Origin of the sequence: Aquisalinus luteolus (assembly GCF_009712425.2) — a bacterium.
GTDB lineage: Bacteria > Pseudomonadota > Alphaproteobacteria > Caulobacterales > Parvularculaceae > Aquisalinus > Aquisalinus luteolus.
In genome coordinates this window covers 731,926-846,340 of sequence record NZ_VCJR02000002.1, presented here as the reverse complement: position 1 = coordinate 846,340, position 114,415 = coordinate 731,926, and the positions used below count along the sequence as shown (strand labels likewise).

The window sequence follows — 114,415 nt, the reverse complement described above, 5'->3', positions numbered from 1 at the left end:
CAGGTTACCGCCGAACGCACCGACGAGGCACAGGACGATCAGCGCCACGAGGGCCGATCCTGCAGCCATGCCATTGAGTCCGTCCATGAAGTTGAACACGTTGACGAAAGCGGCAACCCACAGGACCGCGACGACATAGCCGACAACGCCAAGATCGGTATCGCCGAGAACCGGCAGCGGCATCGTCTCGATCGGTCCGACAAACATCACCAGAACAATGGACAGGATGATCTGCCCAAGGAATTTCAGGCCAGGCGAGATGGCCGCGATGTCGTCGATCAACCCGAGAACCGCGATTGCACCGGTCAGCATGACAAGCACACCATAGTCGCTGCCGATACCGATGCGGCTGAGCCAGAGCCCCAGGAGGGCCGCTACGACGAAGGTTATATGAATAGCTACCCCGCCGGCCCGCGAAACAGTACCGCGGTGGCTGGTGCGCTCATCCTCGTGGTTCGGCAGGAAAGACAGGGAAATGAAACTGCGGCACAGCGCCGTGCACAGAAAAAATCCGGACAGGCCGAGGCCAATCAGAACGAGATAGAGGATTGAGGCGGAACTGAACATAAGGCCTTGTATACTCTTTAAGTCTTCAAGCGACTTTTCCGGTCGCTGTCGGGCCGGCTGCCGCAGATTCTGCCCACCATCCCCGACCGCGCGCGGCACTGGCAGCCTTCCTGGCCGCCTGTTGACTGGAGAACAGGCCGAAACAGGTTGCGCCACTGCCAGACATGCGCGAGAAACTGCAGCCCGGCTGGCGCTCGAGGAAAGATAGTACGTCCCTGATCGCCGGGCAAAGGCTGATTGCCGGGCCGGCCAGATCATTGCGTGTCAGTGCAAGGGTTGAGCCAAGGTCCTGCAGGCTGGCGCATGATGAGCCGAAAGCCACCCTGTCAGCGGGGCCTGCGGGCGGGTCGGCGTCGTAAAGGCGGAAGATAGCGGCGGTCGATACGGCCTGCCCCGGATTGACCAGCAGCATCCAGAATGGCGCCATGACAGGCCCGGCCCGCACTTGCTCGCCAGCGCCGGTCGCAATGGCGCTGCAAAGCGCACCTGCCCGGCCAGCCAGCAAGTGAGGGGCAAGGCACAATGGGCCATCCGCCCCGAGCAGGAATGACAGCGCCATCAGCCGCTGGTCGCCGGTCTTAAGGCCCCAGAGATCGCGCAGCAATACCATCGCCGCAGCGGCATCCGCCGTGCCACCGCCGATACCGGAAGCAGGTGGCAGGTTTTTCGTCAGGCGCAGGCGCGCGCCTTTTCCCTTTCCATCAGGTCCCTTGCCAACAGTGCCCTGGCCGCCCGGCTCGCCTTGCAGAAGCCGCGCGGCGCGCAAGACGAGATTGCTGGCAGGGGCAAGACCTGCCAGCGCCCCGGCAAAGTGGCCGTCTATGGTCAGGCTCAGATAATCTGAAGGCTCAGCCACCAGCCGGTCACCCAACATAGGGAAAACGGCGAGCGAGAAGATGTCATGCAGGCCGTCAGGGCGAGTCGCCCCGACATGCAGGCAGAGATTGACTTTGGCGCGCGCCAGCAGCTCGGCCATGGTGGCGGCGCTCCTTCAAGGGGTTTGCGATGGATCGCTCGCGATGTCAGCTGTCCTGTCGGCAGAGCTATCCGCCGTGATGATCTCGCCTTCTGCCAGCTTGCGCTCGATCACCACGCGCAGGTCATCATCGGGATCATAGCTCAGGGCGCGGCGCCACTCGTAACGCGCTTCGTTCCGGCGGCTGACCTGCCAGTAGGCATCACCGAGATGATCGGTGATCACCGGGTCAGCCGGCTCAAGCTCTACGGCACGTTCCAGATAGTCGATAGCTTCCTGGTATTCGCCGAGCTGGTAGTGCGCCCAGCCGAGACTGTCAGTGATGGCGCCGGAATTCGGCTCCTGCCGCAGCGCTTCCTCGATCATGGCGAATGCCTCTTCGAGGTTCTCGCCACGCTCGACCCAGCTATAGCCCAGATAGTTGAGTACATAGGGCTCGTCGTCCGACAGCTCCCTGGCCATGACGAGATCGGCCTCTGCCTGTACCCACTGGTCCATATCGGCATGCAGGACGCCGCGGGAGAAATAATAGCGCCACAGATCGCCACCACGCTCGTCCTCGGGGCGCTGCTCTATCCGGTCGATGGCGCTGGTCAGGGTCTGCTCGGCAGCTTGATATTGTCCGTCATCGGACAGAAGGTTGGCAAGGCGCAGGGCAGTCGATACGGCATAGGCATCGCGCGCAACATATTCCTGCAAAAGGGACAAGGCCTTGTCGGTCTTCTCCATCTGCACGAGGGCGCTGGCCCTGTCTGTCACCGCATATTCGTAGAAGGAATCGTTGAACGAGACCTCACCGAACAGCCGCGCTGCATCCTCATACATCTCGTAGGAATTGTAGATACCGCCGACGAGATAGTTCACCGCGTCGAAATCCTCATTGAGATGGGCCGACAGCTGCGCAAAGGCGAGTGGCGTATTCAGCAGCAGCGTCAGGTTGGTAAAGCCGGCGCGATAAGCCGCAGCCTGTTCGCTCAGCGCCTGGCGGTAGGTTGCCCAGGCAAAATGATACAGCGCCAGCCCGGCCCCGTCCGCGCCCGAGCGCACGAAAGGACGCACACGGAATCTCTTCGCCTCACGGATCATCAGATCCGTTTCGCCAGCCAGCGGCTCACCCAGACGGATCAGGCCGAGACGACCGGTACGCACCAGCACGCCGTCTTCCTCGACCATGCCGCGATAAAGCGCGCGCGCCTCATCCTTGCTGCCTGTACGTTCCAGGAAATAAGCCTGTGCGATACGGGTCTGTTCGGCCGGATAGGCTTTCGCAGCGGCGGCATAGGCCGTGCGCGCCTCGTTGCGGCGACCGGCGGCTTCCAGCATCAGCGCCTTGTGCAGCGGGGTGAAACCCGTGAAAGCCTGGGCCTGCGTATTGTCCAGCATGGCAAGACCCGCATCAGCCCCCTCGGTTTCGAACAGGGCCCAGGCGCGCATCAGGTAGCTGATCGACTGGACATAGGAAGAATCCGCTTCAGCCTCCAGCGTCACCAGTGCCTCGGCATAATCGCCACTGGCCATCTGGTCGGCCGCGACTGTCAGGACCGGCAGGGACAGGTTCTGCTGTGCCCTGGCCGCCTCGAGAGCCTGCCTTATCGCCTCGCCGCCATCCTCTGCGCTCGCCTCGGGCGTGCGAAACTCCGGCTGGTTCAGCTGCCGCGCCAGAGTGGCCGAGGCACCGACATCGCCGGCGGCAAGCTCGTAGAAAAAGGCATGGCGCAGCAGGAGAGCATCCTGCGGCGCGGCCTCTGACGCGCGGGCATAGGCATCGGCTGCGATATCGAGCTGTTGCTGGTTCGCCGCGAAGCGGGCTTTCAGATAATCACCGACAACCGTTTCTTCCTGAAGGTCGCGCACGATGTAACCAGACGAGCCGCCCGGCGAAGCGCAAGCCCCCAGGGCCACAAGCGACACCGTAGCTGTGAGGAGAAGGATCGGTTTACGCGGGAAAATCAATAGCTTCTTCCTTACCTTGCTACCGGCCAGACCATGATCAGGATGGGCCGATAACATAACAACAGAGGCACCGGCCACGCGCAAGACGCACACAGCCGGATGCGGCACAATGCCAATGATCATCGCTAAAGGCCAGCCGTGAAGAAATCATGGCAGAAAAATAATCATTGCCGGGCAACGAGGCCAACCCGAAACGAATAACAGCCAGCAAGGGTTGGCTGTTACACGCCGTTACATATTCGGATAGTTCGGCCCGCCGCCGCCCTCTGGCACCGTCCATTTGATGTTCTGCTGCGGGTCCTTGATATCGCAGGTCTTGCAGTGGACGCAGTTCTGGGCGTTGATCTGGAATTTCGTCTCACCGCCCTCCTCGACATATTCATAGACCCCTGCCGGGCAATAACGCTGGGACGGCCCCGCATAGGTCGGCAGGTTGACGTCGACCGGCACCGACGGATCGAGCAGCTTCAGGTGGGCCGGCTGGTCTTCCTCGTGATTGGTGAAGGAAAAGGAGACATTGGTCAGCCGATCAAAGGTCAGCGTGCCGTCGGGCTTGGGGTACGCAATCGGCTTGTGCTTGCTGGCAGGCTCGGTTGCGGCAGCGTCGGTCTTGTCGTGGCGCATCGTACCGAAGGGCGACCAGCCGCCTGTGAGCTGGTTCAGCCACAGATCGGCGCCGGACAGCGCGATACCGCCGAGCAGCGTGCCGTATTTCGTCCAGAGCGGCTTGGCGTTGCGCACCTTCTTCAACTCGTCATGGACCCAGCTGGAATAGAATTTCTCCGTATACGCCTCCAGCTCGTCACCGGCGCGCCCGCCCTGCAGCGCATCCCACGCGGCTTCGGCGGCCATCATACCGGTCTTCATGGCGTTGTGGTTACCCTTGATGCGCGGCACGTTGACGAAACCGGCGGAACAGCCGATCAGCGCGCCGCCCGGAAAGGTCAGTTTCGGGATCGACTGGAACCCGCCTTCGGTAATCGCGCGCGAGCCATAGGCGACGCGCTCGCCGCCTTCCAGCATCTTGGCGATATCCGGATGGGTCTTGAAGCGCTGGAACTCCTGATACGGAGAAAGATAGGGGTTCTTGTAGTTCAGGTGGACGACGAAGCCGATGGAGACGTAATTGTCGCCGAAATGATAGCACCACGACCCGCCACCCGTGTCGTTATCAAGCGGCCAGCCGAATGTGTGTTGCACGTAGCCCGGCTTGAAATTCTCGTCCGGAACCTTCCACAGCTCTTTCAGGCCAATGCCGTATTTTTGCGGATCGCTCTCAGAGTCGAGGCCGAACTCGGCGATGATTTCCTTGGACAGCGAACCGCGCACGCCCTCGCCCAGAAGCACATATTTGCCGTGCAGTTCCATGCCCGGCTCATAGGAGCCTTTCTTCTCGCCATCCTTGCCGATGCCGACCTCGCCGACGACGACGCCGGAAACCGAGCCATCCTCGCGCTTGAGATATTTTGACGCCGCCATCATCGGATAGATCTCGACGCCCATCCCCTCGGCCTTCTCGGCCAGCCACCGGCAGACATTGCCCATGGAGGCGATGTAGCAGCCATGGTTCTTGACCATGGACGGCATGGCAAATACCGGCAGCGGCAGCGAGCCGGCCGGGCCCATCACGAGGAAGCTCTCCTCGGTCACTTCCGTTTCCAGCGGGCAGCCCTGTTCCTTCCAGTCGGGGATCAACTCGTTCAGTGCCTTGGGGTCGACCACAGCACCGGACAGGATATGCGCCCCGACCTCGGAGCCTTTTTCGACGACGACGACGCTCGTCTCGGTACCCTTTTCCTCATCCAGTTGCTTGATGCGGATCGCCGCGCAAAGGCCGGCTGGCCCGGCGCCGACGATGACGACGTCAAATTCCATGCTTTCGCGTTCGATAGTCTCTTCAGCCATGATCTAACTGCCTGCTTTTGAATGCGTTTTGGTTCCCTAAGACGTAGGGCAATTGACCCCGAAAGGCCAACAAGTTGTGCAGTGTCGGGAGTGGTGTTCTACGATAAAATTAGTTGACAGCTCTCCGGGCCAGGATAAGCTTCTCTGCATGAAACATTTTCACGCGTCCCGCCCCGCCCCTGTCGCAGTTATTGTCGCCACGCTTATGCTTGGCAGTGCCGCATCCGCCTTTGCCCAGCAGGACGAGCAGGAATTTCCCCAGCTGATGGAAACGCCAGTGGCCGTGCAGGACGTCAGACCGGACATGATCCAGTCGGACCGGGTCAGGGCTGCCTTTCAGGGCGTCCGCATCATGGAAACGCTCGATTTCAGCACCGATGAAGTCGAGCTGGAAAACATCAACGCCGTCGTCCGCGTCATGCCGCAGGATCGGCAGGATGTCTCCATCGACTTCCACAAGGGGCCCAAGCCGGAGTTCGAAGTAATAGGCGGCAAGCTGGTCGTCGATGGCGGTATTGAGGACAGCAATGGCTGGGGCTGGAACAATGACTGGTGCAGCAGGCGCGACCGCAAGAACGAGCGCACCGTCATGACCATCCGTGTACCCCGGCAACTGGACATCGCTTTCGATGGCGCCGTCGATGCGGCGGTCGGCCCGTCCGATGGCGGTGACGTCGCCATGTTCGGGTGCGGGCACGCGGATGTCGCCCCGGTCAATGGCGACCTGAACGCGAAAGCCGGTAACTCCACGTCCCTGCGCATCGTCTCGATCGCTGGCAATGCCAGCCTGCACTCCATGAACTCAAGCGACCTGAAGGTTGACGGCCCTATCGGTGGCGATCTTTCCGCCAAGGTTATGAACTCCTCCGACATGGAGCTGACAAGCGTTGCCGGAAACGCGACCATCGAGGATTTCAACTCGGCCGATCTGGAACTGACGACCATTGGCGGCGACCTGACCGTGAAGGTCTACAACTCCGCCGACCTTGAAATCGACGCCGTCGCCGGTTCCGTCATTGCCCGGATCATGAATTCAGGCGACCTTGACCTCGACCGGATCGGCCGCGACCTCGACATCGAGATCAGCAATGGCGCCGGCGCGGAGGTCGACACTGTCGGCGGCTCGCTGGAAGCGACGCTGAACAATGGCAGCGACCTTGAGATCGATGCGCTGACCGCCGCCGCCAGCGTCGACGTGACCCTCAACCAGGGCAGCACCATAGAGATCGCCAATGGCGCCATCGGGTCGCTGGACCTCACCATGTACCAGGATTCCACCTTCGATTTCGGTGGCCGGGTCGAGACAGCCGACATCCACATGTATAGCGACCGAGACAGCTACATCGCCGAGGTAATCGATGTGCGTTTGCGCAAGGATGACCGCGCCGGTGGCGAGGTACGCTTCGGCAAGATCACCAATCTTAACCAGTAGTCTGCCGCCGCGTACCGGCCTGAACCGACCTAACCGGAAAGTCATTGACATTGGCCGCGCAAGCGCCCATGTGCAGGCCATCGTCAGCGCGGAACCCCCGCGCATGAGGTGAGCCAGCGTGAAGCGCTGCCGGTGAGACAGCCGGTATCCGGGCCGCCCCTTCGGACGATACCTCCCCTACGCACCCTTATTCACGCGGGTCGTTCAACACGAACCGCCGACCCTTTTTTGGGGCCCGTTTTGGCCATCAGCCCGAACGCAGGCTGCACCAGATTCCAGATACGAGCGCTGCGCGTTCCCGCGCGCGCCAAGATGAAAGATTATTCGATGACTGACTTTAATTCCCTGAACCTCGCCGAGCCGATCCTGAAGGCGCTCGCCGCCGAGGGCTACACCAAGCCGACCCCGATCCAGTCGCAGGCGATCCCGCCGGCGCTGGAAGGCCGCGACATTCTCGGCATCGCCCAGACAGGTACCGGCAAGACCGCCGCCTTCGCCCTGCCGATCCTCAACCACCTCGCCGCCAACCCGGCACAGCTGAAAGCCAAATCCACCCGCGTGCTGATCCTCGCGCCGACGCGCGAACTGGCAAGCCAGATCGCCGTCTCCTTCCGCACCTATGGCCAGCACATGAAAGTCAGTGTGGCGACGGTTTTCGGTGGCATTCCCATAAACCGCCAGATTCGTGAAATGCAGCGCGGCGTCGACGTGCTGGTCGCCACACCCGGCCGCCTGATTGACCTTGTCCAGCAAAAGGCGCTGACGCTGTCGAATGTCGAGGTGCTGGTCCTCGACGAGGCGGACCAGATGCTCGACATGGGCTTCATCCATTCCCTGCGCAAGATCGTCCCGATGGTGCCCAAACAGCGCCACACGCTGTTCTTCTCCGCGACCATGCCGAAGGCAATCGCAGAGCTTGCCGCACAATTCATCAAGAACCCGGTAAAGGTCTCCGTCGCCCCGGCGGCAACGACAGCCGAACGCGTCGACCAGGTCGCCGTGCATGTGAACCAGAACGAGAAACAGGCGCTACTGACCCTGACCCTGCAGGATGAAAGCATCGACCGCGCCCTCGTCTTTACCCGGACGAAGCATGGTGCCGACCGCGTGGTCAAGCATCTCGCCCGGGCCGGTATCACTGCTGCTGCCATCCATGGCAACAAGTCCCAGCCGCAGCGCGAGCGCACCCTCGGCGCGTTCCGCGATGGCAGCCTGAAGATCCTCGTTGCGACCGATATTGCCGCGCGTGGTATCGACATAGATGGCGTATCTCACGTGATCAATTTCGAGATTCCCAACGTACCCGAACAATATGTCCACCGCATCGGCCGCACGGCCCGCGCCGGACGCGACGGCATCGCCCTGTCTTTCGTCGCCTCTGACGAGCGCCCCTATATGCGTGACATCGAAAAGGTAACGAAACAGAAGGTGCCGCTCGCCGAGCTGCCGGAAGGCTTCAACCGCTCGGTTGCCGAGATCAACGCCCTGCCGCCGGTTGCCAAGGAAGAGCAGAAGCAACAGCAACAGCCCCGCTCCGGCCGCGGCAAGAACAACCGTTCGCGCAACCGCAAGCGCGCAGGCTCTGGTGCTGGTGGTGGCAATGCCGGTGGTAATGACAACGCCCAGCGCGGCGAGGGCCGCAGCCAGCAACCGCGCAAGGCAAATTTGTCCCGCAGCAATAGCCGCCGCGATGACCGCCGCAACGAAACCGTCGGTGCAGGTGCCAACGACACGGACAATCACTACCAGAAACCGCGCCCGCGCAACTCGCAGAAACGCCGCGCCAAGTCAGGCCAGCGCCGCCGCGAAGACGCGTGAGGGTTGGGCCTGCATCAACCAGCGGGGCAAACCAAACTGCCGTGATAATCGTCCGGCTCTACGGCTTGCTTCGCCACAAGAGCTTCCAGTAAGGGCCTGTACCGGACGACATCGGGCCCGCCGCTCCCCTGCTCAAGGTAATTGCGCTGATCCGGGCCCATAATGGCGACAACGGTTTTGAGGAGGGCTTCGCGCTCCTTTTCGGTGGTATATCTGGCTGCCAGCTGATAGACTAGGTCGTCCTGATAGGGAGTATTCGCAACGCCGAGATATTTTGCGGCGAGTTCGAGGCCAATTTCCCGATTGCAGACGAGATCGTTCAATTGGCTGTTATTCTCGTGCGTATACGCAAGCAGAATAGATCGAACCGGCAAGGCGAATTCATGACTGTAGGCGGGCTCATCGCTATTGATCAGTCTGGTTAGCTCCGCCTCGGCCCACTGCAAGACTTCTTCATCACGGGCGAGGGCAAGCTTCAGTGTAACAGTCGGACGATCCCTGAAGTTATCTGGCCGCAACGACGCTGCGACTTCCTCCGTCAGTTTGCCCAGAAACCAGTCATGGGTATCAAATATCTGCACATAGGCAAGTTCCAGTTCTGGCCAGACCTGACGGACATAATCGTCAGTCATCCACAGGCGCTGCCCGTCCTCACTCTCTTGGTAAAGCCCCTTCACCGAGCCGAAGAAATCCCGAATCCTGTAAGCATCCTCAAGGGTCACGATACGAAATGCATTGGTCTGGAAGAGGTCGACAGCCTTCCTGATCTGGCCGTCTTCAATGAAATACCGTATCGCCTGTATCAACGCGCCTGTCTCGGGTAGTGGTGATGCAACGGCCGCCTCGAAATATGATCCGACACCCTCATGGGCGCCGACAATGAAGGCCAGCAGAATCCGGTCACGCACTAACGCCAGCCTCTCCTCATCATGATCAAAATCTGGCGGCCAGATATCCGGGAAGGGTGCTTCAGCCGCGCCCAGGGAAAACTCATAGAGCTGGCGCAGATAGGCAGTCGGCTTTAACGGTGTAATCGAGGCAAGATGGATACGGATATCATTGGCGAGTTCGAGATCTCGCGCGGATGCACCCTCGGCCCGCAACGCCAGATTTCTTTCATGGAGCACCGAGAGGGCATCCACCGGTTCATAGGTCGCCTGAACGGAGAGATAGTATTCGATAGCCTCGATCCAGAGCGACTCCTCACCGGAATAATCTTCCGCATCCCTCGAGAACGCATATTCAGCGCTATAAGAACCATCGTCATTTCGATCCATCAGGAACACATACTGATCGCCGATCCGGAAGGTGTAGCGGCTGCACATTCCCGCCATGGCCTCGGAATTGACCCGAGTGATGATGCCAGGATCGCTCGGCACTGGCTCGCCCGGGCGTCCCCTGCGGACCATGTCACCTTCCTCGACATCTCCCTTCAAGACCTTGTCGACTGAAAAGACGACCGTCTTGCTGAAATCGTCTCCCCATGTTGTTTCCAAGTCCTCGGTTTCGGTGGCAGTGACGATAACGATGACATCGGAGAGGGCGACAAGCTCATAATTGCTGGGACGGAAGAAATCCGGACCGGGAGAACATGACCATGCATTCGAAATGCCGGCCGCCATCAGCGCGAACCCAGCGCCCACCGTAATCCATCCAGCCCGTATGGTTTCCATGAAAATTCACGCCTCCCTTTGTGAACCATCCTGCCTCAGCAAGGAACATATGCCAATCTTCGAAAACCTTGCCCCATCTCGGGCCCGCGCCTAGTGTAGGCCCATGTCCGACACCTCCCCCGAAACCCCGCCCATGGATGCCGTCGCCCTGCGTGCGCTGCTGACCTGGTATGCGGAAATGGGGATCGACGACATCACCGGCGAGGTGCCGTCAGACTTTTCGGAATGGACCGGCCCGGCGAAAAAGATGCCTCAGGTTCCCCAGCCCGCGCAGCAAGCGCCCCGCGCAGCTAGTCCCCAACCGAAGCCCGCACCTGCTCCAATCATCCCCGGCGATGCGCCTGTCCCCGCCGACGAAGCAATCGCCGCGGCGAAGGCTGCCGCCGCCGCCGCAACCGACATCGAGAGCCTGCGCGAAGCGATCATGGCCTTCGATGGCTGCCCGCTGAAACCGGGCGCGCGCAACACGGTGATCGATGATGGCATCGCAGGCGCGCCACTGATGCTGCTGGGCGAGGCACCGGGCCGCGACGAGGACCGGATCGGCAAGCCTTTCGTCGGCCGCGCCGGGCAATTGCTGGACCGCATGCTCGCGGCCATCGGCCATTCCCGGCAGGAAGGCGAGCTTGCCCCCGCCTATATCTCCAACGCCATTTTCTGGCGTCCGCCCGGCAACCGCGCGCCGACTAAAGCCGAGATTGCCATCTGCTTTCCTTTCGTCGAGCGGCTGATCGAACTGAATGCGCCGAAGGTGATCATTACCCTCGGCAATACACCGACACAGACCCTGTTCGAGGATGCCCCCGGCATCACCCGCTCGCGCGGCACATGGCGGGACCATGCAACGGCGGGCGGTGCAGTCATCCCCGTCCTGCCAACCTTCCACCCGGCCTTCCTGTTGCGCCAGCCGGCCCAGAAGCGTCTCGCCTGGGCAGACCTGATCGAGATCCGCAAGCGGCTTCAGTCCTGAACACCCGGCGTGCCCGGACACCCGGCGATCCGGTTAACCATCCCTTAACCCTGCATTACAAATGTGGCGGGTTGCCGCCCGCCTGTTTCCATCGGGCCCGGGCGCTGGTAGTTTGAAAGACCAGACCTGTCAGAAAGGGTATATCACGATGCTGCAGCGGGTGCTTCCGGCGCTTTGGATAAGTGTGATTTTCGTCGCAGGCTCGGCGCTGGCCGTAAATGCCGCAGCACAGGTGGCAACACCCTTGAGCGAGGCCGATGCTGCCCGCTATCGCGCGATCTTCCAGGAACAGGAAGAAGGCGACATGAAAACCGCCGACGCGATCATCGCCAAGCTGGAAGACCCGATCCTGATGGGTCACGTCCTGCACCAGCGCTACATGCACCCGACGGCGTGGCGCTCCAGCTATGAAGAGCTGTCGTCATGGCTCGACAAGTATGCCGACCATCCGAATGCGGACGTTGTCTACGCCCTTGCCTCCAAGCGCCGCCCGCGCGGGGCGATCGCGCCGGACAATTACCAGACCCGCCGCTGGCGCACCAAGGAAGAGGACTGGCTGCCGCCAGCCCTCAAGGAAGACTACAAGAACAACCGCAACCCGGCCGAGGTCGCCCGCATCGAGGGCTATATCCGCTATCTCAATGCCGATGACCGCCCGACGCAGGCGCTGAATTATATCAGGACGCCTCGCTGGCGGGCCGAGTTCACAGATGCGCAATATGACCGCGTCCTGTCGTGGATCGCTGCATCCTATTACTACAACGAAAACCTTGCCGAGGCCTCGCGCCTGGCAAGGGAAGTTTCCGCCCGCAATGGCGACACTGCGGTGCTCGCCTACTGGGTCGCGGGACTGACCTCATGGCGCAAGGGCGAGTATCAGGCCGCTGCCGACTATTTCACCCGCATGGCTGACGTGAAATACCAGGAAGCGTCATTCCGCGCCGCCGCCGGTTTCTGGGCCGCCCGCGCCAACCTCGCCACCGGTCGCCATGACAAGGTCATCCCCTATCTGCATATCGCCGCCCAATTTCCCTTCACTTTCTACGGCCAGCTCGCCCTCGGCCAGCTGGGCCAGGAAAGCGGCGTCGACTGGTCGGCCCCGCGCCTGACCGAAGCCCAGTGGAACGAGATCAGCGCAAAATCCGTCCGTGTGCGCCGTGCTGCGGCCCTTGCCCAGGTCGGCATGGAGACGCTGGCCCACACGGAAATGCGCTGGGCCCATGGCGAACTGGAAGATGCCGATGACGCGGCCCTGATGGCCGTCGCCTTCGACACGAAACTCTGGGCCGCCCAGATCGACATGGCGATTGCGTCTGCCGCGCATCTGCCCGATGCAACGCCGTTCACCGCCGCCGGGCTATATCCCGTGCCGGACTACGCCCCCAATGACGGATTCAAGATCGACCGGGCGATCCTGTTCGGCATGATCCGCCAGGAGAGCAAGTTCAAGACCGAGGCCCTGTCCCGCGTTGGTGCCGCCGGCCTGATGCAGCTGATGCCGCGCACAGCAAGCTACGTCGCCAATGACAGCTCGCTGATGCAGAACGGCAAGGCCAGCGACAAGCTGTACGAGCCGGGCTACAACATGCAGCTCGGCCAGTCCTATATCGACCAGCTGTTGACCCGCTATACCGATGGCGACCTGCTGGAAATGGCCATCGCCTATAACTGGGGGCCGGGGAATCTGTCACGCTGGAAAGCCGCCAATCCGATGACGGACGAATTGCTGATGATCGAGAGCATACCCAATCCGGAAGCGCGCGATTTCGTCGAATATGTCCTGACAAACATGTGGGTCTATCGCGCCCGCCTCGGCCAGCCGGCCCCCAGCCGCGACTCCCTCGCCGCCGGCGGCAAGGCGATCTATGTGCCGGTCGACACGAAAAACGCCCGCACGTCGCAGCTTGGCTCACCAATGGGCGGCGCTGGCGACCTCGTCTCGATCAACTGACCAGCCCGAACCGATCGCGCAGGATGAAGCGGCCGGTCAGCACGACCGCAACGAAAGCAAGCCCCGCTGCAAGGCCATACCAGACGCCCATCCCTTCCAGCGGCGTATGGAAACCGAGCCAGAACGACAGCGGCATGCCGACCAGCCAGTAACCGACCAGAGCGATCACCATGGGCACGGTCGTATCGCTGAGGCCCCGCAGCGCAGCGCCCGCCACGACCTGCGCCCCATCGACCAGCTGGAACAGCGCCGCGATGCCCAGATAGCCAGCGGCAAGCGCGATCGGCACCGCGTTTTCAGGCGCTGCCGGGTTGAGGAACAAGTGGATCAACGGCTCCGGCATCTGCCAGAAGATCAGTGCCGTCACGCTCATCACCGACATCGCGACTATGTAGGACGCCCAGCCGGCAATGCCGATCCCGGCGCGGCGCCCCTCGCCAAAGGCGAGCCCCACGCGGATCGTCGTCGCCTGGCTGAGGCCGAACGGGATCATGAAGGCAAGCGCCGCCAGTTGCAGGGCGATGGCGTGGGCGGCGAGTTCGTCCGTACCGATACGCCCCATCATCATGGCCGCTGCAGCGAACAGGCCGACCTCGGCCATGGACTGAAGCCCGATGGGCAGGCCGAGGGTGAATATCTGGCGGAAACGCTGCCAGTCCGGTCGCCAGAAGCGGGCAAAGATATGATAGCGCCGGAACCGCCGGCGCAGCTGCACATAGGCAAGCAGCATCAGCAGCATCACCGTGTTGACCGTGACGGTGGAAATCGCGGCACCGAGCAACTCCAGCCGCGGCGCACCGAAATTGCCGAACATCAGCGTGTAATTACCGAGGGCGTTCACGGCAATGCCGGCGATCGTGATGATCAGCACGATGCGCGTCTCTCCGTGCACGGAAACAAGCGTGCGCAGGACAGCGAAGAACAGCATGGGGACGATTGAGAAGACGGCCGTGTGCACGTAGGTTTCCGCCATCGCCAGTGTCTGCTCCGTCTGGCCGGTCAGTCCGAGCAGCGGGCGTACCTGCCAAAGCACGGGGATGATGACGGCACTCATCACCAGCGCCGCCCAGAAGCCCTGACGCGCCGTGCGGCGGACATTGCGGAACTGCCGTGCGCCCAGCGCCTGTGCCATCATCGGCGACAGCGCGAACAACAGGCCGAAGCCGAACACAAACAAAGGATGCAGGTAGGCGACGGCGAGCGTGCCGGTTGCCAGAAACTCCGGTCCGAGCCAGCCCATCATGAGGGTGTCGGTCGTAAAGATCGCCATCTGCGCCAGCTGCGCGATGATCAGCGGCCATGCCAGACGCAGTGTCGCGCCCAGTTCGACCAGCCAGTCGCTGCCCGGGGCCAGCCTGAACAGGGGCAGCCGGCGGCTCTCGCTCGCACCAGCGTCGTCAGATCTGCTGTCCTGTTCTTTCCCCTGATAATCCATGATGTCAGCCTGTTCTTGCGTATCGCTGGCATCACCTCTCGTCCGGCCAGCCGGCCTGAATACAGGAGCGCCGCCAAAAGGCAACCGGAAAAACCTGACTGAACGAATTATTCCGCTTGCGGCGCACTGCGTGCCGGAAGACAATGACAGGCAGGAAACGAGGAGGTATTTCAATGATCAAGAGAATTCTGACGGGCTTTCTGGCAGCCTGCATGCTCCCGGCTGCGACTGTCTCGGCACAGCAGACGCCCGCCAATCTGGATGAGGCGATTGTCGAATTCACCAGGGTCTGCATGGCAGACCAGACGCAGTATTTCGACAGCTATGCGCAGGCCGAGACAAGCTGCGCCTGTTCGCTCGGCATGTCGGGTGGCTATTTCAACGAGGCCGACTTCATCAGCTACCTGGTGCTGTTGCAGGAACTGCTCAAGCACGGCGACCTCAGTACGGACGAACAATTCGACAGCTTCGTGAATGCCCTTCTCGCGCGTGGTTTTGACGAAGAAAAGATTATCGACTTCATGGCCGCCGCCGAGGAACTTGGCGAGATCGAAGTCACCTATTGCGGCGCCTATTGGGAATAGCCCCACAACTTGACCGATGCCCGATATCCCTGGACACTCGACCTCGATTTGAGTGATTGAGAGTGTTCCATGACAAAGACTGCATGCAGCCTTGCTGCAATCGTGGCCCTGGCGGGTGGAATCACTATGCCCGCCATGGCTGCCGATTGCGAAAACCTTGCCGGCGAATGGACCAATGCCGAAGATGGCGCACCGACGCTGGTCATTACAGAGGTGGAGGAAATCTCCGGCCACCTGCGCGGGCAATTCACGTCCCCCTCCGGCACGGCGGGCGAAGCCTTCGCCCTTACCGGCTGGGTTGTGACAAGTAAGGATGATAGGGCCGAGGATGTTGTCCCAGCCCTGACCTTCTCAGTCCGCTTCACGCCCTATGGCAGTGTCTCGGCCTGGTCAGGCACGTGCCGGGCGCTCGATGGAGTACCGACGATCGAGACGATCTGGCACCTGACCCGGTCCCATGCAGACTATGACTGGTCGCACCAGTTGACGGGCACGGATGTTTTCGTGCCCGTCGCTATGGAATAGTAGACAAGCCTGTTATTCTGGCAGATTTTCGGACAGGTATCGCAAGACATTTTCGCCCATCACCTTGCGGATATCGTCCGTGCTCATGCCAAGATAGAGAAGCCGGTCCGTGATCGCCGCCAGTTCGGACGTGTCGAGTTCGGTCGTGACCGTGCCGTCGAAATCAGACCCCAGCGCGACATGGTCGACACCGAATTTTTCAGCGGCGTAGAAGATGACATTGGCGATGCCGAGCGGCGAGGCATCACAGGTGACATCTTCCCAGTAACCGATGCCGATCAGCCCACCGCCCTCGGCGATCCGCGCCATCAGCTCGTCGGGAATGTTGCGCTTCGTCTCGCAATACGACTTTATACCGGTATGGGAGACGACCAGCGGCGCATCCGTCATCGCCAGCACATCCTCCACCACCGCAGGCGATGAATGGGCAACATCGATGACCATGCCCAGCTCAAGGGCGCGGGCAACAGCGGCCTGGCCGAACTCAGTCAGCCCATCATTGGAAATGCCATGCAGCGAACCGCCTAGCTCGTTATCGAAGAAATGCTGCAGGCCCATCATGCGGAAGCCCTCGTCGAACAGCCGGTCGACATTGGCCAGCTCTCCCTCCAGCGGATGCGCCCCCTCCATGGCGAGCAGCCCACCCATTACGGCCTTGTTGTCCTGCCTTGCCGCTAGCATTGCCGCAAGGTCAGATCGTGTGCGGATGATCAGAAAATTTTCATCTTCGCGCTCGACCTCCTGCAGCCGGTGCGCCTGATAGGCGGCACGCTCATAGATCGACCCCCAGGTCCGCATCGGCCAGTGCTGGCCGATCGCGAGGATGGTGATGTCATCCGAGCTTGCCTCATTGGTCTCGTAATTCAGCCCGCTCGGGCTTTTCGTAACGGTCGAGAAAACCTGCAGCGCCACCTCGCCCTCGCGCAGGCGCGGCAGGTCGGTCTGGCCATAGTCATGTCGCTGGGCCGGGTCGCGCATCCACAACAGCGTATCGGCATGCAGGTCGGCGACGTTGAGCGTCTCATGCAGCGCCGCCGCTTCGGGAGCAATGTCATAGGGTTCGTGCGCCACGACCGGGTTCATGTCCCGGTCGGCATTGGTCGCAACGACAGGCAGCACGAACCAGTAGACGACCAGCGCTATAAGGATCAGAACGACGGCAAGCCCGCCAAGAAGTTTGAGCAGGAGTTTCATATGAATGATATCATACTTCTAAAAAAAGCATACATGATAGTTTTCAGCATGGAGATCATCCCTTATAGATATCAGATATAACCTTTGCCGATTTATCGATTTCAGGAAATAGGGTTTCCGTATTAATACCTAAACTATTAAGCTCTTTCAGAATTTTCTTCTTACTTTGCCTCTTTATGTATATTTCAGTTATTTCAAAATCATCCATAGGAAAGAAAGGTTTTTCAGGGTTTTCCCAGTATAGGCCAAACGCCAAGAAAGCTCCATTTTGCGCGATAAGTCTTTTATGCAATTTTCGCGGACTTACAGCTACAATGTTCACTAAGTCAATTGGGTTTATGCGAGCCCGGAATCCCGGTTTCTCCATCCTTACATAGTGCACTAACCTTTCAACATCCTCAACCGCATTGAAGTTCTCAACTAATGCCTGAATATACTTTCCCCTGTCCTCAGGATAAACACTTTTTACAAGATCTCTACAATCTTCAAAATGTTTTTTTAAGTATTCTTTTTGATTAAATGTGAGCATACTTAAATTTGCAATGCAGGATAGCGTATCGCTATCAAAAAACTTTATGCGCTCCGCACCAGGTGCGAAAACAATAACCTCTCCATCTTTATCTTTCTCTTCTGAGGGTCCTTGACAGGCAAAATATAGAGCTATCAATGGATTTTTTGTTACGTCGAGTAGGCGTGTTGGCAATCCATAGTGTTGCGCCCTGACCAGTTTTTCAAAGGTTGTTCTGTCTTGCTCGAATTCGAATGGATGATCAGTAAGCAACTGCTTTATCATCGAGTCTTCGTTGTACTCATGTGCCTCTAGACGAGAAACAGATGGCACGGCATCAAAAGACTTCCATTCATGCCCACGATAATATAGCTGACCCTTCTTGTTTGATTGCAAAACTTGGTTAATTCTCCGCAGAAACGTCTCGACTGATGTGGCTGGCCTATATTCGCTAGGCATATTTGCTTTCTCCCTTTTCCAGATTATGGGAGAAGACTGACGAGATTTCTAATTTATTCTCGTTTGTATTTGATAGTACCTACAGTTCCGATCTGCTATAAAAAAAGCGGCACCGGGAGACCCGATGCCGCTTCTTCTCTCTCTCATTCGGTCAGGCGTTATTCGCCGTCTGTCGCATCTTCAGCTGCGTCGCCGACAGCTTCTGCATCTTCACCCATACCTTCGATGGTGTTGCAGGCGGTCGCGCCGAACACCAGGAACAAGGCGGCTAGCAGGGACAGTTTGTTTGAAAAAATAGACATAGCCCGTTCTCCTTCTAATGGACCCGTAATGAACAGGCCTGCCAGGACAAAGTTCCCTATCGCGTCAAAACAATTCTGTAGCGTGCCTTGCCCTCTTCCAGATGGGCCATCGCCTCGTTGACCTTGTCCATGGGATAGGTCTCCGTCTGCGGCGCGATGCCGTGGCGGGCGCAGAATTCCAGCATGGTCGCGATGCGGGCAGGCGAACCGATATCCGACCCACCGACCAGTTTCGAGCCGGCGATCAGGGAGAATGCAGGCACGGCCATCGGCTCGGACACCATCGCGCCGACCGTCACGAAGCGGCCACGCGGGGCGAGCGCGCCGAGATAATCGCCATAGGGTAACGGCACGTTCACCGTCGACAGGATGAAATCGAACTTCCCGGCGAGCTTCTGCAGCGTGTCTTTATCGCGCGTATTGGCAACCTTGTGGGCGCCGAGGCGCTTGGCTTCCTCTTCCTTGTCGGGGCTGGTGGTAAAGGCCCAGACTTCGCAACCCCACGCATTGAGGAATTTCAGCGCCATGTGGCCGAGCCCGCCAATCCCGACAACACCGACCCGGTCAGTCGGCTTCACGCCATAGTCGACGATGGGCGAGAAAACGGTGACGCCGCCGCAGAACAGCGGGCCTGCCTCTTCCGGCGTGATGCCATCCGGCAGCGGAATGGTCCAGGCGGCCTGCGCGCGAACCTTGTCGGCGAAGCCCCCATGGCGTCCGACGATTGTACCGACCGATTCCGGGCAGTGATGCTGCTCGCCCGACAGGCACTGGTGGCAGTGCAGGCAGGAATGGGCCATCCAGCCGACACCGACGGTCTGGCCTTCCTTCAGCCCTTTTACCGCGCTGCCGATCTTGGCGACCTTGCCGATCACCTCATGGCCCGGCACGAACGGATATTTCGCCATGCCCCATTCATTGTTCAGCATCGACAGGTCGGAATGACAGATGCCGCAGCTGGTGACATCGACCTCCACCTCGTCGGCATCGAGCTCGCCCGCGTCATAGCTGAACGGTTCCAGTTTGCCGCCTGCTTCCTTCGCGGCCCATGCATTGATCGTGGTCATTAGAAATCCCTCCTGCTTGGTTTCAGAACAGGATGTGGCGTCAGCAGCCCTCCCGGCAAGCGGCTTTGGCAGATCGCGCGTTTGTGTGATCGCGCTGTGGCTAAAGCGGTCGGCGGGGCGTATATGGCACCCAATGACCCGCCAGCCACCAGCCACTTCCTCCAGCAACGACACGCCGCCACCCTCTTCCTCACCCCCTCCGCCTTCGACCAGGGGGGCCGAGCATATGCAGGCGCGGCTCACAAGGGGCCCGGTCGGCTGGACGCTGTGGCGCCTGTCCTGGCCGATGACGATGGGGCTGTTCTCTATCATCGCCTTCAACATCGTCGATACGTTTTACATCGGCATGCTCGGGTCCGACCCGCTCGCCGCCATCGGCTTCTGCTTCCCGGTGATCTTCTTCATGGGCGCGTTCGCCATCGGCCTCGGCTTCGGGGCGCAGTCCGTCGTCTCCCGCGCCATCGGCGAAGGCAACATGCCCCGCGCAAGGCGCCTGACGGCGAACACCATGACCCTCGTCATCGGCTATTCGATCTTCATGACCGTGCTGATGCAGCTGATCTCGGACCCGATCTTCCGCCTGCTCGGCACGCCAGAAAACCTCATGCCCTACGTCAATCAGTATATGGACGTCTGGTATATGGGGCTGATCTTCCTCGTCTCGCCGATCGTTGCCAACTCGCTGATCCGCGCCAATGGCGAGGCGCTGATCCCCTCGATCATGATGGTCGTCGCCGCCTTTATCAACGCGGTGATCTCGCCGGTGCTGGTCTTCGGCTGGCTCGGCTTTCCGGAACTGGGCATGGCCGGGGCTGCCTGGGCGACCATCGCCGCACGCTTCACCATCGTCGTTGCCGCCGTATGGTATCTTGGCTTCCATGAAAAGGTGATGGAGGTGTCCTGGCGCTCGGTGCAGGCCCTGCCGCGCCATGTCGGCTCGATATTGCGGTTCTCCGTACCCGCCACAATCGCCCAGCTGGTCTCCCCGCTCGCCACCGCTGCCATCGTGCGGATGCTGGCAGAATACGGACAGGACGCGGTCGCCGGCTTCACCGTCGGCTCCCGCATCGAGACGCTGATGCTGATCCCGTTCTTTGCCCTGCAACAGGGCGTCGGCCCGTTCATCGGCCAGAATGTCGGCGCGAAAAAGCCGGAGCGGCTGGAACAGGCCGAACGCTGGATCTGGCGCTTTGCGGTATTCTGGGGCGTCATTTCCATGGTGGTGCTCGCCTGTTTCGGCGGCGATATCGGGCATTTCTTTTCCGACCATGAGGAGATCATTGCACGGACGGACCAGTTCCTGATGCTGACCGGCATCGGCTTCGTCTTCGCCGGGCTGTTCTATGCCGGGCTTGGCGTGCTCAACCCGCTCGGCCATCCGAACCTCGCCGCGATGATGAGCGCCGTTCGCTTTCTCATCGTCTATATCGGCGCAGCGTATCTTCTGTCACGCGGCCTGATCCCGGGCATTGACGGGCCGACCGGCGTGTTCATCGCAGCCCCCCTGTCATGGCTGATCGCAGGCACCCTCGCCGCATGGCTGATCAATTCGAGGCTGCCGCATGGTGAGAAGGCGAAGACAAAAGCTACTGCCTGATGCTCCGTAGCAGGATTTTATAATCAAGGTCAGCAGCCTCATCCACATCCTGCAAAACGGGCAGCCGCGCGATGGAGAAATCTTTTGGCAGGCTCGCCAGCGTGTCGGACAGCGCATGCTCGCCGGACCAGCGCACATTCAGGAACACCTCTGGCGCTGCCTTGAGCCGCTTCAACCCGATCAGCCAGTAACCGCCATCCTCCGCCGGCCCGGCCACGGCATCAAGATGCCTGAGCAGATGAAAGGCCCGGGCGATGTGATTGCGACTGACCTGCGGCGCGTCGGAACCGATAATCACGACCGGCCCAGGCGGCACAGCGTCCAGCACATGGCGCAGACGCTGGCCGAGATCGCCTCTTACTTGACCAACGCGCTCCAAATGCGGCGGCCACGCATGCCACCAGCCCCGGCCAACGGCAGTGGGTGGATCGACTGCCAGCACCGTGCGCCAGCGCGGATCGCTCCCCAGCCGCTTGACCAGTATATTCGTTGACTGACGATAGAAACTGACCGCTCGCGCCAGGCCGATCCCGGCGGCAAGGCGCGTCTTCGCCCGCCCGGCCATCGGCGCCTTCAGAAAAATCACCAGCGTCGGCTTCACCGGTACATCTCCACGATCCGCTCCACCGGCACACCGCGCTTGTAGGCGGCGATGCATCGGGCATTCTTCAGCACACGGGCAAAGTATCCGTCGGTCCGGTATCTCGCGGCCGACGTCACAGCCTGCGCCGGGATCGCCGTCAGCGTGCCCTCTTTCTTGATCCGGTCGACGAGATCGACATCCTCCATCAGCGGCATCGGCCGGAACCCGCCCAGCGCCTGATAGAAGACGCGCGGGATCAGCAGGCCCTGATCGCCATAGGGCAGCCGCAACACGCGGCATCGCAGGGCGACCCCCGCCTCCACCAGCCGCGCACCTACTTCCCGATCATCGAGCTTGAAGCGGAAATAGCCAGCCCGCTTAACGCCAGCCCGGCTCATGAAAGTCTCCGCCGCCTGTTCCCAGCCCGGCTGCAGCACCGTGTCGGCATGCAGGAACAACAGCCAGTCTGCCCGCGCCTGCCCCGCCCCGGCGGCGAGCTGCGGCCCGCGCCCCTTCTGCCCGGAAACGATATCCGCGCCTGCCTCCTCGGCAATCACGACCGTCTCGTCGCTCGAGCCGCCATCGGCGATAATCACCTGCCGCACCAGCCCATCGACCGTTGCTGGCAGCAGCGCCGCGAGGCAGGCCGGCAGCGTTGCGGCGGCATTGAGCGTGGGGATGGTGACGGTGATCATCCCTTCTTCCTGCCGGGTTGCGGCGCGCCGTGCAAGGGGATGCGCAAGCACACAGGCTGTGGAAAACCGCGAGAACAAAGCATAAATTTTGTTCTTGATTTGTTCTTTTTGGATGATATCGTCTGGTCATGGCCCGCGCTACGCCCCTCACCTTCCGCCCCCCGACCACACCCGCCCAAGGGGGGACGCCGCCGCTTCGGGAGAAGGGGCGTGGCGCGCGGTCTAATTCTTCCGGTCGCTATGAGAGCGAGAAACGGGAGGAGTTCGACGATGGCTGGAGCGCCGATGGGGAGGAGGGCCTGCCAGAACCGGTAAAGACCCACATCACCCACGAGACGCCGCGCAAGATCGTCACTTTCAACAACTCGCCCTATGTGGGCTTCGACCGCTCGATCAATCCCTATCGCGGCTGCGAGCATGGCTGCATCTATTGTTTCGCGCGGCCGACCCACGCCTATATGGGCCTGTCGCCAGGTCTCGATTTCGAGACGAAGCTGTTCGCCAAGCCGGATGCCGACAAGCTGCTGGTCAAGGAGCTTTCGAACCCGAACTACAAGCTGCGCCCCATCGCCATCGGCACCAACACCGATGCCTACCAGCCGATCGAGCGGCAGTATCTGGTCATGCGCAAGATCCTCGGTGTGCTGTCCAACTTCAATCACCCGGTCTCGATCCTGACCAAGTCGGACCTGATCATCCGCGATCTCGATATCCTCGCGCCCATGGGGGAAAAGAACCTGACCCGCTGCATGATCTCGATCACGACGGAAGACCGCAAGCTTGCCCGGGCGATGGAGCCCCGTGCGCCGACGCCCGCCCGCCGCTTCGATGCGCTGAAACGCCTCGTCGATGCCGGCATCACCACCGGCATCATGACCGGGCCGATGATCCCCGGACTGAATGATTCGGAGATGGAAGAGATTATCGAAAAGGCGGCCGAAGCCGGCGCGACCTATTCTGCCTACACGATCCTGCGCCTGCCGCTGGAGGTCTCGCCCCTGTTCCAGGAATGGCTGGAGACCTTCGCGCCGACCCGCGCCACCCGCATCATGCGCCATATCCGGGAGATGAATGGCGGGCGCGATTACGACCCGCACTGGTCACGCGGGGCAGAGGTGAAAGGCGTCTTCGCCAAGCTGATGATGACGCGCTACCGCAAGGTGCTGGAGCGCACCGGCCTTGCCAATGGTCGCGACCGCGTGCCACTCGACACGACAAGGTTCCGCGTGCCCGCCAGCGTGACGGGTCAGGGGGATCTGTTCGGGTAGGTGTGATGAGAGATTATGACAGCAACTTGACCTTCTTGTTCGAGCGAAAGGTTTAGCCAGCCTGTCTAAAAGGGCGTGCAAGGAACTTCAGGCCTTGCACGCCCGCCATTTACTCTGCCGCTTTCTCTTCCCCCAGCTGCGGATCGAACACTTCCTCGATACGGCAGCCAAAGGCCATGGCGATCTTGAACGCCAGCATCAGGGACGGGTCGTGCTTGCCTGTTTCCACCGCGTTGATCGCCTGGCGGGAAACGCCGACCCGCTCGCCCAGCGCTTCCTGGCTCCATCGTCTCTCGGCGCGCATCACGCGCATTCGGTTTTCCATCGGCCCGCCCTCACATATACCGCATGCGCACGAAAATCTGCGCGATGCCGGCTGTGCCGATCAGGGCCGGAAACACCCAGATCATGGAGATTGGCGGCACGTCGATCGCCCCCTCAAGGAAGCCATAGGAAAAGCTGGCAAGCCCGACGAGAACGAGCGATACGAGGCAGCTTTCATTGATGATGCGCTGCTGCACCTCGTCCATCGACCGCACAAAATCGAGGATGACGAAGATCATCACGATGGCGGGGATGACCGGGATCATCGACACGGCAATCCGCATCCATGGCGCCATCTCCTCGGCTGGCAGCAAATTGATGCCGAAAACCGAGACCGTGTAGAAAGCGAAGATCGCCAGCATACGGATGGAATATTTCGTGGCTTCCTTTTTCATCTCATTCCCCTTCGATAAAGTCCTGCAGCGCCTCGGCAAACGCGTCCGGCTGATCAAGCATGATAAAGTGGCGCGAGTCGGGAACGACGATGAACGTCACGTTTTCCAGCCCCGCATACTGCCCTTGATAGACACCGAGCAGCGCTTCCTCGCTGACGCCGATGCCGGCATGATGGGGCACCAGCACTGTCACCGGCACGGCAAGCCCCGCCAGCTCTGCGCTGTAATCGGTCGACAGCATCTCGCCGGTCACGGCCGCAGCACTTGCCTGATCGGAAGCCTTTGCCGCCTCGAGGATCATCTGACGATCAGCCTCACCCGACGCCTGCCTGTTCAATCCGGAAGCGACAAACCCCGCAAATTGCTCTGGCGTCGCATTCTTCATCTGCATCGCCATCACGGCGCCCTGCTGGGCGGCAGCGTCCGCACTGATCCCGGGCTGGAACAGCGCCGGCAGGAAGGGCACGGAATCGACTACCAGCACGCTGTGGACAAGCTCCGGATGCTCCGCCGCCAGCAATAGCGCGACCAGACCGCCCATGGAATGACCGACAAGCCTCACCTGCCCGGCATCCCGCGCCGCGATCTCGCCAGCCAGCGCCTCGACCGCCGGGGCGATATAAGGCGATGGCTCGGCAACCGGCGGCGTGCCAGCCATCCCGGCAAATCTGACCTTTTTGGCCGCTATGTCTCCAACAGTCGCGACGGCCTCATCGAAAACATCCGGGGACGACATCAGCCCCGGCAGGAAATACACAACCTCGCCTTCACCCGCCGTCTCGATGCTGACGCGCTTCGCCTCCGGCTCCGCTGCCCATACGCCAGCGGAGTGCAAGGCCGTGACGATCGCCACGACCAGGGCGATGACCACGCCCGCATTCATTTTCCCGCACCATTTCATGACAAAATCTCCTGTCCTGTTCTATCGACAGTATGTCATATATACCTGACAAACGGTAATGTCAAGACTACCTGACATAAATCCAGTTATTCCCGCTTCGTGCTGTCAGCGTCAACGCAGCAACTTTTCCACAGCGACACCCTGTCAGCTTCCTGTTCTTTTGCTTTCAGGCCAGAATCGGGCTGGTAATCTTTCGTTAACCATATTCTTCAAGGGGCACCGGAGTGGCTGAACGCGCGCCGAAAATCAGGCCGACCTTCGATATCGAGCGAAAACTGCCCGGTCTCGTCTGCGGCATCGACGAGGCAGGCCGCGGCCCGTGGGCCGGGCCGGTGGTTGCCGCCGCCGTGATCCTGAACCCGGATTGCACCCCCGCCGGCATCTGCGATTCCAAGATGCTCAGCCCCACCCGCCGAACGGAGCTGGCCCACGCGCTGTGGAAGACAGCCCGCATCGGCGTCGGCATCGCCACTGTAGAAGAGATCGACCGGATCAACATCGCTCAGGCGACCATGCTGGCCATGGCCCGCGCCGCCGCAACACTGCCCGTGCCGCCGACCACGGCCATCGTCGACGGCAACATGAAGCCGAAGCTCGCTTGCCCGGCTTATACTGTGATCAAGGGCGACGCGAAATCTTTGTCCATCGCCGCCGCCTCGATCATCGCCAAGGTCACCCGCGACCGGATGATGCTGGAGCTTGCCCGCGCCTGGCCGTGGTATGGCTGGGAATCGAACAAGGGCTATTGCGCGCCGGTCCACCGCGCCGGGCTGGAACGCCACGGCGTCACCCCTCATCACCGCCGCTCCTTCGCGCCCGTGCGAGCCTGCCTTGAGGAGCGCAGCGAGTTTGCCCTGCCGCTCAGCCTGCAGCCCGCTGCCTGACCGGCTTTTAACTGTTCCACTCCGGCATTTATCCTCTAGCCTCCAGCGTGGATCGAGGAAAAACTGCCATGTCGCGTATCTTGACGGCCCTAATAACCCTGACCGTTTTGTTGTCTTCCGCCCGGGCGGCTGACCTGCCCGCGCCGCTGACAGCGGCGTTTGACGAGGCCGCTCAGTATGCGGACTTCCGTGCCTCCTTCTCCATGCGCGCAACCTCTGACGAGGGCGTGCTTGTGATGCGATATGACGCACAGAATGAAGACTGGATTATCATGGAAGGCGATCTGGCCGACCTTGATAAATCCGGGCGCACCGTCATCGAAGACATGCAGGCAAGACTGTCCGCGCCGGGCAAGATCACCTATCATGAAATGGCCGGAAAGATTTCCTCTGCGGTGCTGACAGAGGACACGGGAAGCGAGCTTGTCTATGCGGTCACCCTCGTTAACGAGGATGGTGAAATGGGGGAGAAGATGCAGGATGCCGTAAACCCGACGCTTGTCCTCGACAGCGAGACCGGCAAGATCTCTCGCTTCTCCATGAAGGCCGACAAACCTTTCAAGCCCGTTCCTGTCGCCCGGATCGATACAATGGTGCTGGAACAGGCCTACACCGTCCTTGATGACGGTCCGGCGGTGATCAACCGCTTTCATAATGATACAACCGGCAGCATGATGTTCAAAAATTTTTCGCAGCGATATACCATCGAATTATACGATTTTGTCCCGGTGAAATAAGGGCTTAGAGCCCGGTTAACCTTGGTTAACGCATTGACTCTGCTCATTAATTTCAGATCACCTCTTGACCGGGGACTCCCGGGGACTCACTATGCCCTCCCGGCTTGTGAGTGATGAGGGTTTTGAACGTGGCGGCAAAAGGCAAAAGATCAGCAGGCAGAATATCAGCAGAGATGCTGGATACGATCCTGCAGGGCGACTGCATCGAGACGATGCGCACCCTGCCCGATGCCTCCGTCGATCTCATTTTCGCAGACCCGCCCTATAACCTTCAGCTCGGCGGCGACCTGTCGCGGCCCGATAATTCCCGCGTCGACGGCGTCGATAATGACTGGGACCAGTTCGAGAGCTTCAAGGTCTATGACGAGTTCTCACGCGGCTGGCTGAGCGAGGCGCGGCGCGTGCTGAAGCCCGACGGCGCGATCTGGGTGATCGGCTCCTATCACAACATCTTCCGCCTCGGCGCGAGCCTGCAGGACCTTGGCTTCTGGATGCTGAACGATATCATCTGGGTGAAGACCAACCCGATGCCGAATTTCCGCGGCACCCGCTTCACCAACGCGCACGAGACGCTGATCTGGGCCGCCCGCGACCAGAAATCCAAGCCGACCTTCAACTACACAGCCATGAAGGCCGGAAATGAAGATGTGCAGATGCGCTCCGACTGGCTGTTCCCGCTATGCACGGGCGAGGAGCGGCTGAAGGGTGAGGATGGCAAAAAAACCCACCCGACGCAAAAGCCGGAGGCCCTGCTACACCGCATCATCATGGCGACGACGCAGCCGGGCGATGTCGTGCTCGACCCGTTCTTCGGCACCGGCACGACCGGCGCGGTCGCCAAGATGCTCGGCCGTCACTTCATCGGGCTCGAACGCGATGAGGCCTATATCGAGGCGGCAACCGCCCGCATCGCCGACATCCGCCCGGTCGAGAAGCGCGACGCGACGCCCATGCCCTCCCCCCGCGCCGCGCCGCGCGTACCGTTCAACCAGGTGGTCGAGGCCGGCATGGTCCGTCCGGGCACGATGCTGTATTGTTCCAAGCGGAAATATGCCGCCCGGGTGAAGGCAGACGGCACCCTCGCCGTGCCGTCGAAATTCGCGAAATCCGTCGAGGTCGACCAGGGCTCCATCCACAAGATTGGTGCCGCGGTACAGAAAGCGCAGGCCTGCAATGGCTGGACATTCTGGCACGTGGAAACCGATACCGGGCTGAAGCCGATCGACACCTTCCGTGAGCAGATCAGGCGGAACGGCAGCCCCTCTGCGAAGTCGTAGAGGGCTGCTTCCACTGAGTTCTTTCAGTTAGATGCGGCCTGCAAAACACTGTTGCCGAAAAAACCACAATCTGATAATGCAAATCATTATCAGATTGTTTATATCGAGTCCTGCAACATAGAAGGATTTGACCATGACCCTGAAAGCGACCGCACAGACTGACAAAGCAAGCCGCTATCTGCAGCAGCTTAGCAAACACTGGGGCCATAAGTTCCATGTCGACTTCACGCCGGAACAATCGACGATAAAACTCCCGATCGGCGAGGTCTTTCTTCAGGCCGGGGACGCGGCGTTATACATCTCGCTTGAGCCTGAAAATGACGACAGCGCCGACAAATTGAAAGACGTCGTCGTCCAGCACATCGACCGCTTCGCCGCACGGGAAGGCGGTCTTGTGTATGTCTGGGACCAGAACCTGGAATAAGAGTTCCGCTTACGGATCAGGCGGAACGTGAAGTAAAGAGCTCAGCGGTACCCGTTGTTAGAAACGTACAGGTTGCAGCAATAAAGAACACCGCCCACACAACTGCCCAGAATAATTGTACCCAGTGTATTGTCTGGACGTAGGCCCTGACACTGGCCGGCAATGACGAAAATCCTTCCCCACGATCGGTCCGCCATCCAATGCCGATCCAATGCATGCGGCTATGGGCAAGAGCGTGACGCTTGGGGAAGAAAAGCCAGAACAATCCCGTCAGGACAGACGAGATCAGCCCGTACAGCCAAAAAGCTGCGAATAGCGAAATTGAAATCGTCACCCACATAATTATTAAATGGTGATTGTGCAGAATTGTGGCAATGGCGGGGCCGTGCCAAGTTGCACCGTGAACGGTGAAACCGCTCCATTCATCTTTCGGCTGCGATTGTGCCTCAAGTCCTTAAGCCGTCAAGGCGCATACCCGCTACGCGGCGGCGAAGCCGGCCTTGACGGCTTAAGGACTTGAGGCAACGCTGCTCGCCGAGAAAAAGAGTGGTATGATAAGAGCAGTCCACGGCCATAATTACAAACCGCCCCTACTCCGTCTTCACCAGCGATTTCGCATCCCTCAGCTCCGGGAACACGACCCATGCCAGCCCGGCGACCGCGACCGCGCCGACACCGCCGAAGATGACGGCGGGCACGGCGCCGATCCACGCCGCCATGAACCCGGCGCGGAATTCACCGAGCTCGTTCGACGCGCCGAGGAAGACCATGTTGACGGCGTTGACGCGGCCCCTCACCTCGTCCGGGGTCCATAGCTGCAGCAGCGTCTCGCGGATATAGACCGACACCATGTCCGCCCCGCCGATCAGCGCCAGCGCGACGATGGACAGCCAGGTGATGGTCGACAGGCCAAACAGGACAGTGAAGACACCGAACAGGGCAACGTAAAAGAGCAGCCACTTGCCCGCATGGTCGCGCACAGGCTTTGCCGCGAGGAACGCCGCGACAATGACAGCGCCGATGCCGGGGGCTGCCCGCAACAGGCCGAGGCCCCACGGCCCCATATGCAAGATGTCCCGCGCATAGACGGGCAGCAGCGCCACCGCGCCGCCAAGCAGCACGGCGAACAGGTCGAGCGTGATCGCGCCCAGCACGACCCGCTCCTTGCGGATGAACCGCAGCCCGTCAAAGAGCGAGGAAATCGTGACCTTCTTTCCCGTCTCGCGGGCGGGCGGCTTGGGGATCATCAGCACAAGCATGAATGCGACGGCCAGCATCCCCACAGCGACGCCATAGGCAACCGGCGCGCCGACCCCGTATAGCAGCCCACCGCCGACCGGCCCGCCAATGCTGGCGACCTGCCAGGAGGAGGAGTTCCACGCGACCGCATTGGGGAAGACGGATTTCGGCACGAGGTTGACGACCAGCGACTGGGCCGCCGGCCCAAAGAACGCCCGCGCGATGCCGATGCCGGTCAGCGCAACGAAGATCGGCACAGGGCCGGACAGTCCGGTTACGGAAAAATAGAGGATGGCCCCGGCGCAGAGAAGCTCCAGCGCGATGGACGCGCCCATCACCTTGCGCCGCCCGACAGTGTCCGCCACTGCACCGGTGATGAAGACCAGCAAGAGTAGCGGCAGGAATTGCACGAGGCCGATGATGCCGAGATCGGCCGGATTTCGCGTCAGGTCATAGACCTGCCATGCGACGGAGACAGACAGGATCTGTACCGCGAAACTGGCCAGGAACCGCGCCGCCCAGTACAGCACAAAGGCCGGATAGCGGAACGCAATGAACTGGTGCGATACCGGCTTCTCCGCCTGGTCATCTGGCTGGTTCTGGTTCTGAGTATCTTCCATCGCGCCAGATAGCGACGGGTTACCCTGATGGGCAAGCAAAGTTTTGTGGCTCGGCAAAATGCCCGTTCAAACACGAAACGCCCCGCCGGTTCAGGGCGGGGCGCTGGCTGGACCTGTAGTCGGTCCTATTGCGAGGGCGGCTGCGTCTCGTTGTCGAGATCGATATAGGGCCAGCCATCATTGTCCCACAGCAGGGTGTGGATGCGCAGCTCCGGCAGGCCGTCCTGACGGTAAGCATGGTAGACGATATACCAGTCATCGCCCTCCTGATAGATGTCGTTATGGCCCGGGCCGCGATAGGTGTCGGTCGGGTCGGAGCTGTTGTCGAGGACCGTCGTGCCGCCATCCTGCGTCATCAGGTTTCCGTCGCGGTCGACAAAGTCAACATACGGACTGGTCGATCGACCGACGACGACATTATAGGTGCTGTCATAGCCCTGGCAGCAGGCGTCCTTGGATACGAACAGATAGTAATAGCCGTCGCGATAGACCATCACCGGCGCTTCGATGGCGTTGGGCGGTGCGCCCCTGTCGGCGATGTTGACCGGCACGGCGGTTGCTGGCGGTTTTCCCGTGGACGGATCAATTTCAATGAGCTCGATCCCCGACCAGTAGCTGCCGAAGGTCATGTACCAGGTGCCGTCATTGGGATCGACCAGCACATGCGGGTCGATGGCGCTCCAGCGGTCCTGCGGTTCTGCATTGATGACCAGACCCTGATCAGTCCAGCCGGCCATGGAGTCATTCACATCGATCTGGTCGATGGGGATGGTCACGAGGCCACTCAGGGATTCCCGGTCGGTATTGGATTCATGATAGGCGAATACGGAGTAATAGACCCATAGCTCGTCACCGACGACCATGGCATGGGGCGCCCACACGCCTTCCGGCGGGTCATTGGCATCGGTCTCGGTCACTTCCGCCACCGCATAGGGCGGGATTTCATCGAAGATCGCCCCGGCGAAGGACCAGTTCACCATGTCATCGGAATAGCGCCAGTAGATATAGCCGGCACTGTCGACATCGTTGGAGGTATGGAACAGGTGATAGCGGTTGCCGATTTTCACGATTGTCGGGTCGTGGACGAAATTGACAGGCGCGCCGGTGACGACGGTATCGAGGGCAGTATCTTCCGCCACGGGATCAGGCGGTGGCGGCGGGGGCGGGGGCGTGCCCGACCCGCTGCCAGAGCCTCCACTACTGCCACTGTCGCCACCACCGCCACAGGCGGCAAGGCCGACAGCTGTCGCGGCAAGAAGGGCGAGCCACGGGGTACGCTTACCAGGCATCTCTTATCTCCCATATTATAATATTATATGGGACTAGCGTAAGCTCCGTATGCAAATGGACTCAATGGGCTGCAATCAATTGCAATGCCGGGTTGCAATCAATTTCATTGCAATCGTCTGCATGATTTCCCGGCCTATGATAGGGCACATTCAATGCCGTAACCTGATCATTTATCGCGGTTTGTCACATCCAGAACCTTGCGAAAAACGGTGGGCAGGCCCGCCATGGCCGGGTCGGGATGCCACTCCCCTTGCAGTGCCTTTTGTGCCTTGCGCGCAGCGGCGTCCGACACGGTCACCATCCAGACATCCATTTCCAGATGGAAATGGGTGAAGGTGTGGCGCACCGGCTCATCGGCCTTCAACCAGGCGGCCTTGATGGGCGGTTCGGCGTCCGCCCGCTCTCCCCATTCTGTTGCGGGAAAAGCAAGCATGCCGCCAAGCAGTCCCTTGTCGGGCCGGCGTACCAGCAGCACGGCACCATCACCCTTGCGGGTGATATGAAATGCCGTGCCGAAGCGGGTCGGCTTGGCTGCCTTCTTCTTCTTGCGCGGCAGGTCGGCCTGAATGGCGTTCTTTTGCGCGATGCATTTCTCCCGCAGCGGGCACAGGGCACAGGCCGGGTTGCGGGGTGTACAGATCGTCGCCCCCAGATCCATCAGCGCCTGTGCATAATCGCCCGGTCTCTTGTCTGGCGTCAGGCTGGCAGCATGGTCGCGCAGCACCGGCTTGGCATCCGGCAAGGGTGTCTCGACTGCGAACAGACGCGCCATGACACGCTCGATATTGCCGTCCATCACCACGGCGGGCTCATCGAAGGCAATGGCCGCGATTGCTGCGGCGGTATAGGCGCCGATGCCCGGCAGGGCCAGCAGGCCTTCTTCCGTCTGCGGAAATACTCCACCATGCTCCCCGGCCACGACCTGTGCGCATTTATGCAGGTTGCGGGCGCGGGCATAATAGCCAAGCCCCGCCCATTCGGCGAGCACGTCCTCCACCGGTGCTGCAGCCAGCGCCTCGACCGTCGGGAAAAGCTCGAGGAAGCGGGCATAGCGCGGCGTCACGGTCGCAACCGTCGTCTGCTGCAGCATCACTTCGGACAGCCAGACCCGGTATGGATCGGGCCGCTCGCCCCGCTTGCGCGCCGCCGGGCCAGTCCTCCAGGGCAAGACCCGGGCATGACGGTCATACCAGTCCAGCAAGGCAGCATCGATCATTCGGGGCACTTTCGGGATGCAGGCGTTTTCAGGGAAAGCATTGATAGACAAGGCAAGTTCCAGCGTAAACCGCTCTGTGTGCCTGTTCTCGCAAATCATCGCAGGGAACAATTTACCCTGTTCGGGGTTAGGCAGGCATTGATTTGAATGGAGGTTCAAATGGGACGATTGTTTGCTGTAATCCTAGTCGTGGTGATTGTCGCCGGGGCCTGGATGTATTTCACAGATACCGATATCGAGAATGGCGAAATCGCCTTTGTCGGACCTGAAGTGACGCGTACCGGCACGCAGGAGCTTTCCGTCGATATACCGACCTATGACGTCGACGCACCGGATGACGACGCCAATGGTGAGGAAGACGAAGTCGTCGATGATGATGGCGTCAACATTCCCAATGACGACGATGCAGGCGAGCCGGAAAAACGATAGTCGCCAGTCAGACTTTATTTCACAAGGCGCCCCTCACCGGGCGCCTTTTCTTTGACTGAAACGTTTTCCAGATCATGCCATTTGGCCTGTCCCCCATGGCCCGCCATAGTCTATACTCGCTGGCATGGCCCAACCCTTTCAGACCAAGCCGCGCCGCTCGCCGCCACCGCATCTCTCCCGCGAGATGGGAAAGCTGCTGGCCGCGTTAGCCTCCAAATCCGGCGCGATGGACCCGCGTCTCGCCGCTGACTGGCACGAGATCGCGGGCAGCGAGATTGCGCGGCTGTGCCGCCCGGTACGTCTCAAAGCCGCCGGTCGCGCCCGCTCGCTGGAAGTTGCCGTCGCCAATGGCGCTGCGGCAATGCAGCTGCAATACCGCCAGGCGGAGCTGATCGACAGGGTCAATCGCGTGCTGGGCAAGGGTACTGTCACGCGCCTGCTCATCCGCCAGACCGGTGCTGCAGGCGCAAAGGCGCAAAAAGGCCCGTCCTATTCCCGCCCGGTCATGCCCCCACAAGACAAGACGGTGCCCCTAGCCCCGCCATCGCAAGGGTTGCAGGATGCCCTGTTGCGGATGCGCGGGCTGATAGAGGCGCGGCAGAACGATCCGGACCAGGATACCGGGCAGGGCAAGCACTGAGTATCCGTGCTTCAAGATACCGCCAGTTAACGTAGCAGGGCCTTGCACTGATCCGCGCAATCGGCGAGGTTGCGAGATGTTTTGAACGACAGGCCATCCGGCTGCCCGGTGGCACCAGACAAAGGATCGAGCAATGACCGCTCTTATCACTTCGAAGCCCTTATCCCTCATCGCCGCGCTTGGCGCTTCTCTCGCGCTGATCGCCTGCGGCAATGACGATAATGGTGACACGACAAACACTGGCGGGACGACCACGAGCGGCACAGAGGTTTCGACCGACAATAATGCGGCGGCTGGCACCGATGTCGGCAACCCGAATTCGCCTGGCACGCAGGCGATGATCCTCGGCGATCCGGACGCGCCGGTCCTGCTGGTCGAATACGCCTCCGTCACCTGCGGAGCCTGCGCGGCATTTCACGTCAATGCCTATCCCGAGCTGAAGGAGAAATATATCGACACCGGCAAGGTGAAGCTGGAGTACCGGGAATTCCCGACCGCTCCGGCCCAGCTGTCCTATCTCGGCTCGGCCCTTGCCCGCTGCGCCGCTGACAGCAAGGGTTCGCAGGCCTATTTCGCCATGGTCGGCACGCTGTTCAATAACCAGCAGAAATGGGTGAACCAGACGAATTTCCAGTCTGAGATCCTGTCCTATGCCGCCCAGGCCGGCCTGTCCGAAGAAGCCTTCCGCGCCTGTGTCGGCCGTGACGAGATCATCGGCGCGATCAACGACAATGTCCGCATCGGCCGCGACGAATATGGCGTTGATTCCACACCAACCTTCCTCGTTGATGGCGACGAGCTGAGCGGGTACCGCACCTATGCCGATTTCTTCGACATGCTGGATGAGAAACTGGTCGAGGCCGGTGTCGAACCGCCCGCTGATGCGCCTGCACAGGATTCTGCCGTAGAACAGGAAGCAGTGACACCGACCGAGGGTGCTGCCCCTTCCGAAACACCGGCAGAGGCTCCGGCAGAAACGCCTTCTGACGAAGAGACCGAGTAAGAAGAAACGGAGCTCGCAGGTGATGAACGCAACAAGGTTCTTTGTGGCCGTCTCGGCTGCCCTCGTCATGGTTGCCTGCGACCAGAGCGAAGCTGACAATGAGCCGGTTGATCCGGTCGCAGAGGACGGCCAGTCAGCCGCTGCCGGGAACGGGTCGGACGCAGAAATCATCGTTGAAGATGATACGCCCCCTGTTCCGGGGACCGAAGCGATGGTCCTTGGCGAGGCAGAAGCACCGATCACCCTGATCGAATATGCGTCCGTCACCTGCCCGCACTGCGCGGCGTATCACGAATATGTCTTTCCAATTCTGCAGGAACATTACATCGAGCCCGGCCTCGTCCGGTTCGAATTCCGGGACTTCCCCACGGCCCCGCCGCAGCTCTCCTATCTGGGCGCTTCCATCGCCCGCTGTGCGGCAGCCCAGAAAGGCAGCGATGCCTATTTCTCCATGGTCGACACCCTGTTCGAGCATCAGGTCGACTGGGTCAGCCCGGAATATGAAGCCCATCTGAGCAGCTATGTCGTGGAAGCCGATCTGACGGAACCTGAATTGCTGGAATGCATCAACAGCGATGCCGTTTTCGATGCGATCAATGAAAATGTTCGCATGGGCATGGAAAAGCACCAGATCGGCGGCACCCCCTCCTTCGTGATCAGTGACAGCAAGCTGGAGGGCTACAATTCCGCCACTTATGAGGGCTATTTCGAGTTGATTGATGCCGCCCTGACGGATGCCGGCGCAACGCCGCCTGCCGACCTGCCCGCGCTGCCGGAAATCACCATGGCGCACGCGCACGACCACAATCACTAGCTGCCGGCAGGCCCATTTTCCACAGAATGGACCCGGGCAGTGGCTTGGGCACAGAATCGGGCCAGTTTAACCCTTTCTTAACGGTATCAGCCATCGGAGCGATCGCGCGGCTGGAACTGTTGGAAATTAAGGGGTTAGAATAGTGGTGTCGGGGTTCTGCCCTTGCGCCCAGTGGAAAGAAAAGCGCATGAAAATCGACAAGCTGCGCCTCGTCGGCTTCAAATCCTTCGTCGAGCCGACCGATTTCGAGATCAGGCCGGGCCTGACCGGCATTGTCGGCCCGAACGGCTGCGGCAAGTCGAACCTGCTGGAATCGCTTCGCTGGGTCATGGGCGCCACTTCCGCCAAGGCGCTGCGCTCGTCCGGCATGGAAGACATGATCTTCTCGGGCACATCCCAGCGCCCCGCGCGGCAATGGGCCGAAGTCACCATGACCGTGCAGAACGACCGCAAGGACCTGCCGGTCGAGTTCAACGATCTCGATCTGCTGGAGATTTCCCGCCGCATCGTGAAGAAGGAAGAAGGCTCGCAGTCGATCTACAAGGTCAATGGCAAGGAAGCCCGCGCCCGCGACATCCAGCTGCTGTTCGCCGATGCCTCGACCGGCGCGAACTCCCCGGCCCTCGTCCGCCAGGGCCAGATTTCCGAGCTGATCAACGCCAAGCCCGCCAACCGCCGCAAACTGCTGGAAGAAGCGGCGGGCATTACCGGGCTTTATACCCGACGTCATGAGGCCGAGCTGCGCTTGCGCGCTGCCGAGACCAACCTGGAACGCCTCGATGATGTAACCGGCGAACTGGAAACCCAGCGGGCAACGCTTGCCCGCCAGGCCCGCCAGGCGACCCGTTATCGCAATTTGTCGGGCGATATTCGCCGTACCGAGGCGATGTCGAACTATCTGCGCTGGGCCGAGGCAACCGAGGCGCTCGCCGCCGCCGAAGCGGCGATGGCAGAGATCAACGGGCTGACCGAGGAAACGGCCCGCGTCGCCGCCACCGCCTCCGCCGCCCAGCTGAAGACCCATGAAGCGGTCGAGCCGCTGCGCATGAAGGAGGCCGAAGCCTCCGCCGCCCTGCACCGGCTGAATGTCGCCATGGAAGGCCTCGATGCAGAGCTGGCCCGCGCAAAGGCCGAGGCAAATCGTCTGCAGTCGGAACGTGACCAGATCGAGCGCGACATCACCCGCGAAAAGGAACTGAGCGGCGATGCCGATCAGGCGCTGGAACAGCTGGAGGCCGAGGAAGGCCAGCTGCGCGAGCGCCAGGAAGCCGAAGCCGGACGCGTGGAAGCCGCCGCCACTGCCCGTGATACGGCAGCCGCGGAACTGTCCGACGCTGAAAGCGATTACGAGCGCAAGAATGCCGATGCTGCAGAGCAGGAAGCTGAACGCCGCGCCCTGACGCAAAGCCTCGACGAGGCCCGCCGCCGTTACGAGCGCCTGACCGGCCAGATCGCGCGCATGGAAGAGGAGCGCGCCGGGCTGAAACTGTCGGACACGGAAGAACAGGCCCTCGCCGAAGCCCGCCGCCTGGTCACTGAATCCGACGAAAAGGTCACGAGTTGCGAGACCCGGGCCCAGCGTGCCGCCGAGGCCCGCTCCATGGCCCGCGAGCGCGAGGAAGCCCTGCGCGGTCCGAAGAGCCAGGCGAACCGCAATCTCGTCGAATTGCAGGCAGAGGCAGACGCCATTCGCCGCGTCATCGCCGCCGGCGAGGATGATGGTTTCGAGGCGCTGCTGGAATCCGTCAGCGTTGCCTCGGGGTATGAAAACGCGCTTGCCGCAGCGCTTGGCGACGATCTGAACGCCGCTCTCGATGAGGAGGCCGCGAGCCATTGGTCGAAAGCCGGGGCAGAACCGCTTTCCTCCGCGCCGCTGCCGCCGGAGGCAGAAGCCCTCGCTGCGCTCGTCACCGCGCCGCCCGCACTGACCCGCCGCCTGAAGGCGATCGGTGTCATCGACGCTGCCGACGCGCCGGAAGCGGTTGCGAAACTCCAGCCCGGCCAGCGGCTTGTCTCCCGCGCCGGGGATCTGTGGCGCTGGGACGGCTTCGTGCAACGCGCCGAGGCCAAGACCGCCGCCGCGATCCGCCTCGAGCATCGCAACCGGCTGGAAGTCCTCAACGCCGACATCGATGAGGCCGAGGAACGCCTGATCGCGATTTCCGGCGACCACGACATTGCCGCCGCCGCCGTGCGCGAGGCAGACAGTGCCGTGTCGTCTACGGAGCAATCGCTGAAAGATGCCCGCCGCATCGCCCGCGATGCGCTCTCCTCCCTCACCACGATGGAGAAGAAATACGAGCAGGCCTCCGCCCGGCTCTCTGCGCTGACGGAATCGCTGGAGCGCCTGTCCGAAGACAAGTCCGAGGCAGAGACAAGCGTGCGCGAGGGAGAGGACGCCCTGTCACGCCTGCCGGACCTGAGCGCCCTGCGCGATGCCGTCGCAACGGCCCGCGAGCTGCTGGCCGAGCGCCGCAATGCCGCAAGCGAGACGCGTGCTGCCTATAATGACCTTGCCCGCGATGCGGAGATCCGCGCCAGGCGCCTTGAGGAAATCTCCCGCGAGCGGGGCGTCTGGGCGAGCCGGGCGGAGACCGCCGGTGGACGTATCGGCGATCTCGAAACCCGCCTGACGGAAACCATCGCCGCGCAGGAAGCCGCCCAGGGCGCTCCGGAAGCGGTGGAAGAAAAGCGCAAGAGCCTGTTCACCGAACTGGAAGCGGCCGAATCCCGCCGCCGCAATGCCGCCGATGCCTTTGCCGAAGCACAGTCAGCCGCCGGGACCGCCGACCGTACACTGAAGGAAGCAGAAGCAGAAGCCGTCAACGCCCGCGAGGAACGCGCCCGCCGGGAAGCCAAGCTGGAAGCGGCGCGTGAGCGTGTCGGCTCCGCCACAGAGCTTGCCCGGGAGAACTGCGAGGCAGAACCCGAAAAGCTGCTGGAGATTGCCGAACACAAGGACGGCACCGACCTGCCCTCCCGCGAGGAGATCGACCGCAAGCTTGAACGCTACAAGCGCGAGCGCGAGAATCTCGGCGGCGTGAACCTGCGCGCCGATGTCGAGATGGAAGAGATCGACCAGCGCCTTAAGGACATGACAGTCGAGCGCGAGGATTGCGAACAGGCGATCCGCAAGCTGCGCTCCGCCATCGGCAACCTGAACAAGGAAGGCCGCCAGCGCCTGCTCGATGCCTTCAATACCGTCAACGAGCACTTCCAGACGCTCTTTGTACGCCTCTTCGGTGGCGGCAGCGCCGAACTGCGCCTGGTGGATTCAGACGATCCGCTGGAAGCCGGCCTTGAGATATTCGCCTCGCCGCCGGGCAAGAAACTGTCCTCCATGTCGCTGATGTCGGGCGGAGAACAGGCCCTGACGGCGACCGCGCTGATCTTTGCCGTGTTCATGTCGAACCCGGCGCCGGTCTGCGTCCTCGACGAGGTCGATGCGCCCCTCGACGACGCCAATGTCGACCGCTTCTGCGCGATGCTGGACCAGATGGCAAAAGACACGGAGACCAAGTTCATCATCATCACCCACCACGCCCTGACCATGTCGCGCATGGACCGGCTCTATGGGGTGACGATGATCGAGCGCGGCGTGTCCCAGCTCGTCTCGGTGGATCTCAACCGCGCCGAGGAAATGGTCGCGGCGGAGTAAGGCAAGAAACAATTCCACTCAGAAGCCCGGCGAACTGCCGGGCTTTTTTATTGGCCAGCACGACAAGCTCCGCAACCTGACGGTCCGGAGGGATAGCGGGGAGAGAAACCGTGCGGGGCACGAGATATCTCTTATAGGCAAATGTAGGGCTGTTGCCCCGCACGCGGCGGCTTACAGGCATCAAGGGCTCGGGAATGGCACGAAGCAAAGGCTCCGCGTGCCAACCATTCACTCGCCGCCCTGCCCGTGCGCTCCGGGTGCCACGGACGGGGGCCATGCTGCGCCGGTCCCGCCGCCCCGCCATGGCTCCGGCGGCCATGGCGGTTCTCTTACGGGCGGGACGCCTGGGTCAAGATAGCCGATGCCTGACAGGCGGGGATAACTGCATTACCCCCGGCCACCGACACAACAAAAAACGGCCCGCATAAGCGGGCCGTCTGTTTGCGGAGCACTCTCTCCCCCCTCACCGAAGTGGCTCAGGCAGTGCTGCCGTATGCTTGGCGTCAGCTTATTCGCCGAGCGCCGGTACTTCTTTCGGCACGAAATCCGGATAGGCGGAACCGCCGGTTTCGGACGCATCGAGGCCTTCGTCCTCTTCCTTCGCACCGGCGCGGATGCCGATGGTGAAGCGCAGGAGGTACCACAGCACGATCGACGTACCGAAGACGAAGATCGCATTCGAGCCGACACCGACTGCCTGGCCGAGGAAGGTCGGGCCGTCTTCTACACCAAGATAGGAGAACGGAACGACCATCGTGCCGATGATGCCGCAGGCAAGGTGAGCCGGGATGGCACCGACGACGTCGTCGATACGCATGGCTTCAAGCAGCGGGGTAACGAAGAAGATCGCAACGCCACCAATAACGCCCCACAGGGCCGCCATCGGAATGGTCGGTGCGAGCGGCTCGGCCGTAATGACAACCAGACCGCCGATAGCACCGTTCAGCGCCATACCTACATCGACCTTGCCTTTCAGCAGGATGCAGAGAAGGACGACGGTGATGACGCCGGTTGCGGCAGCCATGTTGGTGTTGACGAAGATCTGCGAGACAGCAATCGCGTCGCCCTGCGAGCCGAGAGCCAGCTGGGAGCCGCCGTTAAAGCCGAACCAGCCGAGCCACAGGATGAAGACACCCAGTGTCGCGAGCGGCAGGGAGGAACCGGCGAACTTGTTGATCTCGCCATTCGGACCATACTTGCCACGGCGCGGGCCGAGGGCGATGGCACCGGCAAGAGCAGCCCAGCCACCTGTCGCGTGAACCAGTGTGGAACCGGCAAAGTCGGAGAAGGCGTAGTTGGAATCGAGGAAACCGCCACCCCATTCCCAGGAGGCCTGGACCGGATAGATGAAGCCGGTCAGCGCCACGGTGAACAGGAAGAACGGCATGATGCGAATGCGCTCTGCAACCGTACCGGAAACGATGGAAGCAGCCGTTGCAACGAACACCATCTGGAAGAACCAGTCGGAATGCGAGGAATAGCCGGTGTCCAGTGCGGCAGAATCATCAGGGCCCCAGAAGAAGCCTGCCCAGCCGAAGAAGCCGGTCGGATTGTCGCCATAGATGATGCCGTAACCGACGACCCAGACCATGACGGTGGCGATGGAATAAAGTGTGATGTTCTTCAGACAGATCGTGGCCGCGTTCTTGGAACGGACCATGCCTGCCTCGAGCATGCAGAAACCCGCTGCCATGAACATCACGACCATGCCCATGATCATGAATAGCAGCGTGTTGAAGACAAAGGCTGTTTCCGCCGAGACACCTTCCTGCGCAAAGGCTGCGCCTCCGGTGGTCAACGCCAGGGCGCCCATCGCCCCTGCGAGATAGATCTTTTTCATAACTTAAACCCCTCAATAAAAGGCAGCCCTCATGGGCCGCATTTTTTGATATCGACGAGGCATCTTGTCCGAAAATGTGCTGCATCGCAATAGCCATTAGCCATTTATCTCAAAACTTTTGGCTTTCTTGATTTATTGCTGTTGTTTGCTTGCCCTTCTAGGTTTTATGTGGCTTATTGCCGGGCTGAGGGCTATCATACCAGCCAATTGCGTAGGGTATCTTGGGAGTGAATGGGGTTATGTCGGAAGCTGAAGTTGCGCAGCAGCTGATCGCCGATCTTCAGGCGAATTTTGGGGTCATCAGTGCTTTTATCATCATCTTGCTGCTTGGGGGCCTGCTGGCACTCGGCACCACGCTGAACAACGCATCGCGTGCCATGCGCGAATTGCAGGAAAGCGCATCTGCGAAGGGCTCGGCAAAGGGCAAGGGCAGCAGCCCGCAGATGGCGTATGGCATGCGCGAAACCGCCATGCCGCGCGATGCCGGCCGCTTTGCAGCAAAATATGCAGCGCCTTCGCGTCCGATCGGGCGGGAACTGCCGCTGGCCCGCAAAAGCGCGTCGCGCCATGTCAGCCAGTCGATGTCAGGCTCGGCAACAGGTTCCATGACAGGCCGCACCAACGGCCACGAGGCACATCGCCGCCCTCGCCGTACCGGCGATCGGCACAGCCTGATCTGAGGCTTTTCCACGGTCAAATCGATGCCTGAGGCGTGCCGGAAACCCCTCCGGCACGGCGGTTTTTTCGCATTGCAGCACCCATATGCGGGTGCCGGGCGTACAGCGTGCGAAGTTTTTAAAAATATCCATATTTTTCAATAACTTGCGGAAGCATAGAGTGCTTGACCCCAAACCTTGCCGTGCTATAAACCGCGCGATTTGACGCTACCCGTACGCGGTCAGCAGGAGCACACCCTTGGACTCCAGGCATGAAGACGACGATCTGCCCTCGATCGATGATTTCGGCGAGCGGCTGGAAAAGTCCCGCCGGAAGGACGATGCGGTAGAGGACCTGCAACGTGGTGAACGGTCTGCGCTGGGTCAGGCTTTCCGTATCGGTACGGAAATGCTGGCGGCACTTCTCGTCGCCGGCGCCATCGGCTACGGCATCGATCAGTTGATCGGCACCAAGCCGTGGTTCATGCTCGGGGGACTGGCAATCGGCTTTGCCGCCGGTATCCTGAATGTGTCCCGGGCGATGAATGAAATGAACGCCGCTCTTGAAGAAGAGAGCAAAGACGAATAAGAGGCGCGCTGACGATTGCGCGCCGCGCGCGACAAGCCCGCCAAGCCGGGCGCTGTAACTTGGGGCTGGTATGACAGCAATGACGACGATGACGGCGGCACTCGCCACCCTGGCCGGGCCGATGGAGCAGTTCGAGATTCTGGATATCATCCATCTCGACCTCGCCGGCATGAACATCTCCTTCACCAATGCCAGCCTGTGGATGCTGATTAGCGTCGTCGCAGTCAGCGTCTTCATGTTCGCCGCGACCAACCGCGCGCAGATGGTGCCGGGCAAGATGCAGTCCGCCGGTGAAGCGCTCTACCAGTTCATCGCCGACATGCTGCGCGATGCCTGCGGTTCGGAAGGCATGAAGTTCTTCCCGTATATCTTCACGCTGTTCATGTTCATCTTCTCGTGCAACCTGCTGGGCCTGTGGCCGACCATTCCCGGCTCTCCGCACGCGCTGCACACCTTCACGCCGACCAGCCACATCATCGTCACCTTCGCGCTGGCCATGGTCACCATCACCATCCTGCTGGTCTATGGCTTCTACAAGAACGGCCTCGGCTTCCTGAAACTGTTCGTGCCGTCCGGTGTGCCATGGTGGCTGCTGTGGCTGATCCCGCTGATCGAAATCGTCTCCTTCGTGTCGCGTCCGATCTCGCTGGCCATTCGTCTGTTCGCCAACATGCTGGCCGGGCACATGATCCTGAAGATCTTCGCCGGCTTCATCACGGCACTGCTCGCTGCCGGTCCGATGGTCGGCTGGCTCGCCATCTTCCCGTTCCTCGGCAATATCGCCATCTTCCTGCTCGAACTGCTGGTTGCGTTTCTGCAGGCTTATGTCTTCGCCATCCTCAGCAGCGTCTACCTGAACGACGCGCTGCACCCGAGCCACTGACGGGTAAAACAGTTTCCTGCGCGGATGCCGGGCCAGCCGCGGAACCAGGAGTAACGGTCCACTTGAAAACGCTAGTTTGAACCATTTAGGAGAAGAAAAATGGACGTAGAAGCAGCAAAAATGATCGGTGCAGGCATCGCAGCCCTCCCGCTCGCCGGTGCCGGCATCGGCCTCGGCATGATCTTCAGCTCGTTCCTGACAGGTGCCTTCCGCAACCCGTCCGCCGCCGCCGGCAACCAGCAGACCCTGCTGCTCGGCTTCGCGCTGACGGAATTCACGGGCCTGCTGGCCTTCGTCGTTGCGATCATCATCCTGTTCGTCGTCTAAGACAGGCGATCCCAACACAAAGCTGAAAGGGGAGTTGGCATGACGCCGATTCTCATGATCTTGGCATTCGCACCGGGAGAGGCCGCTGAAAGTTCAAGCGGCCTCCCGCAGATGGATGTCACTACATTTCCAAGCCAGCTGTTCTGGCTCGCCGTCACCTTCGGCGTGCTTTACTGGCTGATGGACAAGGTGTTCCTGCCGAAACTGGGCGGCATCATCGAAGAGCGGCGCAACCGCATCGCCGATGATTACGACAAGGCGGCCGAGTTCAAGCGCGAGGCGGAAGAGGCTGAGGAAGCCTATCGCAAGGCGCTGGCCGATGCCCGTGCCAAGGCAGCCTCCATCGCTGCGGAGACACGCGCCTCCCTCGACGAGGAAATCGCCGGCATGCAGGCCGACATGGACGAGAAGCTGAACCAGCAGATCGCCGCCGCCGAAGCCCGTATCGCAGAGATGCAGGCCGCAGCGGAAGCAAAGGTCAGCGAAGCGGCCGTGGAAACGACCAAGGCTGTCGTGCAGCTGCTGATCGACGAGCAGCCCGACGATGCTGCCGTCAAGAATGCCATTGAAGCCGCGCAAGCTTCGTAAGGGTTGATGATGATGCTGCTGCAATATGAAGAAGCCCCGCAGAACGATACGGGCGAAACGCAAGAGCCGACTGCCAGCGAGGTCATCCAGGAAGAGCTGGCCGTCGATGCCAATGGCTATGGCGAGTACGAATCGGTACCGATCTGGCTCGACACCTATCTGTGGACCCTCTTGCCCTTCCTGTGCGTCGTCCTGCTCTTCTGGGTCACGGGCGTGCACAAGATGGTCGGCGGCATGCTCGATCGCCGCGGCAAGACCATTGCCTCCGAGCTCGAGCAGGCCCGCGACCTGCGTGAAGAAGCCCAAGAGCTGCTGGCCAAGTATCAGCGTCGCCAGCGCGAGGCCGAGGAAGAGGCGCAAGGGATCATCGACCAGGCCAAGCGCGACGCCAAGCGCATGGCAGAAGAGACCCGCCAGAAGCTCGACGAGCAACTGGAGCGCCGCACCAGGGCTGCCGAGGACAAGATCGCCCGCGCCGAAGCCCATGCCATTGCCGAAGTCCGCAACCGGACCGCAGATGTGGCCGTCACGGCGGCAGAGCAGATTGTGCGCGACCGTCTCGACACCCAGGCAGGGGCCGCCCTCGTCGACCGGGCGATCTCCAATGTGCGTGAGCGCCTGAACTGACCGCGGGCAAATCCCGGCATGAAGCCCGACTGACACTACAAGATCGTTAAGGAATGAAAGCCCGGCCCCGCGATACAGCGGTTTGGCCGGGCTTTTTCGTTAACCTTTTAGCACAGGTTAAATGGTAGAAAGCTTTCCCGGGCTTAATCGGACTGTCATGTTCCAGCATGGTGCCCGGTCCCATATTTGGTTCAACAAGGAGTTGATACCATGACCTACAAAGGGCGTTTTACCTATCTTCCCGGCACTGCCGAAACGAAGCAGAACAATGCTGCCCTGTCTTTCGTCCTCGATGGCGGCCTCGGCCCGATGCGGGTCCTGCGCGAGGCGAAAGCTGAACAGGTGGTTCATCACGAACCTGTGCTGCAGCAGGCTTTTGCAAAATAGCGCATCCAGCGTTATTCTTGTCCCGGAGGGATGAGGAGTTGGAGGTTGCCATGACTAAACTGAATATCGGCCTCTTGGCCGCACTACCGCTACTGGCTCTGGCAGGCGCCTGCGCCAGCACGACCGGACCGGCCCAGTTTGACCAGGTATCGATTACCAGCGACAGCCGGTTCGCTGAATACCAGAAAGTCTATATCGCCGACGTCAGCTATGACGCTTCGATCGCGGAGCGCACATCCGGCCTGTCCAGCGCCCGCTTTGGCGGCACCGACCGTCCGGTTCGTGAACGCGACCTGAAAGCCAAGGCTGACGACCTGGAGCGCGTGCTCAAGCGCGAGATCGGCAAGACCAAGAAGATCGTCGCCAGCCCCGGCGACGGTGTGCTGACCGTCAGCGCGAGAATAACCGACCTGGCGGCGAACCAGCCGACCATGGCCGATATTTCCGAACAGCCGAGCCTGAGCCAGGAGTCGGTCTATGCTGGCAAGTCATCCGTCGCGATCACGCTGAGCGAGAACGGCCGGACGCTGGCTAATTTGAGCGAGACCTATCAGGGTGACCTGAATGACAGTATCGGCCGCCCGGCCATCTGGCAGGATGTCGACCGCGGGTTCTATTTCACCGCCAACAAGGTCGCCCGCTTCATCAGCTAGCAGGCTGACTGCATAATCGAGGAAAGGCCGCCCTTCGGGGCGGCTTTTTCATGCCTGGAGCTTGTTCATGCCTGGTTCAGTGTCTGATCGTGTAGGTGCAGGCCTCGCCATTGGACGGGCGTTCGACCACCACGCGGGCCAGCCCGGCGAAACGGGCCTTCAGCTTGTCAGCGACCCACATGCAGATATTCTCCAGCGTCGGCACGGACAGGCCCTCGATCTCGTTCAGCAGGCGATGGTCGAGCTGTTCATGAATGTCCGACAGGGCGTCGTTGATGTCGCCGAAATCCTCGACCCAGCCGGTGACCGGATCGGGTTCGCCTTCCAGCTCCACCGTCAGTCGGAAGGAATGACCATGCATGCGCGAATAAGGCCGCTCGTCTGAAGCGAGGGACAGGTAATGAGCCGCGTCGAAGGTCACGGATTTGGCGATACGCATCATGTCAGTCGTCTTCTTTGGTTCGGCCCGCAAAAGCGCGTCAGGGGATCCCGGTCAGCTTGTGGGTCTGCAGGCTCAGCCGCCATTGCGGATGGCGGCGGCAATAATCGATAGCGGCGGCTGTATGGCGCGAAATCTGCGGCCCGTCCATAGGCTGCAGGAAAAAATGCGAGAACCCGAGCGCGGCGAACCGCTCGGGCTGTGCCTTTTCCTGAAAGTAGACGAGCTTGAGTTCGTCGCCCGATGTCTGGACCAGCGGTGAGTCGGCCTTGGGACTGACACAGATCCAGTCGAGCCCGGCGGGCGCTGCGACCGTGCCGTTGGTCTCTACTCCGATCTGAAGTCCCGCCGCGTGCAAGGCCTCGATCAGCGGAGCATCGAGCTGCAGCAGCGGTTCTCCGCCAGTGCAGATAACGTAAGGTATGCCCTCCCCCGGTGCCGCCTCGACATCCCAGGCCCGGCGCACGGTCTCGGCGAGCACAGCCGGCGTCTCGAACTTGCCGCCGCCCGGCCCGTCCGTTCCCACGAAGTCTGTATCGCAGAAATCGCAGACGGCGTGGCCCCTGTCCTGCTCACGCCCGGTCCACAGGTTACAGCCGGCAAAGCGCAGGAACACGGCGGCGCGGCCCGTCTGCGCGCCTTCGCCCTGCAGGGTGAAATACATCTCCTTGACCGAATAGATGCGGCTCATGCGGACTGGCCTTGCGCAGCCTTGTACGCGTTCCAGCCCTTCTCCCGCAGCTCGCAGGCCGGGCATGTGCCGCAGCCATAGCCCCAGTCGTGGCGATGCTGCCGGTCGCCGCGATAGCAGGTGTGGCTGTGCTCCACGATCAGGTCGACCAGTTCGGTGCCGCCTTCCTGTTCGGCCAGACCCCAGGTCTCGCCCTTGGTCAGGTGCATCAGTGGCGTCTTCAGGACGAAGCCGGCATCCATGCCAAGGCGCAGCGCCTGCATCTGCGCCTCCAGCGTATCGGCGCGGCAGTCTGGATAGCCTGAGAAATCCGTCTCACACATGCCGCCGACCAGCGTGCCCATGTTGCGGCGATAGGCAAGCGCCGCCGCCATGACCAGGAAGGCGAGATTCCGTCCGGGCACGAATGTATTGGGCAGGCCGCTTTCGGCCATCTGGAATTCCACATCGCCGGTCATCGCCGTCTCGCCCAGTGCTGACAGGGCCTCCAGGTCGACGAGGTGATCCTCCCCCAGCTTCACGCCCCAGCCCTCGAAATGGCTCGCGATCTCCCGGCGCATATCAAGGCGCGCGGTCAACTCGACATGGTGGCGCTGGCCATAGGCAAAGCCGACGGTTTCCACATGGGCATAGCGCGACAGGGTCCAGGCCAGACAGGTCGCAGAATCCTGTCCGCCGGAGAAAAGTACCAATGCCCTGTCTTCTGCCAGTTTCATGGCGTTGAACTCTCCATAGATTGGGAAGACGCTCCCTTACTGCAAAAAACATTGCGATGCCAACGCAGGAGGCAAAGTTTTTTACCGCAATTACTCAACCTCCAGGTGTGATTAAATCTCTATTAAACTTTTTCGCGCATAAGTTGAGTATCGGAGAGCCAAACCTCAACACCACCTGAAAGCTGATCCCGAATGACGCTTTCATCTCTCCCGACCTGAGCGCCGCCGGAATCCGCACCGGCGGCGTTCTTTCATCTGTCTTTCGGATACTGACGCGCCTCGGTATCTTGAACACCGGAATGTATCCCGTTTTCATGCCCCGTATCGGCACCGTCATGCAGGTCATGATGCGCAAAGCTCAGCCCCATCGCCACGATGACACCGAGCACGTAGACGATCACCGACGCAAACCGGTTCGTATTGGTGATATGTACGGTCAGGTGCGTGGCGCCGACATAGAGCAGCGCACCGGAAGCGATTGAAACGAGGATGCCCAGAATATCCGGCGAGGCATCATTCAGATATTCGACGGAGATGATGGCACCGACCGGCGTCGTCAGGGCCGCACCAAAGAAAGCGACGATGACCGCCAGACCCGGCTTCATGCCGCTGCCGCGCAGGATGGCAAACAGTATCATGCCCTCGGCAAATTCATGCAGGATCAGCCCCATGGAGGCCATCAAGCCGATGAAAATGTCGTGCTCGTAGAGGATGCCGTATTCTATGCCATCCAGAAAAGAGTGCAGGCCGATGCCAAGTAGCGGCGCAACGGCGATGCCGGCATTCGGCTCGTGTCGCAGCAGCGCATTGATCATGTAGAGGGACAGGTAACCGCCAAGTGCCCAGTACGGCGCCTTGTCGGTCATGGCGAGCCCCTCGGGAAACAGCCGCAGTGCCGTCATCACCAGCACGCCGGCGGCAAAGGCGGAGAAATAGCCTGAATATTTTTCGGCAAAGGATGCATTCAGCCAGACACAGAACAGGCCCAGCGTCGCCACGAGAGCAGCGATAAGGCTCGCAATCAATGCGGGCGAATTCCATTCGACGAGATACGCCAATACCATAGACGGTAAACTGCAGCCGACTGCATCCCCAATTCATTTCCCCGGGCGAGTCAGCCTGCGCTATGGTCAGCCTGGTGCCGGTGGTTCCCTTAACACCATCTTAACCTTTGCGGAAGACAGCGCAAGCCATTGTTATATAATCACACATATTAACAGGGGCTTGCTTGTCAAGCTAAAACTGTATTCGTTTCGGTGTCGCAACGGCAATTCGGCAACACAGTCGAGCCATTCGTACGACGAACGACTGAAAAGACCAATCAGCACATGCCAGTCCGGCAACACTAATCAGGCGGCGGTCGCCTCTTCCACCGGATCATGCTCGGCAACCCAGTGACCGGGCGAGACCTCGATCAGTTTGGGGCGGTATTGCACCGCATCCGGATCGTCGATCACTTTCGACTTGAGGAAGCGCAGGGGCGCACGGGTGTCGAGCGGCGATGGCAGGTCGCCTTCCAGCTTCACCCGCGGCTTGGAGCGTTCGATCTTCGGGTCCGGCGTAGGGACAGCGGAGATCAATGCCTTGGTGTAAGGGTGGCGGGCATCCTCATAGATCGTGTCGCGATCGGCGAGTTCGACGATCTGGCCAAGGTAGAGAACCATCACCCTGTGGGAGACTTCGCGCACCACCGACAGGTCATGGGAGATGAAGATCAGCGACGTGCCGAAATCATGCTGCAGGTCGATCAGGAGGTCGATGATCTGCGCCTGAACAGAAACATCGAGCGCCGAGACAGCCTCGTCGCAGATGACCATCTCCGGCTCCAGGATCATGGCACGGGCAATGCCGACGCGCTGGTTCTGGCCGCCGGACAATTCGTGCGGATAGCGGTTGAGGAACGCCCCCGGCAAGCCGACCCGCTCCAGCAATGACCGAACCCGGGCGTTGATTTCCTTCGTACCCAGATTGCTCTTGTGGGTCTTCAGCGGCTCGGCGATGGACGCGCCGATGGTCATGCGCGGGTCGAGGGCGGCGAGCGGGTCCTGGAAGATGATCTGGAAATCCTTGCGCAGCGAACGGATCTTCGCCTTCGACTGGGAGGTCAGGTCCTTGCCCAGCCAGACGACCGGCTTTTCGGATTTCTTGTCTTTCTTGATCGGCGCGAATTGCAGGATCGCGCGGGCCAGCGTTGACTTGCCGCAGCCGGATTCGCCGACGACGCCCAGTGTCTCGCCGCGCTTCAGGTTGAAGGTCACGCCATCGACGGCGCGCAGCGGCTTTTTCTTCGGGAACAGGCCGGACCCGACGGTAACCGGGTAATGCACCTTGACCTCATCGACCTCGAGGATCGTTTCCGCGTCAGCCGGGACAGGGCGGATAGCCGGGCGGCCATGGCGGTCCGGCTGGTCGATGCGTGGCATCGCATCCAGAAGCATCTTGGTATAATCCTTCTGCGGATTATAGAAGATCTCGTCAGCCGTGCCGGCCTCCACGAACTCGCCATTCTTCATCACCATTACCCGGTCGCACATACGTGCGACAACGCCCATGTCGTGGGTGATGATGGCAATGCCCATGTTCTGCTCGGTCTTCAGGTCGGCCATGATGTCGAGGATCTGGGCCTGCACCGTCACGTCGAGGGCGGTGGTCGGTTCGTCGGCGATCAGCAGTTCAGGATCGCCCAGCAGCGACATGGCGATCATGACACGCTGGCGCATGCCGCCGGACAATTCATGCGGATATTGCTTCAGGCGCCGCGCCGCCTCGGGGATGCGCACCCGCTCCAGCAACTCGATGGAGCGCTGGCGTGCCTTCTCGCCGGTGATCTTCTTGTGAAGGGCCAGCACCTCGCCCATCTGGTCGCCGATGGTCATGTGCGGCGTCAGCGACGTCAGCGGGTCCTGGAAGATCATGGTGATCCGGTCGCCAAGGATCTGGCGACGCTTGCCAGCCTTCATCTTCAACAGATCCTCGCCATGATAGAGCGCCTCTCCGGAGACGCGCCCGTTATCGGCGACAAGGCCCAGGGCAGACAGGCAAGTCTGGCTCTTGCCCGAGCCGGATTCGCCGACGATGCCGACGCATTCCCCGGCCCTGATGGCCAGTGACACGCCTTTCACCGCATTGACCACGCCGTCAGGCGTCTCGAAATCGACGGTCAGGTTATTCAGTTCGAGGATGGGGCTATCCGGGGTACGCGATACAGACATGTCTTCAGGGGCCTCCGGCATGCGATCACAAGCATGCGTTCTGTCGAAAAGAAGCGCTATATGACCCGGATATAGGCTATGATGCAACTATCCTGACCGTAAGTCCGTTTTATGGTTAGCAACGACAAGGAGGAACCTATGTCTGTTTTGAAGATCAGTGCTCTCACCGCCAGTCTTGCCGCACTCCCGCTGCTCGCCGCGTGCTCCAGCGCGCCATCCGAGGCGCAGCAGGAGCGCACCGCCATGGTCGAGGCGCGCAAGGGCGAGCAGGTCAACAATGTCTGCTTCGCCGGCCAGATCGATTCATTCTCGACCGTAAACGACCGCGCCGTCGTGGTGCGCACCGGGGTGCGTGACCGCTACCTGCTCGAAACCGCGAGCTGTTTCGGCCTTGGCAACGCCCTGTCCCTGCAGATCGAGAACCGCGGCGGCTGCCTGTCGCGCGGGGACAACCTGATCGCATACGACTCGGCCTTCGGCAATGACGGTGTCGGCATGAAGCCGTCCCGCTGCCTGATCACTGGCATTTACGAGTGGAAGGACGAAGAGGAAATGGCAGCGCAATAAAGCGTGGCCTTCATCTGCTTCAAGCGGCTCCCCGGCGAACGCTGTGGGAGCCGCTATTGTATACGGCGCAGCCCTGCGCATCGGCCTCGACGCTTCGGGGGAGATTTCGCTAGACTCCCGATAAGCAACGCCGAAAGCCCTGATCATGACCGATACCGTTGACAGTAATGGCCGCCTGCAGCCGCTGATCCTGCCGTTTCACGGCAAGACGCCGCAGATCCATGCCTCCGCCTTCATCGCCCCCGGCGCGGTTCTGGTCGGTGACGTGCATGTCGGCCCGAAGGCGAGCGTCTGGTATGGCTGCGTCCTGCGCGCCGATACCAACCGGATCGAGATCGGTGCCGGATCGAATGTACAGGACGGCACCATCATCCATGTCGATGCACCGGACTGGGGCGGCACGCCGGTCATCATCGGCGAGAATGTGCTGATCGGCCACAAATGCATGCTGCATGGCTGCACGGTCGAGGATGGCGGCTTCGTCGGCATGGGCGCGACCATGCTCGACCGGTCTGTGGTGGAGAGCGGCGGCTATCTCGCAGCCGGTGCCTTTCTCGCCCCCGGGAAAACCGTTCCGAAGGGCGAGATGTGGGCCGGCATGCCCGCAAGGAAATTCCGTGACCTTAAGGAAGGCGAGGACAAGCACGCCCTGATGGGCTCTGCCCATTATGTCGAGGAAGCCAGGGCCCATGCTGCAGCGCTGGAAGAGTTCGACTGCGTTCAGTCACCAGCAGACTTCAGGACATCATCCAGCACCGGGGGCGGCTGCGACTGACACCAGTCCGCTCACCAACTCGGTACTGCTCAGGCAGCCCGGGTAAAGACCACGTGGTTGCGTTCGCCGAGGTCGGGCTGCTTCTCGTCCTTGATATTGGCCTTGGCGATCTCCCAGCCGAATTTCAGGGCATTGCCGGTGGTGCTCCACACGGCGGCATCTTCCAGCGTCATTTCCATCAGGGCGATATCGGGATCGTCCTTGCCATGCTCGTACCAGGCGGCAACGACCGGGTTCCAGTATTCCTCGACCTTGTCGACATTGCCGGACCGGCGCAGCCGGCCCTTGGCGGAGGCGTAATAGTCGTAATCATCGGAAACGAAGGTAAAATGGGCGGTGCATTCCGCCCCGCATTCGCTGACGAGATCATTGGTCTTTTTTGAAAAGAACCATACCTTGCCGTTCTCCGGGTCAGGGAAGGCCGCCATGGGCTGCATATGGTCCCGGTTGCACAACAGGCCGAGCATCACCGCCTGGACATCGTCCAGCTCGTCCCAGAACTGCTTTTCCGGGTGCTTGCGGGTCATGTCGGTGTCGGTCATGGGTGTACTCCAGTACTTGAGGTGTTTGAGGGGCGTTACAGGGTGTGCTGAGAGACACCCTGACGCGCCGACAAGTTCATGGGGATTGGCGCGCTGGAGGATTAAATCTCGCAGCTACCTGTTTTCCTTGCCAATAGGGCCAAGGACAGACAAAAATGTCGCTCACGCGCCATTTCCGGCCAAATGACCAGAATGACGAAAGGGCAGACATCCATGGCTGACGCACCGACCGCCGCACCGACACAAAAAGGCTTTCTTGGCTGGGTCGAAAAGACCGGCAACAAGCTGCCCGACCCGGTCTTCATCTTCTTCTACTTGATCGGCGCGCTGATTGTCATCTCGCTCATATGCTGGGCGCTGGGCGTTTCGGCGACCCACCCGACGCTGGTCGGCGAAGACGGCAACCCGGTCGTCATCAGCGCCGTCGCGCTTCTGTCCGGCGACAATATCCGCCGCCTCTGGGTGGATATGCCGGAGACGTTCACCCACTTCCACCCGCTTGGCTATGTGCTGGTCGTCATGCTGGGCGCCGGTGTCGCCGAGCGCTCGGGCCTGTTCGCCAGTGCCATGCGCGCCGCCGTGCGCAACGCCCCGAAATTTTTGCTGACGCCGGTCGTCGCCCTCGTTGCCATGATCGGCAACCACGCCGCTGACGCAGGCTATGTCGTGCTGATCCCGCTGGCAGGTGTGTTGTTCGCCGCCGCCGGTCGTCATCCGCTGGCTGGCATTGCAGCAGCCTTTGCCGGTGTGTCCGGCGGGTTTTCGGCCAATATCGCGCCGGGCCAGCTCGACGCCCTCCTGTTCGGCATCACCGAGGCGGCGGTCGAAGGCTCCTCCCTCGACCCGAACTGGATCGCCAACATTGCCGGCAACACATACTTCATCCAGGGCATGACGATCCTGTTCCTGCCGATCATCTGGTTCGTCACCGACGTGATGATCGAGCCGCGCCTCGGCAAATATCAGGGCGGCGGCGATGCGGCCAAGACGCTCGGCGATGAAGACAAACCGCTGACCTCAGACCAGAAAAAGGGGCTATCATTTGCCGGTTTCGCCGTAATGGCCGTCATCGTCCTGTGGCTCATCTTCACCTTCGCCCCGACAACACCGCTGATCGACGAGACGGCCTGCCCGGCCGATGTCGCAGCCGCAGGCGATTGTAACCCGATCAGTAACTGGAACCCGTTCTTCAGCTCGCTCGTTGCCGCCTTCTTCATCCTGTTTCTTGCCGCCGGCTGGGCCTATGGCGCTGCCGCAGGCACGATCAAGAACCACCGCGACCTCGTGGAAATGATGGCCGATGCGATGAAGGATCTGGGTTATTACCTCGTCCTCGCCTTCGCAGCGGCGCACTTCGTTGCCATGTTCAACTGGTCGAATCTCGGCCTCATTTCCGCTGTCCATGGTGCCAATGCGATCCAGTCTACGGGCCTGCCGATGCCGGTGCTCCTTGTGCTGATCGTTCTCTTCACCGGCCTGATCAATCTGTTCGTCGGGTCGGCATCCGCCAAATGGGCGCTGCTTGCGCCGGTGCTGGTGCCGATGCTGATGCTGCTCGGCATCTCGCCGGAGGGGGCGACAGCCGCCTACCGTGTCGGCGACTCGGCGACAAACATCATCACCCCGCTGATGGTCTATTTCCCGCTGATCCTGATCTTCTGTCAGCGCTGGCAGAAGGATTTCGGCCTCGGCTCGCTGACGGCGATGATGATCCCCTATTCGATCTGGCTGATGATCGGCGGCATTGCGCTGACCTTCTTCTGGGTCTGGGTCGGCTGGCCGCTCGGCCCCGGTGCCGACATGACCTACACCCTGCCGACAGCAGCACCGTAAGGCAGGATCACAGACACAAAAAAGCCCGGGTCATCGCCCGGGCTTTTTTCATGAGTTCCGCGCGCGCCATTTGCGCCACCAGATCATGACGCCGGTCACGCAGATCGTGGTCAGGGCAATGCCGGAAAAGAAGATGAGCAACCGGCCCGGCCAGCCGAAAGCCTTGCCCGAGTGCAGCGGATATTGCCAGGCGAGAAACACGCCGCCGGCGGAGTTCTCCGTGACATGCCGGTCACTGACGATACCGCCCTCCACTCCGTCGACAACGACCATGCGGCGGCCATACATGTCGATATCGCGCTCGTCATAGACCCGCGCCTCGTACAGCCCGCTCCACGGAAACAGGCGGATCATGTCGACCTCGCCATCGATGCTGTCGATCGCGGCGGTAAAGCCGACAGGCGGCTGGTAGACCGGCTCGTCAAGCGCCGGCGCATGAAAGATATAGCGCTCCGTGACGGGCGAGACGGCATCGACCGTATGGGTCACCGTCTCGTACCAGTTGAAATACAGCCCCGACACAGCAAGCATGAAGGTCACCGGCAGCAGCCACACGCCGCTCGCCCGGTGCAGGTCGAAGACGCGCTTGTGACCCTTCACGCCCCGCCGGATGGTGAAGCTTGCCGCCCATTTCTTCAGCACCGGGAAAGACAATATAGCCGCCGGGATATGGTCGATCATCCACAGCAGGGCAACGAGCCCCAGGAACCACATCATCCAGTCGCCGAGATAAAGGTCGATATGCAGGCGGTAGAGAATATCCATGACATAACGACGCCCGAAACCGGCATGATCAAGCCAGCGATAGCCCAGCACTTGCGCCGTATAGGGATCGACGAAGACAGCGGCGCTGTCTGACAGGTTTTCGTTTTGGGCGCCGGGCAGGTCGGACACGACCATATAGACGCTTTCATCCGCCCGCTCGGGGATATCGATGATGCTGGCATAGCCATCCGGGAATGCCTCGCGGGCTGCGGCAACCCACTCATCGGCAGGGCGCCATTCCGCACCCGGCGTGACGCGGCGCAGGTCCGGGTTCAGCAGCGCATCACCCTCATCGTAAAAGACGATCAGGGATCCGGTAACCGCCATCAGCACCAGCCATACCGCAGACAGAAGCCCGAACCAGCGATGCCAGAAAACAAGAAGCGGGCGCAGCCTGAAACTGCGCCCTCCCCTCTTCATATTATCAGGGGTACCCGCCATCGCGATCAGAAATCATAGGCGACAGTCAGGCGCACATCGCGGCCCGCCTCGCGCACACCCGCAACGCCTTCCCAATCGGGAATATGGTTATAATCGGCAACGGAAGCATGGTCGCGATAGGCGACATCGAACAGGTTCTGGACCGCGAAGCTGAGCCGGAACCCGTCATATTCCGCCGGGGTCCAGTGCAGGTAGATATCATTGACCGTATAACCCGGCTTGTCGACGGTCTGCAGCTCGTCGATCCAGCCGATCTCGACCCCGCGATGCAGGACGACGATATCGTTCAAGTCCTGCACATGCTTCAGGTTCCAGGCGAGCTCCAGGTCCGGCACCGGCGTCCAGCCCAGACTGAAGTTCCATGCATCGCCGGAAGCGTTGGCAAGGCCGATCTGCTCATAGCCTTCGACCGTGTTGCCATTCAGCTCTGAATCATAAGTCGTGTAGAACAGGTCCGCACGCAGAGCATCCCAGCTATAGCCGACGCGCAATTCGATGCCGCCAGCCTCAAGCGTGCCTACATTCTCGTAATAGGTTGCATCCTGCGGCGCCGGGCCACCGCCCAGCTGGTCCATGATCACGTCCCTGATCTCCATCTGATAGACGGAGGCACCGGCGCGCAGCGTGCCATTGTCATAGACGAGGCCCGCCTCGGCATTGCCGACACGCTCGGCATCGAGATCCGGCGCGAGGGTGATCCGGCCCGGGCGGCGTTCCAGTGTGAAGGCATCGCCCACTTCCTTGCCGCGCATCGCCTCGGCATAGCCGGCAGAGAAGGCAAGATCCGGCGTCAGCGCATAGACAAGGCCGGCATTGCCGGAGAACCCGTCGCTTTCGGTGTCGTCGCCATAGGTGACCTGGTCGAGCGCATAGGAATCATAGCGGGCACCGACACTGATAAGCAGGGGCGCAGTGACCTGCCAGTGGTCCTGCACATAGGCACCCCAGACCTTCCCCTCTTCCTCGAAGCGCCCGATCTCCGGGTCCCATGCCCAGTAGGACAGGTCTGTGCCTTCATCGTATTCGCTCATCACCGTGTCGTTGCGGTGCTCGATGCCATAGACGATCTCGTGGGCCGCGATGCGCGATGTGTTGCGCGCATCAAAACCCCAGCTCTCGATCTCTGCACTGTACGGGCCCCATCGATTGAATACATCCTGCGTGATGGAAGACTTTGTGTGATAGCCGGTCAGCTCGATATCGAGCATGCCACCCGGTGCATACTGATAATTGGCAACGGTCGTGCGCCGCTACGCCTCTATCGGATAGAGGATATCGCCTTCCAGCGTCGGCCAGTTCGGGCGCTGGCCGAACTCGCCCTCTTCCTTGCGATATTCATGGCTGATCGAGAGGCGCTGGTTCGGGCTGATCTCGCCGCTCAGCTTGACGAAGGCAAGCGATTGTTCCGCTGACGTCCCATATAGCGTGTTGCCGTCACCATCTTCCATGTTGTCGCGGTCGACATGCACGTAAGAGCCGAGCAGGCCCCAATTTTCGTTCAGCCGACCATAGGCCGTGGCGCTTGCCTTGTAGCCTTCATTGCTGAAGGCACCGGCCTTGAGCAGGGCACCGAAACGCTGGCCCGGATCCAGCAGGTCTGCCGCGTCCTTGGTCTGGAAGCGGATCGCGCCGCCTATGGCCCCGAAGCCTGCGGTTGCCTCCCCGGCGCCTGCCTGCACCTCGACCTGGCGCAGCAGTTCAGGCTCTATCGACACGCGCCCGATATGGTGGAACAGCGTGCCTGTCTGCGGCGCGCCATCGACGGTGATGTTCAGCAGCGTGTCTTCAAGGCCGCGGATATAGACCTTCTGGGCGATACCGAGAGAGCCGCCGACGGACACGGATGGTGTCTCACGGAAGATATCGGCAAGATCGTTTGCCTGCAGCCGCTCGATCTGGTCGGCATTGATATCGACATTGGTCGTCTCGCCAACGACGACGATGGTGTCTTCGCTCGCACTTTCCTGCGCGGCCTCTTGCGCAAGAGCAGGCGCGGCCTGAAGAACTATGGCGGATGACATGGCGGAAATGGCGGCGGATGCCAGCCAGGCGGACTTGGTCACGATACCCCTCACAAACTGGCCATTACGGCCATTTACTTTCGTTGCGGGGAGCCTTAGCCGCTTTTGATAATCAATTGCAAGTTAATTTGATAATTATTCTCAATATTATGTTCGCGGTAACGGGACGGCGTGCCCGCATCAAGGGGCCCGTTACCGGCTAAAGAACCGGGCCAGAGTACCAGGCAAGCAATCAAGCCTATGTGACGGAGGCCCCGAAGGAACTGAATGCCGTCAATAATCATCTGGGGCGCACATATCGCCACCACTGGTCATCTTCATCATCTGCTGCATCATCGCCATCGGATCGATGCTTGACGGATCGGCTTCGGCCTGGCGGGCCAGCTCTTCCATGCCGGACATGTCCATGGGCGAGCGGGCAGCGGTGAAAGACAACATGAATGACTGGCTGATGCGGCATTCCAGTGCGCCGCCATCAAACTCCGTTGACTGACCGGTGACGCGCCCCCTGACCATTTCGCCGCCTGCCAGCGGTGTCAGGGTAATCGACGGGCCCGGCACATCGGGGCAATGCCCGCCCTCTACGCGCTCTGCCTGGGTTTGCCGACGCGGGCATGGCAGGTCTGCGCCCGATATGTACGAAACCCCGTCGCGCGTTCGTATCGCCTGTACACTGCCTGTCACGTCATTCGTGGCAATGCCATTGCGGCACCCGAACTCGAACGGCTCAGCTACGCCATCGAATGGACGGCCACGCCCCATCATCTGCACGGTACTGAATATTTCCGTTCCGTCGGAATCATCCTGCGTCATGTCAATGACATAGGCGGGCTCCCCCCCTTCGGAGAACGTCCTGATATGGGCGATAGTGCCGGAGGAAGTCTGACCGGCTACGGAATATGTCCATGAGCATGTGCAGCCGACATCGAAATAAAGACTGTCAAGCTCCTCGCCTGTGTCCGCGTCAATCGCTGTGATGCGCGAACGTTTCTTCGGGCCGCTGCCTTGTGCGGTATAGGTCCCGTCGCGCTCGACACTGCCAATACCGCTGACCTGCCACTCAATGCTAGCAAGCGCCTCCGGCACATTGGTCCTGAACTGGTGGGCCACGCCCCAGGGCACACAGGCGACAGGTTCGATCCGCGCCCGTTCGATCGTCGCAGAGGCGACCTGGTCCGGCTTCGCACTCATCCGTGCCATGGCAGTGACAGGAAATGCATCTTTATCATCCACTGTCTCAACTACGAGATCGTATACTGCCGAGGCAGCACCACCGGGCAGGTTGTCGGTCCTGTTGATTTCACGCAGCCTGTAACTGTGACGTGCCGGCGACAGGGTAATATCGATGTCGACATCGCCATCTTCGTCATAGACGAGCACGGAGAACCGTACTTCGTCGCCCGGTATTGCAACGGTGCGATCCGGCGAGATCGAAATACTCGTCTCATCCTCTCCGACAAAAATCGGCACAGACGCGGAGATGGCACTGTTGGCGAACCTGCCGGGATTGCTCATCGCTGTCAGGCTTACAGATCCCTCTTTTATACCTGTGTACGGAACACTACCCTGGCTCAGAAGCCCGAGACTGACGACTGAAGGGTCATCGACTGTCAGCGTATAAAAACCACTCGTCATGATGTTGACCGGGGGATAGTCAAAAGGCTCGATCGTGACGAGGTCCGGCATGTTGTTGATGCCATAGAAACTGGTGCCGGTCTTGGCAATGCCGTCAACCGTGTTGGCGGTCGCCTCCACAACCTGCTGGTTACGAACCATCTTGCCGGCGACTGCATTGACCTGGGCGCTGTTGAGCGCAACCGTGCCGGCACCCGCCATGGCGGAGCTGCCTGCGAGTTTCTGGGCATAGGGCCGCGCAGACCGGCTGAGGGCATCGCCAATGGGCAGCTTCGTCAGGGCGATATCGGCCGCGATTTTCGACAACTCCATGCCCCTTGCCTGCAAGGTCACATTGATGGCGCGTACACTGCCCATATCCTCGCCATCGCGCAGGCGCAGGTTCACAGGACCGTAGTCGATTTCCATTTCGCCGAACTCGGCCGGGTAAAGACCGGCCCAGACCTTTTCCAGCTGGGCCTGAACGAAGAGGGCCTCACTAAGAACGATATAGCCATCGCCAATGGCACCAATGGGCGTGCCGCCAGAAGCGGTCTTGATCGCTGCGCCACCTGAGCCCAGCACCAGCCCGGCCATGTCACGATACTTGCCGACCTCCGGCTTGCCGCTGATCTCGCTGTCGAACTGTGTATTCATCATGTCCGACAGTTCGGCCGCATTGCGCGGTTTCAATGCCTCACCAAAGGCCTCACCATTGATCGTTACCGGCGCTGAGGATGGCGTGGATTGCATCATCAGCATGGCTGTGCTCGCCGATACGCCCGAAGTCCCGGTAGCAACGCCCGGCGTTGCGACGGCTAGCCTCGTCGCGGGGCTGCGATCATCCGCCGTGAACCGCACCGGCGGCGCCAGCAGGTTGAGATAGCCGAACTTTTCTCTCTGTGCGGCGGCTGCCTTTTCAGTACGATTGGCAAAATCGCCGCTTTCGGTGACAAAGCCCGCTTTCGCGACGACCGCATCGAGCAGCTTCAGCCCCGCCTCGTCATCACTGGCTTCAAGGGCCTGCAGCCTTGCCATCAGCGAGTCCTGACCGTCCCATGCCAGCCAGCGGCCATAGACGGCCAGCCAGTCCTCCAGCTCGTTGTCGCCCTTGAAGTCCGGGTCCTGAAGATCGTTTACATCCACCCCCAGCAAGGCAGCGGTGTTCTCAAGACTGTCCTGCAGGTTGGAGAGCATCTTGCGGGTCGCGCCAGCGCTGTCCGGCAGGGGCGCGATCGAGACCTCCCTCGGTGCGCACAGGACATCGCTGTCAGTCAGGACCAGCTCTGCATTTCCGCCTTCGAATGGCGTGACCGGATGCGGCGGCACCATGACCCCGCTTGGCGCAATATAGGGGGTGACGACGGCTTCGCCTGTTTCAGTGTCGATAAACGCCGCCAGTATCTGGCCATCCATCCGCGACGGCAGGCCGAACGTGCCCAGCTGCGTATAAGGGGAGACGGTATCGCTGGCGAGGGACAGGGCCGGGCATTCGTCCGGCTGTGCTGTCGCCACGCCTGTACTGCCCAGAACAATCGAACAGATAACACCGACAGTTCCGGCGACACGGCTAAATGACAGCATGACAAGTCTCCCTCTCTCCCGGGAAACGATAGGCAAGCCCAAATGGCATTGCAACCGCGCGCGCCAGTAAAGGCGTTGCGAGAGATCGACCAAAAAGGCCGCAAGCTGGATGCCTGCGGCCTTTTTATTGATACAGAGTGCGCTTCAGCTGACGCGGATTATCCGGCGATCTTCGCCTCGGTCGCTTCCTTTACCTCATCCAGCGTGACGCCGGGGGCAAGCTCGACGACGGTGAGGCCACCCTCTTCCTTGTTCACGTCGAAGACGCCGAGATTGGTGATGATGCGGTCGACGCATTTCACGCCGGTCAGCGGCAGAGAGCATTCCTTGAGCAGCTTCGATGAGCCGGACTTGGAGGTATGATCCATCAGTACGACGACTTTCTTCACGCCGGCGACGAGATCCATCGCGCCGCCCATGCCCTTGACCATCTTGCCCGGGATCATCCAGTTGGCGAGATCGCCATGCTCTGACACTTCCATCGCACCGAGGATCGACAGGTTGATATGCCCGCCGCGGATCATGCCAAAACTGTCAGCGGAGGAAAAATAGGATGTCCGCTTCAGCTCGGTGATCGTCTGCTTGCCGGCATTGATCAGGTCCGGATCGACTTCATCCTCATACGGAAAAGGCCCCATGCCGAGCATGCCGTTTTCCGATTGCAGCGTCACATCGATATCGTCGGAGATATAGTTGGCGACCAGCGTCGGAATGCCGATGCCGAGATTGACATAGAACCCGTCGCCGAGCTCCTTGGCGGCCCGTTCGGCCATCTGGTTGCGGTCCCAGCCTTTTTGTTCGGTCTCTGACATTATGCACTCTCCCGCTGGCGCACGGTGCGCTGTTCAACGCGTTTCTCGAACTCGCCCTTGACGATGCGCTGCACGAAAATGCCGGGCGTATGGATGTGGTCGGGATCGAGCCCGCCGAGCGGCACGATCTCCTCAACCTCGGCAATCGTCACCTTGCCGGCGGTCGCCATCATCGGGTTGAAGTTGCGTGCAGTCTTGCGGAAGACGAGATTGCCCTGCTCGTCGCCTTTCCAGGCTTTCACGAGGGAGACATCGGCGGTCAGCCCGGTCTCCATGATATAGGTCTCGCCGTCGAACTCCTTGTGCTCTTTGCCCTCGGCGATCATCGTGCCGACGCCGGTCTTGGTATAGAAGCCGGGAATGCCTGCGCCGCCAGCGCGGATGCGCTCTGCCAGCGTGCCCTGCGGGTTGAATTCCAGCTCCAGTTCGCCGCCCAGATACTGTTTCTCGAAGGTCTTGTTCTCGCCGACATAGGACGAGACCATCTTCTTGATCTGGCGCGTCTGAAGCAGCAGGCCGAGGCCGAAATCGTCGACACCGGCATTGTTGGAAATGGCGGTGATGTCCTTGGCCCCTGAATCACGCAGGGCGACGATCAGGTTCTCCGGTATACCGCACAGGCCGAAGCCGCCGGCCATGACGGTCATCCCGTCGAATGTCAGGCCGTCGAGCGCCTCGGCCGCCGACCCGTAAATCTTGCTGGGCATAAGCTGTCTCCTTCTGACTGCTCATGTACCACGGCGGTGCCGCAAAGCAACATGACAGTCGATTCACCTTTTTGGGTGTTGTAACGCTTTCCGGGCGATTGTGTAGTCCGGCGCTAAAATTTTTTCGGACAATTTTGAAAGAGTCAGCGCGGCAGGCAGACTATCTACTACTGACAAGAGGGCGAACAAACTGGAACGCGACCGGAAATTTGAAGCGCTGATAGATGAACATGGCCCCATGATCTGGCGGATCACGGCGACATATGAGGCACGCGAAGACCTGCGGCGTGATCTCTATCAGGATATCCTGCTTGCGATATGGCGGGCACTGCCGAATTTTCGCGGCGAGGCAGGGTTGAAAACCTACATCGCCCGCATCGCCCATAACCGTTCTGTCAGCCATGTCGCCCGCGAAGCGTCTCGGCCGGGCATGAGCGAGCTTGATGCAGAGCTTCCCGGCAGCGACCCGTCACCGTTCGATGAGGCGGAAAGAAATGATCGCCGCCGCCGCCTTCAACACGCCGTGCGCGCCTTGCCCCTGCCCTTGCGCCAGCCGGTATCGTTGACCCTGGAAGGGTTTGGCCCTGCCGAGATCGCCGCAATCACGGGACTGACCGCCAACACTGTTTCCATTCGCCTGACCCGCGCCAAGGCCGCACTCAGGCAAGTTCTCGGAGGTGATGATGACTGACCACGAAAAGGATTTCTCGGAGCTGGAACTCCTCTGGCAGGAGCCTGACACAGAGAGGCCCGTTATTTCCGTCGCCCGCTTGCGCTTGACGATATGGCGTATGCGTATCTTTTTGTTGATGGAGTTGATGGTCTGCGCCACTGCCTGTGTGTTTGGCTTGTGGCTGCTGGTCAGGGGAGAGTGGTTACCCGCCCTTGCAACAATTGTCTTTGCTGTGGCTGGCGGTGTGTTGGCACTATGGTCTCGCCTGCCTCATCTGGGCATTGGCGATGAGGCACTCGCACCGCATATTGAAAACGCCATTGCCGAGGCCAGGGGCAAGGTGCGGGCCGCCAGCGCCGGTATCGGTGTTTGCTGTGCTGCCCAGATATTCACGGGTCTGATCGCTCTCGACGCGCTCTCCACTGGAGAGGCACCGGCAAGGACCCTTCTTCCCATCGTATTTTTTTGCTTCGCGACCCCCGCCATTATCCTGTTTTCACTGCGCTCACAGAAAAAGGCCCGCCAGCAACTGGCGAGCCTTCTTGCGATGAAAGAGCAGGACGCCGACCAGCCGAGGGCGGGTATGCGCTGACCGGCGCCCTTGCCGCCCTAGCTGCGGGCGAACGGCGATGTAACGAATTGCCAGATGCGGCGGCGCGCCTGAAAGACCGCAACGCCAAGCACGCCAGCGGTAATCCAGATCGCTACCTCGGTCAGCACGGCAGTGGCCGTGACGATCGTAATAAAGACAGCTTTCTCCGGCTTGATGATGATTGCTGCGCCCATTGCCAGCCACGCTGCGACAACGATGATGGCCAGTGCGGCGAGGATGAATTTCTTGCGTCCCATGATCGGACCTCCGTTCCTGATAACGGGCCGGTGCATCCAGCCCTGTTACAACAGTCCCGGCCATCGGCGATTCCTTTCACGCAAAACGCCTGGCAGGGTAAAAACACCCGGCTGGGCGAAAACACTTGGCCGGGACGCAAAGTCACGCCACGGTACAGTCATGTCAGATTTAACCGTTTTTGTTGATGCAGATGCCTGCCCGGTGAAGGACGAGATCTTCCGCGTGGCGGGTCGCCATGGCGTGCCGGTGGTGGTGGTGTCCAATGCCTACATGCGTCTGCCGCAAGACCCGCTGATCAGCCGGGTCGTCGTGTCGGACGGGTTCGACGCGGCGGATGACCATATCGCCGAGCAAGCAAACAGCGCGTCGGTCGTCATCACGGCGGATATTCCGCTGGCTGACAGATGCCTGAAGGCTGGTGCCGTCGCCATCGCGCCGAACGGCAAGCCTTTCACGCCGGACATGATCGGCGGGGCGCTTGCCACCCGCGCGATCATGCAGGATCTGCGTGCCGGGTCGGTGGGGGAGAATATCGGCGGCCCGCCACCTTTCTCGAAGGCGGACCGCTCGCGTTTTCTCTCCGTGCTGCACGAGACGTTGGAAAGAATGCGGCGCTGAAAGGTTCAGCCACCGCTCATATGGCTGATGAAGATCGACAGGCCGATTGTAATGAGAATCAAACCGCCTGCTATTTCGGCATAGTTCCCAAGCCGTCCGCCGACGAACGGCCCCAATGCAAAACCAGCGGTGCTGAAGGTAAAGCTGGCCAGCCCCACCACCAGCGCTGCAATTGCACCGGTTCCGGACATGGCAAAGGCGACACCGACTGCAGCTGAATCAATGCTGGTACCGATGGCGGTGAGGATCGTGCTGCGCAATGAAGCGCCCCTTATGAAAACTTCTACGTCAGCTTCGGCATCCCCCATCCCGTTGCGGATCATCCCGATACCGATAAAAACCAGCAGCCCGAGGGCGATCCAGTGATCGATCGCAGTCACCAACCCGGCGAACCCCGCCGCCAGCGCCCAGCCTGCCAGACACATCAGCCCTTCCGTCGTGCCAAAGAGCGCCCCGGTGCGCAACGCCGCAGCGATACTGGCCTGCCGTGCGGAAACGCCCCGCGCAAGCGATGCCGCAAAGGCGTCGGTCGACAGACCGGCACTGGTCAGGATAAGGGCAAGCGGGCCGAGCATGGCAGGTTCCTTTTGCCCCTGCTACAGCAGAGTTGACAGAAGTCGCAAGGCCCGTGGCGCGGAAAGAGCGGAAATTCAGCTCACCCGACTCAGTTATCCGGATCACCATCCCAGTTGCGTACAATATCGCGGATCAGCAGCCCGGCCTCGGTATAGTCATCCTCGGTCCAGCCACCGGTCGGTGAGGCACCATCCTTCAGGATGGACGCGCCCTCATCCTTGTCGTGCAGCGACCAGTTGGCCATGGAAAGCTCGTTCTCCTTGAGGAAATCCATCCAGACTTTCGTTGCCTCATGGTCCGGCGCGCCCTTGCCAAAGGCATCGACAGAACCCCACTCGGTCACGAACAGGGCATAGCCATTGTCCAGTGCCGTCTGCGCCTTGTCGCGCAGGTCCTGGCCATGGGTCGCCGCATAGAAATGCAGCGTATACGCAATGTTGTCATGGCCTTCGATCGGGCTGGCCGTCGCCTCGTCGACATCCTGCGACCAGCTTTGCGTACCGACGACGATGAGATTGTCAGGATCGATGGCACGGATCGCCTCGATCACCTCAAGCGCATAGGGCTTGATGACCGTTTCCCAGTCGGTGTCCTGCAGCGGCTCGTTGTAGATCTCGTAGATGACATTCGGCGTGTCGCCATATTGTTCGGCCATCAGGGTAAAGAACTCAACCGCATCTTCGGGATGCTTTTCCGCGTCATGGGAGTGCCAGTCGATGATGACATAAACGCCGGCCTCGATCGCACCATCGATCACGGCCTGCGCCATCTGGACCTGCTCTGCCGGATATTCCGCATACCCGCCACGTTCGCCGGCGGCGATGGCGGCGCGCACGACGGACGCATCGAAATCCTCCGCCACATACGCGACGGCGTCCTTGTTGTACCATTTCTCCGCGCCCCAGCCGATGGTCGACCAGAACCAGGAGACCCCCGCGAGGGAGACAGCCTCACCACTTTCATCGACAATCCGGTTGCCGTCGACCGAAAGCTGGCCATGGTCCTCGACCGGCGTCATGTCAGGGTTTTCGACCATATCCGGGTCGTCATACATGCCGGGCACATCGGCGAAGGCCGGCTGTGCAAGGGCGATGAATGGCAGGACGGCGAGGCCGCGCAGCAGATTATTCATGGAAGGTTTCCTTATACGAAGCCCATATTGGTGTTGGAGAAATTGCCGATATTCGGGAACACGTCAGGCAGTTCGCTGTCGCTCGCGCCGAACCAGCGGGCCAGCGTCGCGGCATATTCATCGACAGCCGTCGTCGGCAACAGGCGGCCCTGACCGACCTGGTCATCCGTGTCGAGAGAGATATGCGGCGCGGTGCCGTAATAGCGCCCACCATTGACCGCACCGCCGACAATGAAATGATGCCCGCCCCAGCCGTGGTCGGAACCATCGGCATTGCGCGCCAGTGTCCGTCCGAAATCGGATGCGGTAAAGGTCGTCACCTTGTCGGCGACGCCCATCTCGACCGTCGCGGCATAGAAGGAGCCGATCGCCTCGTCGACCTGGCCGACCAGCGTGGGGTGGTTTTCCATCAGCCGGTCGTGATTGTCGAACCCGCCAAGGGAGACGAAGAAGACCTGGCGTTTGGAGCCCAGCGCCTTCTGTGCGCCGATCAGCCGGGCGACGATCTTCATCTGGTCCGCCAGCGGATTATCGCCTGCGCGCGTATCGAAGGATGTCGACAGGTTCACATCGGCCAGTGCGCCATTGACGATCCCTTCCATCTCCATGGAGCGGCGGGTGACATTGACGAATTCGCGCTCCAGCGTGTTGCTGCTTTCCTTCGTGATGATCTGGCGCATGGCATAGGAGATGGCGTCATTGGCATAGGCAGGCTCGCTCAGCATGTTGACGTCGATCGCGCCGGACGGGCTGATCTGGTATTGCAGCGCCTCGCGCCCCGCAACGAAGACGGCATTGCCCGCCGCCGAGATACAGGTCAGCAGGGATTGCTGGTTGGAATCCATGGCAAGGTCGCCGAGGCGCCCGCCCCAGCCGATAGTGGCGCCTTCACTGCCCAGCGCCTGCCAGACGGATTGCTGGTCGTTGTGGGAGAACAGCTTCGGTGGCAGCGGATAGAGATCTCGATTATTGCCCTCGAACTGCGCTTTCGTCAGTGGGGTGACGAGTGGCCCGACATTCAGCTGCACTGCCGCGCGGCCCTTGTTGAACAGGCCGGCGAGGTTCGGCATGTTCGGGTTGAGGGCGAACTGCATGTCGTCGGTCAGTGCAGGGCCGCCAACCGGCGTCAGCGCCGTGCGCTCCAGCGCGCTGCGGGCGATGGCGATACCGCCCGGCCCGCGATCCGGCCCGCCGCCCCGGATATGCGCATATTTGTCATAGTTCGGAATATCGTAGGGCACGACCGTGTTGGCATAGTCATTGCCGCCATACAGGAAGACGCAGACCAGCGCCTTGTAGTCATTGGCTTCGAACGCCGCCGCCTCGCCGACACCGGCCAGCGACATGGCGAGAGGGCCCGCGGCGCCCATGAACCCGACCTGCCCGGCCCGCTGCAACAGCGCCCGGCGCGTGAGGGAGGTATGATCTGTCTTGCTCATCGTTTGTCTCCCTATTTCTGGATCAGGTATTCAGGGCTTGCCATGACGAGAAGACAGGCACTGGCGAGCAGGTCTTTCTTTTCGTCATCGGAGCTGTCTTCGGTGACGCCCTTGGAAGCGAGCGCCGTGCCGATAACGGCGCAGGTCTGATCGGACAACTGCCCGGCGGCAAGATGCAGGTTGAGCCAGTCGACCAGCACCTCCGTATCATGCGCTATCGGCAGGAGTGGAGCGTAGGTTGGCCGCATCTGGGGTGCGCCCCAGCGGATCGTCCAGTGCAGGAAGTTGATATAGCCTGCGGTCGACGTCTCGTTATGCAGCTGGAATTCCGGCATGGTCGCGTCGGCCCTGGCCATCTCGGTCTGCGGCGGCACATAGCCGGGCCGGAAGTAGTTGAACACCGATGGCGAGCGCAGCGGGCTCTGGCCCAGCGCATTGTCGCTGCGCGAAGTGTTGAAGCAATAGACTGTGCCCTCCTCCGCCTCGACGCCGACAGTGCGGGCCCATTGGGCAAAGCGCAGCACCGGCTCGCGCAGCTTGCCATCCATGCCATCGCCGGAGACAGTGCGCGCTTCCGGATCGAGCAGGACGGCCTTCCAAACCGCCTTCAGATCGCCGCGCACGCCCTCGCCATTATCGTTGAATGCCGCCGTGACGCGGGCGACATAGTCCGGGCTCGGATTGCTTTTCACCAGCCGCTGGATCATCTGCCGCCCGAAGAAGGGCCCGACATTGGGATGGTTGAACAGCACGTCATGGACATAAGGGAACTTGCGCGCCGGGTGCGTGCCGGCCGGGATATGCTTGCCGAGGAAATTGACCTCCAGGAAGGAATGCTCTTCCACGTCGATCACCATCGGATCGAGGGCGAAATCGACACTCGGCACCGGATAGTCGAGCCACTCGACATCCCTGCGTTTCACGTTCTTCTGGTTATAGTCATAGCCGGTGAAGACGCGCGCCAGATTGGTGATGTCGTCCTGGGTATAGGTCTCGATCGGCTCGCCGTTTTCATCGCGCTTCAGCGTGCCATCCTCGTTCAGCTCGTACAGTCCGATGGTGAACAGCTGCATGATCTCGCGAGCATAGTTCTCGTCCGGGCGACGGCCGGTCGCCTCATCCTCTTTCAGATTGCCCTTGGTATTGAGATAGAGCCCCATCGCCGCGTTGAGGGAGACTCGCTCCAGGAGGTCGCGGAAATTGCCAAAGGTATGCTTGCACAACAGGTCCCAATAGGCGGCGATCATGTATGGCGGCCAGAATCCGTCGATCGGATCGAGCGAGACGACGAAGAACTGCGACAGGGCGAAGGCGGCGCGTTTGCGCATCTGGTCCTCGCCGGTCAGCATCTGGTTCCAGGCCATCCAGTCGCCGAATTGCGGCCAGAAATACTCGCCCTCCGGCGTGACCTTGTCATGGCCTTCGGCGGTCAGCCACTCGACACCTGTCTGGCCGCGCGGGCGGGCGAATTCTGCGTCAAGCCAGCCCTCGAACCCCAGTTTCTGTACCGCCGCGATATCCTCCGGACGGGACGTCATCTGCGCGTGCTGGAGGAACCGCGCGGCCTCTACATCAGAAATCATGCTGGCCGATGCGCCGCCACCGGTGTCATCAATCCCTGCAGTCATGGGGGATAATTTCAATTCCGCCTCCCTTGGCGAAGCGGCCCGGCCGCCCCGTGCCCTGTACTGTAACAACAAGGGTCTGACGCCCTTCTGCAGGAAGCGTAACCCGGGACGGGGTGACCGGCAAGGGTATTAGAATGGGCTAAATTGGTATTACTCTTGGAAGCTGACTCTAAGGTCCACTTGCATGCAAGGTCGCTTATTCCTCGATCGTGAAGTAGTATTCACTTTCCCGCTTGCTCCAGAACCCACCAGTCTTGCGGGTCCTGATAGCCTTGAAATGCCGCGTCTGGCGTGGTGGCAAATCGACCTCGATCAGCTTAGATCCGCGAAACTCATACTTGGAATATGTTCTCCCACTAGTGTCGGTATCACGGATATTGCCGAAGGCGAAAATCCATTTGTCCGCTGCAAGATCGATAGTGGCGGTCTCGCCCTGGCTCAACTCCCTCAGAGCAAAGACTTGTTTCATCGGTGCATCGGAGTAGCCCTTTACTCGAGGATCAGGCGGAAGGGTCAGACCTTGATTGTCCCGCCGTCGTGCCACGAATAATTTGCCACCTTCTTTTGATGCATTGGTTACCCGAAGCGTCCCTTTATTCAGTTCCGGATCCTCCAGAAGGACCTTCAACCGCTCAGCCAGTATCACTTGCGACCGCCTCGGCGCTTCAACCTTGTCCAGCTGATAGGTAAAAAACCACCGCGCATCAGCATGTTTCTCCCGCAACAGATTGACGGCGATCTCGACCTCCTTGTGCAGGAAAGAATCCTGCCGCGTATAATAGGACTTCGACTGAAAAAGAACGAAAGCCCCGGCAAAGCGGATGTTTCGCGTGATCGTACTTGCCCAGTTGTCACTCGGCTCGATCCCGGAGCGATCGATCCAGTACGGTATGCCCGTCTTGTCCAGCGCTTTCAGGACGCGTTCTACCCGGCGCGTATCATTACGATTATAAGAAATGAAAACCGTATTGAGCTTGAATTCGTCCATCACCCCTCTCCCCCAAAAGCGACAGAAACTGACTTACTCCAGGTCCGCGGCCTCGAAGGGCTGCACCATCTTTTCCTTGCCGGCCTCCGGGCCACCTGCCTTTTGCGCGATCAGGCGGTCCTTGTCGCGCTGGCGGAACTCCGCGATCATCGCGCGCACGCGGTTCTCACCGAAGCCAAGGTTTTCCAGCCCTTTCTGCGCCATGATGATGCTCGACTCGAAGGTCTCGCGCATGACGAAATCGATATTGTGATCGAGCAAGTCGATCTCGTGCATACGGTCATAGGCTCGGGCAACGATGCGCACGCTGGGGCAATGGGCCTTCAGGGCACGGACGGTATCATCCATGATCGCCTGGTCGCGCATCATCAGGAACACCATGTCGGCGGAGTTCGCCCCGGCGGTCAGCAGCAGGTGGATATTGGTCGCATCGCCGAAATAGACCTTGGCCCCGAAACGGCGGGCCCGTTCGATCTTGGCCGGGTCATTGTCGATGGCCGTCACGGCGACACCCGCGCCATTGAGGATCTGGGCGACGATCTGGCCCATGCGGCCATAGCCGACGATGAGGGCGGTTTCGTTCATCTCGGTCAGTTCCTCGATGCCGTCCATGTCGACGTCCTCGTCACGGTCGGACGCCATGCGCGCGCCAAGAATGGCGAGAACCGGCGTGAAGACCATGGAGATGGTCACGATGGCCGACAGCACGGTCGCGATCTCTGCGCCGAACAGCCCCTCGCCCGCGCCAAGCGACAGGACCACGAACGCGAACTCGCCGCCCTGCGAAAGGGTCAGGCCGGAGCGCATGGCGTCTGAATGGCGCGAGCCGAACAGCCGCGACAGGCCGTAGATGATGGCCGTCTTCGTCACGATCAGTCCGATCGCGGCGGCCAGGATGATCATCCACTGGGCGATGATGACCGGCACGTCGAGCTGCATGCCGACACCGATGAAGAACAGGCCGAGCAGCAATTCGCGGAACGGCTCTATGTCTGCCTCGATCTGGTGGCGGTAGGAGCTTTCGGCGAGCAGCACGCCGGCGACGAAGGCCCCGAGGGCCATGGACAGGCCGGCGGACGCGACAAGAAGCGCTGTCGCCGCCACCACAAACAGCGCCGTCGCGGTGAACGCCTCGCGCGATCCGGAAGCGGCGACCAGCCGGAAGACCGGGTTCAGCACATAACGCGCGACCAGCACGACGATGCCGATGGCGACGAGCGCCCAGGCAAGTGGCTGCCATTCGAACTCGCGGGCCATATCACCGCTCATCACATCGCCTGCCATTTCGCCGGGATTGACCCCGCTCATGCCCACCGCGAACGGGATGGCAGCAAGCAAGGGGATGACGGCAATGTCCTGGAACAGCAGGATCGAAAACGACTTTACCCCATAGGGCGTCTTCAGCTCGTTGCGCTCCTGCATGAGAGACAGGGCAAAGGCGGTCGAGGAACAGGCGAGCGCGAAGCCGGCAATCGCCGCGGCATTGCCGGGCAGGATATCGGTCATCCACAGGAACAGGGAAATGGTAATGCCTGTGACCAGCATCTGGGCAAGGCCCAGACCGAAGATATTCTTGCGCAGCGACCACAGTCGCGTCAGCGACAGCTCTAGTCCGATGACGAAAAGAAAGAGAACGACGCCCAGCTCGGCGACATCGAACACCCCTTCCTCGACCGACAGGAGGCCGAGGCCGTATTCCCCGAACAGGACACCGGCGCCGAGGAAGCCCAGGATCGTCCCGAGTTTCAGCTTGCGGAACAGCGGCACGGCCACGGCAGTCGCGCCAAGAAAGATCGCTGCCTGTAACAGAAAGTCGTTGTTTTCCGCGCCGCCGACGAATGCGAGTGTCATATGGGTGTCTCTCCTGCCCGCTCACTATAGGAAAGCAGGCACGGTCGCGGCAAGGAAAAGCGGCGGCTGGCGCGCCCTTTAACCCTGGTTTGATCAGTTACCGGCTGTGATGCCCGACAGTTCATCAAGCCCCAGCGCCAGATTGAGGTTCTGGACGGCCTGCACGGCAGCGCCCTTCAGGAGGTTATCCTCGGCACAGAGCACGACGAGGCGGCGCTGGTCCGCGACGACCGTCAGCCCACCGATGATCGCGCCCTGAATACCAGTACCGTCCTTCAGCTCCGGTGCTGCGTCCTGTACCTTCACCAGCGGCTCGCCCGCATAGGCTTCTTCATACAAGGCACTCACCTTTTCCAGCGACACCGGCTGGCGCAGGCGGGCATGAACGGTGACGAGGATGCCGGAAAAGGCCGGGTGCACATGCGGCGTGAAGGCGATCGGCCGGCGCAACTGGCGGGTCACCTCGCGCTCATGCTTGTGGCCGCTCAGGGCATAGGGCATCAGGTTGTCGGCAAGCGCCTCGGTGTCGTTCTTGCGGCTCGGCGTCGTGCCTGCGCCGGAATAGCCGGAGACACCGAAGACCGACGGGTAATCCTCGATGATCGCGTTTACCGGATGAAGGGCCAGCTGCGCCGCTGTCGCATAGCAGCCGGGATTGGCAATGCGCTTTGCCCCTGCCAGCCCCTCACGCTGGCGATAAAGCTCCGGCAGGCCATAGGCCCAATTGTCATCGAAGCGATAATCGGCGGAAAGATCGACCAGCACCGTCTCCGGCGAGGCAGCCTCGAACGCGGCGACGAAGGCCGCGCCTGCGCCGTCAGGAAGGGCGAGTACGCAGGCATCGGGCTTGCGGGCGGCGGCCTCATCCGGCGACAGCGCCTCGAAGTCCACGCCGGAAATCTCCGGTGCCATGTCACTGACCGGCGTGCCGGCCAGCTCGCGCGAGGAGGCGAAGGCCAGCTCGAACGCCGGATGCCCGGCGATCAGCTTCAACAATTCACGCCCGGTAAAGCCACGCGCGCCGATCAGGCCGATGGAAAATGTCCTGCTCATTACTATTCCTCTTTCAGGGACGGACTTACTGAGGAGACTTGAAAAGCGCAAGGGTGAGGGCATCACACGTTGTTCAAACGTGTTACGACGCTATTTCTTCTGGTTTAAGGATAATCCGGCGAGGGATGCATGACTGAAGACAGACCGCATAAAGAGCCGGGGCCGGACCACCCGATCACCATCGAGCCGGTCAATTCGCGCTTCGATGCCATCTCCGGAGAACGGAGCGCGGGCGGCCATGTCATCGCCGCGACGATCCAGCCGCTGATGCTGACCGAAGCGGATTACGAGCCTGTCTATTACGTGCCGCGCGAGCATGCCGACATGGCGGTGCTGGAACGCTCTGACCATACCACCTGGTGCCCGTACAAGGGAGAGGCGCGCTATTTCCATGTCCGCACGGATAGCGGCCTGATCGAGAACGCCGTCTGGACCTATGAGAAACCGTTTCACGCCGTTCACCCGATCGAAAAGGCTCTCGCTTTCTATGCAGACAAGGTCACGCTGGATCTGCGCCCTGCCGACCCGGCACCGGGCGAAGCCAACAGTGTGCTGAGTTTCTGGATGGAGGAGCTGGAACCGAAGGAACGCTTCAAGGCAGACCCGAAGATCGATGACGAGATCGAGCAGCGCTTCGGCTCCCTGCAACGGGCTGCGGGCAAGGGCGAGCATGATGACTGGCAGTCGAGCCCGGGCGGGGCGCTGGCCCTCATCATCCTGCTCGACCAGTTCTCGCGCAATCTATATCGCGGCTCGGCCCGCGCCTTTGCCAATGATGCGAAAGCGCTGGAGATTGCCCGCGCTGCGGTGAAAGCCGGCCACGACCTGACGGTCACCGGCGACCAGCGCGCCTTCTACTACATGCCCTGGATGCATGCGGAGGACATGGACGCACAGGATGAGAGCGTGCACCTGTTCAGGACCCGCCTGCCGGGCACGACCTCTGTCGATTTCGCAATCAGGCATCGCGACATCATCGAGGCCTTCGGTCGCTACCCCCACCGCAATGAGGTGCTGGGCCGGGAGATGACGGCCGAGGAGCAAACCTATCTGGATGAGGGCGGCGAGACGTTTTAGGCATCAGGCTTTCTGACATTGCCTTGCCCGTCTGATCAAAGCCATACTCTGTGCAGGAGCCATGGAGTTATTGATGACACGGATCAACCGCGCCTGCCCCGTATGCGGCATGAAAATCGCCCGCTGGAAGTTCATGCTGGCCAGCCCGTTGAGGTTCCGGCTGACCACATGTGAAGGGTGCGCCACGCAGCTGGCCTACAAGACCGCCTTTATCGCATGGCTGGTCCTGATCGCCAGCCTGATGACTTTCGCTTTGGTCGGAGAGCTCGACGGCGGGCCGCGGCCATGGGTTTTTGCCATTGGCCTCGGCACGCTTGCTTTCGTCCTGCCGCCATTGCTGCCCCAGGTCTATACAGTGGACGAAGCGCGGGAGCTCTAACCCGCTATACTGTTGAAGAAGGTGACGATGTCTTCCAGCACCGGCGCCTCGTCCCGGAAGGGTCGCGACAGCGCCCCGGCGATGCCGACATGGTCGACGCCTTCATATTTCTTGACCGTCACCGGCACGCCCAGCGCTTCTGCCTTCGCCGCCAGCGCATCGACATTGCGCGGCTTGACGGTGGTATCGTCCGTACCCGTCATCAATAGCAAAGGCGGTGCATCGGCGGTGATCAGCGCGACCGGCTGGGTCGTATTGGCCGGATCGTCAGCACCCCTGAACGCCTCGCGCGACACATCCGTGTCCCAAGGATAGAAATCATAAGGGCCCGCAAGCCCCGCCACGCCGTCGACGAACCCGTCGCTGACGCCCGCCGCCGCCAGCCATTGCGGATCGACGGCCAGCATCACCGCATTATAGGCGCCTGCCGAGTGACCGGCGAGATAGAAGCGCTCCGCATCGCCGCCGAAGTCCGCGATATTTTCCTCGATCCACGCGACCGCCGCCGCGCCATCCTCGACAAAGGCAGGGAAACGCACATCCGGCACCAGGCGATAGTCGGCGATCACCGTCACGAACCCCTGCGCGGCGAAGGCACGCCCGGCAAAGTCATAGAGATCCTTGTCGCCTTCCTTCCACGACCCGCCATAGATGAACATCAGAACCGGTGCGCCATCGGCACCATCCTTCGGCGTATAGACATTGAGTTTCTGGCGATCTCCCGGCCCATAGGCTATATCGCGCTCGGCCAGCACGCCGCCCGCATCCTTTGGTGCAAACGTGTCGAACAGCTGCAGCGTCGAGCAGGCAGACAGGGCAAATCCTGCCATCACCAGAAAAATGAAATGCCTCACAGCTGATACCGCCATCCAAAAACTCCTTCTCAAGAACATGAAGTCATAAAGTAGTGTTCGGTTAATCTACGGCTAACACTCCATAAAAGCTTCATTAAGCCAGCTCTGATACCGTTGCCTCTTCGGGATCAGATCAGGGGTTTTCTTGTGGCCCAGCCTAAACCGCTCGACACCGCCCAGGAGGCGGCAGAGAGTGCAGAGCACCAGCCTGAAAAGGGCACCGGTAATCCGGTCCATGCACAACAGCAGGTCCTTGCCGACCAGCTGGCGCAGGCGCGTGCCGTTTTCGGCGAATATGACCTCGTCACCCGGCTTCCGTCGCGCCACCAGTTCCTGAAGGATTTCCCCGACCGCGACGCGCTGGCACAGGCCGGGCCGCTGATGCTGGTCACCCTGTCCACCGCCGGGCACTACAACCAGCTCCTGCGCGTCCTCGGCCATGATGCTGCGGACAATTTCGTCATCGAATGCGCAGAGCGCCTGATCGCCCTCCTGCCCGATGCGTGCAGCCGCGCCTATCATGTCAGTGTCATGAGTTTCGCCTTCTGCCTGCCTGCGGATGGCTCGATCAGTCCCGATGATCTCGCTTCCCTGATCCAGAAAGCCTATGAGGCACCGGTCACCTGCCGCGACCTGCCAGTCAATGCGGGTATCGGCATCGGCGTGCTCGAGACCTCGCGCCGGGCTTTCGACCCGGCAGAAGCCCTGCGCGCGGTCATGACGGCCGCCCAGGCCTCCCGCCTGCAGACGGATGTCGCCATGCGTTGGTATGATCGCGACACGGACGAAGCGTTCCAGCGCTCCTTCATGCTGCTGACGGACCTGCGCCATGCGCTCTATGACGAGCCAAGCCAATTGTCCCTGCACTACCAGCCCAAGATGGACCTTGCCACGGGCCGCGTCACCAGCGCTGAAGCGCTGATGCGCTGGCAGCATCCGCGTCTCGGGCCCGTCTCGCCCGGGGAGTTCATCCCGCTCGCCGAGGCGACCGCTCTGATCCAGCCGCTGACTCAGTTCGTCATGGAACATGCCATCAACGCCCTGTCACGCTGGCAGGCACGCGGCCTTTCGCTCAGCCTGTCGGCCAATATCTCCCCCGCCAACCTGAACGAGACCGATTTCATCGACCACCTGCTCGACCGCCTTCAACGCGGCGCGGTGACAAGAGGCACGTTCGAGCTGGAGTTCACGGAAGGCATCCTGAATGACAACCAGCACCAGATGCTGGCGCGCCTCGACCGGCTGGTCGGGGAAGGTATCGAGATTGCCATCGACGATTTCGGCAGCGGTTATTCCAATCTGAGTTATCTTGCCGACCTGCCGGCGACGACGCTGAAGATCGACCAGTCCTTCGTCCGCCCCATGGACAAGGACCCGCAGAAACAGCGGCTCGTCCAGTCGATCATTGGCCTTGGCAAGAGTTTCGATTATCGCCTGGTCGCCGAAGGCATCGAAACCGATGCCTCCCTGCGCAACCTGACCGCCTGGGGCTGCGACACCGGGCAGGGCTATTTCATCGCACGACCGATGGTCGAACAGGCCTTCATCGACTGGGTCGCAGCACACTAGTCAGGAAATTTGAAATCTGGAAAGTCGAGGCGATCACGCCATCCTTACGGATGGGTCTTGTCGATCGTCTTCTGGATGACCGGCGGCAAATTGTTGCGCCAGCGGATCAGCTTCTCGTTGATCAGGGCATTCTTGCGGCGGATGGTCCGGATCAGAAACTGCACCGGCAGGATGTATGGCGCGAGCAGCGCCAGGCCGATGACGATCATGATGAGACCGAAGGGGATGGGAAGCGGCAGAACGACAAGCCCCGCGAGGAAGAGAATTCCCCCCATGACCTGATGCAAGATCGCCAGCATTTGTTACCCTAACCCGTTTCAACCCCGTCCCGAATGATTAAGATATAGTGTCACATTCGGCAACAGGAATCCTATCACACAACGCAGAATACATAGTTAATACGGCTTCGCGGCGATTCCAGATCACCGAACACCTGCTCTCGCGTCTGTTATGCAAGGTCAGGTTTGAAAGCACGTATCGGGAAGCAAACACCTCCGCACGGGGCATAGAGTGGCTTTTTCCAGGGCACTTTCAAGGCACAGGGTTACATGTTCGAAACGGAAGACAGCAGGTGGGAAGCAGTCAGGACGCGGGCAAAGGCGGCGGACGGCCATTTCTGGCTCGGCGTCACCTCCACCGGCATCTATTGCCGCCCCGGCTGCCCGGCGAGGACACCCAAAAGGGAAAATGTGCGCTATTTCCCCTCCCCCGGCGCGGCGCGGGCGGCGGGCCTGCGCCCCTGCAAGCGCTGCAAGCCGGATGGAGAGGGGCTACCCGCCCGCGATAGCGCGATGGTGCAGACCATCTGCCGCATGATCGAGGAGGCAGAAACACCGCCCAGCCTTGCGGACCTTGCCGCGCAACAGGCGCTGACCCCCGGCCATCTCTCCCGCCTGTTCAAGGGCCAGCTCGGCATCACCCCGCGCCAATATGCCGATGCGGTGCGCGACGAACGGCTGAAGACAGCCCTGCAAGGCGAGGGGCGGATCACGGATGCGCTCTACGATGCCGGCTTCAATGCGCCATCGCGGGCCTATGAATCGGCTGGCAAGCGCCTCGGCATGACGCCGGGCGACGCAAAGGCAGGTGGCAAGGGGCAGGTGATCCGCTATGCCATGGCCACGTCATGGCTGGGCCGCACGCTCGTCGCGGCGACCGAAAAGGGCCTCTGCGCCGTGCAGCTCGGCGATGATGATGACGCGCTGGTCGCCGCCCTCGCCCAGCGCTTCGGCAAGGCGCAGCTGGAAGAGGCAGAGCCCGGCTCGCCCTACCGGCAATGGATCGACGATGCCCTTGCCGCCATAGAACGCCCCGAAGAGGCAGCGAGCCTGCCCCTCGATATTCAGGGTACCGCCTTTCAGGAACAGGTCTGGCAGGCCCTGCGCCGGATTCCAGCGGGACAGACCGTCACCTATGGCGAGCTTGCGACCGCCATAGGCCGCCCGACGGCGACCCGCGCCGTTGCCGCCGCCTGCGGCGCCAACCACATCGCGGTCATCATCCCCTGCCACCGCGTCATCGGCAAGGACGGCAGCCTGACCGGCTATCGCTGGGGAAAAGAGCGCAAGGCGAAGCTGCTGAAGGCCGAAAAGCCATAGGGCTCAAAACTAATTAGCCAATCCCCTAAATTCGTGTTATCCTCCCCGGGCTATGGAGGGCGAGATATGCAGATCATCCTGTTTCTGATCATCAGCTTTGCAATAAGCTGGACTGTCGCCGGGCGGCTTTATACCGCCGGGGGATTTGAAGGCGCCGGCCCTACGGCAGGCATCTATCTGTTCGTGATGATGACGGGCCCCGCCATCGCCGCGCTGATCATGACGCTGATCTATGACCGGGACAAATTCTTCTCCTCCCTCGGCCTCAGCGGCAGGTCGCCCCTGAAAGTCATCTCCTGGTCAGTGATCGGCTGGGTCGTCGCGATTGTGCTCGTCACCTATGCCGCGCTGATCGCCGCCCTGGCAGGGCCCGGCTTTGCCGACCCGGCAGCCTCCATGGCCGCGCAACTGGAAGCAGGGCTCGCCGCCCAGAATATCGACCTGGAAGAGCTTCCGATGTCGATGGAAATGCTGGTCATGATCCAGTTCGCCGTCAACCTGCCGCTCGGTATCCTGATCAATACTTTCCTGCTCACCTTTACCGAGGAATTGGGCTGGCGCGGCTGGCTGCAGCCCCGCCTTGCCTTTCTCGGCTTCTGGCCGATGTGCCTTCTCACCGGGCTGATCTGGGGCATCTGGCACGCACCGATCATCGTCATGGGCTACAATTATCCCGGCCTGCCTGTGCTGGGCCCGATACTGATGACAGTATTCTGTATACTGTTGACACCCTATGTGGCGCTGATGCGCGAGCGTGGCCTGACCTGGGCTGCCGGCGCCTTCCATGGCGCAATCAATGCCGTCGCCGGTGTATCGCTGCTGTTTATCGCCAGCAGCGATGGCTGGGTCTGGAACGGCATCATGGGGCTTGGCGGCTTCATTGTGATGGCAGTCGGCTGCGCCATCATCTGGTGGTGGCGCAACAACAATCCGGCCAAGCCGATCAGCCCGGTCAGGGAAGCAATTCCTGCGACCAGTTCCCCGAATGATCCTCCGACTCCAGATACATCATCATCTGGCTGAGCGCTTCGGTGTCTGCGACTTCCCGGCAGAAAACCCGGTCGCCCACAGCCGCCTCGTCGCGCACGGGATCTGCCTGTTCGCGGCAGCGGTCGAGGCAGATATCGGCATCGATCCCCGACGGGTCATCGAGAAACGCGACCATCATGTCGAGCTCGCATTCCTGCCATGCCCAGAAGACGACACCGTGGGCTTCCTCGTTGTTCAGCAGGTAGTGCCCGCCGATATCGCGCGCCAGTTCCTCGCCATAGGATGGCGGCGTGATCACATCGCGCCAGCCTGACACGACCAGCGAGGGCACACCGACATAATCCGACGCATCGAAGCGACGACCGTCCCAACTTGCCCCGGCAAGGGCGCAGCCGTCCCTTTGCAGCGCTGCCTCATCCTCCGTCATCAGCGGCCAGGGCGACCAGCGCGCCCTTCTGACGGTGTCACTTTCCGTACACGTTGTTGCCAGATAGACCGGAAAGGAGAAGCTATCATCGTGATAGGACCAGGACAGGGAATTGTACCAGTCGATATTGTTCTGGGACAGGGAGGAAAAATAGCCGGGGCGCGCCTCCTGCAGATGGCTGAGCATGAACGCGAAATCCTTCCAGCCATCACCTAAGTAGAGCTTTTCATGCAGCAGGCTGATCGCCTCGCGCGAGGTCAGGTAGACCGGGTTGGCAAAAGGCTGGTTGCGCAGGGTGATCGGGCGCTCGTCCAGCTGGATCAACAGCGCCTCCAGCCGCTCCAGCGTATCGCCATTACACGGACTGTAGATGTCGACGTCGATAAAGAAAACCGTCTCGGGTTCATCATCAGCGGATTGATAAAGTTCTGCAAAACGCGTCTCGCAGAATTCCGCCACCATTTGCACCGCCCGGTCGAAAGCGGCCTGGTCACCCGGCAGGAAATCAAGACGGCCATAGCTTGGCGAGTCGAAGGTCGCCGTGCGCACGCCCTCGCGGTCAGCCGCCAGCAGGGCCAGCAGCGATTGCGCCCCGTAGGACACGCCATAGGCATTCCACTGCTCGATAGCCAGGCCCTCACGCAACATCTTCAGGTCACGGCCAAGCTGGCCTGAATGATAGTCATCGACCGTCACCCCCGCCTCTGCCAGTGCCTCAAGGCAGGCTTGCATCGCATCGCGTTCGCCCGCCGTGGAGCGCCTGGTTGGCGGACGCTTGAGTTCCTCCCACTGGGCATCGTCGAGGCCGGGACAATCGAGCGATGGCTGCGCCAGACCAAGGCCGCGCGTATCGACCAGCACCACCGCCCGTCCACTGTCGAGCACCCGCTCGAAGAACCAGCGCGCATTGCCCGATGGTCCGTAGTCTTCCCACTCGCTATAGACGGATGCATAACCCGGCCCGCCTTCGAGATAGATGAACGGATCGTCCTTCGTCGCGCCGTTCAGCGGTTCGATCACGCTCGCCAGGATGGAGATCGTGCGCGAAGACGGGTCGTCATGGTCCTGCGGCACATAGGCCCGGTAACAGGTCACGCCCGGGTCACGACGGTGCCGGAAGGGGCACGCGACCGCCTCGACCATACCCGGCTCGATTGCCTGATCGGGAAAGATGACGGGCGCAGTCACGTCCTCGCCCTGGAAGAACAGGAAAGGCAGGCTGACGACCAGCGCAAAGGCGGCACCGAACAGCACTGTCCGCGCAAACGACACATGTCGAACATGGCGTTGCTGTGTCATCAGAAACCCTCTTTACTCATCCCAGGTCATTACTCATCCCGAGTCATTTGAGGCGAGGACCCGGCGCAATTCAGGTCTTCACGATTACCTTTACAGCAACAGGGGGCTGCAAATGGAATTCTTTCTGTTCTTTCTCATCATGGGCATTCTGGCCGGCATTCATTCCCTTCACAAACGCATCGACAAGCTTGAACGCCTGCTGTCGGACGAGCCGCTGCCCGGTGAGGCGATACCCCCGGACACAACCGGTCGCGATTAGGCAGCCCCTGCCTTGCAAGCAGGTGGCCAGTTCGATTGCGTAAAGGTTAATGAAACAGGAAAAAGAGGGACGACAGGCGCGCCATCCTGTCCCAACATTGAGGAATTGGAACTCTGGGTGCGCGACGCGCCTGCCGTGAGCCTGTTACTCCGGGCCCATACAGATAAGCGCAAGGAACGCCCGAAACGGGTCATCCCTGCTGCAAAAAATCCATAGGACGCAAGAGCCCGCAAGAAATCAATATGCCGGCGACAGCCGCTTGCCGTCCATCGGGTCGAAGAACTGGTCATCGGTAACCACGAAAGACCCGTCATTCATCTGCCATGCGCTGGAATAGCCGGACGGCAGGGAAATCTCGCCGCTCGGCGTGTCGGCGGAGAACGTGTCCTCGCCGCGGATCGCATCGATCTCCTTGCGCCGGATCGCGTCATCGTCGGACCCGCGCCAGATGTCGATGGAGGAAGAACTGGTCGTCTTGTAGCTCTCCATGATCGCCTGGTGGCGCTTGCGGCTGCCCTCGATCATGATGCCGGACATCTTTGCCTGGTGCTGGGCCATGCGCTGGGCATAGGCCGGGTCCTGACGGTAATTGGCAACGAACGCGTCGAAGACCGGCATGTGCTGTTCCAGCGTGCCCTTCCGCGCGGCAAAGGCCGTGACCAGCATGGTGCCGCCCGCCGCCGACTGGCTGTCAGGCCCGAAGCCATAGCCCGGCATGGTCATCATCATGTGAAACGTCATCAGGCTGACGATCGCCTCATAGGGCGCGCCCTGATAGGTATATTCCACCCGCGCGCTGGTCGCATCGAACCAGGTGCGCGAGTTCGGGTCGCCATTATAGACCTGGCTCGTCATCATCTGCGCCGCCTGCTTCATCTCCGGCGCCGCCTGCACCTGCACGACGCGCCCGCCCGGCAGTTGCCGCGCCAGATGCGCCGCTGCCTCGTCCGCCGTCTGGAACGCGGCGGGCACGCAGTCCTGCGGCAGGGGCATGCCCATCGTGTTCGCCCGCCAGCCGAAACTTGGCATCAGGAAGATGCCCGCCGCCTCGCCCGGCGCGGTCGCCTGCCAGTTATTGGTCGAGCCTGTATTGCACTCGCCCTGGCGCCAGATGATCCCGCCCTCGGGCGTCCAGTCGGCCGGGATGACGGAGCTTGCGGCCAGCATCGGCCGTTCGAAACCGGAAGGGTCCATGATGCTGACCGGCTTCAGCCGCAGCTTGTTGCCGCTGCCCTGATTGCCGCTGCCCTGGTTACTGGCCCCTTGAGCGGCCTGCTGTGCCGCAGGTTGGGCCGCGTCGCCCCTGTCCGCCCCGCAGGCGGCGATGGCAACACTGAGGCTGGCAAGGATGGCGGCAAGTCGGCGCATGGGGACCCTCCCGGTTTCGTGGCGCAAAGGCACTCTCTCCACTGGGGTAAGCGTGATGGAAGCGGAAAACGGGTCAGGGAAATTTCGGGAGCCGCCGCAAAATCGTGCTCGCGATACGTCCCCTATCTGGTCAACCGAAGCCTGTAAGGCAGATTCTGCCTTACAGGCTTGGTGAGCCATTGTTTTACCGGATCGGGATAGTCAAGGACGGCCTGAAAGGCCGCCGGCGGAGCCGGGCTGCGCTCCTTGACAATCTCGAGCCGGTGAAACACCCACCGCACCCGGAAACGCGACACTCCCGCCCCTTCCCTCACGGCCAAAACCCGTTAGATATGAACCATCTAACAAGAAGGCAGATCATGGCTGACAGCAAACCATCCAAACACGGCCCCTATCGCAGCTTGCGCGACTTCATGGACATGCTGGAGCGCGAGGGCGAGCTGGTGCGCGTCAGCCACCCGGTATCCACAGTGCTGGAGATGACCGAGATCCAGACCCGCCTGCTGGCCGAGGGCGGGCCCGCCGTGCTGTTCGAAAAGCCGGTGCTCGACAATGGCGAGCCATCGCCGATCCCGGTCCTCGTCAACCTGTTCGGCACGGTCAAGCGCGTCGCCCTCGCCGTCACCATGGGTAACGAGATCCGCACCGAGGCGAAGGATTTGCGCGAGGTCGGCGAGACGCTTGCCTTCCTGCGCCAGCCGGAGCCGCCGGCGGGCCTCAAGGACGCGCTCGACCTGCTGCCGCTCGCCCGCCAGGTCCTCGCCATGAAGCCGGGCAGCAAATCCTTCGGCACCGCGCCGTGCCAGGAAGTGGTGCTGGAGGGCGACGACATCGATCTCACCCGGCTCCCCATCCAGACCTGCTGGCCGGGCGAGCCGGCGCCGCTCATCACCTGGCCCTTGATTGTCACCCGCGGCCCGTCAGACAAGCGCGAGGACAATTTCAACCTCGGCATCTATCGCATGCAGCGGCTGAACAAGACCCAGACCATCATGCGCTGGCTCGCCCATCGCGGCGGGGCGCAGCATCACCGCCGCTGGGGCAAGGAAAAGACCGAGCCCCTGCCCGCCGCCGCCGTGCTCGGTGCCGACCCCGGCACCATCCTCGCCGCGGTCACCCCCGTGCCCGACACGCTGTCGGAATACCAGTTCGCCGGATTGCTCCGTGGCAAGAAGGCTGAGCTGGTCGACTGCAAGACCGTGCCGCTGAAGGTCCCCGCCGAGGCGGAGATCGTGCTGGAGGGTCATGTCTCCCTCACCGATTATGCCGATGAGGGCCCCTATGGCGACCACACCGGCTATTACAATTCAGTCGAGCGCTTCCCCGTCTTCACCGTCACCGCGATCACCATGCGCCGCGAGCCGGTTTACCTGTCGACCTTCACCGGCCGCCCGCCGGACGAGCCGAGCGTGCTGGGCGAGGCGCTGAACGAGGTGTTCATCCCCCTCCTCCAGCAGCAATTCCCGGAGATCACCGATTTCTGGCTGCCGCCGGAGGGCTGCTCTTACAGGATCGCGGTGATCAGTATGAAGAAGGCCTATCCCGGCCACGCCAAGCGGGTGATGATGGGCGCGTGGAGCTTCCTGCGCCAGTTCATGTACACAAAGTGGGTGATCGTCGTCGATGACGACATCAACGCCCGCTCGTGGGCCGACGTGATGTGGGCGATCAGCACCAAGATGGACCCGGCCCGCGACATCACCGTGATCGAGAACACCCCCATCGACTATCTCGACTTCGCCAGCCCCGAAAGCGGGTTAGGCTCCAAGATCGGGCTCGACGCCACCGACAAGTGGGAGCCGGAGACCAAACGCGAATGGGGCGAGGAAATCCGCATGGACGAGGATGTCGTCAAGAAGGTGGACGAGATGTGGGGGGAGCTGGGGTTGCCGGGGACCGGGAAAGGGATTTGGTGATTATATCACTTCTGATTATCTTTTCCCGCCGGTCTCATCTCTTTTGAAGTCAGCACCTGATTGGCTTTACGAGAAACTTCGATCTTTGGGAGAATTGAAATCACCCTTCTCGAAGCGACGTCTGCGTCACGTTGCAACCAGCCTCGCTGAAGCTTTCTTTGTGCTGACATAAGGAACCTCCCATTGGTAATAGACTTTAAAAAAAATTGATTCTCCTGTCTATAGATGTAATAAGTTTTCGACCGCTTTTTGCTAAGGGATTCAATTTGTTATGAATTTCGAGCTCCCACAACAGGAATTCCCCGAGCTAATTTTCGGATTAATAGCTCCTATAGGGGTCGACTTAGGCCTAGTTAGTGACAAGCTCGAGGATGAGTTGTCCACCATGGGCTACAAAAGCGAGCTGTTGAAACTCACTGACCTCATGAAGGAAATTCCATCGGAGGTAAGCATCGATACATCGAGTCATGTATCTGCCTATAATGGAAAGATTGAATACGCTAACGATCTCCGCTCTCGATACGGAGACGATGTCATGTCAGTATTAGCCATCAGCGCAATTCGATCTCTTAGACAAGAAATACACAAAACCGCTAGCGTAAATGTGTCTCCAGAAATTAATTTGGCGGAAACACCAGTGCAACGGCAAGCTTACATCATAAGGCAATTAAAACGACCTGAAGAAGTAAATTTGCTGCGTAGCGTTTACGGCCGGCAATTCATTCTTATATCAGCATACGCACCACCAAAATCTCGGCTCCGTAACATTGAATCTAAGCAGCGGGAATCTCTTGGAGGCCTAACACCTGAACAAGAGGTTCATTCTGAAGCCTATAGCATAATTCAAAAAGACGAAAGAGAGATAGAATCTGCACACGGACAAAATGTAAATGATGCATTTCCCTTAGGTGATGTTTTCATTGATGCTACGACAAAATCAACATGTCAGAAGACCTTAAATCGCTTCATATCCGTTTTCTTTGGCAACAATCAGATCAGCCCGACTCGTGACGAATACGGCATGTACACTGCAAAATCTGCCTCTCTCCGATCCTCCGACCTTTCACGACAGGTCGGTGCGGCAATTTTTTCTGAATACACAGAGGTACAAACACTAGGATGCAATGAAGTTCCAAAGGCCGGAGGTGGAACTTACTGGGAAGAATACAAACCAGACGCACGCGACTTCACATTTGGACAAGACCCAAATGACCGCATAAAAAAAGAAATCATCGTGGACATTATAGATAGATTACGTGTCAACGGGGATTTGTCTGATGCCTTACTAAAAGAAAAAGCTTCAACAGATATATTGCAGAAGCTTTTAGAGAATGAAACCTTGACTGGCATCTCCGAGTCTAAAGTCATGGATTTGATTGAATTCGGTCGAATTATACATGCTGAAATGTGTGCTATTACCGACGCCGCACGCAAAGGAATATCTTTGAGAGGATCAAAGATGTACGTAACGACATTTCCTTGTCATTTATGTGCCAAGCATATAGTCGGCGCTGGCATAAAAGAAGTGGTCTTTATTGAACCATATCCCAAAAGCTATGCAAAAGAATTACACTCAGATTCCATAGATTTGGACGAAGAAGATCCCACAAATAAAGTGAAATTCAGACCCTTTACAGGTATATCTCCATATAGATACAGAGATTTGTTTGAAAAGGGGAAGCGTAAGAAATCTGGCAAAGCACAAGAGTGGCACATGGGCGATAAACGACCAATGATAAGGGTTTATTTTCCAGCCTATTTCGAAGCTGAAGTTTTATTAGTTTCAGCACTATCTCAAAAGCTTAAGCAACACTCGTCAGCAGACGTCACTGACAAAAAATAATTCCGGCAGAAATGGCACTTCACGCCGTAGGGCGGGTGGAGCCGTCAGGCGATACCCGCCATCGATGAGGGCGCCGCGTCTCGGACCGGCGGGTGTCACTTCGCTCTACCCGCCCTACGCTCTCACGCGGCATCTCGCGTAGGGTGCATGGAGCGTCAGGGCAATGCACCATGCCGAGCCAACCACCGGTGCATTACGCCTTCGGCTTCATGCACCCTACGATCACGACGAACACGCTCACTTTTCTATCTTCCGGCCCCGGCCATCGACTTCCGTACCGCAGGACGGACAGATCCACCCGCCCCACATCGCCTGCCGGAACGATGCCGGCTTGCGCGGGAATGGCAAAATGGTGCCGCACTCGGAACAATGTTGTCGCCGCATAAGGCTGAATTTCTGGGGGCCAAAGAGCAGAAACATGACCGCTGCAAAAATAATAACTGTCAGAATGAGACCGGTCATGCGGTGTGTTCCCCAAAATGATCCTGCATAATATTACTTCTAGCTGTAAAGAGCAGCAATGCATCATCCTTACCCCTCACCCGAAAAATGCTGGCGCATTTTCCGACCACTCCCCCCCATAAGCAAAAAGGGAAGAGGCAAGGCGCGAATTACAGATATCCGTGCGATGCCCCACCTCTCCCTGTGGGAGAGGTCAAAATCCGCTTTGGCGGATTTTGGGTGAGGGCCCTGCAAACCAAAAACTCCTCACTCCCCAAAACTTATCCCCGCCACCACCGCCGCCGCTACTCTCCCCGGCAGGCCCGGCACAGGACCGGGCCGATGGGGTGGCTTGCCTCGCCTTGTCCTGAAGGCGGGTGCCACTCATCAGGTTTCCGGTGGCAATCGAGGGTGTGCGCAAGCTTCGCATCGTCCACCGGAGCGGTGTTCCGGGGTTTAGCGCCCCGGACGGGAGAGCTGGGTATCGGCCCCGCACCAGAACATCGCCCCCCTGAGCAAAAAGGCGGAGCGTGAGGCTACCTACACTTATGAATTTTGCTTATGGAGCCGGTAGCGCTTCCACGGGCCCCCTCCTTGCCTCGCCGTAGCCTTGGCGAAGGCGGGTTTCTTTCGACGCTTCGAGCATCTCGCTCGCGGCGCTCTTGGCGCAGGAAGTGTCTCGCCAAGGCCTGTAAGGCGGATTCTGCCGAAATTGTCGAGGAAGGCCGGTAAAACATCTCTCCCCACACATAAAACCCCCGTAATATCCCCCTTCCATCCGTTGAAATTGCGAATGTTACCGGTTACATTGCGCCCGAAACCAACGGAAAACCACACGGAAACAGACAGGAATTTCCCATGAAAGTCGCTCTCATCATCGAAAACAGCCAGGCCGCCAAGGCGAGCATCGTCCATGAGGCGCTGACCACCGTCTGCGAGCCGCTGGGCCACGAGGTCTTTCACTATGGCATGTACGGGCCGGAGGATGATGCCTCCCTGACCTATATCATGAACGGCATTCTTGCCGGTATCCTGATCAATACCAAGGCCGCCGATTTCATCGTGTCCGGCTGCGGCACGGGCATGGGGTCCATGCTCGCCTGCAACGCCATGCCGAACGTGGTCTGCGGCCTCGTCATCGACCCGACGGATGCCTTCCTGTTCGGCCAGATCAATGACGGCAACGCCATCGCCATGCCATACGCCAAGGGCTTTGGCTGGGCGGCGGAACTGAACCTGCAGGACTGCTATCGCAAGCTGTTCGAGGTCGAGCGCGGTGTCGGCTACCCGAAAGAGCGCGCCGCGATCATGGCCAAGAACCGCGGCATCCTGAACGAGGTCAAAGCCGTCGCGACGCAGGACATGCTGACGATCCTGAAGAATATCGATCAGGACCTGCTGAAATCCGCCATCGCGGGCGAGAAGTTCGATGAGTATTTCTTCGCCAATGCCGAAGACGGCGAGATCAAGGACTACATCAAGAGCCTGAAAGGCTGATCGGCTTCACGCCTCATACAGTATACGAACAAAAAGCGGGCGTCCGATGCGCCCGCTTTTTCCGTTCCTACCCCACCCAGTCGCGTTTCAGCTTCGGTGCGGTGATGAACAGGAGCACCGCTGCCAGCACATAGAAGCCGAAACCGGAGAGGATGGCGTAACGCAGGCTCTCATCGCCGAACCGTTCGCGCAGGCCGTCCGAGATCAGCCCGATGATGAAATTGCCAAGGCCGATGCCGATGAGGTTGTTGATGAACAGGAAGATCGCCGAGGCGGTCGCGCGCATGTTCGGCCCGACCAGGTGCTGGAACGCCGTCAGCACCGGCCCCAGCCAGACGAGGCTGAGCGCCTGCAGGCCGACAAAGGAGATGAAGACGAAGGTGAGGTTGTCGACCAGCACGCCGACGAGGAAGAACGGGATGGTCGCGACGAACGCCCAGGCCGGGATCAGCGCATAGGCGCCCTTGTTCTTGCCGCCGAACCGGTCGGCCAGCGCCCCGCCGAGCCAGATGCCGATCATGCCACCGAAGAACAGGATCGTGCCGTAGAAATAGGCAGCATAAGAGATTGGCGTCGGGTCCGCCGGCAACAGGAAGCCGGGCAGGAAGCCCATGAATTCCGGCAGCTGGTCGCCGAAAGAGCGCACGAAGAAGGACGGCAGCCAGAAGATCAGGCCATAGCCCATCATGGAAGACGAAGCCGCGCCGAAGGCGAGCGTCCAGAAGCTCGATTTTTTCCTCAGCAGGCTGATGACCGCCGAGAGCTTGGCGGGCGACTTGTCCGCCGTCTGCGAATCGTACTGCCCGCGCACAGGCTCCCTCATCGTCAGGCGGAAGATCGGCGCGATGGCGAGACCGGCGAGGCCGACGATGATGAAGGCGGCGCGCCAGCCGATGATGTCGGTCAGGATACCGCCAAGGATGATACCGAGGGCCGAGCCGATGGGAATGCCGAAGGAATAGATCGACAGGGCCCGCGCGCGCTGGTGCGGCGGGAAATAGTCCGAGATCAGCGAATAGGCAGGCGCGACGCCGCCAGCCTCCCCCACGCCCACGCCGAGGCGGGCAAGAAACAGGTGCCAGAAATTCTGGGCAAAACCGCACACGGCAGTCATCAGTGACCAGATCGACAGGGCGATGGTCATGATCCAGGTACGGCTGGTGCGATCGGCGAACATGGCGATGGGAATGCCGAGGAAGGTGTAGAACAGGGCAAACGCCATCCCGCCCATCAGGCTCAGCTGCCAGTCGGCAAGGTTCAGGTCGGCCTTGATCGGCACGGCGAGGATGCCGGTGATCTGCCGGTCGATGAAGTTGAAGGTGTAGACGACGACGAGAATGAACAGCACCCAGGCGCGATAGGCGCCGGACGTGACAGGCTGTGCTGCTGGCTGTTCCGGTTGCGGGTCGATATTGGTCATGTCGGATCAGTCCTGCTGGTTGAGGAAGGCGCGCACATCGGCGAGGGTTTCCGCCGGGGCTTCCTCCTGCGGTGCGTGGCCGACGCCCGGGTAGATGACAATCTCCGCACCCTGAATGGCATCCGCCATGGCGCGGCCCTGGGAGGCCGGGATCATCCGGTCCTCGGCGCCCCACAGGATCAGGGTCGGCGCGGAAATGCGGGCAAGGTCGCGTTCCGGTTCCGGCAGGGTGAATTCCTCAAGGTGGCGGATGAACGCCTCGCCATTGCCCTCGCGGCGCATCATGTCGCCGAGCAGCTGGCGGCGTTCGGCGCTAGCCTTCGCGGGGTCAGCATAGACGAGGTTGATGGTCGCATCCACGCCGGCCTCCGGCACGGTCAGGAGGAAGCCCTTCATCGCGGCGGGGATTTCCGCCGGCTGGTCGGTCACGCCGTTGATCGAATAGGCTGCGGCATCCACGAGGATCAGGCTGTCGACGCGGCTGGGGTTGGTCGCGGCAAAGCGCCAGGCGACGAGCCCGCCGAGGGAGTTGCCGCCGATGGTGGCCGTGTCGATGTCGAGCGTGTCCATGACAGAGCGCACGAATTCGGCCCGCTCGATCGGTGAATAGCGCTCCATCGGGTCAGGCCCCGTCAGGCCGTGGCCGAGCAGGTCGTAGCGGATGACGCGATAATCGGTGCTGAGGTCGGCGGCCCAGGCGTCGAAGCTTTCCAGCGAGAAGGTAAAGCCGTGCAAAAGGATGATGACCGGTGCGTCTTCCGGGCCTTCCTCACGCAGCCTGATGCGGGCGCCATCAACCTCGACATAGCGGTCAGCGTCTGTGAGATACTGCTGCTCCAGCGCGCTTGGCGGCGTGCCCTGCATCGATTTCAGCACGATGAAACCTCCTGCGCCGATCACGCCAAGAACGATGACCAGTCCGATCAGCAAAATCTTTTTCATGAAAATTCTCCGTGCCCGTCATTGAGGGGTTCAGTGATGCCCTGTCAGCATCGCCCGCGCAAGGCACAAGGACATATAAAAGCGGGAGGGCACGATATGCGCCCTCCCGTCTCTCCCCCTTAGTAGCGGAATTCGATCGAGCCCGTTACGGTGCGCGGTGCGCCATAGAAGGCCGAATAGGCACCGTCGACACCCAGCTGGGCGGCACCGGCGAAGTTGTATGCAGCAACCTTGTATTCCTCATCGGTCAGGTTGCGGCCGAAAAGGCTGAAGCGCCAGCGCTCGTTCAGGTCCCAGATCGCGGACAGGTCGACCAGCGTATAGGCATCCGGGTCCAGCGCAGGTGTGCCTGCCGGAAGGGCCGGGTCGGTCTCGCTGCCTTCATTCTCTACGTTGAAGAGATTGTACTCGTCACGATAGGAGGCCGCCGCCGTCAGGCGCAGGCTGCCATATTCAGCCGGGATCGGCACATCGGCATTCAGCGCCAGACGCCAGGTCAGTTCCGGCGTGTTCTGGACGACGTAGTTGTCGGAGATATCGACCTGCACCGGATCACCCGTGTTCGGGTCAGCAACCGTGGTGATGATCTCGTTGATCTGGGCATCGATATAACCGAGGACCACATCAGCGCTGAAAATGTCGTTGATGAAGACCGTACTCTCCAGCTCGAGACCGGTATACTCGGACTCACCGGCGTTGAAGACGGCAGAGACGAACGTATCGAGGCCCGTTACAGGGTCGGGCTCAGCCGTCTGCACCGTGATCTGCTGGTCAGTGTACAGCGAATAGAAGGCAGCCGCCTGATAGGCGATGCGGCCATCGGCGAGAGAGCCCTTGGCACCGATCTCGTAGCTGTCGACGATCTCGGGCGAGAAGCCCTGCGTGATCACGTCATAGGTGACGGAGCGATCATCAGCCTGGCCGTCATTGTCGGCATCGACGAATTCAGGGCCGGCATTGCCGCGCGGGTCGAAGCCGCCGGACTTGAAGCCTTCGGAATAGGACGCATACAACGTCAGGTCCGAACGCGGCTCATAGCTCAGCGAGATACGCGGGCTGAAGCGGTCATCCTTGCGCGAAGAGGTGAAATTGCTGCTTTCCGCGAAAGGTGCACGGTCCGGACCGCCAAGGAAAGGGCTAGGATCCGTGCCCAGATAGGTCTGGCGAACGACGGATGCATCCGTCTCGTCTTCGGTGTAGCGACCGCCGAAAGACAGAGACCAGAGGTCATTGATGTCCCAGGTGATGTCGGCGAAGGCGGACATGGAGGTCTTTGATACGTCGCCAAAGGTCGGCGCGTTGACGCCGAAATTACCCAGCACCGTGTCAAAGGCACCTTCATAGCTGCCGTCGAGATAGTAGACACCAGCGACACCGGAAATTGCGCCGAGATCGAACAGGGCCTGGATCTCCTGCGAGAACTGGTCGTTGGCATAATAGGCCGGAACATCGAAATCGTTGACCGGCAAGGCATCGAAGTCGATCGGTGTTTCAGTATAATCCTCGCGATAGGCGGTGATCGATTTGATGGTCCAGGACGGGTTGACCGTCCATTCGCCAGTCAGGGAGTAGCCCTCTGTCTCGACACTGTTGTCGTCGCCGGCACCGCCGCGCGTATCGTAGATATCATCGAGGACCGGCTCGCCATTGGAGACACCCGGCAACAGGCGATGGCCATGCTTGGCGTTGGAATCATCCTGTGTCCAGTCACCGGCGAGGCGGAAGAACAGCGCGTCTGTCGGCGCCCATTCGGCGCTCAGGCGGGAGGCGATCATGTCCTTATCGTAGTGGTCTGCCCCGGTGAATACGTTCTCGCCATAGCCGTCGCGGCTGTAATTGGCGATGGCACCGCCAATGGCGAAAGTGTCGGATAACGGCACGGAACCGGTCAGGATCTGGTCGAACTGGTTATAGGAACCGTAGTTGATCTTTGCACTGAATTCCGGCTCTTGCATGTTCAGGCGCCTGGTGACGTATTTGATCGCGCCACCGATGGTGTTGCGGCCATAGAGAGTGCCCTGCGGGCCGCGCAGCACCTCGATACGCTCGATATCAAAAATGTCGAGAACGGCGCCCTGGGGACGAGCAATATAAATGTCATCGACATAGAGCCCAACGCCTGGCTCGAAACCCCAGAGCGGGTCCTGCTGGCCGACACCGCGGATGAAGGCAATAAGGGTGGAATTGGAGCCGCGGGCGACCTCAATGGTCGCGTTCGGCGTCAGCTTCTGGACGCTGGTAATGTCGACAGCGCCTGCTGCCTCGAGATCCTCGCCCGATACGGCGGTAACGGCGAGCGGCACGTCCTGCAGCGATTCCTCGCGGCGGCGGGCCGACACGACGATGACATCACCGCCCTGTTCACCGTCAGCCGCTTCCTGCGCGGCAGCAGGCGTCATCATGACCGCCGAGATCGGCAGCATGGAGACACCTGCGGCAAGCATCAGGGCCAGTTTTGTTTTTTTCAGTCCATTCATGGGAAATCCCTCCTTACGATGTAGCTATTTTTATGCTGTGGTTATTGGCAGTTACGGTCTTTTGGGCGCTCACCCCGCGAGCAAAGACTTCTATGGCTTTATTGAACTGGTCCGGTTCCTCCACATGCGGAGTATGTCCAGACCGGGCGAATTCGATGAGATCGCTGACAGGCAGTTCACGCGCAACAAACTGCGCGGTCTCTGAATGATAGAGCTGGCTTTCGCCGCCATAAGCCACGAGCGCAGGCACCTGAATGCGCGCAAGGTCCTCGCGGAAATCCTGATCGACCATGGAATGCCAGATCGCCACAAGGCTGGCGACGTCACCGCCCCTGGCCACTTGTACGACATCGCTCACGGTACGCGGATTGGTGTCAGCAAAGCCCCTTGAAAATATTCTTGGTACGAATTGCAGCACCATCTTCGGCCAGTTGCCGGACATTGCTGTCGTCGCACTGGTCGCCTTGTCATAATCGCGCCCGTCCATCAGGCCGAGGCGCCAATCTGGCGTGTTATGTATCATCGGGCTCATGTCGACGGTAACAAGGCCGGCAATCGCCGGGAGCCGCCCGGCTGAGAGCATCCGCCAGAGCACCATCGCCCCGAGCGACCATCCGATGGCGATAACATCGCGCAGGCCGAGATGCCCGATCAGTTCCTGCAGATCGTCGGCAAGCATATCCACATTGGCTTGCGGGCTGGCATCGGACAGGCCGTGACCTCGCAGGTCAGGGCAGATGACGCGAAATCCAGAGGAGAGCCCGGCCATCTGGCTGGAAAAGAGCGAGCCGTCGACAGACCAGCCATGGATGAACAGCAAGGGCACACCTGTGCCAGCCTCACGCCATGCAAGCTTACCGCCGTCCCGTAATTGCAGGTGATGGACCTGCATGAATAACCTCCCGATACGCAGCGCTGAATGATTTTTTTATTGTCAGCGAACACCGAGGCTGGCACCGTCATACTAAACCAAGACATGAATCAGCCGTCATATTGAAACATGAACCATCTATCACATTTTGTCCATACCCTGCCTGATACTGCCCCGAAAACGGCTCGTGGGCAGAAGACATGGGTGCGAATTCTGGAGGCCGCAGAGCAGGAATTCGGGGAAAAAGGCTTCCATGATGCCGCTATCACCGGCATAACCCAGCGCGCTGGCGTTGCGATGGGCACGTTCTATGTGCACTTCAAAAGCAAGGAAGAGATCTTTCGCACCCTTATCGTGCATATGGGCAAGCTGACCCGCTCCTGGATCGGCCAGCGCGTCGCCGAGGCACCGAGCCGGCTGGAAGCAGAACGCATGGGCCTGCAGGCCTTCATCGAATTCGTGCGCCAGCACAAGAACCTCTACCGCATCGTCAACGAGGCGCAGTTCGTGGCGCCGGAAGCCTATCGCGACTATTACGCGGCTTTCAGCCAGGCCTATCAGCGCCGCCTCGACGAGGCTGTGGGTCGCGGTGAGATCGAGCCCGGCAATAACGAGCATCGCGCCTGGGCGCTGATCGGCGCCAGCGTCTTTCTCGGCCAGCACTACGGCATCTGGGACGACAGCGTTGACCTGCAGGACGTGACCAGTAATGTCGGCGACCTGATCGTCAACGGCCTCAGCCGCAAGGGTGACGGGAAGACTGACAACAAGGGAGATCGGGAGTAAGGGCCCATGGACCAGATTCCGGATCTTTTGCAGAAATCAGCAGAGCTGAGCCCCGACAAATGCGCGCTGGAGGAATGGGAGACTGGCGCCAGCGTCACCTATCGCGCCCTGCAGGACAGGGCCGGACGCGCCGCCTCTATCCTCAAGCACAATGGCATCGGCGAAGGGGACAGGGTGGCGATCGCCTGTCGCAACCGCATCGCGTTTTTCGAAGTTCTGTTTGCCTGCGCCCGGCTTGGTGCGATCCTGGTACCACTGAACTGGCGCATGCCGTCGGCGGAGATGGCCGGGCTCTTTGCGCTGACGGAACCGAAAATCGTGCTGAGTGGTGCAGAGGACCTGGAAACAGTCAGGCAAGCAGCACCGGGCCTGCCGCTCATAGGCCTCGACGATCCGTCAGCGGATGGCTATGCGGCTCGCATGACCGCTGCGAGCCCCCTGCCGCCCCGCCCGTTCTGGACCTCATCCGACTGCTGGTACCTGTTGTTCACGTCGGGCACGACCGGCAGGCCGAAAGCAGTGATCCAGACCTATGGCATGGCGCTGGCCAACAGTGTGAATATCGGCCGGGCAATCGGCCTGAATGCCGGTGACACGACGCTGAATTTCCTGCCATTGTTTCACACCGCAGGCATAAACCTGCACACATTGCCGACCCTGTTCGAGGGTGGCAGTGTGCTGATCATTCCGGGCTTTGATGCGGGCACAGTGCTATCACTAGCGGCAGCCGGTCGTTTCCAGACCATCTTTGCCGTACCGACCGTTTATCAGGCGCTGGCGGACCATCCCTTCTTCCCCGTCACCGACCTTTCAGCCGTTCGTCATTGGGGCTGTGGCGGCGCACCACTGCCGGACCATCTCGTCCGTCTCTATGCTGAACGCGATATCATGGTCTGTAACGGCATGGGCATGACGGAGACGGGCCCGACGCTGTTCCTGATGCAGCCCGAGGACGTGACTGCAAAGATCGGCTCCATCGGCAAGCCACAGCTGCTGTCACGCGTGCGCATCGCCCGAGCTGAGAGTGGAGACGGCAATGTTGGCGAGTTCCAGATCAGGGGGCCTGCGGTCACCCCCGGGTACTGGCGCGACGAAGAAGCGACGCGCGATGCGTTTACAGAGGATGGCTGGCTTAAATCGGGCGATCTTGGCTGGATCGATGAGGACGGCTTCTACTACGCCGCCGGGCGGTCGAAGGAGATGTATATCTCCGGCGGCGAGAATGTTTATCCCAAGGAAGTCGAGAACGTGCTCTGCGCCCATCCCGGCATCGTCGATGCCGCTGTGATCGGCATTCCTGACAAGCAATGGGGCGAGGTCGGCAAGGCCTTCATCCAGCCTGCGGAGGACAGCAAGCTGGACGAGACCGCCTTTCGCGACTGGTGCCGACAGAACCTGGCAGCCTACAAGGTACCGCAACATTTCACGGTCGTGCAGGATTTTCCGCGCACCGCAGCGGGCAAGATCCAGAAGCATCTCCTGCCAGGCACAGGTCAGAATGGCTGAAGCTATCCAGATCATCCGCACCCTGACGCAGGAAGATTTCGACCGCTTTGCTGCCATCAGCGGCGACGACAACCCGATCCATGTGGACCCGGCATTTGCCAGCCGGGCGCGATTCGGCACGACGGTCGCCCACGGCATGTTCCTGTATTCGATCCTTGAGGGCCTTGCCGAGCAAATCATGGGTGACGCCGGGATAGCGCAGACGGCATTGATGTTCCCTGCCCCGGCGCGACTGGGCGATGAAATCGCCTTTGCGGGGCGTGAAGAAAATCCCGACCTGCTGGAGCTGACCGCACGGCGCACCAGTGATGGTGAAACCGTCTGCAAGCTGACGCTTGTTCTGGATAAAAGATCATGAAGATCGGTGACACGGCAGAGGTGACGCGGCATTTCACGACGACAGAGATCGATCAGTGGCATGCCCTGACCGGTGCGTCGTGTCTAGATAGACACGTGCCAAGGCCGCTCGTCGCAAGCCTTTTTTCGTATCTTCTGGGCGTACATCTGCCGGGACCTGGCACAAACTATCTGAAACAGGAAATAGACTGGATCGCGACGCCACGTCTCGACATGCCAATTACAGCTCGCGTCACTGTCACGCGGTTGCGCCTTGAAAAGAACCTTGTCGATCTGGAGACGCGCTGCACGGATGCGGATGGTAGTGAAATCTGTACCGGCCGGGCGCTGGTTTATGTCGGTGACTTAATCTCCTGAACCCATGCAGTCCGATCGTGTTCACCCTTGTGACATGTAAAGGAGTATTCATGGCCGAGACGAAAAACCAGTACGAGATGCGCGACCCGCGCGACCAGTATCCCCAGCCGCCTTTCCCGCGCCAGCCGCAGGAAAAGCCCGGCTTCACCGAAAAGATGGACCCGCGCCCGGACCATGGCGAGGAAAGCTATCAGGGTTTCGGGCGGCTGAAGGGGCGCAAGGCGCTGATCACGGGCGGTGATTCCGGTCTCGGCCGCGCCGCCGTCATCGCCTATATCCGCGAGGGTGCCAGCGTCGTCTTCAACCACCTGCCGGAAGAACAGGAAGATGCCGACAGCCTGATCGAACTGGCCGAGGCAGAGGGCGGGACGATCCACGCCATACCCGGCGACTTGCGCGACCCCGACCTGTGCGCCGCGTTGATCGTGAAGACGGTGGAACTGCTCGGCGGCCTCGATATCCTCGTGTGCAATGCAGGTCACCAGGTACGCCAGCCGGGCATCGAGGACGTTTCCCATGAACAGTTCGACGAAACGATGAAAACCAACGTATACGCCATGTTCTGGCTGTGCAAGGCAGCGATGAAGATCATGCCGCCCGGCGCATCCATCATCAACCTCACGTCCAATCAGGGCTTTTCCCCGGCACCCTACCTGCTCGATTATGCGACCACGAAATTCGCCATCAGGGGCTTTACCGAAGCGCTGGCACAGGGCGCCCTCGACAAGGGCATCCGCGTCAACGCCATCGCCCCCGGTCCGTTCTGGACACCGCTGCAACCATCCGGCGGCCAGACGCAGGACAAGGTAGAAGAGTTCGGCAAGACCACGCCCATGGGCCGGCCGGGGCAACCGGCGGAACTGGCCCCCACCTTTGTTTTCCTGGCCTCGCAGGAGTCCAGCTATATCTCCGGAGAGATATTCGGCGCCACTGGCGGCAAACCGATCAGCTAGGCTGAAAACTACCCTTTTCACTTCAACAAAAAGCCGGCGGAAATACCGCCGGCTTTTCTTCAGGGAAGAAAGAGGATAATCCGTATTAACCGTAAAAGGTGTTCACGGTACTCGTGAACTCCGCATCGGCGAAATCAGGCCAGTTGTCCTTGTCGAAACCGGGTGCTTCCTTCAGACGCTCCTTGTCGACATTCAACACCATGCGATGCTTCTCACGATCGACACCGAATTGGGTGAAGGGCACGGCGAAAAACTTGTCGCCGATGCCGAGGAAACCACCGAAATCAAGTACGGCATATTCGATCTTTCCGTCATCGGGATTGATCATCAGCTCTTTGACATGGCCAAGGTCCTCGCCCTGGGCGTTGACGACCTGATCACCGGTGATTGTGCCGGAGGATAGAAGATAGTTACTCATGGGGCATCTCCTTATAAGCATTTTAAAATGTCAGTAGTATGATGAATGACGCTGCGCCATTATCGACTCACGAACCCGTGAACCGTTTCTCCCGTTCCCGCTTTGCAGGTGGGTGAGGCAAATTTAATGATAGAGTGCGACGATAAAGTCAGGCGACTTCTGCGGGGGCGAACAGGACGAGGATGTCCATGTCTTCCTCGATGTCATGGAAGCGATGCTCAACCATGCGGGCAACGTACAGGAATGCCCCTGGGCCGACAGCGGCTGTCTCTCCGTCGACGGTAAACTGCCCCCTGCCATTGATGACATAATATGCCTCGTCCTGACGATGAGGGGTCTGGGGATCCTTCTCGCCCTTCTTCAGTCGGTAAAGGCCGGCACTCATTTCCGGAATGCGCAGGAATTCCCTGTACTGCACCGGCAGATCGGTCTTCTCGGCGAGACGGGCGGCGATGTCTTCCAGATGCATTTTCATGTACGACTAACGGACAGCTCCCCGGAATAGTTGCCGAACATTACTCCAGACCTGCGGCCTTCATCACATCCTTCGGCCAGCGCCTGTGCAGCCACAGCCACTGGCCGGGATTGGCCTTGATTATCTCGCCCAGCGCGTCGTTGATCTGTGCCGTCAGCGCTTCTGCATCACGGTGGGTGTCACCGCTTGCGGAAAAGACAAGCGGATCATGGAAGGTGACCCGGAAACTGGCACCATCGAGGCGGCGAATGCCGATGGGCACGACCGGCGCATCATATTTAAGCGCCATGCGGGCAGCGGCAGAGGGCGTCATCGCATCGTGGCCCATGAACGGCACGCGGATGCCGTCATTCAGCTTCTGGTCGACGAGCATGCACAGGGAAAGCCCGGAATTGATGAAATTCAGCAGCGCCCGTCCGCCCCGCTTACCCTTGGGTGCCTGGTGACGGGTCATGACACCGGCCCGCAGGTCGATGATGCGCTCATCGACGATCGGATTATTGGCGGCGCGGTAGACGATGGCGAACCTGACACCAGCCCGATAGAGCACCGTGCCAATCACTTCCCAGTTCGCCATATGGGACGTGACGAAGATGACCGGGCGCTCCTGCTCGATCAGGGACCGCAGCAGGCCCTCCCCCTCGATCTCGACGCGGCCACCATCCTCGAACGCGCGGAAACACTCAAGATGGGGATATTCCCCTACGGTGCGTCCTAGATTTTCCCAGACTTTTTTCAGTATCGCTTCGTTTTCGTCATCGCTGTTATAGGGGAAGACGAGACGCAGATTGTTGAGCCCACGCTTGTGAACCGGGCGCAGCAATGGCCCGGCGATACGCAGCAACCTGCCCATGAAGGCGCTGGCGCGGTCCACGCCCATTAATTCCATCAGCGAGAACATGCCGTGCATGATGGTCGCCTCGAACTGGTGCTTGAGGGTGATATCCATATTGGTGCGGCGTTCGGGCAGCTCTGCCTCGCCATCCCAGCGCATGGGATCGGCGGGGTTTACCGGCTCGGGAAAATTGGTCGATTGGCTCATCTGCTGCCTGCCCTGTCAGTCCTGCCTGCTTTTTCCGCCGCCCCCAGTCGAGGCGCCAACAACTCGCCCAACCGTGCCGGATCGTCAACCGCCATACGCACCGACAGCGTCTTCACACTGTCGCGAATGTCAACGGGCAGGCGGACATGATCCTTTTGCGTGGTGATCAATGGTGCGTCATGCTGCGCCGCAAGGGCTTGCAGTTCAGAAAGGTCGCCCGCTTTCCATGCATGATGGTCCGGAAAATCGCGTGTGGCGGCAAGCGTATATCCAGCCCGTTCCAGCGTCGCATAGAATTTTGCAGGCCGGCCTATGCCGCAGAAGGCAACAACCTTTCCCGGTTCTGCCGCCACCGGTTCCAGCCAGGCCCTGAACAGGGGCAGGCTGCCAGCGAAGTCGGCAAGATCGGCAGGAATTTCCACCTCCGCATGGCGCGTGACGACGACCACCGCATCCGCCCTAGCCTTTGCCTGTTCGGGTGTCTCGCGCAGGGGGCCTGCCGGGAAGACGAGGCCGTTCCCGAAGCCGGTCTCGGCATCGACGAGTAGGAACGAGACATCCTTGACCAGGGACGGGTTCTGGAACCCGTCATCCATGATCAGCACATCGGCTGATTGCGAGGCGAACAGCATGCGGGCCCCGGCTTCGCGGTCGCGGGAGACGATGACCGGGCCATGATGGGCCAGTAGCAGCGCCTCATCGCCCATCTCTGCGTATGTATGATTAGCGGTGACCTCGACCGGGCCTTTTTCCGACCCGCCATAGCCCCGTGTCAGGAAGCCGGGCTTGTGGCCGGACTCTGCCAGCAATGTGGAAAGAAGGATCGAAAAGGGCGTCTTCCCGACCCCGCCCATGGAGGCGTTCCCTACACAGATTACCGGCCCGGAGGCACGATAGGGAATTCTGGAAGCCCGTTTCTTTCTGTCGATGGTCTGATAGAGAGAGGCAATCGGCCCCAGAAGCTTCGCCACAGGATGCCCTGCCCCGTCCGGATGCCACCAGAAACCGGGCGTACCCGTCATTTCGCACCAACTTCGATCGTGACAGGCGATGCCCCCGGCATGACAGGCGCCAGCGCGCCGACGATATCGCCCAGCACTTCCTCGGCGTTGGAGACGGCCCAGCTCTCGGCATTTTCCGCCATCGCCTCGCGCGTCATCGTATCCATCAGCAGGCGGACAATAGAGGCCGACAGGTCGCGCTCGTTGCGCACCAGCGCCGTGCCGCCCGAGGCGCGCATGTCGCGATAGGTGTCGGCGAAATTGAAGATGTGGGGGCCATAAAGGATGGCGCATTTCAAGAGGGCCGGCTCCAGCGGGTTGTGACCGCCGATCTCCGTGATCGACCCGCCGACAAACGCGATATCGCACAGGCGATAGAAAAGCCCCAATTCGCCCAGCGTATCGGCGATATAGATCTGTGTTTTTTCCGTGATCGGGTCGCCCGTTGAACGGCGGGCGGCATTCAGCCCCATCGCCTCGCATTTGGCGGCAATTTCCGCGCCCCGTTTGGGGTGGCGCGGTGCGATGATGGTCAGCAGGCTGTCGAACCGGGCGACGGCCCGCTCGTGGGCACTGAGAACGATTTCCTCCTCACCCGGATGGGTACTGGCTGCAAGCCAGACCGAATGCCCTTCCATCTGTGCCTTCAGCCTTGCCAGCTCCTCCTCCGTCGCCGGCAATGGCGCTGCCGTCATCTTCAGATTTCCGAACATGTGCACCTCGCCACCATGAAGGTCGCCAAGGCGTTCCTGATTCTGCGTATCCTGCGCCATCAGGACCTGAAAGGCGGACAGCAACTCGCGGGCGGCATCCTTGCGGTTCTTCCAGGATGCATAGGATTTTGGGGAGATACGGCCATTGACCAGCGCCATGGGCACGCCCCGGGCCTTCGTCAGGTGAATCAGGTTCGGCCACAGCTCGGACTCGACAAAGAGACAGGCATCCGGCTGCCAGTGATCGAGGAAACTGGTGACGAAGGCCGGGTGATCGATCGGCGCATATTGGTGGATTGCCGGTGGCGGCAGGCGGTCCGCCATCAACTCGGCAGACGTGACTGTGCCAGTGGTGACGAGGAAATGATAATCGGGATGCTCCTCGCCCAGACGCTTCACCAGGGGCAGTATCGACAGGCTCTCCCCCACGCTGGCGCCATGGATCCAGACAAGTGGGCCGTCGGGTCTTGGAACGCTGGCGACACCGCGGCGCTCGTCAAGCCGGGCCGGGTCTTCCTTGCCCTCTTTCAGGCGCTGTTTCAGTGCCATCGACACGAACGGTCCCATGATGCGCGATGCAGCACGATAGGTTCGCAGCGAAAGCGCATTCGTGGCCGGTTTGCCCGGCGGCGGTGTCGGATTGTCGTTACTCATCGATCCTGTCGCGTGGCCCTGTGTTCTGCCGGCATGACGGGGTCATGGCCCATTGTCTCGTCGGCGATTTTTGTAACATGGTTCAGCGCGGCCTCGATTTCCAGCCTTGAGGCCTCCATCTCTTCCGGGGTATTGCCGGTGACGCAAATTCCCTCCCCGAAAACATAGCACCCCTTTGTAAACGGTAGAGGCATGTGAAACCTGTCCCAGCTGTCCAGGATTTTCGCCCGCTTCGAGGCATAACCGACGGGATAGACCTTTGCCCCCGACAACCTGGCGAGCTGGGCCACTCCGGCCTGGCAGCGCTGGCGCGGGCCGCGCGGGCCGTCAGGTGTCAGCCCAACTCCTTCACCTTCTTTCAAGGCTTTCAGAAGAGTGCGAAGTGCGTCGGCTCCACCCTTTTTCTTGTCCTTCTTGCGCTGGTTCATGGTCGACCCCCGGGCAAAGGAGATGTCGAAACGCTCCACGGCTCTCGCGATCATGTCGCCGTCGCGATGCTCTGAAATCATGAACCAGAACCTTTTTCCCTTATACAGCTGGCGCATGGGTACCATCATCAGGATGCGCGAATGCCAAAAGGCGACGATGAAGCCCTCTTCCGAATTCATGACCTGGTCGAAATTTTCCCGGCCAATCACCTCGGTTTTCGTCGTCCATTTGACGAGATTGATCCAGGCCGGCCCGGCCCAGCCGAGCACCCACATCAGGAAAGGATTTGCTTTTGCGTTCTTGGCCATGAAGAGAAATTGCCCGGTTGAACAGGGTACGGGTCCTAGCATGTTATGCTGCAAGCGCAAAAGAAACTGACGCGCTCCTGAACGGCCTTTAATCAGAAAGAAGCTTGCGGAAACCATATTTGTGGTAGTGTGCCTGCCCCGCTATCGAAGGAAGCCTGCCACGCTCATGATATCGATTCCTCAAACAGGTCCCTGGCGCCTTGCCGATGCCACCGTGCCGATTGGCATGGTTTCGGTCGCGATTGCCGAAAAACTGGGCCTGAAGCCGACGCAGGATGGCTGCTATCGCGTCAGCCTCGATATTGACGCCAAGGGCCTGGTCGAGGCGGTCTGGCCCGCCGAGGCTGCCCCGGAAACTCAACTGGCTGTGGTCCGCGCTGGCAATGCCCATGTCTGGACGCGCATGGCAGATTTGCACACCCATATCGACAAGTCCCAGACATGGCATCGCGCGCCTAACCGCGACGGCACATTCAACGGCGCCAAGGAAGCGGCGAAGGCCGACCGCACCGCGCCATGGAGCCATGAGGACGCGAACGCCCGCATGGAGTTCGCCCTGAAATGCGCCCTCGCCCACGGCACACGCTCTATCCGCACCCATCTCGACAGCCAGAAGGGCCGCACCCAGCCGACATGGGAAGCCTTTTCCGATTTGCGTGAACGCTGGGCCGACCGCATCGCGCTGCAGCCCTGTGCCTCCCTAGGCGCAGCGAAGCTGATGGATGAGTATGGCGATGAGGTCGCCGCATTGACGGCGCAGTATAATGGCGTGCTCGGCCCTGTACTCTATCACGGCCCTGAGGCGGCAGCGCAGGTAAGGCGCGCTTTCGACCTTGCCGAGCGGCACGACCTGCCCATCGATTTTCACACGGATGAAAACCTTGACCCGACATCAAACGGATTGTCCCTGATCGCGGAAGAAGCGATCCACCGGAACTGGCAGGGCAATATCGTCTGCGGCCATTGCTGTTCGCTGTCGCTGAAACCGGCTGACGAGGCAGAGCGGATCGCCGACAGGGTTGCCGAGGCTGGCATTGGCGTCGTTGCCCTGCCGATGACCAATATCTACCTCTTGGGCCGCGACGCGGCCTCGACACCGGTCTATCGCGGGCTGGCGCCGATCCACCTGCTGCGCGCTGCCGGGGTGCCGGTTGCGTTCGGGTCCGACAATTGCCGTGACGCCTTCCACCCCTATGGCGACCATGACCTGGTCGAGGTGTTCCGTGAGACTGCCCGCATCGGCCATGCCGACATGAGCTGGGGCCCTTGGGCCGATGCCGTTGCCGCCGTGCCCGACCGGCTGATCGGCCTGCAGGATGGCAACAGCCTGAAACCGGGCGCGGCCGCCGACCTCGTCATCTTCCGTGGCCGCAGCTTTTCGGAGGTTTTCTCCCGCCTTGGCGCGCCGCGCATGATCGTCGTGAAAGGCCGCGCCCTGTCAGAGGAAGAAGCGACCCCGCCCGCCTTTTCCGAGCTCGACGGCATTACCGGCCTCGCCCCCGCTGAATAGAGACCGATAGCTGCCGGTTGCAAAACAGGCCGGGTGACCGCAAAGTCCCGTTTCACAAGGCATTTTCACGAGAAGCATGTGGCCGAAAAGCAGATCGAGGATAAGAAAAAGGGCGTGTCCCTGTCGCTGATGGTCCGGCTGTGGCGCGGCTACATGGTGCGCTACTGGCCACAGCTTGGCTCCGCCGTCCTGTTCATGGTCACGCTCGCTGTGGCCGAAGCCCTGTTCCCGGTGATCATCGAATGGGTCTTCGCCTCCTTCGACACCGGACGGCAGGCAGCGGCCGATGGCGGGCGGTCCTTCATGGACTACATTCCCCTTGAGCCGACGCCGGCCAATGTCATGGTCTGGGGTCCGGTCCTGTTGCTGACCGCCGGCTGCCTTAACGCCGGCTCGCAATATCTCTATTCCCTGTCGACCAACGCCGCGGCCATTGGTGTGCTGCGCGACCTGCAAAAGGGGATGTTCGGCAATTTCCTGAACTACGATTACGCCCAGACGCGCGAAGACGGCTCTGGCCAGCTCGTTTCGCGCTTTACCAATGACACGACGACATTGCGCGAAAGCCTGACCCGGGTGCCGAATGCCATACGCGACATCTTCCGGCTGCTGGTTCTGCTGACCATGATGGCGCTGTATGACTGGGTCCTGTTCCTGATCGTCGCGCTGATCTATCCGACCATCGGCCTGCCGGTGACTTGGATCGGCAGGCGCCTGCGTAAATATGCCTCCGGCGTGCAGAACCAGATCGGCGACATGACCGGGCAGCTCGCCGAATCCATGCGCGGCGCACGGATGGTGAAAACCTATAATCTCGAAGAGTATGAGAAGAAACGCGCCAATGCGTCCTTCGAGGAGAGGCATTCGCTGCTGTTCCGGTTCGTGCAGATGCGCTCGGCCAATGATCCGATGATCATGGTCGTCGGGGCCATCGCCGTTGCCGCCGTGATCGGCGCCGCCGCCTGGCGCTTCTCGACCGGGAACCTGACCGGCGAACAGCTGATCGCTTTTGTGGTCATCCTCACGCTGCTGTCGCAGCCGGCCCGGTCCATCGGCACGCTGAACGCCGTTTTGCAGGAAGGCCTTGCCGCACTGGAGCGCATCTTCTGGGTCATCGACCGCAAGCCGGAAATTACCGATGCGCCAGATGCGAAGGAGCTGGTCTTGTCCGGCGGCGATACGGGCGCGAGTATCGAGTTCGCGGATGTGCGCTTTGCCTATCCGGGTGGCGAGGCCGCGATCGACGACTTTTCATTGACTGTGCCCGCCGGCCAGATGGTGGCGCTGGTCGGCGAGAGTGGCGCGGGCAAGTCCACCCTCTTCAACCTCTTGCCCCGGCTCTATGATATCGCGGCGGGCACCATCACGATCGACGGGCAGGATGTGCGCGGGCTGACGCTGAAATCCCTGCGCGAGCACATCGCCCTTGTCAGCCAGGAAGCGGTGCTGTTCGACGACAGTGTCGAGGCCAATATCCGCTTCGGCGACTGGGAAGCAAGCGAGGAACAGGTGATCGCGGCGGCAAAGGCGGCAGCGTCGGACGAGTTCATCCGTGCGCTTCCAGATGGCTACCAGACCCGCGTCGGCGATGCCGGCAACAATTTGTCAGGCGGTCAGCGCCAGCGTATCGCGCTTGCCCGCGCCTTCCTGAAGAATGCGCCGATCCTGCTGCTCGACGAGGCAACCTCGGCCCTCGATGCCGAGAGCGAACGGAAAGTGCAGGAAGCGCTAGGGCGGCTGACCGAAGGGCGTACAACTCTCGCCATCGCCCACCGCCTGTCGACCGTACGCGATGCCGACCTGATCTGCGTGATGGACCGTGGACGGATCGTCGAGCAGGGCACTCATGAAGAACTGCTCAACCAGGGCGGGATTTACTCACGCCTCGCCGCGCTGCAGTTCCGGGAAGACTGATAAGCGAAGCGCCAGCCGCTATTACACCACCCATTCATTGTCAAGGACGCCTTCGGCGCCGCGAAGCGGTTCATCCTTGACAAGGAATGGGTGGTGTAAGGACAATCGGCCAAGGTCTGTAAGACAGTTTCTGTCTTACAGACCTTGATTGCCAAAAAGGGAACTTCTGCAATGGAGTACGGCGATTAAGAGACTTACTCTTCACCGCCCTCAGCGCACTCGCCCTGGCTCATGATGCTGACACCGGCTGAGGCCGCCGAGCAGGCATTGCCATAGGTCTCGCCGTCGCAGCCGCAGACAGGTTCATATTGCTGGGTGCACATTTCCGGCTTGGGCTGGCAGGTGCCGGCGGCATCTGGCATCCAGCACTGGCCTTCATCAAAGGCGCAATAGTCTGAGGCATTGGCGCAGGTCAGGCCTGCAAGGCCACCACACATGGCCCCTGTCTCCTGCCCTTCACTGTTCAGGTAATCCCGACCGCCTGACTGCGCGCCCTCGTCCGTGGCAGTCTCGCCACCAGCTTCTGCCGGGGCATCGACTGCTGGCTGATCATCGGTGGGCACGGCGGAATCAGGCTCACCGCCACCGCAGGCAGCAAGTGAGAAAACAAGAGTGATAATGGTCAGCAAGCGGATCATGGTAAGCCTCAATAATCAGGTCTTTACAGATATCAGGAGTCCGGCATCTCGCCGACGACGAGCTGGGCGTCGACCAGTCGGTCCTGCCATTTCAGCGACCAGTGCAGGTGCGGCCCGGTTGCCCGGCCCGTGGCACCCACAGCACCGATGACATCACCCTTCTTGACCTCGTCGCCCGCCTCAACATCGACACGGGACATGTGCATCAGCGCGCTTTCAAGGCCCTGGCCGTGGTCGATGAAGACGAGACCGCCCTCGAAATACATGCCTGTCTCCGCCAGCGTGACGATGCCGTCCGCCGGGGCAACGATGTCACTGCCGGTCGGCGCGGCGACATCGACACCGGAATGTGGCCTCTTCGGCTCACCATTCAGGATGCGCTGGGACCCGAACACGCCGGAGATAGGCCCCGTGACGGGCCACACGAAACCGTTGGCCCAATACGCCGTGCGCGGACTTGGCTTGGCGCGAGCGGCGTCCTTTTTGGCGGTAGAGACACGAATCTCCTCCAGCTGCGCCTCGGTAAAGCCCGATACCTTGCTCTGGTCGAGGGTCAGGCTCTGAGTCGGGAAATCGCGTGGCGCGATCGCCAGAACGCGCTGTATGGGAGCACTGCCATCGGGCAGCAAAATTACGACCTCGGCTGCCTTTGGATGATCGCGGTCGAACCCAATAATGAAACGACCTTCCCCATCGACGGCAACATCACGGCCATCGAGAGTTACAGTCGCTCCCGGCAGGGTCTGACCGATACCAAGCCCGCCCTGGACCAGGTCGCCAACAATCTGGGCAGCGTCGGCACGGGACACACTGCTTTTGAACTCATCAATCTGCAGCGAGGCAATTTTCGTGTCGTTGAGGGAGGATTCGATCTTGCCCGGCTCGCCCTGATAGCCGGTCGCCTTTAGCGCGGCTTTCATCGCGTCGCCGCCATTGGAGACCTTGTCGTCATCGGCCTGCGCCACCGCCATGGTGACACACAGGGCGGTCGCAGCGGCACCCGCCAGCATCATCGAAACACGCCTTACCATTTGCCGTCCTCCTGCATCGCCTTGATGATGGCCTCGTTCGCCGTGGCGGCATCGGCATAGGCCTCCTGCCGGTCCACACTCCAGTATTTCAGCGCTTCCAGCGGGATTTTCTTCCCCGTCACGGCGCATTCGACATAGGCACCCGGCTCGATCACGTCGAAATCGCCATCGAGATATTCCAGCACGGCCTTGCCGCTCTTGAATGAGTTCAGAATGTTCATGGGTCTCATCTTAGCGGGACTGAACCGCCTTGGCGAGGGGGTGCAAGAGGATGGATGAAGCGGGCATTTTGGCTTGAAATAACCCGGTCGGTAGTTAGTCTGGCTCCCGTGGGAACAGTCTGGGGAGTATCTTAATGCACATTGAAACTGATCTTGTGGTCGACCGCATGGCGATCAGCGATGCCATCTCGTTTGACGGCACCCATTGCAGCCATATGCGACTGTCTTCCGTTTCGCTTGAGAAAAGCAGCTATGAGGGCGTCGACCCGCTGAATATCCAGGGGTTCAACGAAATCGCCAAGATCATCGTTTCCGTCGGCCGGTTCGCGGTCGTGCGCATGCACAAGGGGCTGACCAACAAGCTGTCCAATGTGTGCAAGCCGGTGCTGATCGATATCGAGCAGAAACTCGATTTCCTCGACAAGCTGCGCTTTAACCTTGCCTCCTTCGGCAACTGGCTGGAGCGCGAACAGGTCCAGATGGCCGAGGCGATGAAGGCCGCGACGACCGAGGCCCAGCAGCGCGACATCCTGCGCCATTTCATCATGCGGCTTTTGCGGGAGATGAACGGCGTCACACAGGCGATCAACGATGTCGCCCACGCCCGCGATATGTCCGCCTATGAACGAAACCGGGAAAAGCTGGAAGGCCTGCCGCAGGGTGAATATCGCATGGTGGAAACGTTCTATTACAACTACCGGATCTTCACCTCGTCCTTCGCGCGCAATGCCGGGCTTTATAATCACGCCCTGTCGCAGGACGTGCCGGAACTGGCGCTTGCCATCGAAAGCCTGATGAATATCGCCCAGTCGGCCTCATCGATGATCAAGGCGACCGGCGATATCTTCGGCAAGAAATAGGATCAGCTGGCGCTGCCCCGCTGGCGGATCAGCTTGAAGACCAGCGAAAAGACGAGGTTGAGGATCAGCGCCCCGGTGCCGATCAGCAGGACGGCGACAAGGGCAAGGTTCGCATCCTCGCAGTCATAGCCCATCATCGCCTCACACTGGGCGATCTGGGCCTCGACCTTCGGCTCCAGCATGATCCAGACCAAGCCGGTGAGCAGGAAGATCAGTATACTGCCGCCAACCGCGTTGAGCCATAGGCTGTAGCGGCTGCCTTTCTCCCTGGTCCGGCGCGTGCCCTGCGCAATGCGCCCTGCCGCAGCGATGCAGAAGCCGATGATGATCGCGATGATAAACAGGCTTAGATCTGTCATGGGTCGTGCCTAGTCGAACAGGGTCTTCTGGGTCGGCGGCTTGCCGGACTTCTTGGCAGTCGCCGTCTTTTTTGCTGCAGGCCTTGCCTGTTGCGCTGACGCCTCGCCATCGAACACTGCCTGGCGCGAACCATCATGGAAGCGGATTTCCGCCGCCTGCCCGGCCTGTGGCTCACCGGCAGAGCGTAGCACATGTCCCTCGCCATCGAGCACCAGTGCATAGCCGCGCTGCATCACGTTTTTATAAGACAGGCTTTCCAGCAGTTTCGACGTGCCGGTCAACTGATCGTCGTAGCGCTTGAGGAAGCGCTGTCCGACAGACGTCAGGCGCTCCCGGCACGGGTCAAGCTGGCGGCGATGCTGGCGCAAGGCGACCTGCAGCGCCTGCGGCCTGATGCCGGAGGCGGCAAGGCCGAGCCGGTTGCCTGCGCGCTCCAGCCGTTGGGACAGGGCACCGCTCAGGCGCTCCTCTGCCCGGTCGAGGCGCTGGGCGGGAATGTCCAGCACCTTCTCCGGTCGGCCGAGCCCTCGATTGGCGGAGATGAGCGCGACACGGCGCGATTCGAACGTACGCTCCGTACACGCCGTCAGCCGGCGAGCCTTGTTGTAAAGCTCTGCCAGCAATTCATTGCGTACCGGCACGGCGATCTCCGCCGCCGCCGTCGGGGTCGGAGCACGCCGGTCGGAGACATAGTCGATCAGCGTCGTATCGGTCTCATGGCCAACGGCGGAGATGAGCGGTATCGCGCTGGCCGCCGCGGCGCGGGCGACCTCCTCCTCGTTGAAGCACCAAAGATCCTCCAGCGAACCGCCACCGCGCGCGACGATCAGCACATCCGGTCGCGGCACGGCACCCCCCTCCGGCAAGGCATTGAAGCCCTCGATCCCCTTGACGATCTGCGCTGCTGCGCCCTGCCCCTGTACCAGGGTCGGCCAGACGATGACATGGACCGGGAAACGGTCGCGCAGGCGATGAAGGATGTCGCGGATGACCGCGCCCGATGGCGAAGTGACGACACCGATGACCGATGGCAGATAAGGCAGCGGCTTCTTGCGCGCTTCGTCAAACAGGCCTTCGGCGTGCAGTTTCTTCTTGCGCTCCTCAAGCAACGCCATCAGCGCACCGGCACCGGCAGGCTCGATCGACTCGATGATAATCTGGTATTTCGACTGGCCGGGGAAGGTCGTCAGGCGACCGGTCGCGACCACTTCCATGCCCTGCTCCGGCCGGATCGCGAGCTTGCCTGCATTGCCTTTCCAGATGACGCCGGAGATGACCGCGCGATCATCCTTCAGGTCCATATACATGTGTCCCGACCCGGCCTTCATCACGCGGCCAAGCTCGCCCTTCACACGGACATAGGAAAAGGAATCCTCGACCACCCGGCGAATATCGCCGGACAGTTCGGAGACGGAATATTCCCTGATATTTGGGGTCGCACTCATGGCCTCACCCTGCCCCGGAACGCCGCGCCCGGTCAACCAGCCGGGGCGACTGGCTTACAATCCTACTGCCGCCTGCATTTCCTGTGCTGTCAGGCTGCTATCGCCATCGAGTATACGCGCGGCGAAAGCCTGCGTCTCGGCGCCGGCCATTTCCCCGATCAGAGGCAGGAAGGTTTCCTCCGCCCATGGCGCGCCGTCCTTTACGCGGGTCAGATAGACGCCCCACAGGGTGAACAGGTCTTGCGCACCGCCGCTGCGTGCCTTGATCGCCCGGTCCGCGGCGAGCTGCATGACCATGCCGCATTCATAATAGAGGTTGAAGGCGCCGCGATCCTGCGCAGTGCGCAGATCGCCATCGGCCAGCCCCAGCAGGCAATTGTCTATCGCCTGCTGCTTGCGCTGGGCGATATACTCGGCGGGTGCGGCATCCAGTTCTTCCATCGCCAGAGCGGCAAAGGCATCCGCCCCGCCCTCATGTATCCACGCGACTTTCAGGTCGAATTCACGCCCGGCCCCGCGCTGATAGAGATGGCCAGCCTCATGGGCGAAGAACCACGAGACAAAACCGACGATCTGCGGCCCTCGCACCTCCGCCGTTTCCAGCCAGCCATCTCCACTCATATGCATGAAGACCTGACCGGGCAGTACGCCGCCCTGATTGGAATAGCTGTTCGAAGACGGGTTGCCGTCAGGCTCCGTATGCCGGTCGAGGGCCGCGAACAGCATCGGCTGGTCTTCAAGGGCGCCCAGCTTGCCCGTATAGAAAACCATCAGCTCAGGGAACAGTTCATCGAGAGCGCTGCTCAGATCATCCGGCAGGGCCTGATCGACGACGGCGACGACATAGTCCGTCTCGATCGGCTCGGCGGCACCGAGATAGACCATGGTGCCGTCATCTTTATCGTCCCAGCTCACAGGACCGGTCAGGACCTCCCCGTCCAGAATGATATGCTGGCCTTCGCCGGGGATCAGCTGCATCGGGAAGACCGTGCCTTCCTCAACGATTCCGCAACTGCGCACGCAGGCCTGGAAGCGACCGGAATGGATCAGCAGCCCGCCGTCCTTGTATGGCATGAAGGGCGAATAATCCTGCGGCAGTCGGATGAAGGTCGCCGGGATATCGAAGGCGATCTCGGTGAACAACTCGCCATCCCTGCGCTGGACGTAATCGCGCTCGCCGCCATGGTTGAGCACGAAGCCATCATCGAGCGGCACCCAGCGTTCAGCCCGCTGGCCATCGGTCACCCGGCGGAAGGCGAGCCCCGGCGCGGGCCGGGCGAGCCGATAGGTAACGCGCATCGTGTCGGCATCGACCATTTGCAACTCAGCCTGCGGGATAAACTCCTGCCGCCTTTGCAGGTCCGTATTACATCCCGTCAGCACCGCCATGGCTGCGGCAATACCCGGTACAATCTTGTTCATTCTTCCCTCGCTTCGCGCCGGTATCGCTCCCGGTCGGCTATCAGTTCATCGATGACTTTCGGGTCGACATAGGGATCGTCCCGCAGGGTCCAGCTCGGCTCCCACCGCTCCAGGAAATATGGGGTGTCGATGCCCATGCCGGAATAAATGTTGTCGACCGGGCTCATCTGCTCGCTGACGCCCATGCTGGCGCCTTTCCATTCGTCGAACTTGCGCTCATTGCGCAGCCAGCGGGCCCGGTCACGCCCGATCAGCAGCCCTTCGTCGAACGGCTCGTACCAGACAGACCCTTCGGGCAGGTCATCAGTCGGCGGGCCGATCAGCGGACCATCATCCGGCACATCGATACCGCCGCGCCGCAATGAGGCGACGATGCCGGACCAGTCTTCATCGCCTCTTGTCCAGCCGGATCGGATCTCTGGCCGTCCGGCGCATTCGGCTGCCTTGTCCGGATCTGAAAAAATATCGTTACACCGCAGGGCGATAACACCGGCAGGGCCACCGGCCTGTGCCTCGGGCAGGTCGACATCCGGCAGGTTTGTGGGTGAGGGCGCGGCAGGGGCCGGGCGCGGCGTCGGCGGAGGCGCTTGTGTTGTTTCCGGTTCCGGCGTTTCGGCGACCACCGGCACAGGCGGCTCCTCGACCAGGTCCGGTATCTCTTCCGCCTGGCTGACGGAGGCGTTCTCCTCGGCCTCTTCCGGTTCGGGGGGCGAGAAGTCCTCTTCCATTTCTTCAGGCTCGGGCAGCAAATCTTCCGGTGTCAGCACGAAAACGGGGATCGTATCGTCGGGGTTGGGCACGCCGGGCAGCACCGTAACCCGCGCGACAAGGCCGAAGATGAGCAGAAAGGCCACATTGCCGATGACGGCACCGCCCCAGGGCGTCCACCGCCGCAAATGGCTGTCCCGGGTGGCTCCTTCCCCGGCAATACCCTCATCAGCACCGATGCGCTCACCCGGCTCGGCCGCAAATTTCCCGTGTTCCGCCATTGATTTTACCTAGCCCGAGCGCGCATAAGGCATCACGTGAAATCTTGGTGAGTAATATTAATTCTTTCGGAGACAGGCGTTGAAAATCCTTCTCATCGGTGCGGGCGGGCGCGAACACGCGCTGGCATGGAAAATTGACCAGAGCCCGCTGGTCGACACGCTCTATTGCGCGCCCGGCAATCCGGGCATGGCCGCCCATGGTACCTGCGTCGATATCAAGGACAGCGATGTCGAGGCGCTGGCGACTTTTGCCAAGGAAAAAACTGTCGACCTCGTCGTCGTCGGCCCGGAAGCGCCGCTGGCCGCCGGGATCGCCGACAGGCTGGCCCGCGACGGCATCCCCTGCTTCGGTCCAAGCCGTAAGGCCGCCCAGATCGAAACCTCCAAGGCTTACCTCAAAGACCTGTGC

At 60.8% G+C, this 114,415-nt stretch carries 109 protein-coding genes and 1 pseudogene (2 of these 110 running past the window's edge); 49 read left to right on the top strand and 61 right to left on the bottom strand.

The window, feature by feature from the left end; all coding sequences use genetic code 11:
- From FF098_RS12645 to FF098_RS12630, 4 genes are all read right to left on the bottom strand, one after another.
- A protein-coding gene (locus FF098_RS12645) for a glycosyltransferase family 4 protein (protein WP_155141030.1) crosses the window boundary here: on the bottom strand, positions 1-567 show its 5' portion. 549 nt of this gene lie to the left of the window's left edge; the window shows 567 of its 1,116 coding nt (coding positions 1-567); it begins with the start codon at positions 565-567; the stop codon falls past the left edge of the window.
- A gap of 25 nt (positions 568-592) precedes the next feature.
- Positions 593-1,543 (bottom strand): 4-(cytidine 5'-diphospho)-2-C-methyl-D-erythritol kinase, encoded by a 951-nt coding sequence (locus FF098_RS12640; RefSeq protein ID WP_155141029.1) that lies wholly within the window; start codon positions 1,541-1,543, stop codon positions 593-595.
- A gap of 15 nt (positions 1,544-1,558) precedes the next feature.
- Positions 1,559-3,445, bottom strand: coding sequence for a tetratricopeptide repeat protein (locus FF098_RS12635; RefSeq protein WP_166426514.1), 1,887 nt, complete (start codon positions 3,443-3,445; stop codon positions 1,559-1,561).
- Positions 3,446-3,727: 282 nt separating this feature from the next.
- Complete coding sequence (locus FF098_RS12630) at positions 3,728-5,401, bottom strand: electron transfer flavoprotein-ubiquinone oxidoreductase (protein WP_155141025.1); 1,674 nt, start codon at positions 5,399-5,401, stop codon at positions 3,728-3,730.
- Positions 5,402-5,549: 148 nt separating this feature from the next.
- On the opposite strand from FF098_RS12630, the gene FF098_RS12625 reads away from it, so the two are divergent.
- On the top strand, positions 5,550-6,833 hold the full coding sequence (locus tag FF098_RS12625) for a DUF4097 family beta strand repeat-containing protein (RefSeq protein WP_155141023.1): 1,284 nt from the start codon (positions 5,550-5,552) through the stop codon (positions 6,831-6,833).
- Between the two features lie 327 nt (positions 6,834-7,160).
- Complete coding sequence (locus FF098_RS12620; RefSeq protein WP_155141021.1) at positions 7,161-8,651, top strand: DEAD/DEAH box helicase; 1,491 nt, start codon at positions 7,161-7,163, stop codon at positions 8,649-8,651.
- A gap of 14 nt (positions 8,652-8,665) precedes the next feature.
- Here FF098_RS12620 and FF098_RS12615 read toward each other — a convergent pair whose 3' ends face one another.
- Positions 8,666-10,324, bottom strand: a complete 1,659-nt coding sequence (locus FF098_RS12615; protein ID WP_155141019.1) for a hypothetical protein — start codon at positions 10,322-10,324, stop codon at positions 8,666-8,668.
- A 103-nt stretch (positions 10,325-10,427) separates the two neighbouring features.
- Here FF098_RS12615 and FF098_RS12610 point away from each other — a divergent pair, with 103 nt between their 5' ends.
- Together FF098_RS12610 and FF098_RS17950 are read left to right on the top strand one after the other, a co-directional pair.
- On the top strand, positions 10,428-11,294 hold the full coding sequence (locus FF098_RS12610) for a uracil-DNA glycosylase (RefSeq protein ID WP_229714583.1): 867 nt from the start codon (positions 10,428-10,430) through the stop codon (positions 11,292-11,294).
- Positions 11,295-11,478: 184 nt separating this feature from the next.
- Positions 11,479-13,245 carry a lytic transglycosylase domain-containing protein gene (locus FF098_RS17950; protein WP_166426513.1) on the top strand — a complete coding sequence of 589 codons (1,767 nt, stop codon included), beginning with the start codon at positions 11,479-11,481 and terminating at the stop codon, positions 13,243-13,245.
- Here FF098_RS17950 and FF098_RS12600 read toward each other — a convergent pair.
- On the bottom strand, positions 13,238-14,680 hold the full coding sequence (locus FF098_RS12600; protein ID WP_155141014.1) for an MATE family efflux transporter: 1,443 nt from the start codon (positions 14,678-14,680) through the stop codon (positions 13,238-13,240). The genes FF098_RS17950 and FF098_RS12600 overlap by 8 nt on opposite strands.
- 173 nt (positions 14,681-14,853) lie before the next feature.
- Between FF098_RS12600 and FF098_RS12595 the strand changes: the two genes are divergently transcribed.
- Together FF098_RS12595 and FF098_RS12590 are read left to right on the top strand one after the other, a co-directional pair.
- Positions 14,854-15,264, top strand: a complete 411-nt coding sequence (locus tag FF098_RS12595) for a hypothetical protein (protein ID WP_155141012.1) — start codon at positions 14,854-14,856, stop codon at positions 15,262-15,264.
- Positions 15,265-15,333: 69 nt separating this feature from the next.
- Positions 15,334-15,789, top strand: coding sequence for an avidin/streptavidin family protein (locus tag FF098_RS12590; protein WP_155141010.1), 456 nt, complete (start codon positions 15,334-15,336; stop codon positions 15,787-15,789).
- A gap of 12 nt (positions 15,790-15,801) precedes the next feature.
- On the opposite strand, the gene FF098_RS12585 is transcribed toward FF098_RS12590, so the two are convergent.
- The 4 genes from FF098_RS12585 to ahr form a co-directional block, all read right to left on the bottom strand.
- Positions 15,802-16,983, bottom strand: coding sequence for a dipeptidase (locus FF098_RS12585; protein WP_155141008.1), 1,182 nt, complete (start codon positions 16,981-16,983; stop codon positions 15,802-15,804).
- Between the two features lie 55 nt (positions 16,984-17,038).
- Complete coding sequence (locus FF098_RS12580) at positions 17,039-17,950, bottom strand: FRG domain-containing protein (RefSeq protein ID WP_155141006.1); 912 nt, start codon at positions 17,948-17,950, stop codon at positions 17,039-17,041.
- A gap of 158 nt (positions 17,951-18,108) precedes the next feature.
- A complete protein-coding gene (locus tag FF098_RS12575; protein ID WP_155141004.1) occupies positions 18,109-18,252 on the bottom strand; it encodes an Entericidin EcnAB in 144 nt (47 codons plus the stop codon).
- A gap of 56 nt (positions 18,253-18,308) precedes the next feature.
- A complete protein-coding gene (ahr, locus tag FF098_RS12570; protein WP_155141003.1) occupies positions 18,309-19,319 on the bottom strand; it encodes an NADPH-dependent aldehyde reductase Ahr in 1,011 nt (336 codons plus the stop codon).
- 226 nt (positions 19,320-19,545) lie between these two features.
- Between ahr and FF098_RS12565 the strand changes: the two genes are divergently transcribed.
- Positions 19,546-20,916: an MATE family efflux transporter gene (locus FF098_RS12565; RefSeq protein ID WP_166426512.1), complete on the top strand. Its 1,371-nt coding sequence runs from the start codon at positions 19,546-19,548 to the stop codon at positions 20,914-20,916.
- On the opposite strand, the gene FF098_RS12560 is transcribed toward FF098_RS12565, so the two are convergent.
- Together FF098_RS12560 and FF098_RS12555 are read right to left on the bottom strand one after the other, a co-directional pair.
- Positions 20,906-21,517, bottom strand: coding sequence for a TIGR04282 family arsenosugar biosynthesis glycosyltransferase (locus FF098_RS12560; RefSeq protein WP_166426511.1), 612 nt, complete (start codon positions 21,515-21,517; stop codon positions 20,906-20,908). The two genes, FF098_RS12565 and FF098_RS12560, sit on opposite strands and share 11 nt — an antisense overlap.
- Complete coding sequence (locus tag FF098_RS12555; protein WP_155140996.1) at positions 21,514-22,194, bottom strand: TIGR04283 family arsenosugar biosynthesis glycosyltransferase; 681 nt, start codon at positions 22,192-22,194, stop codon at positions 21,514-21,516. Before FF098_RS12555 ends, FF098_RS12560 begins: the two co-directional genes overlap by 4 nt.
- Before the next feature lie 128 nt (positions 22,195-22,322).
- Here FF098_RS12555 and FF098_RS12550 point away from each other — a divergent pair, with 128 nt between their 5' ends.
- Positions 22,323-23,462 (top strand): PA0069 family radical SAM protein, encoded by a 1,140-nt coding sequence (locus tag FF098_RS12550; RefSeq protein ID WP_155140994.1) that lies wholly within the window; start codon positions 22,323-22,325, stop codon positions 23,460-23,462.
- 109 nt (positions 23,463-23,571) lie between these two features.
- Here FF098_RS12550 and FF098_RS12545 read toward each other — a convergent pair whose 3' ends face one another.
- The 3 genes from FF098_RS12545 to FF098_RS12535 are packed head-to-tail and all read right to left on the bottom strand — an operon-like array spanning position 23,572 to position 25,082.
- Complete coding sequence (locus tag FF098_RS12545) at positions 23,572-23,787, bottom strand: helix-turn-helix transcriptional regulator (protein WP_155140993.1); 216 nt, start codon at positions 23,785-23,787, stop codon at positions 23,572-23,574.
- 10 nt (positions 23,788-23,797) lie between these two features.
- Complete coding sequence (locus FF098_RS12540; RefSeq protein ID WP_155140991.1) at positions 23,798-24,181, bottom strand: hypothetical protein; 384 nt, start codon at positions 24,179-24,181, stop codon at positions 23,798-23,800.
- A gap of 1 nt (position 24,182) precedes the next feature.
- Entirely contained in the window at positions 24,183-25,082 is a 900-nt protein-coding gene (locus FF098_RS12535) for an alpha/beta fold hydrolase (protein ID WP_155140989.1), read from the bottom strand.
- A gap of 224 nt (positions 25,083-25,306) precedes the next feature.
- Here FF098_RS12535 and FF098_RS12530 point away from each other — a divergent pair, with 224 nt between their 5' ends.
- The 4 genes from FF098_RS12530 (at position 25,307) to FF098_RS12515 (ending at position 28,404) form a co-directional block, all read left to right on the top strand.
- The gene (locus FF098_RS12530) at positions 25,307-25,966 is read left to right on the top strand and encodes a ribonuclease HII (protein ID WP_229714582.1); all 660 of its coding nucleotides are present in this window, start codon (positions 25,307-25,309) and stop codon (positions 25,964-25,966) included.
- Positions 25,967-26,034: 68 nt separating this feature from the next.
- A complete protein-coding gene (locus FF098_RS12525) occupies positions 26,035-26,703 on the top strand; it encodes a hypothetical protein (RefSeq protein ID WP_155140987.1) in 669 nt (222 codons plus the stop codon).
- A gap of 173 nt (positions 26,704-26,876) precedes the next feature.
- Positions 26,877-27,980 carry a site-specific DNA-methyltransferase gene (locus FF098_RS12520; RefSeq protein WP_229714581.1) on the top strand — a complete coding sequence of 368 codons (1,104 nt, stop codon included), beginning with the start codon at positions 26,877-26,879 and terminating at the stop codon, positions 27,978-27,980.
- A gap of 133 nt (positions 27,981-28,113) precedes the next feature.
- Positions 28,114-28,404, top strand: a complete 291-nt coding sequence (locus FF098_RS12515) for a DUF2218 domain-containing protein (protein WP_155140983.1) — start codon at positions 28,114-28,116, stop codon at positions 28,402-28,404.
- A gap of 590 nt (positions 28,405-28,994) precedes the next feature.
- Here FF098_RS12515 and FF098_RS12510 read toward each other — a convergent pair.
- The 3 genes from FF098_RS12510 to mutY all read right to left on the bottom strand — a co-directional run bounded on the left by FF098_RS12510 (position 28,995) and on the right by mutY (position 32,769).
- Positions 28,995-30,263 carry an MFS transporter gene (locus tag FF098_RS12510; protein ID WP_155140981.1) on the bottom strand — a complete coding sequence of 423 codons (1,269 nt, stop codon included), beginning with the start codon at positions 30,261-30,263 and terminating at the stop codon, positions 28,995-28,997.
- A gap of 125 nt (positions 30,264-30,388) precedes the next feature.
- The gene (locus tag FF098_RS12505) at positions 30,389-31,552 is read right to left on the bottom strand and encodes an arabinan endo-1,5-alpha-L-arabinosidase (RefSeq protein WP_155140979.1); all 1,164 of its coding nucleotides are present in this window, start codon (positions 31,550-31,552) and stop codon (positions 30,389-30,391) included.
- Positions 31,553-31,719: 167 nt separating this feature from the next.
- The gene (gene mutY / locus FF098_RS12500) at positions 31,720-32,769 is read right to left on the bottom strand and encodes an A/G-specific adenine glycosylase (protein WP_155141391.1); all 1,050 of its coding nucleotides are present in this window, start codon (positions 32,767-32,769) and stop codon (positions 31,720-31,722) included.
- A 159-nt stretch (positions 32,770-32,928) separates the two neighbouring features.
- Between mutY and FF098_RS12495 the strand changes: the two genes are divergently transcribed.
- The 5 genes from FF098_RS12495 (at position 32,929) to smc (ending at position 39,313) form a co-directional block, all read left to right on the top strand.
- On the top strand, positions 32,929-33,198 hold the full coding sequence (locus tag FF098_RS12495) for a hypothetical protein (RefSeq protein ID WP_155140977.1): 270 nt from the start codon (positions 32,929-32,931) through the stop codon (positions 33,196-33,198).
- Between the two features lie 124 nt (positions 33,199-33,322).
- Positions 33,323-33,838 carry a DciA family protein gene (locus FF098_RS12490; protein WP_155140975.1) on the top strand — a complete coding sequence of 172 codons (516 nt, stop codon included), beginning with the start codon at positions 33,323-33,325 and terminating at the stop codon, positions 33,836-33,838.
- 133 nt (positions 33,839-33,971) lie between these two features.
- Positions 33,972-34,841: a DsbA family protein gene (locus FF098_RS12485; RefSeq protein WP_155140973.1), complete on the top strand. Its 870-nt coding sequence runs from the start codon at positions 33,972-33,974 to the stop codon at positions 34,839-34,841.
- A gap of 22 nt (positions 34,842-34,863) precedes the next feature.
- A complete protein-coding gene (locus FF098_RS12480; protein WP_155140971.1) occupies positions 34,864-35,655 on the top strand; it encodes a thioredoxin domain-containing protein in 792 nt (263 codons plus the stop codon).
- 187 nt (positions 35,656-35,842) lie between these two features.
- On the top strand, positions 35,843-39,313 hold the full coding sequence (gene smc / locus FF098_RS12475; protein WP_155140969.1) for a chromosome segregation protein SMC: 3,471 nt from the start codon (positions 35,843-35,845) through the stop codon (positions 39,311-39,313).
- 508 nt (positions 39,314-39,821) lie between these two features.
- Here smc and FF098_RS12470 read toward each other — a convergent pair.
- Entirely contained in the window at positions 39,822-41,153 is a 1,332-nt protein-coding gene (locus tag FF098_RS12470; RefSeq protein ID WP_155140967.1) for an ammonium transporter family protein, read from the bottom strand.
- A gap of 239 nt (positions 41,154-41,392) precedes the next feature.
- Here FF098_RS12470 and FF098_RS12465 point away from each other — a divergent pair, with 239 nt between their 5' ends.
- The 8 genes from FF098_RS12465 (at position 41,393) to FF098_RS12430 (ending at position 45,863) form a co-directional block, all read left to right on the top strand.
- Entirely contained in the window at positions 41,393-41,833 is a 441-nt protein-coding gene (locus FF098_RS12465) for a hypothetical protein (protein WP_155140964.1), read from the top strand.
- 235 nt (positions 41,834-42,068) lie between these two features.
- Complete coding sequence (locus tag FF098_RS12460) at positions 42,069-42,398, top strand: AtpZ/AtpI family protein (protein ID WP_155140963.1); 330 nt, start codon at positions 42,069-42,071, stop codon at positions 42,396-42,398.
- Positions 42,399-42,477: 79 nt separating this feature from the next.
- Positions 42,478-43,281, top strand: coding sequence for a F0F1 ATP synthase subunit A (locus FF098_RS12455; RefSeq protein ID WP_373291495.1), 804 nt, complete (start codon positions 42,478-42,480; stop codon positions 43,279-43,281).
- Positions 43,282-43,380: 99 nt separating this feature from the next.
- Positions 43,381-43,608 carry a F0F1 ATP synthase subunit C gene (locus tag FF098_RS12450; RefSeq protein ID WP_155140961.1) on the top strand — a complete coding sequence of 76 codons (228 nt, stop codon included), beginning with the start codon at positions 43,381-43,383 and terminating at the stop codon, positions 43,606-43,608.
- Positions 43,609-43,647: 39 nt separating this feature from the next.
- The gene (locus tag FF098_RS12445) at positions 43,648-44,196 is read left to right on the top strand and encodes a F0F1 ATP synthase subunit B family protein (RefSeq protein ID WP_155140959.1); all 549 of its coding nucleotides are present in this window, start codon (positions 43,648-43,650) and stop codon (positions 44,194-44,196) included.
- A 6-nt stretch (positions 44,197-44,202) separates the two neighbouring features.
- A complete protein-coding gene (atpF, locus tag FF098_RS12440) occupies positions 44,203-44,823 on the top strand; it encodes a F0F1 ATP synthase subunit B (protein WP_229714580.1) in 621 nt (206 codons plus the stop codon).
- Positions 44,824-45,033: 210 nt separating this feature from the next.
- Complete coding sequence (locus tag FF098_RS12435; protein WP_155140957.1) at positions 45,034-45,210, top strand: hypothetical protein; 177 nt, start codon at positions 45,034-45,036, stop codon at positions 45,208-45,210.
- 50 nt (positions 45,211-45,260) lie between these two features.
- On the top strand, positions 45,261-45,863 hold the full coding sequence (locus FF098_RS12430; RefSeq protein WP_155140955.1) for a DUF3313 family protein: 603 nt from the start codon (positions 45,261-45,263) through the stop codon (positions 45,861-45,863).
- 76 nt (positions 45,864-45,939) lie between these two features.
- Here the strand turns inward: FF098_RS12430 and queD are convergent, their stop codons facing one another.
- The 5 genes from queD to FF098_RS12405 form a co-directional block, all read right to left on the bottom strand.
- Positions 45,940-46,305: a 6-carboxytetrahydropterin synthase QueD gene (gene queD, locus FF098_RS12425; RefSeq protein ID WP_155140953.1), complete on the bottom strand. Its 366-nt coding sequence runs from the start codon at positions 46,303-46,305 to the stop codon at positions 45,940-45,942.
- Between the two features lie 37 nt (positions 46,306-46,342).
- Entirely contained in the window at positions 46,343-46,993 is a 651-nt protein-coding gene (queE, locus tag FF098_RS12420; RefSeq protein ID WP_155140951.1) for a 7-carboxy-7-deazaguanine synthase, read from the bottom strand.
- The gene (queC, locus tag FF098_RS12415; protein WP_155140949.1) at positions 46,990-47,709 is read right to left on the bottom strand and encodes a 7-cyano-7-deazaguanine synthase QueC; all 720 of its coding nucleotides are present in this window, start codon (positions 47,707-47,709) and stop codon (positions 46,990-46,992) included. Before queC ends, queE begins: the two co-directional genes overlap by 4 nt.
- 251 nt (positions 47,710-47,960) lie before the next feature.
- Positions 47,961-48,773 carry a ZIP family metal transporter gene (locus FF098_RS12410; RefSeq protein WP_155140947.1) on the bottom strand — a complete coding sequence of 271 codons (813 nt, stop codon included), beginning with the start codon at positions 48,771-48,773 and terminating at the stop codon, positions 47,961-47,963.
- Between the two features lie 285 nt (positions 48,774-49,058).
- Positions 49,059-50,921, bottom strand: a complete 1,863-nt coding sequence (locus tag FF098_RS12405; RefSeq protein ID WP_205967489.1) for an ABC transporter ATP-binding protein — start codon at positions 50,919-50,921, stop codon at positions 49,059-49,061.
- A 138-nt stretch (positions 50,922-51,059) separates the two neighbouring features.
- Here FF098_RS12405 and FF098_RS12400 point away from each other — a divergent pair, with 138 nt between their 5' ends.
- Both FF098_RS12400 and FF098_RS12395 read left to right on the top strand, forming a co-directional pair.
- Entirely contained in the window at positions 51,060-51,488 is a 429-nt protein-coding gene (locus tag FF098_RS12400) for a DUF6491 family protein (protein WP_155140943.1), read from the top strand.
- A gap of 145 nt (positions 51,489-51,633) precedes the next feature.
- Positions 51,634-52,263, top strand: coding sequence for a gamma carbonic anhydrase family protein (locus FF098_RS12395; RefSeq protein ID WP_155140941.1), 630 nt, complete (start codon positions 51,634-51,636; stop codon positions 52,261-52,263).
- 29 nt (positions 52,264-52,292) lie between these two features.
- Here FF098_RS12395 and FF098_RS12390 read toward each other — a convergent pair whose 3' ends face one another.
- The gene (locus FF098_RS12390; protein ID WP_155140939.1) at positions 52,293-52,805 is read right to left on the bottom strand and encodes a pyridoxamine 5'-phosphate oxidase family protein; all 513 of its coding nucleotides are present in this window, start codon (positions 52,803-52,805) and stop codon (positions 52,293-52,295) included.
- A 213-nt stretch (positions 52,806-53,018) separates the two neighbouring features.
- Here FF098_RS12390 and FF098_RS12385 point away from each other — a divergent pair, with 213 nt between their 5' ends.
- Entirely contained in the window at positions 53,019-54,638 is a 1,620-nt protein-coding gene (locus FF098_RS12385) for an AbgT family transporter (protein ID WP_155140937.1), read from the top strand.
- Positions 54,639-54,686: 48 nt separating this feature from the next.
- Here FF098_RS12385 and FF098_RS12380 read toward each other — a convergent pair whose 3' ends face one another.
- From FF098_RS12380 to FF098_RS12355, 6 genes and pseudogenes are all read right to left on the bottom strand, one after another.
- Complete coding sequence (locus FF098_RS12380; protein ID WP_166426510.1) at positions 54,687-55,823, bottom strand: PepSY-associated TM helix domain-containing protein; 1,137 nt, start codon at positions 55,821-55,823, stop codon at positions 54,687-54,689.
- 26 nt (positions 55,824-55,849) lie between these two features.
- Positions 55,850-57,064: pseudogene (locus FF098_RS12375) on the bottom strand (TonB-dependent receptor); the annotation flags it as partial.
- A 30-nt stretch (positions 57,065-57,094) separates the two neighbouring features.
- Entirely contained in the window at positions 57,095-57,907 is an 813-nt protein-coding gene (locus FF098_RS12370; RefSeq protein ID WP_155140932.1) for a TonB-dependent receptor plug domain-containing protein, read from the bottom strand.
- A gap of 231 nt (positions 57,908-58,138) precedes the next feature.
- Positions 58,139-61,063, bottom strand: a complete 2,925-nt coding sequence (locus FF098_RS12365; protein WP_155140930.1) for a hypothetical protein — start codon at positions 61,061-61,063, stop codon at positions 58,139-58,141.
- Positions 61,064-61,221: 158 nt separating this feature from the next.
- Entirely contained in the window at positions 61,222-61,875 is a 654-nt protein-coding gene (locus FF098_RS12360; protein ID WP_205967488.1) for a CoA transferase subunit B, read from the bottom strand.
- Positions 61,875-62,582 (bottom strand): CoA transferase subunit A, encoded by a 708-nt coding sequence (locus FF098_RS12355; RefSeq protein ID WP_155140929.1) that lies wholly within the window; start codon positions 62,580-62,582, stop codon positions 61,875-61,877. The genes FF098_RS12360 and FF098_RS12355 overlap by 1 nt, the downstream gene beginning before the upstream one ends.
- A gap of 238 nt (positions 62,583-62,820) precedes the next feature.
- Between FF098_RS12355 and FF098_RS12350 the strand changes: the two genes are divergently transcribed.
- Positions 62,821-63,273 carry a sigma-70 family RNA polymerase sigma factor gene (locus FF098_RS12350; protein WP_155140927.1) on the top strand — a complete coding sequence of 151 codons (453 nt, stop codon included), beginning with the start codon at positions 62,821-62,823 and terminating at the stop codon, positions 63,271-63,273.
- The gene (locus FF098_RS12345) at positions 63,266-63,847 is read left to right on the top strand and encodes a hypothetical protein (protein WP_155140925.1); all 582 of its coding nucleotides are present in this window, start codon (positions 63,266-63,268) and stop codon (positions 63,845-63,847) included. The genes FF098_RS12350 and FF098_RS12345 overlap by 8 nt, the downstream gene beginning before the upstream one ends.
- A 17-nt stretch (positions 63,848-63,864) precedes the next feature.
- On the opposite strand, the gene FF098_RS12340 is transcribed toward FF098_RS12345, so the two are convergent.
- Positions 63,865-64,104, bottom strand: a complete 240-nt coding sequence (locus FF098_RS12340) for a hypothetical protein (RefSeq protein WP_155140923.1) — start codon at positions 64,102-64,104, stop codon at positions 63,865-63,867.
- Between the two features lie 160 nt (positions 64,105-64,264).
- Here FF098_RS12340 and FF098_RS12335 point away from each other — a divergent pair, with 160 nt between their 5' ends.
- A complete protein-coding gene (locus FF098_RS12335) occupies positions 64,265-64,723 on the top strand; it encodes a YaiI/YqxD family protein (protein WP_155140921.1) in 459 nt (152 codons plus the stop codon).
- A gap of 5 nt (positions 64,724-64,728) precedes the next feature.
- On the opposite strand, the gene FF098_RS12330 is transcribed toward FF098_RS12335, so the two are convergent.
- From FF098_RS12330 to argC, 7 genes are all read right to left on the bottom strand, one after another.
- The gene (locus FF098_RS12330) at positions 64,729-65,298 is read right to left on the bottom strand and encodes a manganese efflux pump MntP (protein WP_155140920.1); all 570 of its coding nucleotides are present in this window, start codon (positions 65,296-65,298) and stop codon (positions 64,729-64,731) included.
- A gap of 89 nt (positions 65,299-65,387) precedes the next feature.
- Positions 65,388-66,431, bottom strand: coding sequence for a glycoside hydrolase family 5 protein (locus FF098_RS12325; RefSeq protein ID WP_205967487.1), 1,044 nt, complete (start codon positions 66,429-66,431; stop codon positions 65,388-65,390).
- Between the two features lie 11 nt (positions 66,432-66,442).
- On the bottom strand, positions 66,443-67,870 hold the full coding sequence (locus FF098_RS12320; RefSeq protein ID WP_155140917.1) for a DUF1501 domain-containing protein: 1,428 nt from the start codon (positions 67,868-67,870) through the stop codon (positions 66,443-66,445).
- Positions 67,871-67,881: 11 nt separating this feature from the next.
- Positions 67,882-69,498 carry a DUF1800 domain-containing protein gene (locus FF098_RS12315; protein WP_205967486.1) on the bottom strand — a complete coding sequence of 539 codons (1,617 nt, stop codon included), beginning with the start codon at positions 69,496-69,498 and terminating at the stop codon, positions 67,882-67,884.
- A gap of 196 nt (positions 69,499-69,694) precedes the next feature.
- Positions 69,695-70,486, bottom strand: a complete 792-nt coding sequence (locus tag FF098_RS12310) for a toll/interleukin-1 receptor domain-containing protein (protein WP_155140915.1) — start codon at positions 70,484-70,486, stop codon at positions 69,695-69,697.
- Between the two features lie 33 nt (positions 70,487-70,519).
- A complete protein-coding gene (locus FF098_RS12305) occupies positions 70,520-72,337 on the bottom strand; it encodes a monovalent cation:proton antiporter-2 (CPA2) family protein (protein ID WP_155140913.1) in 1,818 nt (605 codons plus the stop codon).
- Positions 72,338-72,430: 93 nt separating this feature from the next.
- Positions 72,431-73,390, bottom strand: a complete 960-nt coding sequence (argC, locus tag FF098_RS12300) for an N-acetyl-gamma-glutamyl-phosphate reductase (protein WP_155140911.1) — start codon at positions 73,388-73,390, stop codon at positions 72,431-72,433.
- Between the two features lie 129 nt (positions 73,391-73,519).
- Here argC and FF098_RS17555 point away from each other — a divergent pair, with 129 nt between their 5' ends.
- The gene (locus tag FF098_RS17555) at positions 73,520-74,467 is read left to right on the top strand and encodes a DUF924 family protein (RefSeq protein ID WP_155140909.1); all 948 of its coding nucleotides are present in this window, start codon (positions 73,520-73,522) and stop codon (positions 74,465-74,467) included.
- A gap of 73 nt (positions 74,468-74,540) precedes the next feature.
- A complete protein-coding gene (locus tag FF098_RS12285) occupies positions 74,541-74,846 on the top strand; it encodes a hypothetical protein (protein ID WP_155140907.1) in 306 nt (101 codons plus the stop codon).
- Here the strand turns inward: FF098_RS12285 and FF098_RS12280 are convergent.
- The gene (locus FF098_RS12280; protein ID WP_155140905.1) at positions 74,843-75,715 is read right to left on the bottom strand and encodes an alpha/beta hydrolase; all 873 of its coding nucleotides are present in this window, start codon (positions 75,713-75,715) and stop codon (positions 74,843-74,845) included. The genes FF098_RS12285 and FF098_RS12280 overlap by 4 nt on opposite strands.
- A 132-nt stretch (positions 75,716-75,847) precedes the next feature.
- On the opposite strand from FF098_RS12280, the gene FF098_RS12275 reads away from it, so the two are divergent.
- Positions 75,848-77,269: a putative bifunctional diguanylate cyclase/phosphodiesterase gene (locus FF098_RS12275; RefSeq protein WP_155140903.1), complete on the top strand. Its 1,422-nt coding sequence runs from the start codon at positions 75,848-75,850 to the stop codon at positions 77,267-77,269.
- Positions 77,270-77,313: 44 nt separating this feature from the next.
- On the opposite strand, the gene FF098_RS12270 is transcribed toward FF098_RS12275, so the two are convergent.
- Positions 77,314-77,568, bottom strand: coding sequence for a hypothetical protein (locus FF098_RS12270; RefSeq protein WP_155140901.1), 255 nt, complete (start codon positions 77,566-77,568; stop codon positions 77,314-77,316).
- 249 nt (positions 77,569-77,817) lie between these two features.
- Between FF098_RS12270 and ada the strand changes: the two genes are divergently transcribed.
- A complete protein-coding gene (gene ada, locus FF098_RS12265) occupies positions 77,818-78,867 on the top strand; it encodes a bifunctional DNA-binding transcriptional regulator/O6-methylguanine-DNA methyltransferase Ada (RefSeq protein WP_155140899.1) in 1,050 nt (349 codons plus the stop codon).
- Positions 78,868-78,933: 66 nt separating this feature from the next.
- Positions 78,934-79,890: a CPBP family intramembrane glutamic endopeptidase gene (locus FF098_RS12260; protein WP_155140897.1), complete on the top strand. Its 957-nt coding sequence runs from the start codon at positions 78,934-78,936 to the stop codon at positions 79,888-79,890.
- Here FF098_RS12260 and FF098_RS12255 read toward each other — a convergent pair.
- Positions 79,820-81,583: an alpha/beta fold hydrolase gene (locus FF098_RS12255; protein ID WP_155140895.1), complete on the bottom strand. Its 1,764-nt coding sequence runs from the start codon at positions 81,581-81,583 to the stop codon at positions 79,820-79,822. The genes FF098_RS12260 and FF098_RS12255 overlap by 71 nt on opposite strands.
- A 112-nt stretch (positions 81,584-81,695) precedes the next feature.
- On the opposite strand from FF098_RS12255, the gene FF098_RS12250 reads away from it, so the two are divergent.
- Positions 81,696-81,842 carry a hypothetical protein gene (locus tag FF098_RS12250; RefSeq protein ID WP_155140893.1) on the top strand — a complete coding sequence of 49 codons (147 nt, stop codon included), beginning with the start codon at positions 81,696-81,698 and terminating at the stop codon, positions 81,840-81,842.
- Between the two features lie 237 nt (positions 81,843-82,079).
- Here the strand turns inward: FF098_RS12250 and FF098_RS12245 are convergent, their stop codons facing one another.
- Entirely contained in the window at positions 82,080-83,210 is a 1,131-nt protein-coding gene (locus FF098_RS12245) for a hypothetical protein (protein ID WP_155140891.1), read from the bottom strand.
- 359 nt (positions 83,211-83,569) lie between these two features.
- On the opposite strand from FF098_RS12245, the gene FF098_RS12240 reads away from it, so the two are divergent.
- Positions 83,570-85,126, top strand: coding sequence for a UbiD family decarboxylase (locus FF098_RS12240; RefSeq protein WP_155140889.1), 1,557 nt, complete (start codon positions 83,570-83,572; stop codon positions 85,124-85,126).
- A gap of 271 nt (positions 85,127-85,397) precedes the next feature.
- Complete coding sequence (locus FF098_RS12235) at positions 85,398-86,969, top strand: anti-phage dCTP deaminase (protein ID WP_155140887.1); 1,572 nt, start codon at positions 85,398-85,400, stop codon at positions 86,967-86,969.
- A 237-nt stretch (positions 86,970-87,206) separates the two neighbouring features.
- Here FF098_RS12235 and FF098_RS12230 read toward each other — a convergent pair whose 3' ends face one another.
- Positions 87,207-87,431: a hypothetical protein gene (locus FF098_RS12230; protein ID WP_155140886.1), complete on the bottom strand. Its 225-nt coding sequence runs from the start codon at positions 87,429-87,431 to the stop codon at positions 87,207-87,209.
- An 837-nt stretch (positions 87,432-88,268) separates the two neighbouring features.
- Between FF098_RS12230 and FF098_RS12225 the strand changes: the two genes are divergently transcribed.
- Positions 88,269-88,907, top strand: a complete 639-nt coding sequence (locus FF098_RS12225; RefSeq protein ID WP_155140884.1) for an RpiB/LacA/LacB family sugar-phosphate isomerase — start codon at positions 88,269-88,271, stop codon at positions 88,905-88,907.
- Positions 88,908-88,974: 67 nt separating this feature from the next.
- Here the strand turns inward: FF098_RS12225 and FF098_RS12220 are convergent, their stop codons facing one another.
- The 4 genes from FF098_RS12220 to FF098_RS12205 all read right to left on the bottom strand — a co-directional run bounded on the left by FF098_RS12220 (position 88,975) and on the right by FF098_RS12205 (position 94,638).
- Positions 88,975-90,327 (bottom strand): spinster family MFS transporter, encoded by a 1,353-nt coding sequence (locus tag FF098_RS12220; RefSeq protein ID WP_155140882.1) that lies wholly within the window; start codon positions 90,325-90,327, stop codon positions 88,975-88,977.
- 6 nt (positions 90,328-90,333) lie between these two features.
- Positions 90,334-91,269, bottom strand: coding sequence for an alpha/beta fold hydrolase (locus FF098_RS12215; RefSeq protein WP_155140880.1), 936 nt, complete (start codon positions 91,267-91,269; stop codon positions 90,334-90,336).
- A 119-nt stretch (positions 91,270-91,388) separates the two neighbouring features.
- Positions 91,389-93,746, bottom strand: a complete 2,358-nt coding sequence (locus FF098_RS12210) for a TonB-dependent receptor (RefSeq protein WP_155140878.1) — start codon at positions 93,744-93,746, stop codon at positions 91,389-91,391.
- 13 nt (positions 93,747-93,759) lie between these two features.
- A complete protein-coding gene (locus FF098_RS12205) occupies positions 93,760-94,638 on the bottom strand; it encodes an alpha/beta fold hydrolase (RefSeq protein WP_155140875.1) in 879 nt (292 codons plus the stop codon).
- A 183-nt stretch (positions 94,639-94,821) separates the two neighbouring features.
- Here FF098_RS12205 and FF098_RS12200 point away from each other — a divergent pair, with 183 nt between their 5' ends.
- From FF098_RS12200 to FF098_RS12180, 5 genes are read left to right on the top strand one after another with little or no spacing between them, the layout of a single operon-like run.
- A complete protein-coding gene (locus FF098_RS12200; RefSeq protein ID WP_205967485.1) occupies positions 94,822-95,403 on the top strand; it encodes a TetR/AcrR family transcriptional regulator in 582 nt (193 codons plus the stop codon).
- A gap of 6 nt (positions 95,404-95,409) precedes the next feature.
- Positions 95,410-96,909: an AMP-binding protein gene (locus tag FF098_RS12195; RefSeq protein ID WP_155140871.1), complete on the top strand. Its 1,500-nt coding sequence runs from the start codon at positions 95,410-95,412 to the stop codon at positions 96,907-96,909.
- On the top strand, positions 96,902-97,267 hold the full coding sequence (locus FF098_RS12190; RefSeq protein ID WP_155140869.1) for a MaoC family dehydratase: 366 nt from the start codon (positions 96,902-96,904) through the stop codon (positions 97,265-97,267). Before FF098_RS12195 ends, FF098_RS12190 begins: the two co-directional genes overlap by 8 nt.
- A complete protein-coding gene (locus tag FF098_RS12185) occupies positions 97,264-97,623 on the top strand; it encodes a hotdog family protein (protein ID WP_155140867.1) in 360 nt (119 codons plus the stop codon). Before FF098_RS12190 ends, FF098_RS12185 begins: the two co-directional genes overlap by 4 nt.
- 50 nt (positions 97,624-97,673) lie before the next feature.
- Positions 97,674-98,576 (top strand): SDR family oxidoreductase, encoded by a 903-nt coding sequence (locus tag FF098_RS12180; RefSeq protein ID WP_155140865.1) that lies wholly within the window; start codon positions 97,674-97,676, stop codon positions 98,574-98,576.
- 85 nt (positions 98,577-98,661) lie between these two features.
- Here FF098_RS12180 and FF098_RS12175 read toward each other — a convergent pair whose 3' ends face one another.
- The 6 genes from FF098_RS12175 to FF098_RS12150 form a co-directional block, all read right to left on the bottom strand.
- The gene (locus FF098_RS12175) at positions 98,662-98,994 is read right to left on the bottom strand and encodes a PRC-barrel domain-containing protein (protein ID WP_155140863.1); all 333 of its coding nucleotides are present in this window, start codon (positions 98,992-98,994) and stop codon (positions 98,662-98,664) included.
- A gap of 148 nt (positions 98,995-99,142) precedes the next feature.
- Positions 99,143-99,469 carry a cupin domain-containing protein gene (locus FF098_RS12170; RefSeq protein WP_155140861.1) on the bottom strand — a complete coding sequence of 109 codons (327 nt, stop codon included), beginning with the start codon at positions 99,467-99,469 and terminating at the stop codon, positions 99,143-99,145.
- Positions 99,470-99,509: 40 nt separating this feature from the next.
- Entirely contained in the window at positions 99,510-100,511 is a 1,002-nt protein-coding gene (locus FF098_RS12165; protein ID WP_155140859.1) for a lysophospholipid acyltransferase family protein, read from the bottom strand.
- The gene (lpxK, locus tag FF098_RS12160) at positions 100,508-101,482 is read right to left on the bottom strand and encodes a tetraacyldisaccharide 4'-kinase (RefSeq protein ID WP_166426508.1); all 975 of its coding nucleotides are present in this window, start codon (positions 101,480-101,482) and stop codon (positions 100,508-100,510) included. Before lpxK ends, FF098_RS12165 begins: the two co-directional genes overlap by 4 nt.
- 47 nt (positions 101,483-101,529) lie before the next feature.
- Positions 101,530-102,879, bottom strand: a complete 1,350-nt coding sequence (locus tag FF098_RS12155; RefSeq protein WP_155140855.1) for a 3-deoxy-D-manno-octulosonic acid transferase — start codon at positions 102,877-102,879, stop codon at positions 101,530-101,532.
- Positions 102,876-103,616, bottom strand: coding sequence for a lysophospholipid acyltransferase family protein (locus FF098_RS12150; RefSeq protein ID WP_166426507.1), 741 nt, complete (start codon positions 103,614-103,616; stop codon positions 102,876-102,878). Before FF098_RS12150 ends, FF098_RS12155 begins: the two co-directional genes overlap by 4 nt.
- A 166-nt stretch (positions 103,617-103,782) precedes the next feature.
- Here FF098_RS12150 and FF098_RS12145 point away from each other — a divergent pair, with 166 nt between their 5' ends.
- Both FF098_RS12145 and FF098_RS12140 read left to right on the top strand, forming a co-directional pair.
- Positions 103,783-105,126, top strand: coding sequence for a cytosine deaminase (locus tag FF098_RS12145; RefSeq protein WP_155140852.1), 1,344 nt, complete (start codon positions 103,783-103,785; stop codon positions 105,124-105,126).
- Between the two features lie 78 nt (positions 105,127-105,204).
- A complete protein-coding gene (locus tag FF098_RS12140) occupies positions 105,205-107,040 on the top strand; it encodes an ABC transporter ATP-binding protein (RefSeq protein ID WP_155140850.1) in 1,836 nt (611 codons plus the stop codon).
- Positions 107,041-107,234: 194 nt separating this feature from the next.
- Here the strand turns inward: FF098_RS12140 and FF098_RS12135 are convergent, their stop codons facing one another.
- The 3 genes from FF098_RS12135 to FF098_RS12125 are packed head-to-tail and all read right to left on the bottom strand — an operon-like array spanning position 107,235 to position 108,921.
- On the bottom strand, positions 107,235-107,678 hold the full coding sequence (locus FF098_RS12135; protein ID WP_155140848.1) for a Kazal-type serine protease inhibitor family protein: 444 nt from the start codon (positions 107,676-107,678) through the stop codon (positions 107,235-107,237).
- Between the two features lie 32 nt (positions 107,679-107,710).
- Positions 107,711-108,709 (bottom strand): M23 family metallopeptidase, encoded by a 999-nt coding sequence (locus tag FF098_RS12130; protein WP_205967484.1) that lies wholly within the window; start codon positions 108,707-108,709, stop codon positions 107,711-107,713.
- Positions 108,703-108,921, bottom strand: coding sequence for a DUF2093 domain-containing protein (locus tag FF098_RS12125; RefSeq protein WP_373291494.1), 219 nt, complete (start codon positions 108,919-108,921; stop codon positions 108,703-108,705). Before FF098_RS12125 ends, FF098_RS12130 begins: the two co-directional genes overlap by 7 nt.
- Positions 108,922-109,064: 143 nt before the next feature.
- Here FF098_RS12125 and FF098_RS12120 point away from each other — a divergent pair, with 143 nt between their 5' ends.
- Positions 109,065-109,790 carry a hypothetical protein gene (locus FF098_RS12120; protein WP_155140844.1) on the top strand — a complete coding sequence of 242 codons (726 nt, stop codon included), beginning with the start codon at positions 109,065-109,067 and terminating at the stop codon, positions 109,788-109,790.
- A 2-nt stretch (positions 109,791-109,792) separates the two neighbouring features.
- Here the strand turns inward: FF098_RS12120 and FF098_RS12115 are convergent, their stop codons facing one another.
- From FF098_RS12115 to FF098_RS12100, 4 genes are read right to left on the bottom strand one after another with little or no spacing between them, the layout of a single operon-like run.
- Positions 109,793-110,149, bottom strand: coding sequence for a hypothetical protein (locus tag FF098_RS12115; protein ID WP_155140842.1), 357 nt, complete (start codon positions 110,147-110,149; stop codon positions 109,793-109,795).
- Positions 110,150-110,158: 9 nt separating this feature from the next.
- Positions 110,159-111,595 carry an exodeoxyribonuclease VII large subunit gene (gene xseA, locus FF098_RS12110; RefSeq protein ID WP_155140840.1) on the bottom strand — a complete coding sequence of 479 codons (1,437 nt, stop codon included), beginning with the start codon at positions 111,593-111,595 and terminating at the stop codon, positions 110,159-110,161.
- Positions 111,596-111,649: 54 nt separating this feature from the next.
- Positions 111,650-113,017 (bottom strand): hypothetical protein, encoded by a 1,368-nt coding sequence (locus FF098_RS12105; protein ID WP_155140838.1) that lies wholly within the window; start codon positions 113,015-113,017, stop codon positions 111,650-111,652.
- Positions 113,014-114,006: a hypothetical protein gene (locus FF098_RS12100; protein ID WP_155140836.1), complete on the bottom strand. Its 993-nt coding sequence runs from the start codon at positions 114,004-114,006 to the stop codon at positions 113,014-113,016. Before FF098_RS12100 ends, FF098_RS12105 begins: the two co-directional genes overlap by 4 nt.
- 79 nt (positions 114,007-114,085) lie before the next feature.
- On the opposite strand from FF098_RS12100, the gene purD reads away from it, so the two are divergent.
- Positions 114,086-114,415 carry the start of a phosphoribosylamine--glycine ligase gene (gene purD / locus FF098_RS12095; RefSeq protein WP_155140834.1) on the top strand. 945 nt of this gene lie beyond the right edge of the window, so the window shows 330 of its 1,275 coding nt (coding positions 1-330); its start codon is at positions 114,086-114,088; its stop codon lies off the right edge, out of view.

Coding starts and splice junctions, on each gene's coding strand:
- FF098_RS12235 (WP_155140887.1), top strand. CDS start 85,398: ATGAATTTCGAGCTCCCACAACAGGAATTCCCCGAGCTAATTTTCGGA.
- FF098_RS12600 (WP_155141014.1), bottom strand. CDS start 14,680: ATGGATTATCAGGGGAAAGAACAGGACAGCAGATCTGACGACGCTGGT.
- FF098_RS12385 (WP_155140937.1), top strand. CDS start 53,019: ATGGCTGACGCACCGACCGCCGCACCGACACAAAAAGGCTTTCTTGGC.
- FF098_RS12390 (WP_155140939.1), bottom strand. CDS start 52,805: ATGACCGACACCGACATGACCCGCAAGCACCCGGAAAAGCAGTTCTGG.
- FF098_RS12100 (WP_155140836.1), bottom strand. CDS start 114,006: ATGGCGGAACACGGGAAATTTGCGGCCGAGCCGGGTGAGCGCATCGGT.
- FF098_RS12335 (WP_155140921.1), top strand. CDS start 64,265: ATGTCAGATTTAACCGTTTTTGTTGATGCAGATGCCTGCCCGGTGAAG.
- FF098_RS12230 (WP_155140886.1), bottom strand. CDS start 87,431: ATGACCGGTCTCATTCTGACAGTTATTATTTTTGCAGCGGTCATGTTT.
- FF098_RS12280 (WP_155140905.1), bottom strand. CDS start 75,715: ATGGCGGTATCAGCTGTGAGGCATTTCATTTTTCTGGTGATGGCAGGA.
- FF098_RS12320 (WP_155140917.1), bottom strand. CDS start 67,870: ATGAGCAAGACAGATCATACCTCCCTCACGCGCCGGGCGCTGTTGCAG.
- FF098_RS12215 (WP_155140880.1), bottom strand. CDS start 91,269: ATGAAAAAGATTTTGCTGATCGGACTGGTCATCGTTCTTGGCGTGATC.
- FF098_RS12205 (WP_155140875.1), bottom strand. CDS start 94,638: ATGCAGGTCCATCACCTGCAATTACGGGACGGCGGTAAGCTTGCATGG.
- FF098_RS12545 (WP_155140993.1), bottom strand. CDS start 23,787: ATGGAAAACCGAATGCGCGTGATGCGCGCCGAGAGACGATGGAGCCAG.
- FF098_RS12540 (WP_155140991.1), bottom strand. CDS start 24,181: ATGAAAAAGGAAGCCACGAAATATTCCATCCGTATGCTGGCGATCTTC.
- FF098_RS12450 (WP_155140961.1), top strand. CDS start 43,381: ATGGACGTAGAAGCAGCAAAAATGATCGGTGCAGGCATCGCAGCCCTC.
- FF098_RS12640 (WP_155141029.1), bottom strand. CDS start 1,543: ATGGCCGAGCTGCTGGCGCGCGCCAAAGTCAATCTCTGCCTGCATGTC.
- FF098_RS12260 (WP_155140897.1), top strand. CDS start 78,934: ATGCAGATCATCCTGTTTCTGATCATCAGCTTTGCAATAAGCTGGACT.
- FF098_RS12360 (WP_205967488.1), bottom strand. CDS start 61,875: ATGTCAGAGACCGAACAAAAAGGCTGGGACCGCAACCAGATGGCCGAA.
- FF098_RS12315 (WP_205967486.1), bottom strand. CDS start 69,498: ATGACTGCAGGGATTGATGACACCGGTGGCGGCGCATCGGCCAGCATG.
- FF098_RS12395 (WP_155140941.1), top strand. CDS start 51,634: ATGACCGATACCGTTGACAGTAATGGCCGCCTGCAGCCGCTGATCCTG.
- FF098_RS12410 (WP_155140947.1), bottom strand. CDS start 48,773: ATGGTATTGGCGTATCTCGTCGAATGGAATTCGCCCGCATTGATTGCG.
- FF098_RS12455 (WP_373291495.1), top strand. CDS start 42,478: ATGACGACGATGACGGCGGCACTCGCCACCCTGGCCGGGCCGATGGAG.
- FF098_RS12155 (WP_155140855.1), bottom strand. CDS start 102,879: ATGAGTAACGACAATCCGACACCGCCGCCGGGCAAACCGGCCACGAAT.
- queE (WP_155140951.1), bottom strand. CDS start 46,993: ATGAGCCGCATCTATTCGGTCAAGGAGATGTATTTCACCCTGCAGGGC.
- FF098_RS17555 (WP_155140909.1), top strand. CDS start 73,520: ATGACTGAAGACAGACCGCATAAAGAGCCGGGGCCGGACCACCCGATC.
- FF098_RS12250 (WP_155140893.1), top strand. CDS start 81,696: ATGGAATTCTTTCTGTTCTTTCTCATCATGGGCATTCTGGCCGGCATT.
- FF098_RS12135 (WP_155140848.1), bottom strand. CDS start 107,678: ATGATCCGCTTGCTGACCATTATCACTCTTGTTTTCTCACTTGCTGCC.
- FF098_RS12330 (WP_155140920.1), bottom strand. CDS start 65,298: ATGCTCGGCCCGCTTGCCCTTATCCTGACCAGTGCCGGTCTGTCGACC.
- FF098_RS12180 (WP_155140865.1), top strand. CDS start 97,674: ATGGCCGAGACGAAAAACCAGTACGAGATGCGCGACCCGCGCGACCAG.
- FF098_RS12345 (WP_155140925.1), top strand. CDS start 63,266: ATGACTGACCACGAAAAGGATTTCTCGGAGCTGGAACTCCTCTGGCAG.
- FF098_RS12225 (WP_155140884.1), top strand. CDS start 88,269: ATGAAAGTCGCTCTCATCATCGAAAACAGCCAGGCCGCCAAGGCGAGC.
- FF098_RS12595 (WP_155141012.1), top strand. CDS start 14,854: ATGATCAAGAGAATTCTGACGGGCTTTCTGGCAGCCTGCATGCTCCCG.
- FF098_RS12325 (WP_205967487.1), bottom strand. CDS start 66,431: ATGAATAATCTGCTGCGCGGCCTCGCCGTCCTGCCATTCATCGCCCTT.
- FF098_RS12365 (WP_155140930.1), bottom strand. CDS start 61,063: ATGCTGTCATTTAGCCGTGTCGCCGGAACTGTCGGTGTTATCTGTTCG.
- queD (WP_155140953.1), bottom strand. CDS start 46,305: ATGATGCGTATCGCCAAATCCGTGACCTTCGACGCGGCTCATTACCTG.
- smc (WP_155140969.1), top strand. CDS start 35,843: ATGAAAATCGACAAGCTGCGCCTCGTCGGCTTCAAATCCTTCGTCGAG.
- FF098_RS12220 (WP_155140882.1), bottom strand. CDS start 90,327: ATGACCAATATCGACCCGCAACCGGAACAGCCAGCAGCACAGCCTGTC.
- xseA (WP_155140840.1), bottom strand. CDS start 111,595: ATGAGTGCGACCCCAAATATCAGGGAATATTCCGTCTCCGAACTGTCC.
- FF098_RS12145 (WP_155140852.1), top strand. CDS start 103,783: ATGATATCGATTCCTCAAACAGGTCCCTGGCGCCTTGCCGATGCCACC.
- queC (WP_155140949.1), bottom strand. CDS start 47,709: ATGAAACTGGCAGAAGACAGGGCATTGGTACTTTTCTCCGGCGGACAG.
- FF098_RS12115 (WP_155140842.1), bottom strand. CDS start 110,149: ATGACAGATCTAAGCCTGTTTATCATCGCGATCATCATCGGCTTCTGC.
- FF098_RS12340 (WP_155140923.1), bottom strand. CDS start 64,104: ATGGGACGCAAGAAATTCATCCTCGCCGCACTGGCCATCATCGTTGTC.
- FF098_RS12585 (WP_155141008.1), bottom strand. CDS start 16,983: ATGAAACTCCTGCTCAAACTTCTTGGCGGGCTTGCCGTCGTTCTGATC.
- FF098_RS12400 (WP_155140943.1), top strand. CDS start 51,060: ATGTCTGTTTTGAAGATCAGTGCTCTCACCGCCAGTCTTGCCGCACTC.
- FF098_RS12270 (WP_155140901.1), bottom strand. CDS start 77,568: ATGCTGGCGATCTTGCATCAGGTCATGGGGGGAATTCTCTTCCTCGCG.
- FF098_RS12515 (WP_155140983.1), top strand. CDS start 28,114: ATGACCCTGAAAGCGACCGCACAGACTGACAAAGCAAGCCGCTATCTG.
- FF098_RS12445 (WP_155140959.1), top strand. CDS start 43,648: ATGACGCCGATTCTCATGATCTTGGCATTCGCACCGGGAGAGGCCGCT.
- FF098_RS12495 (WP_155140977.1), top strand. CDS start 32,929: ATGGGACGATTGTTTGCTGTAATCCTAGTCGTGGTGATTGTCGCCGGG.
- FF098_RS12255 (WP_155140895.1), bottom strand. CDS start 81,583: ATGACACAGCAACGCCATGTTCGACATGTGTCGTTTGCGCGGACAGTG.
- FF098_RS12625 (WP_155141023.1), top strand. CDS start 5,550: ATGAAACATTTTCACGCGTCCCGCCCCGCCCCTGTCGCAGTTATTGTC.
- FF098_RS12190 (WP_155140869.1), top strand. CDS start 96,902: ATGGCTGAAGCTATCCAGATCATCCGCACCCTGACGCAGGAAGATTTC.
- FF098_RS12615 (WP_155141019.1), bottom strand. CDS start 10,324: ATGGAAACCATACGGGCTGGATGGATTACGGTGGGCGCTGGGTTCGCG.
- FF098_RS12130 (WP_205967484.1), bottom strand. CDS start 108,709: ATGGTAAGGCGTGTTTCGATGATGCTGGCGGGTGCCGCTGCGACCGCC.
- FF098_RS12120 (WP_155140844.1), top strand. CDS start 109,065: ATGCACATTGAAACTGATCTTGTGGTCGACCGCATGGCGATCAGCGAT.
- FF098_RS12195 (WP_155140871.1), top strand. CDS start 95,410: ATGGACCAGATTCCGGATCTTTTGCAGAAATCAGCAGAGCTGAGCCCC.
- FF098_RS12380 (WP_166426510.1), bottom strand. CDS start 55,823: ATGAAGAGGGGAGGGCGCAGTTTCAGGCTGCGCCCGCTTCTTGTTTTC.
- FF098_RS12170 (WP_155140861.1), bottom strand. CDS start 99,469: ATGAAAATGCATCTGGAAGACATCGCCGCCCGTCTCGCCGAGAAGACC.
- FF098_RS12240 (WP_155140889.1), top strand. CDS start 83,570: ATGGCTGACAGCAAACCATCCAAACACGGCCCCTATCGCAGCTTGCGC.
- FF098_RS12175 (WP_155140863.1), bottom strand. CDS start 98,994: ATGAGTAACTATCTTCTATCCTCCGGCACAATCACCGGTGATCAGGTC.
- FF098_RS12485 (WP_155140973.1), top strand. CDS start 33,972: ATGACCGCTCTTATCACTTCGAAGCCCTTATCCCTCATCGCCGCGCTT.
- FF098_RS12165 (WP_155140859.1), bottom strand. CDS start 100,511: ATGAGCCAATCGACCAATTTTCCCGAGCCGGTAAACCCCGCCGATCCC.
- FF098_RS12185 (WP_155140867.1), top strand. CDS start 97,264: ATGAAGATCGGTGACACGGCAGAGGTGACGCGGCATTTCACGACGACA.
- FF098_RS12505 (WP_155140979.1), bottom strand. CDS start 31,552: ATGCCTGGTAAGCGTACCCCGTGGCTCGCCCTTCTTGCCGCGACAGCT.
- FF098_RS12470 (WP_155140967.1), bottom strand. CDS start 41,153: ATGAAAAAGATCTATCTCGCAGGGGCGATGGGCGCCCTGGCGTTGACC.
- FF098_RS12285 (WP_155140907.1), top strand. CDS start 74,541: ATGACACGGATCAACCGCGCCTGCCCCGTATGCGGCATGAAAATCGCC.
- FF098_RS12575 (WP_155141004.1), bottom strand. CDS start 18,252: ATGTCTATTTTTTCAAACAAACTGTCCCTGCTAGCCGCCTTGTTCCTG.
- FF098_RS12480 (WP_155140971.1), top strand. CDS start 34,864: ATGAACGCAACAAGGTTCTTTGTGGCCGTCTCGGCTGCCCTCGTCATG.
- FF098_RS12105 (WP_155140838.1), bottom strand. CDS start 113,017: ATGAACAAGATTGTACCGGGTATTGCCGCAGCCATGGCGGTGCTGACG.
- atpF (WP_229714580.1), top strand. CDS start 44,203: ATGATGATGCTGCTGCAATATGAAGAAGCCCCGCAGAACGATACGGGC.
- ada (WP_155140899.1), top strand. CDS start 77,818: ATGTTCGAAACGGAAGACAGCAGGTGGGAAGCAGTCAGGACGCGGGCA.
- FF098_RS12305 (WP_155140913.1), bottom strand. CDS start 72,337: ATGACACTCGCATTCGTCGGCGGCGCGGAAAACAACGACTTTCTGTTA.
- FF098_RS12310 (WP_155140915.1), bottom strand. CDS start 70,486: ATGGACGAATTCAAGCTCAATACGGTTTTCATTTCTTATAATCGTAAT.
- FF098_RS12520 (WP_229714581.1), top strand. CDS start 26,877: ATGCTGGATACGATCCTGCAGGGCGACTGCATCGAGACGATGCGCACC.
- FF098_RS12465 (WP_155140964.1), top strand. CDS start 41,393: ATGTCGGAAGCTGAAGTTGCGCAGCAGCTGATCGCCGATCTTCAGGCG.
- FF098_RS12435 (WP_155140957.1), top strand. CDS start 45,034: ATGACCTACAAAGGGCGTTTTACCTATCTTCCCGGCACTGCCGAAACG.
- FF098_RS12150 (WP_166426507.1), bottom strand. CDS start 103,616: ATGGCCAAGAACGCAAAAGCAAATCCTTTCCTGATGTGGGTGCTCGGC.
- FF098_RS12630 (WP_155141025.1), bottom strand. CDS start 5,401: ATGGCTGAAGAGACTATCGAACGCGAAAGCATGGAATTTGACGTCGTC.
- mutY (WP_155141391.1), bottom strand. CDS start 32,769: ATGATCGATGCTGCCTTGCTGGACTGGTATGACCGTCATGCCCGGGTC.
- FF098_RS12405 (WP_205967489.1), bottom strand. CDS start 50,921: ATGTCTGTATCGCGTACCCCGGATAGCCCCATCCTCGAACTGAATAAC.
- FF098_RS12490 (WP_155140975.1), top strand. CDS start 33,323: ATGGCCCAACCCTTTCAGACCAAGCCGCGCCGCTCGCCGCCACCGCAT.
- FF098_RS12350 (WP_155140927.1), top strand. CDS start 62,821: ATGATCTGGCGGATCACGGCGACATATGAGGCACGCGAAGACCTGCGG.
- FF098_RS12430 (WP_155140955.1), top strand. CDS start 45,261: ATGACTAAACTGAATATCGGCCTCTTGGCCGCACTACCGCTACTGGCT.
- FF098_RS12610 (WP_229714583.1), top strand. CDS start 10,428: ATGTCCGACACCTCCCCCGAAACCCCGCCCATGGATGCCGTCGCCCTG.
- FF098_RS12590 (WP_155141010.1), top strand. CDS start 15,334: ATGACAAAGACTGCATGCAGCCTTGCTGCAATCGTGGCCCTGGCGGGT.
- FF098_RS12525 (WP_155140987.1), top strand. CDS start 26,035: ATGTCGCGTATCTTGACGGCCCTAATAACCCTGACCGTTTTGTTGTCT.
- argC (WP_155140911.1), bottom strand. CDS start 73,390: ATGAGCAGGACATTTTCCATCGGCCTGATCGGCGCGCGTGGCTTTACC.
- FF098_RS12535 (WP_155140989.1), bottom strand. CDS start 25,082: ATGAAATGGTGCGGGAAAATGAATGCGGGCGTGGTCATCGCCCTGGTC.
- FF098_RS12620 (WP_155141021.1), top strand. CDS start 7,161: ATGACTGACTTTAATTCCCTGAACCTCGCCGAGCCGATCCTGAAGGCG.
- FF098_RS12555 (WP_155140996.1), bottom strand. CDS start 22,194: ATGATCACCGTCACCATCCCCACGCTCAATGCCGCCGCAACGCTGCCG.
- FF098_RS12210 (WP_155140878.1), bottom strand. CDS start 93,746: ATGAATGGACTGAAAAAAACAAAACTGGCCCTGATGCTTGCCGCAGGT.
- FF098_RS12580 (WP_155141006.1), bottom strand. CDS start 17,950: ATGCCTAGCGAATATAGGCCAGCCACATCAGTCGAGACGTTTCTGCGG.
- FF098_RS12355 (WP_155140929.1), bottom strand. CDS start 62,582: ATGCCCAGCAAGATTTACGGGTCGGCGGCCGAGGCGCTCGACGGCCTG.
- FF098_RS12245 (WP_155140891.1), bottom strand. CDS start 83,210: ATGCGCCGACTTGCCGCCATCCTTGCCAGCCTCAGTGTTGCCATCGCC.
- FF098_RS12565 (WP_166426512.1), top strand. CDS start 19,546: ATGCAGGCGCGGCTCACAAGGGGCCCGGTCGGCTGGACGCTGTGGCGC.
- FF098_RS12550 (WP_155140994.1), top strand. CDS start 22,323: ATGGCCCGCGCTACGCCCCTCACCTTCCGCCCCCCGACCACACCCGCC.
- FF098_RS12510 (WP_155140981.1), bottom strand. CDS start 30,263: ATGGAAGATACTCAGAACCAGAACCAGCCAGATGACCAGGCGGAGAAG.
- ahr (WP_155141003.1), bottom strand. CDS start 19,319: ATGACCACGATCAATGCATGGGCCGCGAAGGAAGCAGGCGGCAAACTG.